The following is a 115,343-nucleotide window of genomic DNA, read 5'->3' on the forward strand; positions in this document are numbered from 1 at the left end:
CATCTGCGGCTCTCAACCCCTGTCACGCATACCCACACCACGCACTGAAAGGCTTCGCTCCTGGTCATGCGAGTGGTAGTAAACGTTCTGAGTGGTGCTGAGGCTGCTATGGCGCAAGTCCATCTGCAAATCTTTTGGACTTCGCAGCGGGGCGTCAAACGTCGCAGAGGTGTGTCTGAGCCAGTGTGCAGAGGCCGCTCGCAGACTGTTCATCTCATGCTCTTCGCGCTGCTCATCGCGCATTCGAGCCAGAGCGTTATCGAATACTGATTGGAGGAGGGCGCGTACCTGTCGCCCCGACAACCCTGAACGACCTCGGATGGTCATGAGCAGGGGCGTCTGATCATTCCAACCAGGCAGTGCAGGCAGCCCAATAAACCGACGGTAGCGCGTCAGGTATTTAGAGATGTACTCGTCCCTGACGGCAACCTTCCCGGCTTTGTTGCCTTTGCCGATTACGTGATACCACCAGTTGCCCTCCGGATCTCGTCGGAAGTCTCCCATGACTGGGCTCCAGTTTGGTCTGCCGACGATGTCGGACACACGAAGGTACATCGCGAAAAGGGTCGCCACAATGAAAAGGGTGCGCTCATGCCGTTTGGGCTCCTCAAGCGCCATTTGCTCAGCAGTCTCCAGTACGTAGTCCCATTGCAGAGGAGTCAGAGCACGGCTTGTCCCTTCATCTTGAGGGGTGCCACGGCTGAGACTTTTCTTCTTGATCATCCTGAACGGGTTAGCTGCGACCGTACCGTCCTCGACCATGTACTCAAAGAAACGGCTGCAGATTGTGTAAATCTGGTTGAGGGTGCTGGGCGAGGCCTTGTATTGCATCGCGACATCTTGAGCCATGCCAAGCTCGGGATCCCGGGCGTAATTGTTTGGAGCCGCTTTCAGTTCGCCCGAAGAATCTTTCGCACGTTTCAGGCTGAATGGTCTCCATTTTGGGTTCGGGATGACCGGATCACCCCACGTCGACTCAGTATGGTCACTGGTGACGAAACGACCACGCACAATGGTGCCAATCCACTCAGCAGGCGGATTGCGACAAAACTCCAGGTAGTCTTCAGCATCTTGGCGCTTGAGCTGTGAGAACGGCGTTTTCTTTATGATGAGTGCCCACAAAAGCAAGCGCTCGACATGCGTCCTATATGAAGTAAATGTCAGGCTGTTGTCTGAAAACGCTCGAAGAAAATCTCGCGCGGCGAGGTAACCCTTATGGGCCTCAACTGAGGGTGGGAAGTTATCAATATAGTCACGAACACAAACCATACTGGAATAGCGCAAACTAAAGTCCGTATCAATGAAGATCTCGTAAGTCTCAAAAATAGGCATTGGTTGCGTAGACATTTTGGTGTATTACCGGGTGACTTGGCGGTGATAAGAGACTTCCAGTAATGGAAGTAATTGGAAGTCAGGGCAGGGTGGTTGTGTCTTTTTCTTCGAGGCGAGCACGTCCGTCTCCCTGGATGAATCACTCATACCTAGCCCTAACAATTTGATCGATGTCATCTAGGTTATACATACTAAGCTTGGCTTTGCAAGTATTGTTATGCAAATATTTGCTGACAGCCTAGAAAGTAAAGATGCTTTAGTTATATATTGAGAGTTTTGGCCGGAGCTGAATTAGAGACGGCTGGGCAGCCCCAAGCTGCGAGGGCTTCATGCTGGAACTGCCCATATTTTGAGAGGCGCCACTGCTGCTTTATATAGGCGGCAGGACTTCACGCAGGCCGTGACCTAGGGGGCACTTTTAAAAGATTCGGTTACTTTTAAAAGTTGGAAGTTGTATCGCCACTAAATTCGGGGGTACGGCAGTGAATCACCATGTTTTGCGGGATTGATCATTTTTAAAAGTTTCGGTCATTTTTAAAAATTAATACTTTCAGTGCGCACGCATGCCTCTTGGGCACAACCAGTTGTCAGTCCATAAAAAAGACTCTTGAAATCTAAAGTAGTTGGTGTTTTATAATGAAGCTTCTTCGAAGCTTCAGTCTTGAAGCCACTTTTAGTTAGTCTGCCCCCGCGTATTTAACGCTGTTCTATGCACTTCAATCTCCTATGAACTGACATATTGATCGCTCGCTCCAACGCCTATCCACGCTACGTACGCCGACGGTGTTAGTACTCAACCAGGCTTTGCCTTCACGGCACAGGCAAGGTTTAGATCACCTTGGTGTGGCTTCTTGATATTCGGTCTTTGTGGATCATCGCACTGCCGGATGAGACTGGAACGATCTGACGCTGAACGATTATTGGAGCTATGCGTAAGTGTTTCGAGCGCTTCAGGGCTCAGAAAATCGCAAACCACCATATTCATTGGGCTACGGGCGTGGTCATTTTTAAAGGATTCAACCATTTTTAAAAAATGGTCTCGCATCCTGAGGCTTTGTTGCACTGAACGAAACCGTTCGAAATGGGCGCTTATCAGGACGCATGGAGGCCTTCTGAAGCCGCATACAGCGTTTCGAGCCTACATAAAATGGCCAAACCATGGGTTATGACCTATGCCGCCAAAATTAAAAAACGCTGAAATGGAGATTTATGAGGGTGTTGATTGCTCGGAAAGGCCCGGCCAGCAAGGCTTTTAGGGTGGAAACGCTGGGCGCCACCCAAAGCGTCATTTTTAAGGGAAGGCCACACCGGGGTTAGCCAGGCTGGTTTTTTCTCCTGTGTGATGTCCATGCAAACCAGCAGGCCGGAGCTTCAAATCCGGCCTGCACTGACCTTGGTGGCGCACTGTATAATTACGCATAATGTATATTATGTTAAATCATGGATGCACGACACGCCGATCGCTATCTGAACCGGCTTGCTCATAATTGGAATCCACAGACGCCACACCTACCACACTACAAAACCATCAACGCTCACAAAGATCAGCCGTTCCGATCCCTGCCCTCACGCTCTCTGTATTCACGAGGTGAACACATCATGAGGCGCTTGAAGGCGTGGCTGAAAGCACTGTCGGAGTCATACCCAAGCTTCTGCGCGATCGACGAGATGGTGCCCTGGTTGGTTTTCAACAGTCTCTTGGCCAGTTGCATGCGCCAACGCGAGACATATTCCAGCGGTGTGAAACCAGCCTTTTGCTTGAACCGCAAGGCAAAGGTCGAGCGGGAAACACCGGCAATTTGGGCGAGGCTCTCCACTGTCCAGGCGCGTGCGGGGTCGGCGTGGATGGCCTGAATGGTCAGCCTGATGCGCGGGTCGGATATCGCCAGCAACCAACTGGGTGAGCCATGACCTTCTTGGGTCAAGTAGATACGTAGCACCTGCACCAGCATGATGTGGCCCAGGTGCTGAGCAACAATCGAATGGCCCAGAGACGGATTCGTGAGCTCATGGGCGATCCGTTGCAGGGCCCAGTTCAACACGGACGCTTGGTCCGAACCGCTTCTGATGACGGCGACCGGTGGCAATCCGCTAAAAAGAAGCTGGGCCTCATCACCAAAGTCAAAACGCCCCCCAATCAGGAAAAATGTGTCAGCGGTGCCGCAACGCGCGATGCCGTGCGTGGCCTGCTGGTAAATCGTATCCGAATGGATCGCGGGCAATGCCATGTCGCTGAGCAGTGAAAACGCCCGCTTGCGTGACAAGAGAAAGCAATCACCGACGTTCAACTGGATCGGTTGCTCCACGCCCTCCACCTTCAGCCAGCATGCGCCCTCCAGGATGGCATTGAACTTGATGCCGTCGGGGGCCGGGAAGTCGATGGCCCAGTCTCCGCCTGCCATGAGGCCCGCAAAGGAGGAACTATGGGTGTTGAGAACGGATAAGGCTTCAGACAAAGGATCCATAAGGACTGGACGATCTCGACAGACAATTGGACGTTGTTGCATTCACAGTCCCAATTCTAGCCTGGACAATGCTGGCCGAGGGATTTGCCCTCCTTCCCGTCATATCGCGAGGACACGCCATGGCCAGCCAACAGTCGCCCATCCAGTCAGGGTTCGGAGCGCAAACCACTGCACTTGAAGTACTCGAAGGGCTCGATCTCTCCCACGCTACCGCCATCGTGACCGGAGGGCATTCCGGCCTGGGACTGGAGACGACACGGGCGCTGACAGGTGCGGGGGCGCATGTCATTGTCGCGGCGCGCGATGTTGAGTCGGCACGAGTCAACACAAGCGGCCTTGCCAATGTGGAGATCCAGCGCCTGGATCTCTCCGAGCTGGCCAGCGTGCGTGACTTCACGCAGCGCTTTCTGGCCAGCGGCCGGCACCTCGACATCCTGATCGGTAGCGCGGGCATCATGGCGTGCCCGCAGACCCGTGTCGGGCCCGGCTGGGAGGCGCAGTTCGCGACCAACCATCTCGGACACCATGCCCTGGTGAACCTGCTATGGCCCGCGCTCAAGGGCGGCGCCCGGGTGGTCATGGTGTCATCGGCGGGTCACCACCAGTCCGGCATCCGCTGGGGCGATGTGCAATTCACGCACGGGTACGATAAGTGGCTGGCGTACGGGCAGTCGAAGACCGCCAACGCGTTGTTTGCGGTTCACCTTGATCGGCTGGGTCAAGGCGACGGCGTTCGGGCCTTTTCCCTCCACCCCGGAAAGATTCTCACCCCTCTGCAGCGCCACCTCACGCAAGATGAAATGATTGCCGCCGGCTGGTTGGATGGCAACGGCCAGCTTGCCGATCCGACGTTCAAGACCCCACAGCAAGGTGCCGCCACTCAAGTCTGGGCCGCGACATCGCCACGACTCAATGGCATGGGGGGCGTGTATTGCGAGGATTGCGAAATCGCTTCGCTGGACGCAAGCGAGCCACCCTCCTTCGTCGGTGTCCGGCCTCATGCTGCCGACCCTGATCAAGCAGAACGCCTGTGGGCGCTATCAGCGCAACTGACAGGGATTGATGCGTTTTAACGCAAGCCAGGTTAAGCCTGCGCCACGGAGGGACGGTGTCTTCGTCCCTCCTCGCCTTGCGACTCGATAACAGCCGCTCACCCCGTCACGGCCTGATAGACAACCCGGTGTGCCTCGGTCGGCAGCGGCACTTCCCACTTGAACAGCATGCGGCGGATATCATCGTTGCGCAGTGAGGTGTCGCGCTTCTGGTTGCGCCGCATGATCTCGTCCTCGGGGCGCTCCAGGTAAAGAATCTCCACCTGCGCGCCATAACCGTAGAGCAAGTCCAGGGTGCGGTTGCGCATCTGCGCCGACAGGTGCGTCGAGTTCCACACAAAGGGTTTGTGTTCGCGCAACAAGGCCTTGGCCCGGTCGATGGCATAGTGCGCAGCGGCGCCCTCGTTCTGTCCGTGGCGCAGGCCCAGGGCCTGGCGCGCGTCGTCGAACGACACCACCGGCAGGTCCGGGTAATGCTGTGCGGTCCAGGTGTCCTTGCCGCTAGCCGGCAGGCCCGAGAGCATCACCACCGACGAACCTTGCGGCGCGTGCAACGGGTAGTCGGGGTGTACCCGGGCGCCACGCAGGTACTGGATGCGCGTGTAGTCGTCGACAAAGGCTCGCGGCCCGTGCAGGCAGCCCTCCTCCTCCGCCAGTTCACGCCACAGTTCGATGTCGCTCAGCACATCGGCCTTGCCGACGTAATCGCGGCCCTGCATATCGGCTTCGGCCACGGCACAGAGCATCCACAGCGGCAGTTCCCAGGACAGTTTGTGCAACAGGAATTCAGCGCTGCGGCCGCTGCGATCCCCTTGCAGGGCGAAGAATGGCACCTGGTGCACGGCGATGATGCGGCAGATCTGCTCGCGCAGCTCGAAAGGCACGCCGGCGCGCCACAACAGCAACCGCGCATCCACCGCACCCCGGCGCGAGTGGCCTGGCTGGCCAATACGCCCGGTATCCGGGTCGATCACCGTGGTGTCGGGTTTGGCGATGTCGTGCAACAGGGCGGCGAAAAACAGCACAAAGCGCTGCTCGACGCTGGCCTGCTGGTAGGCGGTTTGCGCCAGCAAGGCTTCGACCACCCGGCGGGTGTGAATCCACACATCACCCTCGGCGTGGTAGGTCGGGTCTTGCGGTGTGTCGGCCAGGCGCGTCAGGGCCGGAATGGCCGCCAGGCAGGCGGCGGCGTCCATCTCGCGCCCCGGCTCGGGAACCAGTTGTTGCAGTTGTCGAAAATCCATATCGGAAGGCTCCTTCAGTAGCCGTGGCGTGGGCCCTGCCAGTCCATGGACAGGCGCGGCGCATAGAGGTCGACGCCGTCGGCCAGTTGATTGGGGATGAAGGGTTGGTTGGCATGATGCTGGTCGGCATCGAGGATGGCCTGAACGAAGTCCTGGCGTACCCACTTGAGCCGCCCGAGGGTCTGCTGCTCGTCCTCGAGCTTCAGGTACAGGCCTTCCATGCGGCTGGAACGGTCGCACTGGCGCCAGGCCCGGGCCAGGTCGAGGCCTTCGCGGCGCACCACCTGTTCGAACACCTCGCGCCAGCGCTCGCTCTTGGCCAGTGAATCGTTAACCAGCGCCATCAGCTCGGCGTGCCGACGCGGCGCCGGGCCTTCGTACAGCACCGGCACCGACAGCACCGGCCCACCCTCGAGCAGGCAGCGGCGCGCCGCGGTGGAAAGAAACAGCCCTGTGGCGCGGTCCCACACATCGAACTCGCAGAAGTAATGTGGCAAGCGGTCGTAGAACACCGAGTGCTTCTTGTGCAGCCATTCGCCATACAGCACGAAGCGATCTTCCAGGCGCTCCAGCAACCAGTGCTCGTGGGCCGAGGCCCACTGCTTGAACAGATTGAACTGGCGTTCGCGACCGCCGCCGGTGAGGTAGTGCCCCCGGGACTGCAGGCGCAACTCACCGCCGGCGGTAAAGCTGATGCCGGCGTTGGCGCCATCGAGTTTTTCTTCCACCACCAGCCACTGCCCGGCCAGGGCGGCATAGCGCACCTGGCCAGTGTCAGTGTCGCCCTCCTGCAGGCGCGAGCCTTGCAGGTGGGGCGTGCGGGGGTATTTGAGCAGTTCCAGGTTGTGCGCGGTGGCACGAGTGTCCATGTGCATGGGTTTGTCCTCGAAAATAGAGAAAAACCAACGACAGGATCAGGCAGGCATGGCAATGAAGCGCCGCCGCGCGCAGGCGCGGGCAGCCATCAGGCAGGATGGACCGTCGTCGGTATCAGGCGTGTTGGCTGGCGTAGGGCACTGGCTTCACCACTTGGAGAAAAGGTTGCAGAGGCTTCAGGGCGCGCATTCAACAGCAGATAGCGGCATCAGGTCAAGCCCCGGGACGGTAAAGCTCCAGCGGCCCTGTTTGCGCGCAACACCCGAGCTTTTGTCATGAAAAAAACCGCCTGCTGCTCATAGGGTGCTGCACGTCATAACCTCGATAAGGAATCGATCATGAAACTTTCAAGCGTGCTGATGGCTGGCGTCATCGGCCTGGCCCTTGCCCCTTTGGCCCAGGCCTCGTCCACGGCTGATCACGAAGAAAAAGCCCAGTTGCGCAAGCTCTTCTGCGAGTCGAAGGGCGGCGCCGACATCACCGCGCTGGGTGAGCTGAAGAAGTCTGACGACGTCGGCGCCGTGGTGGTGTGCAAGCTCCCGCCGTCCCCCACCACGGTGGTGGAAAACCAGGCGGCATCGAGCCTTGCCGCGCTGCCACTGACGCCTGTCACGGCAACGCTTGCGCCACCGTCCGGGGTCTACAAGCTCGCCCCGGGAGCCAGCAGCGTCAACACCTCCTGTTCGGCCAACCTGGCCATCGCCAAATGGGCCGGCTTGCCCAATACCAGCAACGGCAACGCCACCTTGAACTGCCGCGGATACAATGCCGGCGCAGCGGGCGGCACGCTGGGCTGCAAGATCGAATGGACCGGGCCGACCCAGGTCGCCATCGGGGTCACCCCTTACGGCGGCCAGGTGGCGGTGAACTTCAGTTGCCAGGCCCTGTACTTCGGTTCCGTCGGCACGGTGATGGATTTCAGCTACGCCGATCCGACTTATCCGCGCATCCGCTACGGCTCGGTCCAGGCCACCAGCAGCATGACCATCACCCAGTGATGCCATGCCGGCTCCGCTGAGCTTCGATCAAGCGCCGGCAGGGCCGCTCCCTGCCGGCCCCGCCCTCGCCTCATGGCTTGCCGCGCATGCTGTTGCGCCATATGCGGTAGGTCCTGATCCCCGAGCGCACCGAACCGAACAGCAACTGGCTGTCCGTTTCCCGAGTCATTCCCGAGCGCTCCAGCATCGCCAGGAAAGTGCCGCGGGCACGGGCGATCGCAAAGTAGATGCCTTGGGCGGCCAGGGTCTCGCGGATTTCCCGCAGCACCGCGATGCCGCTGACATCGATATCGGTCACCGCCTCGGCGTCGAACAGCACCACCTCGGCTTCGCTCTCGCGCTGCACGGTGTCGAGCAGGCGCATCTTGAAGTAGTCGGCGTTGAAGAACAGGATCGCGTCGTCGAAGCGATACACCACCAGGCCGGGAACAGTCTGCGCTTGCGGGTACTGCCTGATATCCACCTGGCCTTCGATGCCCGGCATCCAGCCCAGCACCGCGTCGGTGGGTTGGTAGATGCTGTACAGCAGGCGCAGGATGGCCAGGGTCACGGCGAACATGATGCCCGGCAGCACGCCCAGGCCCAGCACGCTGACGGTGGTCAGCAGGCACAGCCAGAACTCGAAGCGGCTGAGCCGGTAGATTTGCTTCAGGGACTTGACGTCGAGCAAGCCCCAGCCCGCCATCAACAGCACCGCGCCCAGGGCCGGTTGCGGAATCCACGCCATGGGCGCGGTGAAAAACAGCAGAATCAGCGCGATCGCCAGCGCGGCGATGATGCCCACCAGCTGGCTCTTGCCTCCGGCCATGTCATTGACCGCGGTACGCGAATCCGCGCCGCTGATGGCAAAGCCCTGGGAGGCGCCGGCGGCCAGGTTGCTCAGGCCCAGGGCGATGAACTCATGGTTGGCGTTGATTGCGTAGCCATGGCGCGCGGCGAAACTGCGGGCAGTGAGCATGGCGCTGCAGAAACTCACGGTGGCGATACCCAGCGCGTCGCGCAGCAGGCTCTTGCTTTCCTCCAGGGTGGTCTTGGGCCAGGACAACTCGGGAATCCCCGCCGGCACATGGCCGAGGATCGCCACCCCAAAGCGGTCGAAGCCGAATAACCCGGCCAGCAAGGTGAACAGCGCCACCGTCAGCAGCGCTGCCGGCAGCCGCGGGTAGCGTCGCGGCAGCCAGATCAAGAGGCCCAGGCTGGCCAGGCCGATGGCCAGGGTCAGGCCATGGATTTCCCCCAGGCGCTGGAGGAAATCCGCCAGCCCCAGAATGAAGCCATCGCCTTCGATCTTGAAGCCCACCACCTTGCCCATCTGCCCGGCGATCAGGCTCAGACCGATGCCGTTGAGGTAGCCGATGAGGATCGGCCGCGAGAAGAAGCTGGCGATAAAACCCGCCCGGGCGATCCCGGCGGCGATCAGCATCAGGCCCACCAGCACCGTGACAATCATCGACAATTCGACGGTACGCTGCAGATCGCCCATGGCCAAAGGCGCCACGGCCCCGCCGAGCATGGCGCAAGTGGCGGCATCGGGGCCGACCATCAGCTGCCGCGAGCTGCCGATCAAGGCATAGACGATCATCGGCAGCACACAGGCGTACAACCCGTACTGCGGCGGCAGGCCGACAATCTGCGCATAGGCGATGGCAATCGGGATCTGGATAGCCGCCACGGACAACCCGGCCCGCAGGTCGGCGCGAAACCATTCGCGGCGGTAGTGCAACAAGTTGGACAGGCCAGATAGGCAGCGGGATAACGACATGCCGAGTCCTTTCGAAGTAGTGCGTTCTGTTTTTGGGCCGCGTTCTGGCGGCCCTCTTGTTTAGCCAGGCGACGCGGGGGCGCGTATTCAAGCGAATCGAGCCACTGATCGCCATGAGCTGGAGCAGCTTTTGCGTCGATCGCGGGGGTTCTGTACTTTCACAAGTAATTTCCCCAACCCCTAGGTATGCTCCGCGCATATTGCCGATCACTGACACCGGGATGCCAGCCCAAGCCTCTGTTGCCAAGCCTCTGCTGCCAAGGCACCGCTCATGGAGCCGTATCCTCAAGGACGTTTGAACGATGAGTACCCCCGCGCTGGACATCACCAGCCTCACGCCATTGCCCTACCACCAGCAGGTGGTCGATTACCTGAAAACCAGTGAACCTGCGGTGTGGGCCTGGGCCTCGTCCCTGGGCGTTCAGCAGGAACACGCCCAGGATGTGCGCGCGCAACTGCTGCGAGACACCTATCGCCTGAGCCCGGAGACTCACCCGCAGGCCTATCAGGCCTGTGAGACGGCGTTGCAGCGCTTGCAGATCCAGGCCCCCGCGACCCTCTACCAGGCCGGCGATGGCAGCATGAACGCCAGCCTGTATTACCTGGCCGGTGAAGTGCATGTGGTGTTCTACGGGCCGATCCTTGAACGGCTCGACGCCCAGGAGCTGCTGGCGTTGCTGGGGCACGAACTGGCTCATTACCGCTTGTGGTCGGAGGACGAGGGTGACTACCTCACCGCCGAGCGGATTCTCAATCACGCAATGGCCGACGTGTACACGCCTCCCAGCCTGGAACAGACCGCGCGTCTATACAGCCTGCACACCGAAATCTACGCCGATCGCGGGGCGGCGCTGGCGGCGGGCAGCCCGGAAGCCTCCATCACCTCGCTGGTCAAGGTCCACACCGGGATTCTCAGCGTCGATGCCGCCAGCTATCTGCAGCAGGCCCGTGAACTGGACGGCAAGGACGCGCCGCTGTCCCAGGGCGTTTCCCACCCGGAGACGTTTCTGCGCTCCCAAGCGGTGGAAAGCTGGTGGCGGCAGCTCCCAGAGACCGACGACTGGCTGCACCGCCGTTTGCGCGGGCCCTTGTCGCTCAACCGCCTGGACGTGACCGACCAGATCGAGTTGACCGCCCTCACCCGCGGCTTTATCGCCCGTTTTATCGGCAACGCGGTGTTGCAGTCCGAGGCGGTGCTCAATCAGGTGCGCGGCTTCTTTCCCGACTGGAAAGCCCAGGAAACACCGCTGGATCTCGGCACGCTGAAGCCTGAGCGCATCGACGCGAGCATCCACGAATACCTGCACTTCATCATGCTCGACCTGTGCCTGGTCGACCGCGACCTGCGGGATGAAGCCCTGCTGCATGCCGCGCGCACGGCGAAGCAGCTCGGCAGCGCCGACGACTTCATCAACGTGCTCAAGCGCGATATCAAATTCCCCAAACGTGAGCTCGACCCCATCGTTCGTGCGCTCAAGGCGGAGGTCGACACATGGACCCAATAACTCAACCGCTGAACTTCGCCCAATTGCTGCAGAGCCACGATGGCGCCGCCGTGCCCATCGACGATGTGCTGTTCCTGGCCCTGCCGCTGCTGCGTCAGGTGGCGCAACTGCATGAACTGGGGCATGTCGCCCAGCTCAGTTACCTGGATGTGGTGCTAGGGCCGGAACGCACCCTGCAACTGCGCCACCCCGAGGGCCAGTCGCCGCGCCTGGCACTGGAGGCGATCAAGCAGGTGCAGCCCAATCCAGAGTCGGCGCTGAATATCGTCGGCAAGGTCCGCCTGACCCGAGACTCGGAAACCGGCGTGGCCATCACCGACCTGCAAGTCCAGGAAGACCCGCACCAGGCCATCGACCACCCGGTGTTCCTGACGGACTTGCACAGTTGGGAACATCGGCTCGGCCATCACGACGAAATCAGCGATATCTTCCAGCTCGGCCAATTGCTGGCGTGCCTGGCCTGCGGCCTGGATTTTGCCGACATCAACGACCTCAAGTCGTTCGCTGCGCACCGGCGCAACCTGTTCCAGCTCAATGGCCGGCTCAACCCGGTGCTGGCCAATGTGATTGTCGAAATGACCGAGCTTAACCGCCATGAGCGCGCCACCGATGTTGGCTCGCTGGCGCGGCGCCTGGAGTCCTGGCGCGAGCAGCCGGCCAGCCTGGATGTCGAGCGGGTGCTGGCCCAGGCCGAAGGTCCGGCGTCGCGGCGCACCGTGGTGCTGGAGCATCTGCGCAACCGGCTGTTCGACCTGTCGCGGCGCAATCGCCTGCTGTACTTCCGCCCGACCCAGGCCAGCGTCAACTTGACCGTGGCCAGCGTGCCGCTGGTGATGCGCATTGAAAGCATCCGCCCCGAAGCGTTGTGCACCTGGCAGCCGAGCTTCGGCGGTTTCTCCGAGCAGGTACTTAGCGGCAAGCCCGTTGGCCTGCAGCAATGGCTGCGCTTTGAAGACCAGACCTGGCTGCAGGCGTCGCTGGAACGCCTGATCCAGGAAACCCGTCGCGATCGCGCCGAGTTCGGCTTCAGCAACCTGCGCCTGGTGGTGGCCTTCATGCATTGGCACAACCTCAAGGACACGCCGGAGGAACGCATCGTCACCCCGCTGCTGTGGCTGCCCGTGGAGCTGAGCCGCAAAAAGGGCGTGCGCGACCAGTTCATGCTGCAGTGCGATGAAACCGAGGCCGAATTCAACCCGGTGCTGCGTCACCAGTTGCGCCAGCTCTACGACATTCAATTGCCGGAAACCGTCGATCTGCAGAATACCTCCGTGGAACACATCCACGCCGAGATTGCCCGACAGATCAAGCTGACCGAGCCCGGCGTCGAACTGCGCCTGCAAAGCAAACCGCAAATCGAGCTGATCCACCAGAAGGCGGTGCAGCATCTGCACCACTTCCAGCGTCGCCGGGCCCGGCAGCGCTCGGTCATGCCCCTGGTGAAACCGGATTTCAGCTACGACCGCGAAGAATACCGCCCACTGGGCCTGCAACTGTTCCAGCAAAGGGTGCTGCCCAGCGAGCTGCCGCTGCGCCTCGCGATCGGCGCCAAACCCTCGCTGCGCACCCAGCATCCGCAAATGGTTGCCAGCAGCAACGAAAACAGCACGTTCGCCATGCCCGAGAATCAGGGGCATCGCTACGCCTGGGACATCGACCTGACCCAGGTGACCCTGGCCAACTTCAACTATCGCAAGATGTCGCTGGTACGCGACTACGCGCAGCTGATCGACGAACCGGCCCAGAACCAGGCGTTTGACCGGATGTTCTCCATCGAGCCGCGGGACGTCGACGTCCAGGCCCCGGACCCGATCCCGTTGCCCGAGCAATGGAACGTGGTGGCCGGCGACGCGACACAGAATGCCGCCGTCAGCCTGGCTCGCACCGGGCGCAACTTCATCATTCAGGGGCCGCCGGGCACCGGCAAATCCCAGACCATCACCAACCTGATCGCCGACTACGCCGGGCGCGGCCTGCGGGTGCTGTTTGTCTGCGAGAAGCGCGCGGCGCTGGATGTGGTTTTCCATCGCCTGCAACAGAGTGAGCTGGGCGAATTGTGCTGCCTGATTCACGACTCCCAGACCGACAAGAAAGCCTTCGTGGGCAATCTGCGCGAGTGTTATGAACGCTGGATTGCCGGCGATGACCAGACGCCGCAGTTGCAAGCCCGACGCGACGCCGCGCTCGCCACCCTGAGCCAGCAGTTGGGCCTGATCGAGCGTTTTGAACAGGCCATGGCCGGGGTGCCGGAGCCCCTGGCCTGCTCCGTGCGTGAGCTGGTACGCCAGCTGATCGAGCTGCCAGCCGCCGCACAGCTGCCCCCCGAAGCCCTGGAGCGCTTGCCCGAATGGCGCCACTGGCAGGCCCAGAGTGAGCTGACCGGGCGCTTGTATCAGGCCGTCCATGAGCGCTTTGGCCTCGACAGTTTTGCCCGTCACCCTTTCAGCCACCTGGGCGCAAGCCTGGTCACCCACGAACATGCCTATGGCCAGCTCAAGGCATTCCTGGATGAAGCCAGCGCACTGATGGACAGCGTCGAGTCGTTCCTTGAATCCTCCTCGAGCCTGTTGTCCAGCGACACCGGCCTGACGGACGCGCAGGTACTGACTCAGGCGGCCGAACAGATGACCAGCGCCAACCTGGGGTCGCATCTGGACCTGCTGGAGCCCGGCTCAACGGGCTCCCAGGCACTGCACGCCGAACAGGCGGCGTTACAGACGCTGACCGTGCAACAGCACAACGCCCGTGAAGCCACCCGCCATTGGCGCGACAAGCTCGCGCCCCAGGACACCCAGGCCGCCCAGGACCTGGCGCAACGGCTGGAAGCCTCGCCGCTGCGTTGGCTGCAACCGTCCTGGTGGCGGCTGCGCGGCGAATTGCAACGGCGCTACGACTTCAGCCAGCACGCCATCCGCCCCAGCTACCGCAGCGTGCTCGACAACCTGGCCGGCGAACACCGCGCCACCGCCGAACTGCAAGCCGAGCAGCAACGCCTGCAAGGTCGCTACGGCGTCCAGGACATCGACCGGTTCGTGCAGAACCTGCAGGCCCTGCTCCAGCAATTGAGCGCCTCGGCCTTGTTGCGCCAATGGCTCGAAAGCCTGCGCGGCCAGCCGGACGCCCTGCCCGGCGTAACCCGGGAAGCCAGCCTGCGCCAGCCCGTGGCGCGCCTGAGCGAGCTGCTGGCGCAACACTGTGTGTTCGAAACGGCGCCGAGCCTGGGCCAGTTGGCCGAATACCTGCGCGACCTGCGCGAAGAACTCGACGAGCTGCCTGACACCCTGCCCCTACTCAATGAGCTGCACCAAGCCGACTCCGTCTGCCTGTTGGCGGTGCAACAACACGCCCTGCCGCAGCGTGCGCTGGATGCCTTGATCGCCCAGGAAAACCTGACCCGCCTGTATCGCGCCAACCCGTCACTGGCCCGCTTCGACGGCCCGGCCTTGAGCCTGGCGGCCCATCAGGTCAGCCAGGCCGAAAGCAGCCTGCTCAAGCACAACGCCCATGTGCTCAGCGCCACCCTGCACCAGCGCTTTCTGCAGCATGTGAAGCAGTCGGCCATGTCGGTGACCCAGTTGGACGCCCAGGCCCGTGAGTTCAAGAAGGTCTATGCCAAGGGCCGTCGCGAACTGGAGCATGAGCTGGGCAAGACCATGCGCTATCGCTCCATCCGCGAAATGGCCAGCGGCGACAGTGGCCGGGTGATCAACGACCTCAAGCCGATCTGGCTGATGAGCCCGCTGTCGGTATCGGACACCCTGCCACTGACCCCGGACCTGTTCGACGTGGTGATTTTCGACGAAGCCAGCCAGATCCCCAGCGAAGAAGCCGTGCCGGCCTTGAGCCGTGCGCAGCAGGTGATCGTGGTGGGTGACGAGATGCAGTTGCCACCGACCAACTTCTTTTCCAGTGCCGGCGACCAGGACGATAACGAACTGATCGCCATGGAAGACGGCGAACAGATTGCAATCAACCTCGATGCCGACAGCCTGCTGAGCCAGGCCGCGCGCAATTTGCCGGCGACCCTGCTGGCCTGGCACTACCGCAGCCGCCATGAGGCGTTGATCAGCTTCTCCAACGCGGCGTTCTATGAAGGGCGGCTGATTACCATCCCCGACCGTCGTATCGAGCGCCCTGCCCCGGCCCATGCCGCCCTGGAGTCCACCGATGCCCAGGCGGTAACGCTGGGCGCCGACACGCTGCTCGATAGCCCGATCAGCTTCTTGAAGATGAGCGATGGCGTCTACCTAAGCCGCAGCAACCTGGCCGAAGCGCGCTACATCGCCCACCTGGTGCGTGAACTGCTGCAACGCGAAACCGGGCTGAGCCTGGGCATCGTGGCCTTCTCCGAAGCCCAGCAAGGCGCCATCGAGCAGGCCCTGGAAGACTTGGCCGCCAGCGACTCGGCGTTTGCCACGCGCCTTGAGCATGAGTACGTACGTGAAGACGCCGGGCAGTTCAATGGCCTGTTCGTCAAGAACCTGGAGAACGTCCAGGGTGATGAACGCGATGTGATCATCCTGAGCATCTGCTATGCGCCGGGGCCGAACGGCAAGATGCTGATGAATTTCGGCCCGATCAACCAGCGCGGCGGAGAAAAACGCCTGAATGTGATCTTCAGCCGCGCGCGCAAGCGCATGGCCATCGTCTCCAGCATCGAAGCGCAAGCCATCACCAACACCCACAACGACGGCGCCGCGGCGCTGCGCGCGTTCCTGCAGTTCGCCCAGGCCAGCGCCAGCGGGGACGCACCGCGCTCCCAGGGAATTCTGGCCAACCTCAACCCGGGCGCCAAGCAGTCCTTTGCCGTCAGCCTGCCCAGGGACAGCCTGCGCGCGGCCCTCGCCGCCGCGCTGCGCAAGCGCGGGCATACGGTCCAGGAATACGTCGGACGCTCGCAGTTCCGCTGCGACCTGGCGATCAGTGATGCCAATGGCGAACAGTTCAGCCTCGGTGTGCTGCTGGACGGTGACACGGCTGCCGCGGCCAATGTGCGTGAGCGATACATCTTCCGCCCGACCGTGCTGCGCAGTTTCGGCTGGAAGATCATCGACGTGCTCAGCCATGACTGGCTGCGCGCCCCGGAAGACGTGCTGAACCGCATCGAAGCACTGCTACGGGGTGAAGAAGCGCCGCTGCTGCCAGAACCTGAACCGCCAGAACCAGTTGAAGCGCAAACCGTTGAAGTTGAAGCGCCGCCCAGCACCGAGGCCCTGCCCTTGATGCGCGAGTTCACCTTTGGCGAAGGCAACTCCAACAAATTCTGGCGTATCGGCGTCACGGACGCGGAAGTGATGGTGAATTTCGGCCGCATCGGCACCAAGGGCCAGACCCTGATCAAGTCCCTGGACAGCCCCGAACGCGCCTCGCGCGAAGCGCAAAAGCTGATCGCGGAGAAACTGCGCAAGGGCTATCAGGAACAGGCGCCTTCAATCACCAGCGGCTGAGTCCAAGCCGGTCAGGGCGGTCAACCTGGGCGCCGTCGGGCGGCCCAGGCACCGCCCGCGTTGCTGGCGGCGGTCTCGACAGACGACTTGGCCGCGACCAGGCAGGCCCATGCCTCCTCAATAAACCCAGCGCCGCTTCCGACACCACAACGTTGTTGGCTTCCAGCATGCGCGCCAACCTGTCAAACGCTCTCAACAGGGTAGTCTGCAGACGGAATATCATCCCAAGCATATTTCAGAATGCTTCGTGGGAGCCGGACACCGGGTATTTACTACATTGTGGCTTCAGGCTCAGCATAAGCACGCTCAGGGATACGATGGAAACCACAAAGTAAGGGTTCGTCAAACCATTAGCCGTAACCAAAAGGATTATCGCCAGCGGCACGCAGGTCACTCCGATGGCCAAGAACATCAGTAACAGAGGAATCAGCACGAGAATCCCGTAGACCACTACTGAGTAGGTAAAAGAGTTGAACCAGATTCCCGCGGCGATTTTCGGGTCGGCCAAATCCTTCAACGCCTCGTAGCTCGGAAAGAAGAGGTTTTCACTACCTATGAACACCCGAGTGAACGGTTCTACCACGCGAATGGACAAACTGCCCCCGCCCTCCAGGGTTTCCATGACCCGGTCGGGCAGAATCGGAACCACTCCAGACAGAACCAAACTAGCGAAGACCAGTCCGATTGGCAGGAGAATTACTAAACTGCGCGGGCTGAGAAAACGTATCAGCGACAGCGCGATAAAGATGAAACCCAGGGAGGATGTCGATAGCACGATTGCCGCGCTGAACAGCCCCCACAGCCAGTAGCGCTTGCAGGCCGCCGTATAGATCACTGCAGGCGCAACGAAAGTCGCAAAGTAACTTGGCTCCTTGAACAAACCACCGCTGCGGAAACCCTGGGTAGCGATATCCAATCCCAGTACCGAGTTCGGCTGGATATCCAGCGGCGTATCGATATAGGCGAAAACCACTCCGAACAGGTGATAAGCCACAACTTGAACGATCAGCAGGACCGAGAAAATTATCGAGAGCCTCAGATAGCCGCTGATCAGGGGGGCGGAAAAGTCAGGCCGTCGGCATAACGCCAGGAAAATGAAAAAAGACGATATGTACAATGCCATCCTAGCCAGGATGAAAATACCATCCGGATAGTGACTCATATAAAAGAATATAGAGACGCAGGACTGGGCAATGATCGAAAACAGACCGAGCAAGCAGAAAATATCGATCTTGCGCAGTGACAAGACTCCAATGAGCAAGCAGAAGAAAACTGCCAGGTCGCCGATGGAGAATTTTCCGACCCCGTTCAGGTTTGCTAGAATCGGGGCCAGCAGGAAACAGAGGCAGAATAGCTTACCTAAAAAACCGCTTCTGACGACGGGGCGTTGCAGTCCTGAGTCAGCCACACGCATTAAAACTCCTTGGTGCCTCTCGCTTCCGAGGGGTATGTAAAAATCGCTCTGACAGAGCCACGCAGGTGGTAACAGTCTGCTGCGTCGACGAGCCATCCAGCACTGGCGGCGGAAGGTTCGAGCGCCCCGCCTGATTAGGGATTGAGTCGGCGTTGTTGATAGATCCAGTCGACAATTTCACAATCCGGCGAATAGCCGCTCACTGTTTCCCGCAATAGCTGCCGTACTCGCGGATAGTCGTCGCCCTCAACCGCCGCGAGCAACTCCTTGATCCGCCCTTTCAACACTTCCCAGTCGAGGTAGTCCTCGTTGGCGCTCATGATCATCGGGTGTGGCGTAGCGACGACATTTTCACCGATCAGCAATTCTTCATAGAGCTTCTCTCCCGGACGCAGCCCGGTAAATTCGACGGAAATATCGCCGTGGGGATTTTTGTCTGAACGTACACTCAAACCGGACAGGTGGATCATCTTCTCCGCCAGTTCGACAATACGTACTGGCTCGCCCATGTCCAGCACGAACACATCACCGCCCTGCCCCATGGATCCTGCCTGGATCACCAACTGAGCGGCTTCCGGGATGGTCATGAAATAACGGGTGATCTTGGGATGGGTCACGGTCAGCGGACCTCCCGCCTTGATCTGCTTGTGGAACAGTGGGATTACCGAGCCGGACGAACCCAGCACGTTGCCAAAACGAACCATAGTGAAGCGAGTCTTGTTAACCTGGGCGACGTTGCCGTTTTCTCCAAATAGCGACGGCGCTACTTCTTTGCTCAGCGCCTGCAGGACCATCTCCGCCAGACGCTTGGTACTACCCATTACGTTGGTTGGACGTACTGCCTTGTCGGTGGAGATAAGCACGAAGTTAGCCACCCCAGCACGCAACGCGGTCTGGGCAGTGTTCAGAGTACCGATAACGTTATTGAGTACACCTTCGGCGATGTTGTGCTCGACCATCGGCACATGCTTGTAAGCCGCAGCGTGGTAGACCGTGTCGACCCGCCAGGCTTGCATGATGTCCTGCAATAGTGCTGCGTTGCGGACCGATCCAAGAATTGGCACAACCCGCACTGCCAGTGACTCGCGAGCCTCCCGTTGCTCAAGTTCGCTGAGAATGCTGTAGAGGTTGAACTCGCTGTGCTCGAACAGCAGCAACGTGGTGGGCTGCTGGCCGAGTATCTGCCGGCACAGTTCCGAACCGATAGAACCACCAGCGCCGGTCACCAGTACCGACTTACCCTTAATGCAGTGCTCCAGCAGGTTCTCCTGGGCAGGCACTGAATCGCGTCCGAGCAGGTCAGCGATATCCACCTCCTGGATGTCATCGACTCTGACGAGGCCGCTAGCTAGATCCATAAACCCCGGTACACTGCGTACGTGCAGGGGAAAACTTTCGAGGTGACCAAGAATTTCGCGACGCCGCACGCGGCTTGCCGAAGGCACGGCGAGAAGAATTTCCTGAATTCCTGGCACCTCAATCAACTTCTGAATATCTTCAGGACGGTAGACAGGCAGACCGGAGATCACGTGATCTGCGATGCTAGGATCATCATCTATGAACGCCACTGGGCGCATCACCCGTCCCATGCGTAGCGCCGCGACTAGTTGGTTGCCAGCGGCACCCGCGCCATAGATAGCAACCTTGGTCAGACCGTCGTCGCGGTTGGAAAAGGGAACATGCTGCACGGCTGTAAACCAGTCCCCGAGGAAGTACTGACGCATGACCAAGCGCAGACCACCGATCATGATCAGACTGAGCCACCAGTAGTTGAAGATGATCGAGCGTGGCACCACACCTTGATGGTTGCTATACCAGTAGACCGCAAGCGTCAGGATCAGTGACGACATACTGACTGCCTTGATGATGGCGACCAGGGCATCGTTGCCGAAGTAACGCATTACTGCACGGTACATGCCGAACCGAATGAACAGGGGAATCGCGATGACCGGAGCGGCAAAGAACAGCCAGCCGTGCATAACCATGGGGTTGATCATCTCGTCGATGCCCAGACGCACGACGAATGCCAACCACAGCGCCAGCCAGACCAGAGCGATATCAGCGGCCACTTGGATCAATCGCTTGTACCTGCGAGGTAAACCAAGCAATTTGGTCCTGAATTTATCCATAAATCCTTCAGACATCGTAAATGTTTCCAATCTCATACGATTTTGCTGGAGTTTGCGCTGTCACGCCGAGTGACAACACCAACCAGCCTTGCATCCAGCATTTTTCCTGCTTGCCGGCACTAGGTTGAACGGTCAGGGCGATCAACGGAAGATTAGGCAGCAATCAGATCGATCCCGCCATCCATTTCCGAACAGGCTACCCTCCACTCCTTTGACAACAGCCTCAGTGCGTTGATCGCCATCATCGCCAGATGAACCGCTAATATAGAAGGTCGATTAATGTTGCAGTGAAAGGTAGTTGCGACCAGCGGCGATCAAAGCATCCCTCGCCGTTATCCTTGGCACCCACCCCAAATCGCGGGCTTTGTCAGTGGCAATGACCAGGGAACAGCACAGTTGGGTATGCAGGGAAACCTTGCCCAGAGCGGTCAGCCCCATACGCAGGACGAACGGTGGGACCGGCAAATTGATGCAGCGGCGGGACATGCCCTTAGCAAGGTACTCGACGATTTCCCGGGTCGACACGGACTGCCCATCTGCGACCAGATATAACTGGTTGGCGGCCTGAGGATGAGTGGTGCTGAGGAGGATGAAGTCGAGAAGATTTTCCAGGGCGAGCATGGTGCGCTGGTTGTGCACTAGTGAAAATGGCAATGGTGCACCGGTGGAAACCAGTTTCAGCAAGCGACGGAAATTTCCGGGCGCATGAGCCGTGTAGACCAAAGGCGGACGAATGATCACCAGCTCGGTCAGGCCACCGGCCATCTGCTTGCGTAGCCCCTGCTCGGCTTCCAGCTTGGATTGCGCGTAGTCGGCATGCGGAGCAACCGGACTGGATTCGGAAAAAGCTTGAGTCCCAGTATGTGATCCATTCACTCCGATGGAACTCATGAACACGAAGCGGCGCACCCCCGCTTTCTGGGCCAGAGCGGCAAGACGAAGCGTCGCGTCGCGGTTGACCACACGAAACTCGGCCAGAGGGTCCGCCGCAGTATCGACCAGCAAGTGGGCCCGCCCCGCTAGATGGACAACGCATTCGACGCCTTCGAGTGCTTTCTGCAGAACCACCTCGTTATCCAAAGCAGCCGGGATCACCATCACCCCTGCAACGTCGGATTCGCCCGAACGGACCAGCCCTAGTACTTCATCTCCTCGGTCCACCAGGGCCTGGCACAAGGCCCGTCCGATAAATCCATTTGCTCCCGTTACCAGAATCTTCATCCCAGTTCTTTCTCCAGTAATTCGTCCAACCAGCCTTCGAGTCGGTAGCGATGATAGATGGATGGATCTACGTCAATGTAGGGTGTTTGAAGAAACTCTTCCGGGATCACTGGATTTTCCCGATCGATCACACAAATATTGCTCGCCAGAAAAAAGTCGTAAGACTCCACGCTGACATTGGTAGTGATCAGTTTTTTGCGTGCACCGAGGGTTTCCAGCGTACGCATGGTCAAACCAGTCTGGCGTGGATGCTCGATGTCGAGCACGGCAGCCGAACCGAAAAAAACCTTCTGCACATCGGCCTTGGTCAGTGGTTCGAACCTGAAATCGCTCTGCTTCGCCGGACGGAATCCCGGATTGATAACCTTGTAAAGCCAGTACACCCACTTAGCCTGGAGAAACAAGTACCAATGCGCACGCACACTGCTGCCCAGTTGCCGGGCAACCTTCGAGGCTACGGCGTAACGATCAGTGTGAGCCGTGCCGATAAAGCTGACATCCCACTGCACTGGGGTATCGGAACCGATTTCAAAGCCCTTGGAGAAGAACAGCGGACGAAAATGGATTTGGTGATTGCTAGCATCGTCACGGTCAAAGGTGAAGGCGTGATCGAAATAGCGCAAGTTGCCCACCACATCCTTGCGGTTGCCGAAGGAGTCCCACATGTAGAGGAAGAACTTGGCCCGTTTGAAGTGACCGCGCCACTGCTCCAGAATCTGTGCAGACAGCGTCTGACCATTGACTACAAAGACGTAGTCGTAATCAGCGCTGGTATCCGTATGCTCCTGGTAATAGCGCTCTGCGGCAGCCATTACCCATTGACGCCGCCAGAGTGTGACCGCCTTGAGAAACGCCGAAGTGAATGGACGATCGAGCAAAAAGTCCACCTTTGCCCCGTGCCGCTCGATTTCGCTGCGTATTTCCTGCTCGTACCCGAAAAACTGGGGAGCCACCAAGAGTACTTTTTTATTCGCCAGTGAATACTTCAAACTGCATCATTCCGCGTTTTTAGAATCTTCGCCGGAATACCGCCGACCACAGAGTGGTCAGGTACCGACATCAACAGTACTGCGTTGGCCGCTACGGTGACGTCATCGCCCAGCTGAATTCCACCAAGCACCTTGGCCCCGGCGCCCAGCATCACCCCATCGCCCAGCACCGGGCGGTGGTGCTCGTCGTAGGTAAAGTCCAGATCACGAGCACCGACCGTTACACCCTGGTAGATGATGGCGTTGCTACCGATGCGGTAGGCGCCGATCACGGTACCTTGGGTATGCGGAAAAAACAGACCCGGACCAATGCGGCAAGCCGCAGCGATTTCAATCCCGAAGAACATGAAGTTCAGCAGCGAAAAAATCTTCGCCAGAGGCGACAGGCGCATGCGTTGACAGAAATAGGCCAATCGGTACAAGAGTACTGGCGCAAAGCGTGGCGAAAACATACCCAACCACAGTCTGGGTAGCGATACGTCAACAGGCCCACCGAGCAATTCTCGATGGCGCCTGGCATCCATGATCAGTAAACGAAAAAGTCCAATCTCATCCGCGTTCATGAGAAAACCTTCAGTTCATCAGTTTTCGGTCACGCAACTCCTGGTTGGCCCTTTCCAATTGGTCCTCCGGCAAGGGCTGGCTGCTGACCCACTGCGCAAAACGCTGCAAGCCCTGGGTCAGAGAAACCTTCGGCTTGACGCCCAGGAGTTTCTCCAGGCGCGAGATGTCGGCAAAGTTGTGCCGGATATCGCCAATGCGGAACTGACCGGTAACCGTTAGGTTCGGCGTTTTGCCGAAAGCGCGTGACAGTTCTTCGGCAACGTTGCGAACCGATGTCGCAATGCCACTGCCCACGTTGATGGTGGTATTAGGCGCATTCTCTACAGCCACCGCCGCCAGCAAAGCGTCGGTGACGTCCTCGACATGAATGAAGTCGCGGCTTTCTTCGCCATCCTCAAACAGTGGCAGTTCGCTATTACGGCGAATTTTAGTGGAGAAGATCGAGAGAATACCGGTGTAAGGGTTGTTCAGCGACTGACGCTCGCCATATACGTTCTGCAGCCGCAACATGGCATAGCCAATACCCATCGACTGACAGCCTATACGTACCAGATCTTCCTGAGCATATTTGGTTGCGGCATAGATGGAGGCTGGAGATACCAGGTCGGTCTCATGGGTGGCAACCATTTGCAGCGCAGCACCAGTGTCCGGGCAGACCGGCTCCCACTGCTGCTTTTGCAGCTGCTCGCCAGTACGCGCCGATGGATAAACCCGGGCTCCGGTCTGCGGATGCACATAGGCACCTTCGCCGTAGATGGAGCGACTGGACGAAAGCACCACGCGCTTGACCTGATGGGCGTCCATCTTGCCGAGCACATCGAACATCAGAGCAGTGCCCTGACTGTTCACTTCGTTGTAGCGAGCGACTTGGTACATCGATTGCCCAGTACCGGTTTCCGCAGCCAAGTGAACAACGGCGTCGACTACTTGCAAAGCTTCTTCCCAGTCGCTGCGACAAGTGACATCACCTCTCAGGAATTCGATTCCTTCACCGGTGAGCCAGTCCAGGTCACGGGGAATCACACCGTGGATCTGTGGAGACAGGGAATCCAGCACTCGCACTTGATAGCCAGATGCTATTAGCTTTGGAATCAGATGGGAACCAATGAAGCCAGCGCCGCCGGTCACAAGTACTTTTTTTGACATTTTCCTCTCCTAGAAATCGGCGTGCATGCATTGTCGGTACTTCAACCGGAGCAACGCGCTGAAAGTTATGGGCTCAGGTTAAATTCGACATAACCAAAAAAGGCGAAATCTACCACAAGTAGCATTGAAAGTTAAGAATCATATGATTGGTGGTTGTCCGGCTTCCACTCATCAAGATGGCTAGATTGCAATATGAACGGTACTGGACATAGCAACCATCTGAACGAGTGAGGTGTCAGCATCCAGTGGTGCAAGATAGTTAAATGCTGCTTGCAACATAATAAAATACAAGTAGCCAACACTGGGTAATAGTCGAAAGACTATGGATGCATGAATCATTGAGGCTTTCCTGAGGCCGCGCCAAAGTGGATAAAGATGAAAACGTTGGCCTATCAACCAGCCAGCCACATACCCAAGATTGACAGGGCGAAAACAACACCCTCCTCAGCCGGCAACACGCTTTAGGAAATACTTCATTCGCGTCGAAGCCCAACCCAGCAACAGACGTCCACCCGGTACATGGTGATTCACCCAGGCCGCCACATACAGTGCGCGGTACTTCGCACTTGTTTGATAGCCCAACATCTCGCCAGCCAGCTTCAATGCAAGGACTGGATCTTCATTGAGCTGCCGGAAGGCTTCGCCCGCGACATAACGTGCTTTGGCCTTAGCAATCAGCGGCAATAACTCGCTGCGCCCGGGGAATTTCTGCCGGAACAGGTCAAGAGCCTTAAGGGACTCAGCGAGCAGCTGATAGGTCAGGCGACTCGCGCCACCGGCATGCTTGCGATAACGAGCCAACACCTTATCAAGCTTGCGCAGGCGCCCTTGCATGGAAATTTCCAGGAAAAACAGCCAGTCGCTAACTGTCTTCAAGCGTTCGTCATAGCCACCCTGGGGCAATGCTGAACGCCGCAACATGATCGAGCATCCACCCGGAATACCACCTTTCAAGAGTAGGTCTTGACAGTTGTACACGTCTTCACGCGGGTGCTGGTTGGTAACGAAAAAAGTCTTTCCCGTATCAGAGTCAAAAATTTCGACTGGGTGATAGCACAGAACACACTCAGGATCGCTTTCCATTAGTGCCACTTGGTTGGACAGCTTGCCAGGCAGCATCAGGTCGTCGCCAGCGAATAGCGAAACATAGTCGCCGGTACATTGACCAAGGGCAATATTGCAGTTTCGAGTCACCCCGACATTCTGCTCGTTGAATATGGCCTTGATCTTTTGTGGAAAACGCTCAGCATATTCGCGAATGATGGCCTGCGTTCCGTCCTTCGATGCGTCATCAGACACGACGATCTGGATATCAGCATGATCCTGCTGAAGAATCGAATCCAGCGCAGCGGCAATATACAGCTCTGCGTTGTATGTAGGCATCATTACGCTAACCACAGCCATACTAGATCTTCTCCCTATGACAGCCGCATCACTGCGGCGTGCCTTATTACATTTTAGTTATGTAGCGCGAAGCAACTATTGCGGAAAAAACAAAATAGATCAGGTAATTGACGATAAATGCATACATAGAGCCAATAAGGCCAAATTGCTGAGTAAGCACCACTGCCCAGATAAAATAGGTGAGACCAAAGACCACTTCCGAAATAAAGAATATTCGTGTCATGGCTTTCGCCAGCATGACATAGGACAACAAGAATGCTGCCACCTTGACCACATCGCCAATCAGCTGCGGTGCATAGAGGTACAGCGCTCCGTGGAAATCGTCAGAAAACAGGATATTGGTCACCAGCTCACGACACCAATAAATGACCAGCGCAGAGATCGCGACCAATGGCATAAGGACAAGGAAGCCCTTACGGATTTCATCCTTGAACGCTTGGCGCTCGGTCAGCGCCGATAACTTGGGCAGGTAATAGACACTGATCGCCATGGTGATAAACAGCAAATACGCCTCGGACACCTTGGACACCGCCTGCCAGTACCCCACCTCCTCCCAGGAGAACTCTCCCGCAAGGTAGTTACGCACCGCGATCTGGACGATCGGCGCCATGAGCGCCGAGGTCAGCGTCATCAGGGAAAAACGGGCAAGGCGGGAAAACCCCTGGCGATCAGAGTTCCAGCCAATGTTCGCCCAACTGAAGTAACCACTGCGCTTGTAGGCGACAAAGCTGATAAGCAACAACGCTGCCTGGCTTACAACAAACGCCAGTAATACGCCATCAAGCTTGTAGTAGTAGCCCAGCACCGACGGCAGTACCACGCCTACCACTGAGCCAGAGACATGAATCAGCGCAAGGCGTTTGACATCCATCATGCCGTTGACGGTAGCGATGACCAAGTTATGCATGGCAACGAAGATCTGCGCTATTGCCAGAACCACGATCAGCCACTGCAGTTCCTGGCTTTCCAGCAACCAGACGGCGATTGTGCGGCTGAACAGCAACACCAGAACGCACATGCTCAGGGACGCAATCAGAGTAAAGCTGAAAGCCGAGCTGAGCAGACTTCGGACCTTTTCGTCATCGCCTTTGTATTCGGCAAGATACTTGACGACGCCAGGACCAACGCCTCCGCCGGCGAATACCACGAGCAATGCGGTTAGACTCATAAACTGTCCGAGCTGAGCAACGCCCTGTGGCCCCGACAGCACAGCCACCAGTTTCATCACGATAAAACCCGAAAGCAGCCGCGCCGCAGTGGCGATCGCCGTGAGAATACTTGTCTTGAATATGTTCAATGGACTGTGGACCAAAACCAATGAAGGCCGGGGCGCTACCCTCCCCGACCAGTGACGTGATGTCAGGAGAATGCGTTGACTGCACGCACTACTGTGGCGATTTCGTCGTCGCTCATTACGGGACTGATCGGCAGACTCAGCACTTCACGATGGATGGCCTCGGTAGTCGGCAAGGACAGTGAGCCATAAGCGGCATAGGCTTGCTGCTTGTGCGGCGGGATTGGGTAGTGGATCAGGGTCTGTACGCCTTGCTCGATGAGAAACTTCTGCAACTCGTCGCGGCGTTCGCAACGAACCACAAACAGATGCCATACATGTGCCTGCTCATCCACCACAGCCGGCAACTGTATCAAGACGTTGTTGATACCAGCGCGATAAGCATCGGCCACTTGGCGCCGTGCGGCAATTTCACTGTCCAGGTGCGCCAGTTTGACTTTTAGCATAGCGGCTTGGATTTCATCCAGACGGCTATTCACGCCCTGATACTGGTTTTCGTACTTCTTGTAGCTGCCATAGTTGCCCAGGCCACGGACCACCTTCGCCAGTTCGGCATCGTTGGTCACCAAAGCGCCTGCGTCACCCAGCGCCCCCAGGTTCTTGCCTGGATAGAAGCTAAAACCGGCGGCATGCCCCCATACTCCCGCCTTGCGGCCATCGATGCTGGCACCGTGGGATTGTGCAGCGTCTTCCAGCACCAGCAGATTGCGCTCATGTGCCAGATCCATGATGCCCGGCAGATCCGCCAACTGGCCGTATAAGTGCACCGCTATGACTGCTTTGGTCTTCTCGGTCAGCGCGGCGCGCACACCGGCGGCTGACAGGTTGAAGGTCGCCGGGTCCGGCTCGACGAACACCGGTACCAGACGGTTTTCGGTGATAGCCAGTACGCTAGCGATGTAGGTATTGGCGGGCACTATGACTTCATCTCCCTCACGCAGACGGCCCATTTCCTTCCAGGCCCGCAGGGTCAGGGTCAAGGCGTCCAGACCATTGGCCACGCCAACGCAGTTACTGGCGCCACAGTAATCGGCAAACTCGTGTTCGAATGAGGCGAGCTCCTGGCCTCCGATATACCAGCCGGAATCGATGACCCGAGCACAGGCTTCTTGCAGTTCGCTAGCGTAGGCCGCGTTGAGTTTTTTTAGATCAAGGAAGCTAATCACTTTATGCTGATCTCGTAAAAGTCCAAAACCATTCCACGTGCGCCAAAGTTCTCCTTCTGGTTGATCAACCCGGAGTTCAATGTCTTGCCTGCATCTTCTGTGGAAATACCAAAACTGAAGTACTTGGCGCCATTGCCTTCACCTTCGCGAATGCAGGTCTCGATCAGGGCGTCCAGGGCCCCCATGTCCTTGCCTTCATCGTTAGTCGCAAGATACTGGGTATGGGTTACCTGCCCGAAGTGGAACAGCACTGCCCCCGCCACCAGCCGACCTTCATGCCAGGTGGTCTTGAGCTCTATGTTCTTCGGGAATCGCGACTGCAACAGACGCAGTTCATCTGCAGTGTGCACCGGCTTGGCACCATGACGTTCCAAGGCTTCGCCTAACAGGGCAAGAAACGCATCCCAATCGTTCGACACCGTCGCTTCAAGACCCAGCTTCGCAGCTCTGGCGATCAGCCATTTTCGCCCTTTGGACAGCTTGGGCCGGTTGTCAAGGTGGATCACGCTGGACAAGTCGCGACGCACCAAGCTGGCCCCGAAACGAATCAAGGCATACAGATCTTCCTGCGCCCCCTGATCGGCGAAGACATAAGGAATGGTCTTGTAAAGAATACGTTTGCAACCGGAATTACGAGCATGAGTGACCAGCGATTCGAATACTTCAAGCACTGTGTTGGCCCGCACCTTGGCACTGAATACAAGACCGCCGAACGTCAAGCCGCCATGACTGACCAGCTCGTCACCGCGACGCGACGCCGGAAGAACGGCAACAAGCTTGTCCTCCTCGTAGAACATCAGCGACGCATCTTGGAAGCGGTCGGCATGGTACTCCATGAAATTTCGCTTGAAGAAGAACAGAGGAGTACGGGCCGCTTCGACCCACCCATCCCACTCCTGCCGAGCCTCGGGTTGATAGACAACGCACTTCATTCTGCCAACAACTCCGCCACGCCGAAGCCTTCGCTACCCATGTTGTTTCCGTTGTAGAAACAAAAGGTGCGCGAACCTACGGTTACCAGGCGCGGGTAGCACAGATGACGGTTATCGAAGCCAGACTCGGAAAGTTCCAGACCAAAAGTCTCATCCTTGCGTTCCCAATGAATGCCGTCAACCGAGTAGGCAACGCCCGGGAAGTAGTCGTCACCACTGGTTCCTCCCTTGGTGTAGAACATCATGTAACCAGTAGCGGTCTTGTATACCGAGGGCCGACCGATGCGGTACTCGTCGCCCTGGACATCTATGCACAGCTTGCCTTGAGGAGCAAAAGCGCGACCATCGACAGATTCGGAATACCAGATGTTGTACTTCGGATAGGGGGTGTCATTGATCATCTGCCAATCGTCACCAACGGCATACCAGATCTTCCACACACCGTTCTCATGCAAGGCGGTGTGCACCGCACGAATGGTATTGCCTTCGATGGAGCGATCCAGGACCGGAGCCTCACTCACGCGCTGGAACGTTTCCCCGTCATCGCGGCTTTCAGCCAGCCCGGTAAACGCCAGGAATTTGGCACGCTTGACCAGTTGGAAACCCACGTAATACATACGCAGGAGTTCACCATCACGAACCACATCACCCATGATCACGCCGTTGTCATCGAAGCAACCATCCCGACCGCGATCCAGCACCGGTTTGTCGGACACTTTGATGACCCTTGTAGGGTCCTGACTGTCTACGTCGACATAACCGATTCGGCTGATGCCATCATCATCGCGGAAACCCGCATAGATGCGAATGACCCTTTCGTTCAGCAGAAAGGGAGTCGGAGTCAAGGCAGAGTTTCTGCGCCAAGCGACACTCCCATCCTGAGAGAACACCAGCCCTAGCTTTTTCCAGTTCATGAGGCTTCCTAAAACTTGACCTTGAGTGCACTTTTCTTGGGTAGCTCCTGAGCGGGGGCGCCATAGTAAATGCGCTCCGGCTCCTGCAAGTGCTTGTTGACGAGCGAACCAGAAGCCACCACGCAATCACGCGCGATATTGATCCGGTCGTTAATTGTCGCGTTGACGCCGATGAACGAAGAGCTACCGATCCGGCAATAACCGGAAACGACTACGTGGGAAGACAAGAAGCAATTGTCTTCGATCACCGAACGATGCCCGATATGGTTGCCGCTCCACAGAATCACGTTGTTGCCGATCTCAACGAAAGGCTGGACGGTGTTGTGCTCAAAGATAAAGCAGTTGTCGCCGATTTTTGCATTGCGCCAGACAAAGGCGCGAGAACTGATATAGGTTGCGCAGGTGTACCCAAGCTCCTTCACCGCCAGATATAGGCGGGTACGCAACCGGTTCAGGCCTGAAGCGGGGATTGCCACGAAGGCTTCATGCGCCTCAGCGGGAAAGTGCTGCTGCAAATCTTCAAATGCCACGATCGGCAGGTCATACAGAGACTTTTCCTGCAAATAGTCGCGTTCGACGGCAAAACCGACAACTTCGTAGGAAGAGTCGTAGGTAAAGTACTCGTAAGCGATCATTGCGAGCTCGCCAGCTCCAACAATGACTAGTTTGTTATTTTTTTCCATTGGCAACCTCCTTCACAAAGTCGTCGTAGTTACGGATGTAGTCCGATTCATCGTAGTGCCCACTGGCGAGCACCATCAGTACGCAGTCCTCACTGAAATCGTGCATTTCCCGCCAGATGAGATTACGGATAAGGACGCCCTTATTCGGCTCGTCCAACCAGACATCCTGACGACTGCGGCCGTCATCCAGAGTCATCCGACATTTGCCAGAGACGCAAATGGCCAGCTGCTGCAAATCACGATGGGCGTGAAAACCGCGACTGACGTCAGCCTGTGTACTGAAAATGTAATACACGCGCTTGATAATAAAAGGCACGTTATCGGCGCATTCAAGCGAAATCAGACTACCGCGCTCGTCACCGATCACACGGAATTGCAGAGGTACCACATCGGATTTCGCAGCAGGTACATCCACACCTTCGAAGTCCTTGAATGCAGGCGCCTTGCGGTCCTTTTCACTGACATTCGGTTCGCCGATGCCCGGCCACTGGATGGACAGGTCCGGATCGTCCCAAGCCAGACTGCCCTCACTCTCCTTGCTGTAAACATCTGTGGTCTTGTAAAGGAAGTGGGTATCGTCCTCCAAGGCGATGAAGCCATGGGCGAAACCTTCGGGAATCCACATCATTTTGCGATTTTCCGCAGTCAGCTCCTCTCCGACCCACATGCCATAGGTAGGCGAACCTTTGCGGATATCCACAGCAACATCCCAAGCAGCCCCTTTGACTACACGGACAAGCTTGCCTTGAGCATGTGGTGCGAGCTGGAAGTGCAATCCACGCAAGACACCTTTCTTCGAGCTGGAATGATTGTCCTGAATGAGTGGGCGAGGAAGCGCAAGCCCCAAGGCTCTCAGGCAAGCATGAAACGCTGGCTCGTTGAAGGTTTCCATAAACCAGCCGCGATCATCGTCAAATACATTGGGCTCGATAACAACGACATCAGGAATCCTTGTCTGTGTAAGTTTCAAAAACAATAGCTCCATTCAGTATGCGAAGCATATTTTACCGATCCGTAGTCTAACTCCATGAAACCATTCAGGAGATTCGCCCGAAGCCACGAGGCCACATTATCGTGGGTCGGTAGTTGCCCAGCCCACCCAATCGATCGTTAAAGGGTCTGACTACGGCGCAAAATTTGGAATTATAGAACGAGCCGCCACCCTACTGATACCACTAAATCGCAGGGTGGCGGCAAGACAATTGCTTTGGTGCCTATTTAGTCATGCACCAGAGTCTTGGTAGGAGTCACGTGCAGCGTGGAGGTAGTACTGTCCAGCGTGACAGGACTGACTACAGCCGTTTTTCTGCTACGAATGAAGTATCGCAACAGGGCAACGGCAATACCGAGAATTGACCCCAGCACAGCGCCCAGCACAATCAGGAGGGATTTCTTAGGTCGGATTGGCGAGGCCGGCTGCACGGCATAACGATCGATATCGACCAGTTGTAGTGCTTGGCGATCGACATTCAATTCTGAGAGACGCAAACGCTCGCTACGCTGTCCTTCGACATTGGCCAAGAACAGATCCTCGTTGGAGCGTTTCTTGAGCATTTCGATTTCACGGTTGTCTTGAAGCACCTGCAATTCGTGAAAAATCTGTGCGACCCGAGCCTCGGTAAACTCATCCGATTTACGCTGGAGCAAGGCAGTGCGCTCAGCCTCCAGCGATTCAGCTCCCATAAAGTAAAGCGGGATCTGCTGATAATTGACTTCGGTACGAATCACGTTAGTCGGATTCTTGTACGCGGTATCACCCAGCGCGGAAGGTGCAGTGGGTTTGATGATGCCTAGCGAACGAGCAATCTTGATCGATTCGTCGAGTTGGGCTATCCGGAACTTGCGCGCGGTCTTCAATTGCTGACGCAAAGCGCTCAGTTCGTCCTGAAGTTGCGCGCGACGGATATTGTCACCTTCCTGAAGACGAGCAATACGTGCACGCTTTTCGATGTCGTAGGCTGCACGTGCGGCATCCAGACTCCTATCGATCTCACTGATGCGGTTCTTAAGAACCACATCAAATTCGTCCGCGATACGTTGCCGTTCGGCACGCACTGCGAAATCTACGAAGCCGTTGAGCACCTCAGCCCCCTTCAAAGCGCCAGAATAATTTAACTCAAGCGATACCGAGGGAGGCATACTAATGGCCTTAGAGCCATCATCAACTTTCACCCGTAGAAAATCACGATTGAAGTCTTCGAAATTCTGCTCGAAGCTGTTCCCAGCAGTTCCCAGGTCTTTGAAAAGCGCACTATTTTCGCGATAAAACGCCTGCCGGACCTCATATGACTCCAATGCTCCGGCAACTTTTAAAAGTGCCGACTCGGGAGAAATGGAATAAATTCCCGAGCGATTGAGCGAATCGAGGTGTTTGATGGAGACCGGCCGCAGTACACTGGTTACTAGGTACTCCGGGGTCGCAAGAAATGCATAAACTCCAGCACACAGAGCCAGGCTCCCCGCCATTTGAATAATTAGGAGCTTTTGCTTCCAGACTGATCTTATCAAGGCATAGAGATCAATTTCAGCCAACGCTGAAGAAGACGGGAAATGATTGATGCTGCTCACTATCGGACCTGCCTTGGAATATAATACATCTCAGTGTCGACCCCTTTCGCTCTATCAAAGGTCTCACGAAGCCAACAGCTTTTAACTTTGTTCAAACAGCCCGCATTCTGCCAGTATCGTGAGCCTTTGCAAGAAAAAGGTCCTTTCTTGCTACCTTTTCTGATCAAAAATGAACCGTTTATCAAGGGCAAAGACCCCGTGTGTGAGCTTGCAACTACCTGGTTTGTCAACTCAAGCAATCAGGTCCGAATGTCAGACATTACTGACATACGGACTCACATAAGACATGTCGGCTGGTCCATGCTCCCAAACATTCCAGCTGCACGGCCGTGTGGTTCAACGCAGCTGTTGGTAGCTCTGCGTCAACCTCTACAAAACAGATATCCATCTCCCCCGCTCCCCCTGCCTCAACGCGAAAGCATGAAGGTCTCGTACTCCAGGTCATCCAGCGCCGTCGACAGCCGGGCCAGCCCCAGCAAGACGCAGACCAGCAGCGACAAGGTAAAGCCATAGCCGAAGAAGCTCGGCCCCAGGTGCAGGCTGAGCAGGGTCAGGATGGCGTTGAGGGCGACAAACAGCAGGCACAGTTCAAGCACGATGGCGCGTTTGTCGAGGTAGAAAAACACGTTGAGAATCGCCATGAACACCACCTGGATGCTCACCCCGATCAGGTCGATGTAGAACAGCGGCAGGTAGTAGCTGGACATCCCCAGCCATTCCAGCAGGCGCGGGCCAAAGAGGAACAGCAGCACCACCGTCAGCCCCTGGACCTTGCAGATTTCCAGCAGGCCCTGGCGGATCGAGAAGGTCATCTCGGCTTTCAGCGAGCCGATGTGCTGCAAGGTCTCGCCGTCGCGCACGGCGCGGAACAGGCGGTCGTACCACTCGGCGAAGTCGGTTTCGATGCGCACCAGGAACACCGCCATGCCGGGAATGATCGCCAGGTAGGCGAGGAAGATCGGCAGGTCGTAGAGAATCGAGGCGCGCATCGGCCCGATCACCTGGCTCGAGGTGTCCGGGTTGAACCAGAAGATGAACTTGTCGATCCAGATCCCCAGGTTGTAGCAAAGCCCGGTCAACAGCAGGCTGACAAACACCTGGCGGCGGTCGAGAAAGTCGAAGGCCACCAGTTTTTCGGCGCGGTACTCGCGCAGGATGTCGTAGAGAAACAGGAACAGCAGCGTGCTGTGCCCCAGCAGCAGCGCCAGCAGCAAGCCTTCCATGCCCATGTGCCGCAGGAAGAACGCGCTGCCGACCATCAAGCCATAGCCCACCAGCATCACCAGGAGGATGCGGTTATAGGCCTTCATCCCGGAGAGGAAGATGATCACCAGCCACAGGTTGCACAGCACCACGAAGTTGGCCAGGGTCAGCAGGCGGTAGATCAGCGGCTGGTCGAACAGGCTGAGCAGCAACAGGATGCCCAGTGCCCCGGAACCCAGGGTCACCAGCAGCAGCACGCCGATCAGGTTCGGCAGGATCTGCTCGTACTTGCGCTCGAACAGGCGGTCGGAGACGAAACGGGTAAAGAACAGCTGCAGGCCGCCAGTGAGAATCAGCGAGGTGGCCATCAGGTAGGTCACGGTAATCAGGAACTGGCGGATCAGCACCTCCGGCACCACCAGCCCCAGGCTGATGACCCCTACCAGCATCACGCTGAGAATCGACAGCACCCAGGGCCCGGAGCTGATCAGGCCGGCATAGACATAGGCGTGCAGGGTCGCCGTGTAGGAGTCGCGGGAGAGAATCTTGCGCAGTTCGAAACCGATGCCGGCCATTTACACAGCCTCCTTGTGTGGGGTGCCGATGGCCGTGTGATAAAGCGTGCGGTAGCGCTCGAGCATCAACGTCTCGCTGTAGTAGCGATGCACCCGCAACAGGCCGGCGGCCTGGGCCGATGTCCAGCGCTCGGGGCTGCGCAGCAGGTCGATGATCGCCTGGGAGGTGGCTTGCGGATCGGCGATCGCCACCACTTCCCCGGCCAGGCCGAGATCGCGGTCGGCGGCCACGCCGCCCTCGATCAGTTCGCGGCAGGAACCGACGTCGCTGCTGACCACCGGCGTGCCGGCGGCCCAGGCTTCGAGAATCACCAGCGGTTGCGCCTCGCTGATGGAGGTCAGCACCATCAGGCCCAGTTGCGGCAGGATCTCCTGGATTTTCTGGAAGCCGAGGAACAGCACCTTCTGCTCCAGCCCCAGGCTGGCCACCAGGCTGCGACACTCGGTGACGTACTCGGGGTCTTCCTCTTCCGGGCCGACGATCCAGCCTTCGACCTCGGGCATCACGCTGACCACTCCACGCATGGCCCGCAGGAAGGTCTTCACATCCTTGATCGGCACCACCCGGCCGATCAGCCCGACCACGGGCGCGATGCCGGCCGGCCGGGACTCCAGGGCCTGGGTCCAGAGCTGCAGGTCGATGCCGTTGGGAATCACCTGGGTGCGTTCCGGCGGTGCGCCATCCTTGATCTGCCGTTGGCGGTTGCCGTCGTACAAGGCAATGATCTGGTCGGCGCTCTCGTAGACCAGATGGCCGATGCGTTCGAAAAAACGCACCCAGAGCATGCGGATGTAACCGGAGCCGGAATCCATGCTGTCGTTCAGCGCCTGGTTGCTGCTTTCGGCGATCCAGCTGGCCTGGGCCAGGTCGATCTTGCGCTCCTTGGTGTAGATGCCGTGTTCGCTGAGCAGGAACTGGCAGCCCCACAGTTGCTTGAGGATGCAGCCCACCAACCCGGCGTAGCCGGTGGAAATCGAGTGCAGGACCCGCGCCCGCGGCATCTGCCGGGCGGCATTGGCCAGCATCAGCAGGGGCGACTGCATGGTGCGCAGGGTCCAGAAGTAGTTGACAAACGAAGGGTCGGCGCAGTGCTGCTCGTAGCCTTCGGTCAGGGCTTCCCAGCTGGGGCGACTGTAGAGCACGTCGTCCAGGGTGATGCGCCCCTGGGCCAGCGCCGCGAGCACGCCGATGCCCAGTTCGGCGGCGGGCTTCTCCGGGTTGTGCAGGTAGCGATAGAGGTTGCTCAACTCGTCCAGCGACGCGCTGTGGGCTACCCGCTTGTGCTTGGGATTGCGCCAGGCCTCCTCCAGGTAGACCTCTTCGATGTGCACCACGTTGGCCGGGATTTCATAGCGCCGCTGCCCATAGGCCTCGCGCTGGCCGCCAATGAACAGCACCGAAAAACTCAACTGCGGCAGGCCGAGGATCATCTGATGGATCCAGCTGGACACACCGCCGCGCACGTAGGGCCAGGTGCCCTCGAGCAGCAGGCAGACATCGGCGATGGGCGTTGAATCGGGGGTTTTCTTCATGTCCAGGTCCTTACCAGCCCGGCAAAGGGCGGACGTTGCTGCATCTCCAGCGGCAGGCTTCGCAACAGCTCGGGGATCTCGGCATAACGGCCGCTCTCAAAGGCAATTTCGGCCCGGAACGGCAGCACCTTGGCCGGGTCCATGCCCGCTTCCTGGGCCTGGTGCATGTGCAGGCGCGCCTTGCCGATATCACCGCGCTCAAGCGCAATGCGCCCGGCCAGCAACAGCAATTCGCCGCCCTCGCCCCGCTTCAGCGCCTGCTCGGCATGCTCGCCGGCTTGGCCGAGCACGTGCTGCTGGACACTGCCCTGGGCCAGGCCCAGGTAGGCCAGCTCCCAGTACCAGCGAGCCAGCGTCGCATGCAGGGCGCCGGCTTTCTGTGGCGCCGCGCCCGGCAACTGTTCGAGGGACGACTGGATCCGCTGGTTGATATCGGTTTCCTGCTTGTCGAGCATCGAATACGCCAGCAGGCGCACGTCGTCGCTGGGGTCGCCCAGGGCCAGCTTGAGGATCGGCACCGCTTCCTTGCCCGGCATCCTGCGGGTGGCGAGCAGTGCCGCCAGGCGCTGGTCCGGGTCCGGGGCATGGCGCAACACATCCTGCAGGCCGCTGTCGCCGAAGGTCGGCGAGTGCAGTTGGGTCTGGGCGCGAAACGGCAGGTCGGGAATGCCCACCGCCTGCCACATCTGCGCCTCGCGCTTGCGTGGCAGGTACAGCGCCGGAAAGATCGCGGCAATCACCCCGACGGCACCAATCAGCGGCACAAAGAACGCCAGGCTGAAGATGAACAGCGGGCTCCACGGCAACGGCCGGCGATAACGCGCCGGCAGCAGCAGCCAGACCGCGGCGGTCAACAAGCCGCAGGCGATACCGTGGGTCATTGCATACAGCAGCGCGATCTGTAGATCAGGCAACTGCGCCGTCAGGCTGGCCCAGCTGCCGATCTCGAAAAACAGCGCTCCGCTAAACAGCCACTTGCTGATCATTCAGGCCACACTCGTTGTACAGAAAGTTACGCAACCCATCGCGTTGCCGGGCCGACTCCAGGTCGTACGCCAACACGTTGACCCCCAGGCCAGCCAGGTCGACGCTCATGCCGAAGTGTTCGTGCACCAGCTTGCCCAGGCGTGCCAGGTAGCCCTGGGCGCCCTCGGCGCTGGTCAGCGGCAACAGCACCAGCAAAAGCTCGTGCCCGCGAGCGTTGATAACGCTCAGTTGCAGGTCCAGGCCGCGCTGGCTGCGCTCGAACAGGCGCGCCAGTTCGTCGTTGTGCTGGGTCAGTTCGAAGGCATACAGGCAACCGGACAAGCCGTGCCGCTCCACGTCCACCAGCGAGCGCTTGAGCTGGCGAGTGAAGTGCTGGGCATCGGCGCTTTGCAGTTGCAGCACCTGCGAATCCTTGTGCAGCAGGTCGGCGATGTGCCCGGCCAGCAGCGCCAGCAAGCTCAGGGTGCGTTCCTGGAAGGCGAAGAACGGCATTTGCCGCACCGCAAGGATCGCCAGCACCTGGCCCTGGGTATCGACCAGGGGAATGCACGCCTGCAAGGACGAGACGCTGGCCTGGCCGCCGCTGTCCAGCAGCTCCTCACGCACGCTCACCAGTTCCGCCCGCTCCAGGCACAGGCGCACCAGCAAGTCCTGGTTGTCCAGGGGGCCCATGGTGCCGATCGAGGCCAGCAGGCTCAGTGGCGGCGTGGCGCTGGCGCCCTGCTCCACCCGGTACAGCCCGGCCACCCGCAGCGAGCCGTACTGCCCCAGCAGGGTCAGCACCGGTTCGGCCAGCAGGCTCAGCGAGTCGCCGCCATTGGGCGCCGCCCGCAGACGCTCGCGCAGCCCCAGCAACGAGCTGCGCAGGCTCTGGTCGCTGCCGGCCAGGCGCTGTTCCAGGCGGTCGTGGGAGACCCGCAGAATCTGGTGCGCGCGGGTGAAGTCGTCGAGCCGGTACTGGCGGTATTCGTTGGCCATCTGCAAGCGCAGCAGCCGCCGCTCCCACAGGTCGCGCACCTCGCCCACGAGCATGCCGCAGACCAGCACGCCAACAATGTAGGAAGGCGCAACCTGGGCGTAACCCGGCACCCCCGACTGGCGCAGGAAAAAGAACGCCGCCACCAGCAGGCTGGCGCTGATCAGGCCGCGGACGAAGCCGTAGCGCACGCCCAGCAGCAACGGCGCCAGCACCGACCAGGGAAACTCGCCCTGCACCTGCAGCGGGTCTTCGGGGGCCAGCCACAGGCCGACGCCGATCACCAGGGCCGTCACCAGAAAGGTTTCCAGCCATGACGCTGGGCCGCTGGCACGGGGGGCCAGCACATAGTCCATGTGTGGAGAGTTCATCTCAGTCACTCGATCCGCAGGTCACCGACAAGCTTGTCGAGCACCTTCTGCGCCGCCCCGGCCAGGCTTTCGCGGGACCAGCCGGCGCGGGCGCCGCTGTTGCTCCACAGCACTTTGCCGGTGCCCGCCTCGACCACCCGCAGGCTGATGCCCACGGCCGGTTCACCGTCCAGGCCGTTCTTGTACTGCCACTCTTCAACGCTGCCGGACACCACATAGTCGAGCTTCTGCTCGCGGGCCCAGTCCATGGCCCCGGCCAGGCGCTCGTTGTCGTCGAGCAGGGCCAGTTCGCCCTGCCCTGCCGAACCGGCGTAGACCTGGGGTTGCAGGCCTTTGCTGCTGAGCACGCTGAGCAGAATCTGCTCACTGCGCTCGCCGGCCTGGGGCGTCTGTGAATAGTTGACCAGCGGCAACACGCCCCAGCGCGCGCCCTTGGACAACTCGGGGCTGCTTTGACCGGTAAAGCTGCTGCAGCCGGCCATCAGCAAGGCGACCATCGCCAGACTCACGCAACGAATGGATTGCATAAGGTTCACTCCTCTTTGAATTCCATGATCAGCGTCCAAAACGCACGCTGTAGCTGACACCTGCAGTGCCTCCGGACTTGCCAGCGCCGCCTTGTGGCGCCGACTGGTAGCCGAAGGTCACTGCCAATTCGTCATCCCCTATCACCTCGGTGCCGATCCCGGTACTGATGGCGTAATTGATGGTGTTATCGGTCCACTGCCAGCCGGAGCTGACGTCCACCAGCCAGGTGTACTGCCCGCGTGTGCGATTCAGCGCCCCCGGGAAACCGCGGCGCCACGAACTGCCGAAGAACAACTGGCCGTAGCTTTTTTGCAGCAGGGTCTGGCTGGTGATCTGGTTCGGATCATCGAGCTGGATACCGACCAGGTCGATGCCGCCGCCCAGGGTATTGGCCAGGTTGGGCAGCGCGCGGTTGTTCAGGCTGTTCTGCTGGTAGTCGATGCCGCTGCGCAGTTCCCAGTTCGGGCCTTCGAACTGCAAGGTGTGGTCGAACTCGATCTTCAGTGCCTGGCCGCTGCCCAGGTCGTCGCCGCCACGGGTCGAAAACCAGCGCTGGGCCAGGTTCCAGGACAGCTGGTCACGGGCCGAATAGCGATGGCGCCCGCCCACCCACAGATCATCCTGCTGACCGAAGGCGCGCATCAGCCCGCTGTCCTCGTTCTTGCGGTGCCAGTCGGCGCCGACATCCAACTCGTTGCCGCTGTCCACCTGCCAGGTTCGGCTGACGCCCAGGCCGTTGCGGTCATCGTCCTTGCGCAGGCTGCTGTCGAGGATCAGCTTGTAGTTGCCGTTCTCCACCTGGCGCTGCAGGGTCAGCTCGGTATTGGTCTCGGTGCCCAGGCGCGAAGGCTCCAGGCTGTCGCCGCTGTATTGGCCCTGCTCCAGCACCAGCTTGGCGTACCAGTTGTCGCTCAGGTAACGCGCGGCGGTCAGCCGCGGGCCGTTGAACACCAAGCCGCCGAAGTCCTGGCGCTCCCAGGCAATCTGGGCGCCCTGTGGCGTGCGCTCGGTCATCTCGATCGCCTGGCGGCGCAACTGTTCGCGGATCGCCGCCGGTTGCTCATCCCCCAGGGCAGAGAGCCCCACCGCCAGCGCTTCGCCACCGCGGCCCAGGCTGTTGAGCGCCTCGACCTGCTGCGCCGGGTCCAGGTCGCCATTGGCCACCAGGCGCTCCAGGGCCTGGCGGTTGCTGCCGCGCAGGGCCTGCTGGATCTGCTCGTAACTGCTGATCTTCAGGCCGCGGCTGCGGGCCCAGGCCAGCCACTCATCCTTCTGCGACGACTGATTGAGGTCATCCAGGCGCGCGAGGAACTGATCGAACCACAGCTGCAGCATCGGCTTGGAGCCGTCCTGCCATTGCATGGCCTGGTGCTGGGCCTTGCGTGACGAATAACTGCTGACCAGCAGGCGCAGCCAGGTGGCGTAGCCTTGCGGCGTGGCGCGGATCTGCTCCGCCGTCACCTGCCGGTCCAGGCGCAGGCGCAGGCGCTGGGCCGAGTCGGCATAACCTGCACCCTCCAGGGCATCGGCGTAGGCCGCCTGGACCATCCAGTCCTGGGGGTTGGCCTGCAAGTACAGGCGATACCAGGCCAGGGCCTCGGTGTTGCGCCCCAGCAGTTGGCTGGCGGCGGCAAATGGCAGCCATAAGGTGCTGTCGCTGCGCGCCAGGGAGCGCCATTGCTGCAACAGCGGCTTGATCTCGCTGCGCCGGCCGAGGTCGACATACAGCCACATCAGGCGCTCACGGAAGGTGTTGTCATCCGGGAAGCGGCTCAGGCCCTGGCGATACAGGCGCAGCGCCTCTTCGGGGTTGCCCTGCTGCACCGCCAGTGCACCACGGGCGGCCAGCACCTGGGACTGCCCGGAGGCGTCCGGGTACTGCTCGGCTTCCTTCAGCAGGTCGACCACCAGCGGCCAGTCCTGAAGCTCCTGGGCCAGTTGCAAGGCGGCAACCAGACGCTGCGGGTTGTGCCCCTGGCGCCAACTGTCGACGGTCAGTTGCAGGGCCTTGCGCGGATCACGGGTGCGGTACAGGGCAATCAGCTCGCTCTCGTCGCCGCTATTGAGCGACCCCTTGATCGCCCGCATCTTCTCCAGCGCCACCCGCAACTCGTCGTCCAGCTCCAGGTCCCAGGCCAGCGCGGCGCGGGACTGCCAGTAGTTGAAGTCATCGATGGTGTTGCCATCGACCGCGGTGATCACCTTCCAGGCCCCTTGGCTGTCGAACAGCTTGAGGTAGTTATTGGCCCAGTCCACGCGCTCGGTGCTGGTCAACGGATAGCGCTTGGCGAACTGGCTCCAGACCACCAGGCGCTGCGGGTACTGCTCGGTGTTTTCCAGGTTCTGCAGCAGGCGTACCCAGGCCAGGCGATGTTTCGGGTATTTAGCGACATAGCGGCGTAGCCATTTTTCCGCTTCCTCGGGCGTGCCGCGAGACTCTTCGGCATAGACCAGGGCATCGAGCTCGACGTTGCTCAGGGCGCGGGTGTTCATGACCCCCGCCAGCAGGGGAATGCCTCGATCGAAATCGTAGGTCTGCATCGCCAGGCGCCAGGTGTGCTCGAACCGCGCCGGGTCGCTGCGCAGCGCATTCAGGCTGATCCAGTAGCCCAGGGCGGCCGCCGAGTCGCCTTGCCATTCGGCGAGATGGGCCATCTGCTCCAGCAGCGCCGGATCGTCCGGGTGCTGCTCCAGCAATTGCACGCCCACGGCCTGCGCGCCCGCAAGGTCGCCGAACGCCAGGCGCTGCTTGAATTCCTTGGCGAGGATTTCCGGGCTGTCGGGCTGCACCTTGCGCCAGGCACTGAAGAACTGTTCCGCCAGGTCGGCGCGGTTGTGCGCCACCGCCACATCGACGCCCTGGTCGAGCAGCGTCGGTTCGAATTGTGCATCTGGCTGTGCGGCCAACTCCTGGGCCAGCAGCGCCACGGCCTGCTCGCCGCGATCCGCCGCCACCAGGGTCTTGAAGGCTTGCTCAAGCCTCTCGCGGCGTGCTTCAGGCGTCTGGCTGGCCTCGAGCAACTGCACATAGATGTCGGCCGCGCGAGCGGGCTGCTCGCTGGCCTGATACCACTTCGCCGCTTCAGGCAGCCATTGCTCACGCCGCTGTGGATCGCGGCGCGCCAGTTCGGCATAGGCGTCCGCTGCCAGGCCCGGGGCCTGGGCGCTCAGGGCCAGGGTGGCCAGGCGTTCCAGCTGCGCGGATGGCAAGGGCCGGTAGTCAAAGGCCTTGAAGCGCTCGGCCAGCGCCTGCAGGGCGGCGCTGTCGGTGCTGTTGTTCAGGGCCAGGGCATCGAGTTGCAAGCGGTAGTAGGCCTTGAGCGTCGGATCGGCGTGCGGCCACTCGGCCAGGTGTTTTTCCGCTCTCGAGTAATCGCCCAGCTGAATCAGCAGGTCGAGCAGTTGGCTGCGCAATTCACTGTTTTCCGGGTGCGCGGCCAACAGCACTTCGGCATAGCTGGCCGACACTTCGTCCGGCTGGCCGCCCTTGGGACGGAACGCGTCTTCATTGCGAAAGGTCGCCCACAGCAGCACGCCGACGGCAATTGCCACCAGCAGCAACGCCCAGGGGTTGAGCAGCCGCGCGCGTTGCGCCTTAGTTGCAGAAGAGTTGGCCATCACTCACCTGCTTCATCGGAAGTTGAAAATGCCAGAGGCCCTGTGCGGATTGGCCGGCGTAGCGCTGGCCCTGGACCTCGACCCGACAAGCACTGGCCGAACGCACTGAAAACTCCAGGTTGAACTGGCCAGCAAAGGAAAAGCTCACCTGCCGCTCATTCACATAACGCCAGTCGCGCAGCGGAATGTTCGCCAGCTCCAATGCCGGGCGCGGGTCGCGCTCGGGCCGCAGGGCAAGCACCGCGCGATCACTGCTCAGCGCCACATACCGTCCCTGGGGCAGGTCGCGAACCCCGGCCACGGCCACCGAGCGGCCGAGGTCCGGCCAGCCCAGCGCCGGGTCCAGGCGCAAGGTGCGCAGGCCATCCAGGCCGCGAACCTGCCAGTCACCATCGAGGGTCCGCGCCAGGCTCGCCTGGTACAGGCCATGCACCCGGTCCAGGTAGTCGCTCATCCACAACGACATCGGCTGCTGGCCGCGCATGAACTGGTAGATGTCGGTCATGGCCTTGATCGAGGCCTGCTTGGTGCCCGAATAGAAGTGGTAGTACAGGTGGATGCCGCGCAGACGCCGCGGGCTGTCGGTCAGCTCGAAGGTGTCGATCACATCGCGAAAGCCGTAGTACGGGCCTTTCCAGAGGTTGGTGTACATGTTCTCGTTGATCACCGGCGCGTAGTACTGCAAGCCGCCCGCGGTGGGCCGCAACAGCGGGTACAGGCCGGTCAGCGAGGAATTGGCCTTGGTCAGGATGGTCTGCCCGCCGTTGACGTTTTTCAGCCCGGCGTCGTAGGCCATCTTGATGGTCTCGGCGCTGGGCAGCGCGTCCCCCGGCCAGAAAATCAGCTTCACCGGCTTCTGCGCCGTGGTCAGGCGGCTGTTGATGTAGTCCCGCGAGCCGTAGATCTCGCGCTTGTAGTCCAGGGTCTTGTACCCCGGGATGTTCAGGCGCAGGCCGTATTCGGCGTGGAAGTCCTCGTCCTGCTTGGCCTTGTCCGGCTGCATGTAGAACGGGTGGCTGTAGGTGTGGGTGGCCACCTCGACCTTGGGATCGGCAAAGATCTCCTGGGCGATCGGCTCCAGCTCCCGGGCAAGGAACGGCGACATGCCCTTGGGCCCGATCTCCCCTTCGATGATCGACACCGAGGTCAGGTACGGGTTGGGCCGAATGTAGTCATCCAGTACCTGACGCCCGGAATACGGAGTGCCGCGTACTTCGGCGTGGGACGGGAAACCGTCGCCGTCGATGTGCACCGTGGCAATCCGCCGGCCGTTCTCGGTGGTGGTGTCCGGACGCGGTTGCGCCGGCAGGCGCAGGGCTTTCTGGATAAAGGCGAACGGGTCGAGAATCCAGCGGCTGCGCTCGACGTTGGCTTCCACCACATAGGGCGCCAGGGCCATGCCGCCCCAGACACCGATGACCACTGGCGCGTACTTGCCGCCCTTGTCGTCGCCCAGTAGCAAGGCCGGCTTGGGCCCGTCGGGCAGCAGCGTCACCCGCGTCAGCTCGCGGCTGCGCGCCACCACCGGCGCCTCGAAGGCGCCTATCAGTGCCTTGTCCTGGCTCAGCACGTGCAGTGCGTCGCGGGCCCCCGGCGCTGCGAGGTTCAGCCCCAGGCGCTTGAGCAGCGCGCGGTCCTCGATCGGCAAGCCGGCCATGATCGCCAATGGCACCTGCTCGTCCAGGCGCTGGCCGATCCAGCGGCTGAACGCACGGCTGTCCTGGGGCGGGCCGCTGGTCATCCACAGCACGACCCCGGCGTAAAGGCCGGCGAAGCTGTAGCCAGGCAGGCTGTCGTCGACCGGAAAATAATCCACCCGGTAACCCAGGTATTCCAGCAGGCCGCCGAGCAGGCGGTGCCCGGCGTGATCGTAGAGTTCACCTTCGCGCGGGTCATAGAGCATGGCGATGCGCCGCGGCTGGACTTCCACGGTGCTCAGGCTCAGGGCGTTGAGGTCCGGGGTGCTGACCACCGGGATGAAGCCTTCCTGGCTCAGTTGACGGACCAGCTTGCGCGCTTCTTCGCGCCGGTTGGCCGGCAGGTAGTCAATGGCCACCAAAGGAATGTTGCGCGCGCGCAGCGGCTTGAGTTCGCCTTCAAGCCAATTGCGATCGGCTTCGGAGACCGGGCGATAACGCTTGGCCGAGGCGTCCCAGCCGGCATGGATGGATTCGACGGCCACGGCCGCGGCGACGCCGTCGAGTTCGCCGAGCACCTCGAAACCACGGTTGAAGAACAGCTTGAGGTTCGGCAAGCGCTTGTGCAGTTCCCGCAGAAACCCAGCCAGGGCCTGGCGTTGCGCTTCGCGGTTGGCTTCGGGAAGCAGCTGGAAACTGTCCAGGGTATCGAGGAACAGGCCGGCGTAGCCCTGGTCCTGCAGCGCCTTGGCACGCTTGAACAGGTGCTCGCGCCAGGCCGGGGTGGTGATGTCCATGACCTGGCTGTCCCAGGCCTTGTTGCGGATCGCGCTGGCGCCCTGGGTCAGGGCTTCTTTATCCAGCGCGGCGCGATTGCCGTCGAACTCACCCACTGACAGGTAGGCGAACGGCTGGCTGCCGAGCTTGCGCAAGGTGGCGACATCGGCGGCGGCCATATGACCGGGCTCGACCACCGCCCACTCGAACTGCGCCAGCTCCTGCAGCGGCGGCTGCTCGGCGTACCAGAAACCGACGCTGGCGGGCGCCACGGGCGCGGCCTGCACCAGGGTGTTGGTTGCACACAAGGCTAATGCGGTAAACAGGCGTCGAACCACTTTGCAGACATGCCCCCTGCGAAACTCGATATCCATAACTCACTCTTCAGTAGATCAATCTGCACAACATCAGACTCTGGAGCAGCCTCTGACGGGCGCCCTCAAGGCAACGAACTAAAGGCTGCGGTACAGCTGTTCCAGGCCCTCGGCCAGGCTGCTTGGCGTGCCCAGATCGAAGCGCTCGCGCAAACGCCGGTTGTTGGCCTTCGAATGGCGGATGTCCCCGGAACGGGCAGCGGCATGGCTCACGTGCAGTGCCTTGCCGCTGATCTGTTGCAAGGTCGCCAGCAGGTCGTTGAGGGTGGTCACCCCGCCCAGGCCGACATTCGTTGCATCGGCGGGTGGCTCCGGGCATTCGAGGCCCTGGACCAGGATCTTCACCAGGTCTTCGACATAGACGAAGTCGCGGGTTTGCCCGCCATCACCGAACACCGTGATGGCCTGGTCGCTCCTGGTCCGCTCGCTGAAAATGCTGATCACCCCGGAGTACGGTGAGGAAGGGTCCTGGCGCGGGCCGAAGATATTGAAAAACCGCAGGACGACCGGCTCCAGCCCATGCTGGCGACGATAGAAATCCAGGTAGTACTCGCTGGCGAGCTTGTCTGCCGCGTATGGCGTCAGGGGCGCCTTGGGCGTGTCTTCGTCAATCGGCGTGCCCTCGCCGTTATTGCCGTAGACCGCGGCACTGGAAGCGAACACCACCCGGCGGATAGCCGCGCCGACCATGGCTTCGCACACCCGCAACGTGCCGATGAAATTGCTCTGGTGGGTGCGTACCGGATCTTCGACCGAGGCCTGGACCGACGCCACGGCCGCCAGGTGCACCACCGCGTCGCAACCGGCCATGGCAGTGGCCAGGGTTTCGGCATCGGCGACATCGCCGACCTGCAGTTGCAGGGCGTGATGGCCCATCGGCAGGTTGCTCGCCTTGCCGGTGGAGAGATCGTCCAGAACATGAACCGCATAGCCTTTGGCCAACAGTGCATCGACCAAGTGGGAACCAATGAAGCCAGCACCACCTGTGACCAGTATCCGTTTGGCAGACATAAATCATCCCAAAGAAAAATTTCGTCGCTACGCCGATTGAAGCTAGCACACCCACTGAATACGCCATGGCAACTCGCTGCCATGGCTGACATTTCTTTGCTGGCTGCTGCCCTGGCCAAGGCTCTAGCGCCCGGGCTCGAGGGAAATCGGCGATGTTGGCGTCAAAAAAACATCAATAAAATCAATCGCTCAGCGGCCGCATACTGGAGCGGAAAAGACTTTTCGTCAATATTACGTCTATTTTTCGATGGATTATGGAGCTGGCGATATTTAGCCAAAATGTTGACGAGATGTCTGAGGGAGCTGGCAGCCCTCGGCTGTTTCATCAGGCGCCCTGCTGGGCGCACAGCCATTGCCACCGCCAATCGGTTCAACGCGGGACATCGGTCCGGCCGGGAATGCTGCTCGTCAGCGTCACCGCCTGGCAGCGGTGCCCGTGGAATCGGCAAAAAAAAGCGCCGGCGCCCTTGCGGGACACCGGCACTCGGTGACGGCCTGTAACCCTGCCTAGAGAAAGCAAACCGTCGGCCGGCAATGTAGCACGCAGGCTTTGCCGGCCTGGTCTGCGACAACCCGCCACAGGCTGGCTGCCGGCTCCCGGCCAGGCGCCAAGCTCGGCGCGGCGGCTCGCAGCCTGCGGCAGGCGGTCGCAGTAGGGGGCGCCCCCCCCCCTCTCTACACTGCCTCGACCGCGCGACTGCGCGGCAACCTGATGAGCAAAACACGATGAGGAACATCATGAAGACGCTATTGGCCGCTGCCTGTCTACTCGCATTCACCAGCGCTCACGCCGCCCAGGACCCGGAGGCCGTGTTCAATCGCGCGTGCACCGCCTGCCACAGCGGACAGTTGCCCATGGCGCCGAAAAAAGGTGATCAAGCGGCCTGGAAGCCGCGCCTGGCGCAAGGCACCGAGGTACTGGTCAAGCACGTGACCGAAGGCTTCAATGCCATGCCGCCACGCGGCCTGTGCATGGATTGCAGCGCCGAGGACTACCAGGCGGTGATCAGCTGGATGTCGAAATAAGGCGCCCCGCTCTCTGGCCCGGCTTGCGTTTGCGACCCGGCATGGGCCGCTCCTTCTGAGGCGCCCCACAGAGTGCTACCCGAAAGCCCCGGCCCGCGCGAGCGGCCCGGGACTGCTGTCCCACTCAGGGAATCGGCAGCCAGCGCCGAAAACCCGAGCCCCCCGTACCGCTCAACGGGCACCAGGCAAAGTCCCAAGGCACCGGCGGGTACTCTTGCGGCTCGCCTTCGGCCGCCGATACCGGCAGCGCGCGCCGCGTCGGCTTCCAGTCAAACACCCAGTCCGGGGACTCGCGCCAGGCCAGCACCAGGCCCCGTGCCTGACTGTCGTCGGTGTTGATCCAGCGTGCGGCCGCCGCGGCCATGAACGCCTCGATGTGCTCCTGATGGATCCGCGCCTGGTAGCGCGAAGCCAGGAGCCAGCGGCACAGGCTCAGGTAGTAGGTCCAGTTCAGCGGCGGATGATTGCGATAAGCCCAAGTCATGAAGCCACGGAAAATGTTCAGGCCATCCGGCGGGTCGAGCTTGAGCAAGCCCGGACAGACATCGAACAAGGTGTGCCAGTACGGCAGCAGGCGGGCATCCAGGTGCACGAAGCTGCGGGCGTTGCTCGGGTAATCGGGAAACGGCAGCAGAAAGTCGCCCTGATTGCCTACCCGCGTGCGTTTGCTCACCAGCCGTGTGGCGCCAGAGGGGATCGCTAGTGCGCGCATGTCAGCCTCCGGTGACGCTTGCTCGTCGTGCTGGCAACGCGCAGCACCTGCTGTCGCCAACCGTGAATGAGTCGAGCCATGTGGTGCTCCTTTCCATCTCTGCAATAACCATGGACACGTCCTTGGCCCGCTGGCCGTGGGGACGCGCGAAAACAGCGGTCATGCGCAAGCATGGGGAGAGGCCCGGGGGTTGAGCGATGGCCAGCGGTCACGGGGCGCCACCGCGCACAGCCGGCCGGCCGGCAGCGACGGCGCCAGGCCGAGAAAGCCCGGCAGGGTCAGCGCCGCCGCCCCCAGCGGCGCGGCGCCGGTCGATTGCGAACAGCAGCAGTGCGCTGAATCCCCCTGGACCGCCGCGCTGGATGGCTCCTTGTCCAAGGCAACGGCAATCTGCCGAACCCCGCCGGACGAACAGAAACTGCCCGACAGCAGCTGTTCCAGGCTCAGGCCGCCCATCGCGCTGGCCATGGGCAGCAGGCTGATTTTCAGCAGGATCGCCAGGAACGCCGCGACCCAGGCGTTCTGATGGCTGGCATTGCGCATGCCGCACCAGACCATCAGCGGCGCACGCCCGGGTTCAGGGGCAGGTGTTGAAAACGGTTCATGCCACACACTCGAAATCATCGGCATCGAAGGGCCTGGATCCAGCCACGCGGCAACTGCCGCAAGCGGCAGCCAGGGGCGTGACGGACACAGGCCGACCTGCGGTCAGCGGCGAATGCAGCTGCCCGCTTGTGGGCTCAGATCAGCGGAGAGGCACGAGGGTTGGCCGAGGGCCAGGAATAGCGAGGGGGCGCCTTGCTGCGGGGTTCAAGCGCACGACGCCGGACCTCGCCGATGCGCAGCAGCCAGCCCAGGCAAAACAGCAGAACCAGGCTCAGCGTAGCGCCCGAGCAGACCGGGCAGGAGAAACTGCCGGCCCAGGCACTGGCGCTCTGGTCACTGAAGTCGGAAGTCTGCAACGGGGCCTTGCTGCCCAGGGAGGAGCAGAACTGCCCTCCCACACCGTTGAGCGCAAGGCCCATCATCTGCCCGTGCGCCAAACCGCAGGCGAAGACATTGAACAGGACGCAAAAATACAGGGTCCAGGCAATGAGCGAGCGGTCGGGACGGGACAATTTCATGGCGGCGACTTTAACACCGAACCCCACAGTGGAAGAAGCTTGAGATGGCAAGCCTCAACCGACTGCCCAGTGCACTCCGGGGACGCTGGTCGAACAACCGCCATTCCAATTCAGAGGCTAAAAGTTCGCCCCTGGAGCATCGATACAGAACTTTTCACACTAAGTTCTATCGCCATCAGGAGCAACTAACGATATCAATCACTTGGCCCCGACAAGTTCATTGACTAGAGGCCATTTGCAACTAGCAAAGTTGTGCCAGAAAGTGCCTTTCTACGGATGTTGACTACAATTCCCAGCGGCCGTATCAGGCCCGGGAACATCACTGCCCCTCTAGATAGAAGTTGCTCTTCGGCTTTCAGGCTCTCGTGCTGAAAACAGTCGGAGATTGGCGCCGTGTTCCTGGCAATAAATGAAGCTGCATCCAAAACGTTCATATAAGGAATATATGCACATGGAAATTCTCGAGTTCAAGGATTTACGCATTGGCTTCACCACTCAGTTCGCATTGCAATGGAACGATAAAGGCTCGGGTGGCAAGCGTGACGGGGCGTACTGGCGCCCCGTGGCCATTGGCAACCTCAATGGCTACCACCCTCTGGGCGACTACGGCGTCGGCAACTACAACGACGTCAACGGCCAGGCCGCCGTGGCCGTGGTGAGCGATGTCAATGGCCCTTCCGGAAACGCCCTGCGCCCGCCGCTGGACTACGAACTGGTGTGGACCGACAAGGGATCAGGTTCCGACCGTGACGGTTCGATGTGGCGTCCCCTGCCCCCTCCCGGTTACGTGGCGCTGGGGCTGGTGTGCAACAACGGCTATGGCAAGCCCGCGGTCGATATCATCCGCTGCGTAAGGGCGGACCTGGTGATCGCGTCGCTGATTGGCAACCTGGTGTGGGACGACACCGGCACCGGCGCCGACAGGGACTTCGGCTCCTGGGAAATCTCGCCACCCGGCGCGCCGGCCGGTGAGGTCTACCTGTCTCCCGGCACCTACGTCGGCGTCGCCAGCCACACCAAGCCCAACATCGATCCCAACGCCTACGGCCTGCGCCTGCAGATTCCGTTGACCCGCTTTGATCCACCACCGACCCCGGTGCTGCACGGCTACAGCAAGCCAACCGGGTTCGAGCAAAGCACCGTCACCTTCATCAGCAACCTGTCCTGGTTCATGGTCAATGACCCGAACCTGCAACCGGCGGCGCAGTTGGTCAAGTCGCCGGTCTACCGCCTGGAGCGCACCGACAAGTACACGCTGATCGGCTTCGGCTACAACGAAACCTCCGCGGACCAGAGCTTCGTCTGGTCGGTCACCAACGGCGTCAACGGCAACAGTTCCAAATCCTTCACCTCGACCACCGGCATTGAAATCGGCGGTGAATGGACCTTGGGGCCGATCTTCAAGGCCTCGGCCAAGTTGAACCAGAGCTTTTCCTACACCACCTCCTCGTCGAGTGGCTGGGATCATTCGACCACGCGCACGGTAAACGTGGTGGTTCCGGTAAAGAAAGCGGTGGCGGCGTTCGCCATTGAAAGCACTTACAAGCTGTTCCGCGCCGATGGCACCCAAGTGTCAACCAACGTCAGCTATTCCGACGGCGACAACATCTACTGGACGCAATATCCGCCTTCAGAGAAGTTCAACCTGAAAGTCAATATCGAGTAAGCCGGAGCCTGGATAACCCCAAACGCAGGCACGAGTTTGCGTTTGGGGCCGGCCCCTGGCGCGGCACTGCGTAGATGCCGGCAGACGACCGCGCAAGCTTGACTGGCGACCACGCAGCAGCCGATACAACGCTATTCCCGCCAGCAGCCCGACAAGCAAAGCCCCCACATCGCCTTCTCCCCCTGTTGCCGACGCCAGTGACGGCCTCCGCCTGGAGCAATTTCAACAGGACATCGCGCAAATACCTGTACAAAACAAAAATAAATGTACAACTATATGGCCATGAATATTGACTGTTCGAGCAGGAGATCAGGCGAACTGCGACGTCAATCTGCGGGAGAAACACCATGAACCATTCCTCGAACATGCACGCCCGGGGCAACGGCTACCGGGCGCTGGTGATGGGCGCCAGCGGCCAGTTCTTGGCTTATGACGACGAGCGCCTGCCGTGGTAGCCGTCCCCCCTGCGCGCCGACTGGGATTGGTGCTCGGCGACCAGTTGTCATTCGACCTGGCGCTGTTCAAGGCCCTGGACCCTGCCCGCGACGCCTTGCTGATGGCCGAGGTCGACAGCGAAGCGCGTTATGTCCGGCATCACCCGCAGAAAATCGTGCTGATCTTCAGTGCCATGCGCCACTTCGCCGAACGCTTGCGCGAGCAAGGCTGGCGGGTGATCTACGTGAAGCTGGACGACCCCGACAACAGCGGCAGCATTCCCACCGAACTCAGGCGCTGGCAGGCGGCGCTGGCCGCGGATCAGCTGCACGTCAGCGAATGCGGCGAGTGGCGACTCGAACAGGCGCTGCGCGATTGCGGCCTGCCCATGACCTGGCATGTTGACTCACGTTTCCTCTGTTCCCGTGAACAGTTCCGCGAGTGGGCCGCCGCTCGCCCATCGCTGCGCATGGAATTCTTCTACCGCGAGATGCGCAAGCGGAACCGCCTGCTGCTGGAACCCGATGGCCGCCCCTGCGGTGGCACCTGGAACCTTGACGCGGACAACCGCAAGGCCCTGCCCCGCGGCCTGCGCGGGCCCTTTGCGGCGCGCTTCGGCCACGACGCCATTACCCGCGAAGTACTGCAGCTGGTGGGGCAACGCTTCAGCGATCACTACGGCGGCCTTGCCCGCTTCGACTATCCGGTGACCCACGAGCAGGCGCAGGAGCTCTGGCAGCACTTCCTCGACTTTTCCCTGGCCGCCTTTGGCGATTACCAGGACGCCATGGCCGAGGGCGAGCCCTTTCTGTTTCATGCACGGATCAGCGCCGCGCTGAACATCGGCCTGCTGGACGTGCGCCAGCTCTGCGCCGACGTCGAGCGTGCCTACCGCGAGAAACGGGTTGCGCTGAATGCCGCGGAGGGGTTCATCCGCCAACTGATCGGCTGGCGCGAATATGTACGCGGGGTCTACTGGCTGCGCATGCCCGCCTACGCCGAACTCAACGGCTTGGGCAATACCCGGGCGCTGCCGGAGTTCTACTGGAATGGCGCCACCGACATGCGCTGCATGTCCCAGGCCATCGGCCAGACCCTGGAGCTGGGCTATGCCCACCATATCCAGCGGCTGATGGTCACCGGCAACTTCGCGCTGCTGGCCGGGATTGCGCCCAAAGCCATCTGCGACTGGTACCTGGCGGTCTACCTGGATGCCTTCGATTGGGTCGAACTGCCCAATACCCTGGGCATGGTGATGCACGCCGACGGCGGCTACCTGGGCTCCAAGCCCTATTGCGCCAGCGGCCGCTATATCCAGCGGATGTCCGACTACTGCGGCGGCTGCCGTTACCGGGTGGACCAGGCCACGGGCAGCGATGCCTGCCCGTTCAACGCCTTGTACTGGCATTTCCTGATCCGCCACCAGGAGCAACTGGGCGGCAATCCACGGCTGGCCCTCACCTATCGCAACCTGCAGCGCATGGACGCCCCACGCCGGGAAGCCATCTGGCAACGCGGCGAGGAGCTGCTGGCGCGCCTGGACGCGGGAGAGGCACTGTGAAGAAATCCGAGCTGCCGCAAAAGGACTGTGCCGCCTGCGGCCGGCCCTTCACCTGGCGCAAACGCTGGGCCCGCTGCTGGAACGACGTGCGCTGGTGTTCCGAACGCTGTCGGCGCACCGCCCGCGCCAGAGCGCAATGAACCCCGGGCGCGGATTACAGGCAGTCTTGTGCGGTCTTCTCGAAACTTGACGGGGCAAAGCTGGAGGCCAGCAAATGCCGCTCATAGAGGAACACCTTGCCGCCGTTGGGCGCCTTGTAGGCTTCCAGCACATTGTCCGCGGCCACCTTGCTGGTGACCACGATCCGGTAGCCACGCTGCGATTGCGACACGTTAGCCGTCTGGGCATCGCTCTGCAGCTTGGGGATTACGCATTCGGCGTATTCAGCCGGGGTCTTGTGGGTCTGCATGACCAGGGTCGGGTCATTCGGCGCAGTCGCGCAGCCGGCCAGCAACAGGGCAGCGAACGTCATGGCGGGCACGAGTGAAAGGCGCATTGGGGCAATCCTGAAGTAAAAAAAGCGGGTTCATGCATCACGGCCGAGCGTGGGCCGTGCTATCGATGGCGGCGATTTTCCACGGTTAGGGCCGCCAGAAAAATAGCTGTTTCTTGATTGTCACTATTACTTGAAGCAATAGTTGCCCCCCGTGCAGACTGCCCGACCGTCCAACTACAACTAATAAAGGAATCTTCCGTGCGAACTTTTGACCTTATCCGCGACGCCGTCCTGCCCGAGTTCCGGGATCGGGTCGCCGACTACCTGATCGAGTACGAAAGCGTGCTGCGTGACGCCAGCGGCGACCCGCACGTTCAGCAGGCAGTGGCTTACCAGTTGCGCGGCTACCTGCGCGGCCTGAACACCACCCGCGTGCTGGGCATGGCCGACTGGGAAGAGCTGGACCGGCGGGTGGTGGCGACCTGGTTGAGCCCTGTTCAGGACGCTGCCGACGCCGATTGAGAGTCGCTACGCCGCCTGGTCCAGTCCTCAGTTCCCTGAGACATCCAGCACAAAGACCTTGATGTACGGGCGCTGCGGCTCGGGGACACTGGCCTCAAGCAGGCTCAGCATCTGCGCCGCGGTCTGCGGCACCACGCCCCCGGGGCCGGCACGCACCTTGGCCCGCGGCCCATGCCAGAACACACCGTAGATGCCGTAGCCACGGGCTCCGGGATCGGGGGTATAGAGCGCAATCAACTGATCCTGGATCGCGCTCCAGACGTCCTTGTGTGAACTGCGCTTGAGCTCGATCACCAGCTTGATGGGCCCGCTTTGCACCGCGATATCCACGCGTTTTTCATGGGCCATGTGCGCCTCGGGCTCGGCCGTGATGTGGCGCGCCTCCAGTCGCGGACGCAGCAGGCTCAGCAGCACGTCGCGGCAGCTTTCCTCCCATTTGGGGGTGCTGATCCGGCCCTTGACCTCGTTCCAGAAAAACTTGTGCACGTCGAGGTTGCTGCGCAGCAGGCCGGCAATCCCTTGCAGCTCATCCAGCACCAGCGCCTGCATTTGCTCGACAGTGCCGGGCAAGCCGTTGTTCAGGACCTGCGCCACCGCCTCCCAGCCCTGTCGGGTGTGCCGTGCGTCACGCCGCCGGGCGTCGTTGAACAACAGCGCGTGGTTCAGGTAGGGGCGCCATGAGGCCAGTCGCGGATGGCCTTGCAAGGTGCGCAGATGAATCCCGGAGTCGTCACACGTCTTGCTCGCCAGGTAACTGATCAGTCCGGCCATGAACTCATCGGCGTCCTCGGCCCCGGTGTTACTGGGAGCAAACCAATCGAAAGCCAGCGGTGTGGCCGGGTATTGATCGGCGACCAGGCGGCAGAAACAGAATGCCTGCTCGGCGGACAGGTCCATGGGGCCGTCGAATCCGCGCACCAGCCCGGTCAGGTCACGCAGGTACCAGACCACCTCATTGCGGGTGGCGGTATCGCTGGCTTCCAGTAACGCAGCGAAGGTCTCCAGCGACATCAACAACCCCAGGGTCATGATGAATGCCCGATGCTCCGGCGCTGCGCCGCTATTGAGCAACTGGCTGATGCAGGGGCCAAAGCGTTGCAAATCGAGGTGACGGCAAAACGGTCGTACCACATCGTACAAAGCCGTCTTGTCCAGCGACTCGGCGCTATTGAGGACCTGGAAGACCACATCGAGCTTGTCCGCCAAGGCGATCTGCCGGGTGACTTTCAACGACAGGCCACTGCGCTGCCTGAAATGGTCCGGCAGCACCAGAAAGTGCAGGACGATGCAATCGATATAGTCCGCGTACTGCGCTTGGCGAAAGGCTGAGAACCAGGCCTGCCCGGCGAGGGTCTCCCGTTCGATACAGTCGAAGATCACGAACCCCAGCAGGAAAGCGTCGCAGGTGAGCGGCGCCACAGCGTCTTCCAGTTGCTGGCGCAGCGCAGCAACCGCAGGTTGATATTCCTCGGGGCACGGATAGCCGCTCTCCTGCGCCTCGGCCTGTGGCTCGTCCTCGCTTGGCAGCTCTTGCTCAAGAAACCCGCAGCCCGCCAGCCCAGGATGGGTGGCGGCCCTGTCCAACAGGCCCCGGGCCGTCTCCGGGCGTTGCCGCAGCGCCTCGCGCAGTCCATTGAACAGCCACGGATACGGGTCGACGACGCCGGCATTGATAAACGCCAGCCATTGAAACACTCGGGGCTCGTCCAGCACGGCCACGGTGTCGAGATAACGCACCAGCAAGGACAGGACGAACCTGAGCACCTCGCCCCTGGCGTTTTCCTCAGCGGTTTGCTGCCACAGCTCGACCATGCCGTCCAGGCAAGCGGTCATCTCGGGCTCGGCCACCACCTCATGCAAGCCCCAGCGCACCAGCGAATCGTAGGCGGTCCGAGGGGCACCGGCGCCCTGACGGTACAGCTCCAGCAGCTGGCCATAGTGGATCTGGCCTGCCAGGCGGTGACTGAGGATGTAGCCACACAGGCTCCTGGCGTCCTTGTCGCCCACCAGGTCTTGATAAGCCTGGCGCACGGCCTGAGTTCCCGCCTCACCCCAGCGTGATAAGGCGTGCGCGGCGTAGGCGCGCTCATTCAGATGGGTGCCCGCAGCGGCCAGCAGCTGAGTCAACGGCTGCAACATCGCCGGTAGCGGTTGGCCGGCGCGCAACAGGTCCAAGAGCAGCAAGCGCAGCTCATGGGGCAGGCCCGGGTCGGACAACAAGCCTTGGAAACAGGGCTCCAGCCCCGGTTCGGTGAAGCCCGTGAGGTTCAATGCCGGAGCCTCCTGGCCACGGAACCAGGGATCGGCCAATGCCAGAGTGGCCAGCGCCTGCAGCAACTGGATCTTGCTCTGGGTGCTCAACGAGGCGGCATCGCCGTAGACCAGGATTCCATAAGGGTCCGCCTCGATGAACGGGCTGACCTGCGCCCCGAGAAAAACCGCCAGCCAGGCATGCACGCCGCGCAGGTACGAGGCCGGCTTGCCCTCGACACAGAGCAGCAGGCGAATTCTGCTCAACGGCAACCCGGCATGGAACTGCGCGGCGAGATAACGCGCCGCCAGGTACTCGGCGCTGGCCTTGTGGCCGTAGTCGAACACCCCGGGCTCGCGGGTCGAGGTAAAGACTCGGCTGGCCAGGGCCGCACGCAGCGCGGCAGTGCCGAATGCATGCAACTTGCGCAGGGGCGGATAGCACCGGTCGTAGCGCTCATCAGTGCTGAAACCGTCGATATCGGCCAGCAGGCGCAAGGCGCACAACAGGCCTGCCGCCTCCAGCATCTGCTGTTCCGAGAGTTGCGCATGGGGCTGACGGTCATCACGGTGCGCCGCATTGAGTTCGTCCAGCAGCAGCACGCTGGAACGCTCGAACAGCTCCCGGCGGGTCAGGGGCCAGTGGTCCCGGGCAACCACCTGGGCCAGCATCAGCAAGGTCAGCGGGTTGCCGAGCATGTCTCCCAGGCCGCGCTGCCGCGCCTGGTGCAGAAAGTCCTTTGGCGTCCCGCCATGCTGCTCCAGCACCTGCTGCTGTTCCTCTTCACTGAGCGCCAGCAAGTGCAGCTCTTGCACCTGGTCCTTTCCCGGAAAGCAGCTGGACAACAGCTTCAGGTCATTGAGCCCCGCCCAGTCGGCACTGCGACAGGCAATGCGTACCCGGCACGGCGGCAAGCGCCCGAGGTGGCGAATCAGGTCGTCGAAGGCGGGCCGGTCGCCGTACTGCGCACGATGCTCATCCAGGGCGTCGATGAACAAGGTGCTGCCCTCGGCGATCAGCGCGGGATCGCGCAACAGGAAGCTGCGCAGCGACATGGCCCGGCCGCCCGCGTGCTCGGCCCAATGATCGAACAGATGACTCTTGCCGGCTCCGGGATCCCCCAGCAGCACCAGGCAGGTCACGTCTTGAAACGTGGAAAAAGCGCCGGTGCGGCCATCCGCAGTGAAGACCATGCGATCAGTCAAAGCCTGTTCCTTACCTGGAAAGTCAATCGTCGAGAGTAGCGTCGCGCCTGCTGGCCTGCGCCGGCGGCAGAGAATATCTGCAAGCCGGGCGAATGTAACCCAATCAAGCGCATGGCATTCAGTCGCGCGCCTGTTGGCGCCCCCAGCCTGCCATGTATCCCCGCTGACAAGGGCGGATGCCCCACCCTATACTCCACGGCCTTTTGAACCTTTGGACACCAGAGACCCCCATGGCCCAACCAGACCTCATCTTCACCCCCGACCCGGACGCCGATTCCATCTCCTCCGACGTCGCCGCGTTCAACGGCATCCTGGTTTCCACCCAGATCCCTACCCGCGCCGATGGCAGCCTGGAACTGGGGGACATCACCCTGCAGAGCGAATGCACCCTGCAGGCGCTGAAAGTTGCCCTGGAACGGGCTGGCAGCTCCATGGACCGGGTCATGCACCTGACCATCTACCTCACCGACATGGCCGATCGCGCCGCATTCAACGAGGTCTACCAGCGTTTCTTCGCCAAGCCCTGGCCGGTGCGCGCCGCGGTTGGCGTGGCCGCCCTGGCGGTGGAAGGCATGCGCGTGGAAGTCACCGCAATGGCCGCCAAGGCCTGACGCCGCGGCTATAATCGGCGGCCCCGCGCAAGGCGTGGCCGCCACCTGGCAGCACACGGGTGCCGGGCACGCGTTTCGCCGCTACAATGCGCGCCTTGACCCTGATAAGCCTGACTAAAAAAACATGTCCTTGCCCAAACATCACCTGGAACTGCTCAGCCCTGCCCGCGACGTGGCCATCGCCCGCGAAGCCATCCTGCACGGCGCCGACGCGGTGTACATCGGTGGCCCGAGCTTCGGCGCCCGCCACAACGCCAGCAACGAGGTGGGCGAGATCGCCCAGCTGGTGGAGTTCGCCCGCCGCTACCACGCCCGGGTGTTCACCACCCTCAACACCATCCTCCACGACAACGAGCTGGAGCCGGCGCGCAAGCTGATCCACCAGTTGTACGACGCCGGTGTCGATGCGTTGATCGTCCAGGACCTGGGGGTGATGGAGCTGGATATTCCGCCCATCGAGCTGCACGCCAGCACCCAGACCGATATCCGTACCCTGGAACGGGCGAAGTTCCTCGACCAGGCCGGTTTCTCCCAACTGGTACTGGCGCGCGAGCTGAACCTGAAGGAAATCAGCGCCATCGCCGCCGAAACCGACGCGGCCATCGAATTCTTCATTCATGGCGCGCTGTGCGTGGCGTTTTCCGGCCAGTGCAACATTTCCCACGCCCAGACCGGGCGCAGTGCCAACCGTGGCGACTGTTCCCAGGCTTGCCGCCTGCCCTACACCCTGAAAGACGAGCACGGCGGCGTGATCGCCTACGAGAAGCACCTGCTGTCGATGAAGGACAACAACCAGAGCGCCAACATTCGCGCCCTGGTGGAAGCCGGCGTGCGCTCGTTCAAGATCGAGGGGCGCTACAAGGACATGGCCTATGTGAAGAACATCACGGCCTACTACCGCCAGCGCCTGGACGCCGTGCTGGAAGACCGTCCGGACCTGGCCCGCGCCTCCAGCGGCCGCACCGCGCACTTCTTCGTGCCCGACCCGGACAAGACCTTCCACCGTGGCAGCACCGACTATTTCGTCAGCGAGCGCAAGATCGACATCGGCGCCTTCGACTCGCCGACCTTCACCGGGCTGCCGGTAGGCACCGTGGAAAAGGTCGGCAAGCGCGACCTGCAAGTGGTGACCTTCGAGCCGCTGTCCAACGGCGACGGCCTCAACCTGCTGGTCAAGCGTGAAGTGGTGGGTTTCCGCGCCAACATCGCCGAAGCCCGTGGCGAGTTCGAAGAAGACGGCGAGAAGCGCTACCGCTACCGGGTCGAACCCAACGAAATGCCCGAAGCCCTGAGCCGCCTGCGACCCAACCATCCGCTGAGCCGCAACCTCGATCACAACTGGCAACAGGCCCTGACCCGCACCTCCGCCGAGCGGCGCATTGGCCTGTCGTGGCTGGCCCGCCTGCGGGAAGAACGCTTGGAACTGACCGCCACCAGCGAAGAAGGCATCAGCGCCAGCGTCGCCCTGGAGGGTCCGTTCGGTGTGGCCAACAAGCCGGAACAGGCCCTGGGGCAACTGCAGGATCTGCTCGGGCAGCTGGGCACCACCCACTACCACGCCACCGACATCAAGCTGGACGCGCCCCAGGCCTACTTCATCCCCAACTCCCAGCTCAAGGCGCTGCGCCGGGAAGTCATCGAAGCCCTGGACGCCGCGCGCATCGCCGCGCACCCGCGAGGCGCGCGCAAGGCCGAGAGCAACCCGCCACCGGTGTACCCGGAGTCGCACCTGTCGTTCCTGGCCAACGTCTACAACCAGAAGGCCCGGGACTTCTACCACCGCCACGGCGTGCAGTTGATCGACGCCGCCTTCGAAGCCCACGAAGAGCACGGCGACGTGCCGGTGATGATCACCAAGCACTGCCTGCGCTTCTCCTTCAACCTGTGCCCCAAGCAGGCCAAGGGCGTGACCGGGGTGCGCACCAAGGTGGCGCCGATGCAACTGGTGCACGGTGACGAAGTGCTGACCCTGAAGTTCGACTGCAAGCCGTGCGAGATGCACGTGGTGGGCAAGATCAAGGGCCACATTCTCGACCTGCCGCTGCCGGGCAGTGCCGCCGAGGCCGTCGTCGGCCATATCAGCCCCGAAGACCTGCTCAAGACCATCCCCCGCGCTCCGCACTGAGTGATGGACCGGCGCCGCCCTATGCGGTGGCGCCGGTTGTTTCACCCTGCAGCCGCTCATTCAGCACCTGCTCCAGCAGCGCAAAAAAGTGCTTGATGTGCGCCTGCTTCAAGGCTTGAGGCCGGGTCACCAGATAGATGTCCAGCGCGGGCAGCGCCAGTGATGCAAAGAGTTCGAGCAGATCGCTCGCCAGTATCCGCGGCATCACCGCTACGCCCATTCCACGCCGTACCGCCTCGACCTGAGCGGTGAACGAACTCACCCTGATCTGCCGGCCCTCAAGGCCTGCGGCCTTGGCCGCGCGCATTGGCGGCAGGTTGTCCAGGGGTGGCAACAGGCCGATGGTGGTGGCCGTGGCCGGAGTGATCGCCGGGCACTGGCGCACCAGCTCGGCACTGGCAAACACCCCGTACTGCAGCTTGCCCAGCGCACGATAGATCAGCGAGGGCTCGCCCAGATGCGCCGTGCGCAGCGCAATATCCGCCACCCCACGGGTGAGCTTGTGAAACTCGGCGCTGACCTGCAACTCCACCGAGCACCCTGGGTGCACCGATGTCAGCCGATGGGCCGCCTCAAGCACGCACGAGGCAAAGCCCTCCCCCGCACTGACCAGAATACTGCCACGCAACTCGCTCGGTGACTCGGGGTTGCAGGGTGCGCTTTGCCGCCTCAGCCCTTCCTCCGCCGCCAACGCGACTTCCACCAGCGCCTGGCCGCGAGGCGTCAACCAGCAGCCCTCGACGCCTCGCTCCAGCAACGGCTCGCCAAGGGCCGCCTCCAACTGGCTCAAGCGTCGAGACACGGTCGACGGCGCCACGTTCAAAAGCTGGCCAGCCTGCAGAAAACTGCCCCGTCGCCAGACCGCCAGCAACAGACGCAGATCGTCCCAATTCGCTTCCAAGGCCCTACTCCCCACACATTGCGTTGCTGTCCATCACGTCTTTGGGTATTGCTTCTTTGGCCATGGCTTCCCTGCCTGCCGCTTTGCAAATTCGCAAAGCCATTATGCAGGAGTCGCGGTTTTTCGGTGGTGCTGGCCAAGGTATATCTAGCGCCTTCGAAACCATGGAATGGACTGTATGAGCAACCCCCGCAAAGACCCCGCGCCAGCCGCCGAGAGCGTCTACCGCCCGGACATGCATGACACCTTTGTCACGGGCGCCACTGGCCTCCTGGGCAACAACCTGGTCCGCGAGCTGCTGGCCCGCGGCTGCAAGGTCAAGGCCCTGGTGCGCTCAAGGGCCAAGGGTGAACAGCAGTTCGGCAGCCTGCGCGGAGTGGAACTGGTGATCGGCGACATGGCCGATGTCGACGGGTTCGCCACCGCCTTGCATGGCTGCGACACGCTGTTCCATACCGCCGCGTTCTTTCGCGACAGCTACAAGGGCGGCAGCCACCGCCAGCAACTGCACCAGATCAATGTCCAGGGCACTCAGCGTTTGCTCGAGCGGGCCTACCGCGCCGGTATCCGCCGGATCATCCACACCTCGTCGATTGCCGTGCTCGATGGCGAGCCCGGCAGCCTGATCGACGAGAGCTGCCTGCGCGACCCCGCAAACGCCGATGACTACTACCGCAGCAAGATCCTCGCCGATCAGGCGTTGCTGGCTTTCCTCGACACTCATCCGCAGATGCATGCCTGCATGGTCCTGCCCGGCTGGATGTGGGGCCCCGGCGACCTGGGGCCGACGTCCTCGGGGCAGTTGCTCGACGATGTGGTGCACGGCCGCCTGCCTGGGCTGGTGCCCGGCAGCTTCTCGGTGGTCGATGCTCGCGATGTGGCGCTGGCACAGATCGCCGCCGCGCGCCACGGACGCCGCGGCGAACGCTACCTGGCAGCGGGCCGGCACCTGACCATGGCCGAACTGGTGCCGATCATCGGGCGCATCGCTGGGGTCAGGACACCGCAGCGTCAGTTGCCCGTGCCCTTGCTCTACGCCCTGGCGGGGCTGCAGGAGGCCTATGCGCGCCTGACCGGCAAACCGGTGCTGCTGAGCCTGGCCACCGTGCGCCTGATGCTGCGCGAAGCCGGCCGCAGCCGGTTCAACCCAAGCAAGAGCGAGCAGGAGCTCGACCTGAGCTTCAGAACCCTGGAACGCACCCTCAGCGATACCCTGGACTGGTATCGGAAACACCGTGGATCGGTTAAACAGGCACCCGCCAGGCACTCATCGAACAACATCGGCAAGGACGTAGAAACACCTTGAACAAAACCATCATCCTCATGCGGCACGGACAACCCCAAGGCATCGCGAGCGCGAGGATCTCCGCGCTCGACATGCAGGGCTGGATCCAGGCTTACGAGCAGGCATCAATCACCAGCCACCCGGCCCCGTCATCCAGCGTGCAACTGGCCGCCAGCGCGGCCCGGGTGGTTTCCAGCAATGCCCCGCGCGCCCTGGCGTCCGTCCGGGCACTTGGGCTGACACCGGCCCTGGTCGAGCCACTGTTCGGTGAAGCGCAACTGCCTTATGGCCGCTGGCGCTGGCCGCGCCTGTCGCCCTTTACCTGGGCGTTGATCCTGCGAATGCTCTGGGTGTGCGGCTACTCAGGGCAGGCCGAGTCTGCGGCCGCCGCCCGGCTGCGCGCAGCTCTGGCGGCCCGCCGGCTTCAGGCACTGGCCTGCGACGGCCCGGTGCTGTTGCTCGGCCATGGCTGGATGAACCGGCTGATCGGCAAGCAATTGGCCGCCACCGGCTGGCAGCGCCAACACAGCAACGGCAGCCGTTATTGGAGTGCAACCCTGTACCGGCAAGTCGAGGCCTGAAGGCCTCCGGGCCTTGCCCTGCCTGGTTCGGGCGGCGGAATCGCGCCCCAGGACAGGCACTGCAACCCCATCAGTACCCGGGGCAGCGTCAAGCGATTGAATTTAACGCTGCCGATTGCGGTCTATTGCGCGCCTCTTGTATGGCAAACGGGTATAGTTGCCGGCTTGCCTGGCGTGTCACGGACCGCAGGGGCTACAGGGTTTGCTCAGGACTTAATGGTTGCAGCGTGTTGGTAAGACTCTTATTGATTGCACTACTGCTGGCGGTATCGGCCTGCAGCTCCAATTCCTCCAGCCCTGGCGGCACTGCGCCGCTCAAGGCCGGTGAGTACCGGGTCAAGCGTGGCGACACGCTGTATTCCATTGCCAGCCGCAACGGCACGACGTGGAAGGAAGTGGCGCGGGTCAACGGCCTCAAGGCGCCCTACACCGTGGAAGTCGGCCAGGTGCTGCGGGTTGGCAACGCGCCCAAGACCACCCGGGTGGTCAGCAGCAAGTCGCGCAGCAGCAGCGCGAGCAAAGGCAAGGCCGCGCCTCCTGCCCCACCGATGCCCAAGGTCACCTTGCAAGGTTGGAGCTGGCCCCTGCGCGGGGTGCTGATCGGGCGCTTCTCGCCTACCGGCAAGCTCAACCAGGGCATCCGCATCGCCACCACCGAAGGCCAGCCGATCCACGCCACCCTGGGTGGCAAGGTGGCGTTTGCCGGTTACATGCGTGGCTACGGCAACCTGATGATTCTCCAGCACGGCCCTTCCTACACCAGCACCTACGCCTACAACAGCAAGCTGCTGGTCAAGGAAGGCCAGATGGTGATCAAGGGCCAGAAGATCGCCGAAGCCGGGTCCCAGGACACCGACCGGGCCCAGCTGTATTTCGAGATCCGTGCCAACGGCGTGCCCGTGGACCCGCTGCGGTTGTTGCCACCGGGTTGAGGGCGCCAGGACCGCTGCGCCCAGGGCCAAGGCACGTCAACGGCACCCGGGGCGCTGGCCTCTCGCATCATTGAGCGGAGGCCGCGCGGAGTCAGATACCCCGCAGTTCGTGCTCGATGTCATCGGGTTTGCCGCCCCACCAGCTGGGCGTATCAAGAAAGTCCGGGATTGCCACCTGCGCTTCAAGCTGTAACTTCAATTTCTTCAGGTGCACCCGCGTCTGCATGGTCGGCTCCAGCTGGCAGAGGGCTTGCCAAGCCAGCTGGATGTATTCCAGGTAGCGCGTGGCCTGCTCTGCGCAGGCAGCGGAAGACTTCCATCGATCAGTAAACGCGCCAAGGTAGGTCAAGGCATTCTTCGCCAGTACTTCCCTGGCGCCCAGGTCCTGGGTGCTCTCGACCAGCGCCTTCAAGGCGGCGCATCCTCGGTCTCTGCTGGCCTGCGTATACAGGGGGGAGCGCTCTTCGGTCAGTACCCACTTCAGCCGCGCATCATCCTGGATCAGTGCATTCGCTACGCCATTGGGCAAGGCGAACACTTGGATGGCACTGTGTATCAGAGGCTCCGCGAGCACCGTCCGCAACGCATCCACATAGTGCTCGTATACATGGCTAGCTTCCCAGGCAGGAACACGCAGTGTGCCTTGAACAGGCTCGGCATCCAGATACAGGCGCTGTGGGTCAGCGCACTGAGCGGCAATGATCGCCGCCAATCGCAGCTCTCGCTCACGGAGCGCTCTTTCCGGTGGGCTGCCGTCCTTCGAGACGCTCCCATAAAAGTTTCTGATAAAGCCGATACAAACGTCATATTCGCTGCGCGCCGTGGATATGGCGCCCTGAAGATCGGCCGTGTAACAGAACTCGATCAACCCCAGCAGCTCACCGGCACGGCTCAGCGCTCGCTCAAAGGCTTCCCGTGAGTAGAACGAGGTGGTTCTGCCCAACTGTTCGCCATACTGGAAATTCGCCATGTTGAGCATGGCGCTGGCCACGGCGACCTCACCTTCGTCGCTGCGGCTGGCCGCCTCCTGAATGAAGTCGTTGAGGGTCCGAGCGCTTGGGTATTCCCCCCAGGATTTCACCAACTGGGAAAACTCGGGAATGGTGAACTCCACCTCACGGACCGCCAGGCTCATCTCATACTCAATGTTTGCCAGGGACAGTTTGCTTCTGGCATGGCCCAGCTCTTCGACCAACTTCAACAGGCGCTTGTTTTTAACCTCGTCCTTGGGACTTTGCGCGGCGTTGAGCGCTGCTTGCTTGTGCTGCTCCTGTTCCTTGGTATTGCCATTGCCGAACATGCTGGCTCTGAAGGCCGAGTGGAAACCCAGCAAGTGCTCTTCAACCACCTGCGCCACCCTGGGTTCGGTCTCACGCAAGAGGGTCTGCAGGATGATCCCGCGCCAGTCCAGTTGGCCCTCCGCATGCCGATCAGCCGCCGCGCCAAACACCGACAAGCTGCGACAGATGCGCTTGGCCTGGCGCGGGTTGGCGGGAAACCACTCGGCGGTCTGCGCGATGGCCGTGTCCGGCAGGAATGGGCAGCAGTACTTCAGGTTCCTGGCGACCATTCGCTGCACCTGCTTCGGGCTGGGCTCGGGCAGGGTCACTGGCACGTCGATGATCTTGTCCAGGAAATGCTGGGCCGACTCGCCGAAAGCCTTGGAGTAGGAGCGCAGGGCCTGGCCCACGACCTCCTTGTCAAAGGCCAGGACAAAGACAAATCCCGGCCAGTCGAGAAGTTCGCGCAACGCCAGCAGGGTCGCCGGGAGCATCCGAGGATCGGCGCGGTCCAGGTCGTCAACAAAGACAATGATGCGCCTGTCGCCCAGTTGCTTGCGCAGGGCCTCCAGGTCACTTTTTTCCAGTTGCAGTATTTCGCTCAGTTTCTCGAAGACCAGCCCTGCGGCGCTGGCGGCCAAGGTCACGATTTCGCTGTAGCTGGCCGACTCGGGAAGCTTGAGGTCAGCGGTTTTATTGGCGGCCTTTTCCAGGATCTCGGCGATTTTTTTCGACTGGCGCTTGGTCCAGTGCTTGAAGGGTTCGCCAATACCGCAACGTTGCAGGGCGTCCGCCAGCGCCAGATAGAACTGCACGATGAATTCCTGCTCGCCGCTGGTTCGCCACGCGGGAAGCCGCACCACGATGTCGTCCTTTTCCTCGGCAATCTGCTCCAAGAAATTCAACACGCTGGTCTTGCCGCTGCCCCACTGGCCGTACAGGCCAATTCGCGTCGACCAGCCCAAGGGCGTCGCGGTGATCATGCGGTAGACCAGCTTGGCCACCGGCCAGCGGTCCAGAAGGTCGTCCGCTCTTTGCGTGAGCGCCGCGTCGTGCCCGCCCGGGGCGGTGAAAGCCTGTGTTGCCGACATCTGTTTGCGTCCTTGTACCGGTTAGCGTTGCCCAGCCCTGCCTGAAGACCCGAAGTCCTATTGCCGCGGCTTGATGAGGTCGATGGAAATCATCTTGTACACGCCGCTGAAGGGGAGCCGAATGCTTGACGTCCACCGGGTAGCAAACCTTTAGTCAGCAACCTCGCCTGGCAGCGAGCCCTGGGGCCGGTCTTGCGCATCGTCAGTCCTTGAGCATGTGTGAGAGGCGCTCACTGTAGAGGCTTTATGGCATTTTTCCAGCCCCGCCCCTGCTTGCCCGGTCGCCGCCCCTGGCCCCCACTCGGCCTCGGGCGGTGCCTGACGGGTCGTTTGCCAATCCAGCCGGCGCTGCACCTTGAACAGTTCGGCATCGGTACGGATGCCGAGCTTTCTGAACGCTGCCTGCTTCTGTCCGCTGATGGTCTTGATGCTGCGGGAAAACTTGCTGGCGATCTGAGTGATGCGCAAGCCATCCAGAAAACAGCGCAACACCTCGTTCTCCTTGGGCGAGAGGGCTTCCAGGTTCATCAGCATCGAGCTGTCGGCGCCTGGCTCGGGCGCCGCACCGGGTGGTGGGTGATGCAGTTCGAAAGCCAGCAAGGGCGCCAGGTACAGGCGCTTGCTGGCCACGGTGCGAATGGCCGGGATCAGGTCGTCCAGCGATTGCGACTTGCCGAGAAAACCATTGGCTCCGACATCGATGATCTGTTTGACGAAGAACGGCGTCTCCGTGGCCGAAGAAACCAGGATCAGCAGATGCGGGTACTTGTTGCGCAGCAGGCGGATCAGGCGCAGGCCGTCCAGGTCGCATTCCTGCAACTGGTAGTCGAGCACCAGCAGGTCCACCTCGGTGTCGCGCAGGGCCGAGATCAGCTCGCCGCTGCTGGCATACAAACCCACCAGATGAAAATCCGCCACGCTCTGCAGTTGCAGTTTCAAGGCCATGCGAATCAGTGCGTGGTCGTCCAGCACCGCAATGCGCAGAAGCTTGTTAACGGCAAATGACATAGCGTCTCCAGAACGTTCAAGAGCGGGCTTCAACTGGCCTTGCCCGAGCGGCCCCGCCTCACGGCTCGGTGACAACCCCACAGGTTGCGGGCGGCCACTACTCTAAAACGCCCTCCGCTTCGCCATAACAAGAAACGTCTTGAAGTCTTCCAAAGATTATCTGGAATTGAATCCGTCGCTGCGCCGCCCTGCCCGCCCCTACAACGCGCTCTCGAGGAGACTCTGCAGCATGGCCTGAGGGTCGCTGCCAGGGTGGTCGTTGCCCACCGCGTAGTGCTCGCCGCGAGCCAGGCTCTGCAGCACATCGACGTAGTCCGGCAAAGGTTGCGTCTTCGACATCACGCCCTGCGCACCAAGGCTCTGCAGCGTTGAGGCGAGCTGCGGGTCTGGATAGTCCAACAGCACGAGCACCTTCAGGCCGGGATGGCGGCGGCTCAAGATCCGCACCAGCTGGCGGGGGTTGTCGTCGATCAGGTGCCCGATCATGAGTACGTCAAGCCGTTGCTGCTGCAAGGCCTGCAGTGTGCTGTCGAAGGTGTCGTAAGCGCCCACCAGATACAGCGCGGGCTGCCTGGACAGATGCTCGCACAGCCCGAAGCAGGCAATATCGTGTTGTTCCAGAACCCCTACCCTTATCTTCAACATTGTTTGGTCTCGCCCTCTGGCAAATGCTCGGCAGTCGCGCTGGAGGCACGGCGTGCCAGAAGGCCGCCCGCCACGCAGGGGCGTCCCATGCCTGCATGAATGAAACCGCAAGATAGGCGCTGCACACGGCTCGCGGCTCTAGGAATAGTCTCGAATTGCCGCTGACCGGCCATCGCCGCTCGTGGGGCGGGATCGAAGCAGCCGTGCTATTAGCAGGAATTTTCTTGGCAGCATGCAGGTTGCTTCCTGCTAGCCTGCCAGTGACATTCTGATGACCCTGAAGGGCTTATCCGGCATCATTTTCTGAATCAACCTCAGATTCCATCAAGGCGCCGACGGTTGTTGGTGGACTTATCACTTCGATATTTTGATTCTGGATAACCTGGCATGAGCAAAACTGTACTGATCGTCGATGATCACCCGGTAGTCTGTGAGGCTATTCGCAAGACCCTGGAGGCTCAGGGCTACAGCATTGTCGGAGAAACCGCCGACGGTATCAGCGCGCTGAGCATGATCGTGTCGCTCAAACCGGGGATCGTGATTCTGGACGTCAGCCTGGAAAAGATGGACGGCCTCACGGTACTCAAGCGCGTCACCCAGGCGAACCTCGATGTGCGAGTCCTGGTGTTCACCGCGCAGTCGGTCGACACCTACGCCATGCGTTGCCTGCAAGCGGGAGCCAGCGGTTTCGTGAGCAAGAACGAGCCGCTGACCAAGCTGCTCAAGGCGGTCGATACCATCGTCGATGGCTACGTGTTCTTCCCCAAGAAATCGATGCCGTTCACGGATAGCGGGCGTGGCCAAAACAGCCGCGATGCCCTCGCCGCGCTGACCAACCGCGAGCTGGAAGTCCTCAAGTTGCTGGCCGAGGGCATGACCAATCTTGAGATTGCCGAGAAGCTACACCTGAGTAACAAGACCGTCAGTGGCCACAAGATCAACATCCTGAGCAAGCTTGGGGTCACTTCGGTGGTGGATCTGGTGCACATCGCCAGGCAGAACGAGCTGGTTTGAGTAACCCCAGGTGATATCACTGCCGCGCCCACTGTGCTTCGTGCTGACACTGTGGCTGGCGCTGCCTGTCTTCGCTCAGGACAGGGTGAAGATCCGCGGCCGGCAGCCGCTGGATTTCCTCGACATCCGCCCCAGCATCAATGAGCAGGCCTGGCTGCGGCACAAAGAGGCCCTGGTGGTGGGGATCGTCGGCGGCGACCTGCCGCCCTATCGGGAAATCAATCAGCGCCATGAGCTGGAAGGCATTGGTGCCGACTACCTGCAGGCCCTGCAGCGCGAGCTGGCGATCCCCGTCGAAGTGCGCACCTACGCCTCAACCGATGCCGCCTACCAGGCCTTGCGTAGCGGTGAAGTGGACCTGGTGGACAACGCCACGCAAGTCGAGGCCGAAGACTACTTGGTGCAATTGAGCCCCAGTTACGCCGTGACCGAACTGGCCCTGTATGCCGAGAGCGGCAACCTGCGCGACTACCGCCGGGACATTGCCAGGACCCGGGTCGCCGCCGCGCCCGGGATGGCCCTGGAGCTTTACCTGCGGACCGGTGGCCAGGGCCTGATCCAGCTCTACGACTCGCCCCGGGCGGCCATGGGGTCGGTGCTCGACGGCGACGCGGACATCTACCTCGGTGACTCGCTTTCCACCCGCTACCTCTCCAGCCAGTTGTTCAGTGACCAGCTGGTGATCAGCCACAGCGCACGGTTGCCGGAAATCCAGGTCGGGTTTGCCGTGGCCCGCGACAACACCCACCTGCAACAGTTGCTTGAACGGGCCTTGGGCGGCATCAAGCGCTGCCAGGTGGTGTCGACACTGAGAATGTGGGGCGGCACCGGCAATTGCGAGACCAACAGCTTTCGCGAACGCCTGGACGCCGATCAGCGCCGTTGGCTGGAGCATGCGCCGCCGGTGCGACTGGTGATCAGCGACGACCTGGCGCCCTATGCGTTCTTCAACAGCCGCGGGTTGTTCAACGGCATTGCCTCGGACCTGCTGGACCTGATTCGCAGCAAGAGCGGGTTGCGCTTCGAAGTCTCTCGGGTCAGCACCCGCAAGCAGGTCGATACGCGCTTGCGCGAGGCTCGGGCGGACCTCAGCGTGCTGGTCCGCAGCGACCCCAAGCGCATGTCATACCTGTACACCCGGCCCTTCGTCACCACCCCTTACGTGATCGTGCGGCAGATCGATGCGCCGCCGCTGGCGCCGCTCGATCGCAACTCCACCGGCTCACTGGCACTCGCTTCCGGCTACCTGCAGAGCAACGATCTGCTCAAGCACTACCCAGGGCTCTGGGTCCAGCAGACTTCCAGCGTCGCCGAGGCCCTGAACCGGGTGCGCCAGGGCAAGGTCGATTTCACCCTGGCACCGAGCAACTTGGCGAACTATTACCTGTCCTTCAAGTTCCAGAACAGCTTGAAGATCCACGGCATGATGCCCGGCCAGGAAGCACGGATCGCTTTCGCCGCGCCCGAGAGCCAGCCGCAACTGATCGCCATCCTCGACCAGGCGATGGCCGAGGTCAGCCCCGAGGAGTACCTGCAGATCCTCGGTCGCTGGCGGGCCAGCGGCAGCACCGACGACAGCTACTGGAAGGGTGTCACCGAGGTGACCTGGAAAGCCCTGGGCAGCCTGTGCCTGATGCTCGGGCTGGCCGCCTGGTGGATCCTCAGCCAGCGCCGGCGGATCATTCGCAAGCGCTACGACCTGCTGCAACGCCAGTTGATCCTCGACCAGCTGCGGGACGCCAAGGAAGCCGCGGAACACGCCAGCCGCAGCAAGACCGTGTTCCTGACCACCATGAGCCATGAAATCAGGACCCCGTTGAGCGCCATCGTCGGCATGCTGGAACTGGTGCTGACCCGTGACAACGATGCCGAGCTCAACACCCGCTCGGTGCATATCGCCTACGAGTCGGCGCAGAACCTGCTGGCCTTGATCGGCCATGTCCTGGATATCTCGCGGATCGAATCCGGGCGCCTGACCCTGCGCCCGGAAGCCGCGAGCCTGCGCAGCCTGATCGAGTCGGTGGCCTGCGTGTTCGATGGCCTGGCGCGTCAGAAGCAGCTCGACATTCATCTGCAGTTCGATGCCTGGGCTGGCGTGCAGGTGTGGGTTGACGGCCTGAAGTTCAAGCAGATCATCTCCAACCTGCTGAGCAACGCGATCAAGTTCACCGAACAGGGCGACATTCACATCCGTTGCCTGGGCCAGGTAAAAGATCAACACTCGCTGAGTTTCTGCGTCGAGGTGATGGACACCGGCCCGGGCATTCCGGCCTCGCAGATCCAGAAGATTTTCACCCCGTTCTTCGAGGTCGACAGCGTGGTCAGCAACCCCAATGCCGGCTCGGGGTTGGGCTTGTCCATCAGCCACTCACTGACCCAATTGATGAGCGGCAGCCTGAAGGTCCAGAGCGAACTGGGGGTAGGAACCTGTATGACGTTCAAAGCCTGTTTCCAGCGCGTCACCGACGAGCGCAGCAGCGCCAGCGACAGCCTGCAGCCGGCGCTGCTCAACAGCACCGAGCAGCCCCTGAGCGTGTTGCTCGTCGAAGACCATCTGCCCAGCCAGTACCTGCTGAATCAACAGATCAGCTACCTGGGGCACGACACCCTGATTGCCTACAACGGCCTGGAGGGCCTGGCCATGTGGCAGGAGCATGACGTCGACATCATCATCACCGACTGCAACATGCCGCAGATGAATGGCCATGAAATGAGCCTGGCGATCCGGCGCATGGAGCGCCAGATGGGCGTCCGCCCCTGCACCATCATCGGCCTGACGGCCGGGGCGCAGCGCGAGGAACTGGAACGTTGCCTGGCCTCGGGCATGGACAGCGCCCTGTCCAAGCCGATCAGCCTCGCCGGCCTGAACCGCCTGATCCCCAAGTTGAGCCGCAACAGCCCTAGCGAACCAGCCGCTGCGGTTTCGTTGAATGGCGACGTCCAGGCGGCCATGGCCGAGCACGTGATCAGCAGCAACAGCGAAGAGCTGCAGGCTCTGCGCAAGGCTCTGGCCAGCGGCAATCACCCGGCCCTGAAAAGCATTGCCCACAAGCTCAAGGGCACCGCCTACCTGCTCAACGCCAAGCACCTGCTGGAGCTGTGCGTGGGCTTGGAGGAACTGGTCGCCAAGGCCGCCGATGCGCAGCAGGTTGCCCGCGCGGTGACCCGGCTGGAACAGGCGCTGCGCGACCTCAACCAGTCCTTGCAAGTGCACTGACAGGCCCGCGCGGAATGCGTTCGGGTCGCCTAGCGATGCCGGGCGCCAGGCGCGCAACGCTTCAGGGTCTGGCTCGGCAGCTCCTTGAACAGCGCCCGATAGCTGCTGGAAAACCGCCCCAGGTGCCAGAACGACCACTGCATCGCCACTTCGGCCACGGTGGTTTCCAATGGCCCACGCCTGAGCAGCTCGCGGTGCGCGCTGTTCAGCCGGCGCAAGCGCAACCATTGGCTGGGGGCCATTCCGGTAAAGGCCTTGAACGCGCTCTGCAACTGGCGCAGGGAGACCCCGGCCACCTGGGACAGCTCCAGCAGGTTGAGGGTTTCCTCGGGGACATCGGCGGCCCACTGCGCCACGCGCTGCATGATCGCCCGCTCTTCGCTGCGCCGTTGCAGGCCGCCACGGTCCAGGCGCACGCAGGCGTTGTCGAGGATGTACAGGCAGTCGTCCAGCAATTGCTGGGTCAAGGCTTCGCGGCTGGGTGGGTCGAGGGCCTGGGACAAACGGGTCAGGGTTGAACTCAACCAGCGACAGAACAAGGCGTTCTGCTGGCTGCAAAGCGGCGCCATGAACAAGCCGTCGAGGCGCTCCAGCCCCAGGCCCTGGCCCTGGACGAACGCGGGGCCGAACACCACCGCCACTTCCTGGTAGTTCTCCGGGGTGATCCAGATATTGCGGCTCTCGCCATTGAGCACGTACAGGGCGTTGTCGCTGCGGTCGAAACAGAACGCCAGGGCGCCTTGCGGAGCGCTGAAATTCTGCTCGACCCGAGTGTTCATGCATTCCTCGTAGATCTCCACGCCCTGCAGGTCGAGGTAGCGCACCAGGCCGTTGAAATGCCCGGGGGACATCTGCTGGTAATGCTGGACCCAACCCGGGGTGGCACGGATCTGATCGGCGACATCGAAGGTGTTGAACGCTTGGACCTGAAGCGGATTGGACACTGTCATCGGGGGACCTTGCGCACTCTTTTGGTGCGCTTTGGTGCTGCTTAAAGTGGATAGATGGAACAACAAGGCTCGCCCAAGATAGTCGCCAATGCGCCGCAGGGGAAGCCTTGCCGGGATACTCCCGCTCACCTCGGAGCAGACAAAAACAATCATCGAGGTCTTTATGAACGCCCCTTTCGATCAGCTTTCTTCCTGGCTGAAAGATCACAAGATTACCGAAGTCGAGTGCGTGGTCAGCGACCTGACCGGCATTGCCCGCGGCAAGATCGCACCCACCAACAAGTTCCTGCACGAGCGCGGCATGCGCCTGCCGGAAAGTGTCCTGCTGCAAACGGTAACCGGGGATTTTGTCGACGACGACCTGTACTACGAACTGCTGGACCCGGCGGACATCGACATGGTCTGCCGCCCCGACTCGTCATCGATCTACCTGGTGCCCTGGGCCATCGAACCCACCGCCATCGTCATCCACGACACCTTCGACAAGTTCGGCAACCCCATCGAGCTGTCGCCGCGCAACGTGCTGAAAAAGGTTCTGCAGCTGTACACCGACAAGGGCTGGCAGCCGATCGTCGCCCCGGAAATGGAGTTCTACCTGACCCAGCGCTGCGAGGACCCGGACCTGCCGCTCAAGGCCCCGCTGGGCCGTTCCGGTCGCGCGGAAAGCGGCCGCCAGTCGTTCTCCATCGACGCCGCCAACGAATTCGATCCGCTGTTCGAAGACGTCTATGACTGGTGCGAAGCCCAGGGCCTGGACCTGGACACGCTGATCCACGAAGACGGCCCGGCGCAGATGGAAATCAACTTCCGCCACGGCGACGCCCTGGACCTGGCGGACCAGATCACCGTGTTCAAGCGCACCCTGCGCGAGGCGGCGCTCAAGCACAACGTCACCGCCACCTTCATGGCCAAGCCGGTGGCCGATGAACCCGGCAGCGCCATGCACCTGCACCAGAGCGTGGTGGACATCGCCACCGGCAAGCCGATCTTCGTCGACGAACATGGGCACAAGAGCCAGCTGTTCCTGCACCACATCGGCGGCCTGCAGAAGTACATCCCCAAGGTGCTGCCGATGTTCGCCCCCAACGTCAACTCGTTCCGCCGCTTCCTGCCGGACACCTCGGCCCCGGTGAACGTCGAATGGGGCGAGGAAAACCGCACCGTCGGCCTGCGCGTGCCGACCGCCAGCCCGGAAGCCATGCGCGTGGAAAACCGCCTGCCCGGGGCCGACGCCAACCCCTACCTGGCGATCGCCGCCAGCCTGCTGTGCGGCTACCTGGGCATGGTCGAAGGCATCGAGCCCAGCGCCGCGGTGGAAGGCCGGGCCTATGAGCGCCGCAACCTGCGCCTGCCGATCACCATCGAGGACGCCCTGGCGCACATGGAGGACTGCCCGACCATCGAGCAGTACCTGGGGCGCAAGTTCGTCCGTGGCTACGTCGCGGTTAAGCGCGCCGAGCACGAGAACTTCAAGCGTGTGATCAGCTCCTGGGAACGCGAGTTCCTGCTGCTCAGCGTCTGATTCCCCAGCGTCTGCAATCAATAAAAACAACCCGAAGAGGTGTCGATATGCGTCTTTTGCAAGCAGTGATCCCGGCAGCACTGGCGGCCTTGATGAGCGCCGCCGTCCAGGCACAACCCAGTGTCAGCGTGTACAACTGGACCGACTACATCGGCCAGACCACCCTCGCCGACTTCCAGGGCAAGACCGGGGTCAAGGTGATCTACGACGTCTTCGACTCCAACGAAACCCTGGAGGGCAAGTTGCTGGCCGGGCGCACCGGCTACGATGTGGTGGTGCCCTCCAACCATTTCCTGGCGCGCCAAGTGAAGGCCGGCGCGTTCCTCAAGCTGGACCGCTCGCAGTTGCCCAACTGGCAGAACCTGGACCCCAAGCTGCTGGCCCTGCTGGAGCAGAACGACCCCGGCAATCAGTACTCGGTGCCCTACCTGTGGGGCACCAACGGCATCGGCTACAACGTCGACAAGGTCAAGCAGGTGCTGGGCATCGACCACATCGACTCCTGGGCGGTGCTGCTGGAGCCTGCGAACCTGAAAAAGCTCCAGCAATGCGGGGTGTCGATGATGGACTCGCCGGATGAAGTGTTCCCGGCGGTACTCAACTACCTGGGCCTGGACCCGCGCAGCGAGAAGCCCGAGGACTACCAGAAGGCCGAGGCCAAGCTGCTGACCCTGCGCCCGTACATCACCTACTTCCACTCCTCCAAGTACGTCTCGGACCTGGCCAACGGTGATATCTGCATCGCCTTCGGTTATTCCGGGGACGTGTTCCAGGCCGCCAACCGCGCCAAGGAAGCCAAGAACGGGGTGAACATCGCCTACTCGATTCCCAAGGAAGGCAGCAACCTGTGGTTCGATTTGCTGGCGATTCCCACCGATGCCGGCAACGTCAAGGAGGCCCACGCCTTCATCAACTACCTGCTGGACCCGCAGGTGATCGCCAAGGTCAGCGCCTACGTCGGCTACGCCAACCCCAACCCAGGTTCACAGCAGTACATGGACGCCGAACTGGTGCACAACCCCGAGGTGTACCCGCCGCAGGCCGTGCTCGACAAGCTCTACATCTCCAGCACCCAGTCGCCGGCCATCATGCGTTTGATGACCCGTTCCTGGAGCAAAGTGAAGTCCAACAAATGATTCAGCCAAACCTTACAGGCAGCGCCAACGGGCATGCCCGCTCCTACTACGCCGCCTCGGCCGGCAGCCTGCCCGGCTTCCCGTCCCTGGACGGCGACCTGAGTGCCGACGTCTGTGTCATCGGCGGCGGCTTCACCGGGGTCAACTGCGCCATTGAACTGGCCCAGCGCGGGCTGTCGGTGATCCTCCTGGAAGCCCGGCGCATTGGCTGGGGCGCCAGCGGGCGCAACGGCGGCCAGCTGATTCGCGGCATTGGCCACGACGTCAGCGGCTTCGCCCGCTACGTCGGCCAGGATGGGGTCAGATACCTTGAGCACGCGGGGATCGAGTCGGTGGACGTGGTGCGCCAGCGCATCGCCGAACACGCCATCGATTGCGACCTGCGCTGGGGCTTCTGCGAGCTGGCCAATACCCCGGCGCAGTTCGCCGCCTTCCAGAGCGAGCAGGACAGCCTGGTGCAATTGGGCTACCGCCACCCGACCCGGCTGGTGGCGCCCCGGGACATGCAGGATGTGGTGGCCTCGTCGGTGTACGCCGGCGGGCTGGTGGACATGGGCTCGGGGCACCTGCACCCGCTCAAGCTGGTGCTGGGCGAGGCGCGGGTCGCGGCGAGCCTGGGGGTGCGGATGTTCGAGCAGAGCCCGGTGCTGGAACTGATCCACGGCGACACCGCGAAAGTGCGCTGCGCCGCCGGTACGGTCAGCGCCGGGCGCCTGGTGCTGGCCTGCAACGCCCATCTGGAGGACCTGGAGCCACGGCTGGGCGGCAAGGTGCTGCCGGCCGGCAGCTACATCATCACCACCCAGCCACTGCCCGAAGCCCGGGCCCGGCAACTGATCCCCGGCAACCTGGCGCTGTGCGACCAGAAGGTCGGCCTGGACTACTACCGACTGACCGCGGACCGGCGCCTGCTGTTCGGCGGTGCCTGTCATTACTCGGGGCGTGATCCGGCGGATATCGCCGGCTACATGCGGCCGAAGCTGCTCAAGGTGTTCCCGCAGTTGCAGGATGTCGCCATCGACTACCAGTGGGGCGGCAAGATCGGCATCACCGCCAATCGTTTCCCCCAGGTCGGGCGCCTGCAGCAATACCCCAATGTGTATTACGCCCAGGGGTATTCCGGGCATGGCTTGAACGTCACCCACTGGACCGCCCGCCTGCTGGCCGAAGCGATCCATGCCGGCCACAGCCAGGGCCTGGATGTGTTCAGCGCCGTGCCGCACATGACCTTCCCCGGTGGACCGGCGCTGCGCGCGCCGCTGCTGGCCCTGGGCATGCTCTGGCACCGGGTGCGAGAAATGCTGGGTTGACGGCCCATCGCTGGCAGCGCCCGGCCCCGCAGCAGCCGGCTTGCCGGCGAGCCCGCGCCTAGGCGCGGTCAGGCCCCGACACAAAGCGTCGCTGCAGAAAATCCAGCAACAGTGCATTGACTCGCTGCGGCTGTTCGCTCTGGATCCAGTGCCCGCAATCCGCCAGCAGGTGCTGCTCCAGATCAACCACCTTGGCGGGCATGCGCTTGACCGTGTGTGCCTCCAGTACGCCCACCGGGTCCTGGTCCCCGAGCAGGAACAAGGTCGGTTGCCGGACCAGGGCATCGGCGAGGAACTCGGTGCGCTGCCAGTTGCGTTCGAAGTTGCGGTACCAGTTCAGCGCGCCGCGAAAGCCGCGCCCGGCGAAGGTCTGGCGATAGGCCTGGAAATCTTCCGCGCTGCACCAATGCGGCAGCCCGTCGGGCACTGTCACCCCATCGAACAACCAGGCATCGGCCGGCTTGCTTTGCAGCAGCGCGCCGACATTGCCCATGAACAGGCGCAGGCTGGCGTCGATATCGGCGTCCAGTTCGGCTTCGGCAAGCCCCGGTTGCTGGAAATACAGGATGTAATTGAAGTGCTCGCCATGCACCTCGCGCATAATCTCGCTGGCCGGGCGTTTCGGCCGTCCGGCAAAAGGCACTGACAGGGTCACCAGCGCCGCCACTCGCTGCGGCTCCAGCAACGCCAGATGCCAGGCCACGGGGGCGCCCCAGTCGTGGCCGACGATGCACACCCGCTGCTGATGGAACGCGTCCATGGCCTGCTGGATGTCGGCGCACAGGGTCAGCAAGTCATAGGCTTCGACCGCCTCGGGCGCCGAGCTGCGGCCATAGCCGCGCATTTCCGGGACGAACACCCGGAACCCCGCCGCCACCAGCGCCGGCACCTGATAGCGCCAGGAATGCCAGCACTCGGGAAAGCCGTGCAGCAGCCACACCGGCTGCCCGTGCTCGGGGCCACTGACCCAGACACTGAGCTCGATGCCGTTGACGGCCAGAACATGCTGTTGAGAGGAAGTCATGGCGAGTGCTCCAAGGCAGAGGCAAGGAGCAGAACCTAGCAGATGCGCCCCCGCGCCCCGAGAATCATTGATGCGTCGAATGATCCTGCTGCGCTCTCGGGGCGGGCCGCTCAGCCGGGCATTACCCGACCAGGGAGTGGGATTGCTGGCGGATCAGGCGCTGTGTATCGAGGACTTTCTCCAGCGCCTGCTCGGAATCGGGGTCCTGCATCGGCGCGCGAATCGCCGCCGACACCAAGCTGATCAACTTGGCCATGACCTCAGCATCGGTGGCCGGCCGCCCCAGGCTCATGGCTTGCATCAGCAGGCGCAGTTCGGTGCCGGCCATCACCCCGGAAATCGCCTTGAGGGCAAATTGCAGGCGCACCCCCAGTTCGTTGCGCGGCAGGTCCGGCAAGGCCAGGGCGAACGCCTTGAAGAAGCGCTCGAACACCGGCTGGTAATGCTCCTTGAGGTATTCCTGGATGAACGGCGACGTGTCGCTGTAGACCCGGCCGAGAAAGCGAATGAACGAACGCCCCTCGACCCCACCGCTCTCGCCACTGCGCTCAAGGCCCATGGCCGGGGCAAACAGCACGCCCAGCAGGGTCTCGCAATCCAGTGGGCCCTCGGCCTGCTCCTCGCATTTGGCCAGGAGCTCCAGGCGTTGATCGTTGAGTGGCCCCAGGCGCTGCATCAGCAAGGCTTTCATCAGCGAATCCTTGTCGCCGAAGTGATAGTTCACCGCCGCCAGGTTGACCTTGGCCCGCTCGGTGATCTGACGCAGCAGCACGGCGTCGTAGCCGTACTTGATAAATAATGCCTCGGTCGCTTCCAGCAGTCGGGTCTTGGTGACATTGGGGGCACTGAGTTTCTTGGCGACCATGGAGGACTAACCTTTGCTGGGATGAAAAACTGACCGTTCGAACAGTGTTTTAAAAAAAAATTTGATTTTTTATACCCGCGAGGAGCCCTAAAAGCAAGCGCCTCACGGACGCCCCCGGCCCCGCAAGAACCTTTTATGACCCGTGAGTCCCCTGTGGCGAAGACTTTCAGAAAATCCTCAAAATGCCCTCAATTAGCCGATTCAGACGGCTGGCGTGGCTGGGTGAACGCAGTTACTATTCAAACAATGTTTTTAAAATAATAAATAAAACCAGAGCTTGACCCTGCCCCTGAACAGCGCTGTTGCGCGATCCATGCGCCCCGTTCCGTTCAAGCAGGCAGTCGAGCCAGCCGGCGCGGTAAGCGATGACAGAGACGATAATCGAGCAAGGTTTTATCTCCCTGCAGGGCATAGGCAAGAGCTATCGGCTGGCGGAGCAACCGCTCCATATTCTCAAGAACGTTTCCCTGTCCATCGAAGTCGGTGAAAGCTGCGCCATTCTCGGTGCCTCCGGCTCCGGCAAGAGCACCCTGCTGAACATCCTCGGCCTGCTGGATTTGCCCGACAGCGGTGACTACCGCTTCGCCGGCCACGATATCTTTCGCGCCAGCCCCGACCAGCTGGCGGCGATCCGCAACCAGCAGATCGGCTTCGTGTTCCAGAGTTTCAACCTGCTGCCCCGCCTCAGTGCCCTGGACAACGTGGCCCTGCCCCTGAGCTACCGTGGCGTGGCCCGTCGGGAATCCCTCGACCGGGCCATGCACATGCTCGACCAGGTGGGCCTCGGCCAGCGCGCCGACCACCGCCCCGCCGACCTCTCCGGCGGCCAGCGCCAGCGCGTGGCGATTGCCCGGGCGCTGGTGGGCGAACCCTCGGTGATTCTCGCCGACGAACCCACCGGCAACCTCGACAGCCACACCGCCCGGGACATCATGGACCTGCTGCTGGCATTGAACCGCGAGCGCCAGGTCACCCTGATCATCGTCACCCACGACCCGAACATCGCCCAGCGCCTGGAACGGCAGATTCGCGTCACCAATGGCGTGGTGCAGGAGGCCTGCCCGGCATGAGCCTCAAGGTCGAGCAAAGCGCCAGCCAGTTGCTGCATGAAGCCTTCGTCAGCCTGCGCACCCTGGGCAAACGCTCGATCCTGGCCTTGCTCGGCATCGTCATCGGCAGTTCATCGGTGGTGGCGCTGATCAACATCGGCCACAACGCCGCCGAGGACGCCGCGGCGATCTTCCAGGACATGGGCACCGACACCCTGGCCGTGCAGTTCCCCGACTCCTCGGCCAACCGCAATCCGATGCCCCCGACCCTGGATATCGAGCGCCTGTACCGGCAGCTGCCAGGCCTGATGCACATCGCCCCGGTGGCGCTGTTCAGCGGGCCGGTGGTCTACCAGGGCAGAACCAGCAACGCCAACCTGGTGGGCAGCACCGCGCAACTGGCCGAGGCGATGCGCCTGCAGTTGCGCGAAGGGCGCTTTCTGTCGGAGTTCGACGCCGGCGAAACCTATGCGGTGGTAGGCGAACACATTGCCCAGGCCCTGAGCCAACCCGATGCTCCCCTGCGCCTGGGGGACAGGATCCGCATCAACGACTACCTGTTCCAGGTCATTGGCATCCTGCGCGATCAACCCGCCGCCGTGCTGATCCCGGTACAGACCAACGAATCGCTGTTCATCCCGCTGCCGGGCATGCGCCGGGTGGCCTCGGCACCGCAGATCAGCAACCTGATCGTCCGCGCCGCGCCGGCCCAGGACATGAATCAGCTGGCGCAGGCCCTGGGCGATGCCCTGAAGCAGCTGCTGCCCGGGCGCAATGTCGAGGTGCAAGTGCCGCAAAAGATCATCGACGGCATGACCCGGCAAAGCCGCACTTTCGGTTACCTGCTGATGGCCCTGGGCGGCATCTCGCTGGTGGGCGGCGGGGTCGGGGTGATGAACGTGATGCTGATGAACGTCTCCGAGCGCCGCCGGGAGATCGGCATCCGCATGGCCCTGGGGGCCCGGCGTCGGGACATCCGCAATCTGTTCCTGCTCGAAGCGGTGACCCTGACGGCGGTGGGCGCCCTGTCCGGTGCGGTGCTGGGCATGAGCGCCGCCTACCTCTATGCCCGCGTCTCGGGCTGGACCTTCTCCCTGGCCTCCGCGTCCCTGCCCCTGGGCATCGGCAGCACCTTGCTGATCGGGCTGTTTTTCGGCCTCTACCCCGCCATCTCGGCCTCGCGCCTGCAACCGGTGGAGGCCCTGCGGGATGAATGATCGTGCGCGTCGTGCCGCCCTGCTGCCGTGCCTGCTGCTGTGCTTGCTCAACCCGCTGAGCCAGGCCGCGGCCCGGGAGATGAATGTCGCCAGCCAGGCGTCGGCTCCGAGCCTGCGCAGCAGCTACAACCGCAGCGCGCTGCTCAGCCAGCAGCAGACCGACCTGAGCCTGGGCGACGCGGTGTACCTGGGGCTGCGCAACAACCGCGGGATTCGCAGCGCCTACCTGCAACGAGTGGCGCAGAAGTTCGACCTGCGGGTATCGGAAGATGCCTTCAACCCCAAGCTGCTGCTCAGTGGCACCTACCAGGCCAACCGGGGCAGCAACGACGGTGTACGCAACGCCACGCTCAACCCCACCACCAGCCTGCTCGGGGAGTACGGCACGCGCCTGAGCATGGCCTGGCGCCAGGAGCTGAACAACGCCAACCACGCTGGCTATTACCGCCGCGATGGCCTGGACCTGGCCATCATCCAGCCCTTGCTCAGGGGGGCCGGCTGGGACGTGACCACCGCTCCGCTGCGCCTGGCGCGGATCAATGAGCAGGCCTACCGGCTCAACCTCAAGGCCAACGTGGCGCAGACCATCACTGACATCATCTCCGCCTACCGCGAGCTGCTGCGGGCCCAGGAGCAACTGAGCATCGTGCAAGACGCGCTCAAGCGCGCCAATGCCCTGCTGCAGGTGAACAAAGCGCTGATCGCCGCCGGACGCATGGCGGAGTTCGAGATCGTGCAAACCGAAGCCGATATCGCCAGCCAGGAACTGGGGGTCGAGGAAGCGCGCAATCAGGTGGACATCAACCGCCTGTCGCTGCTGCGCCTTCTGGCCCTGGACCTGTCGACCCGGATCCGCGCCAGCGACGCCCTGCAGGCTGCGCGCATCAGCATCGAACAGCAGGACGCCTTGCGCATGGCCCAGGCCCAGCAACCCACTTACCTGGCGACGCTGCTGGGCAGCCAGCAGGCCGACCTGAACCTGATCATGGCCAAGGACCAGAGCCGTTGGGACGTCTCCCTGGTGGCCGGGGCCAACCAGGTGCGCAACCGTTTCGACAATGACACCGGCAACGGTAGCGGGCGCAGCTGGGACAGTTATGCCGGCGTTCAGGTGCAGATCCCGATCGGCGACCTGAGCACTCGCCAGGCGGAAGTCCACGCCCGGGTCGACGTGGAGAACCAGGCGCTGGTCCAGGCCGACGCGCGCCAGGCCCTGGAACGCAGCGTCAACGATGTGGTGCGCGACCTGGGCACCCGCTGGCGCCAGTATGAAATCTCCCAGCGCGCCGTCGAGCTGTCCAAGCGCAAGCTGGAGATCGAGCGGGAAAAGCTCAGCGCAGGCCGCTCCAGCAACTTCCAGGTGCTGAGCTACGAGAGCGACCTGCGCAACAGCGAGAACGCCCGCCTGAACGCGCTCATCGCCTACCTCAACGCCCAGAGCCAGCTGGATCTGACCCTGGGCATGACCTTGGAGACCTGGGACATTGCGCTCAATGACTACTGATCAAAACAGCTCGCGCGCAGGCTATGTGCGGGTCGCCGTGGTCGCGGGCCTGCTGCTGGTGGCCGGCGCCGGCCTGCTCAGTTTCAGGACCCCGGCCGGTTCCGCCGTCGAGGCGCAGCCTTGGGTCGAGGTCAAAAGCGCCCCGCTGGTGCATCAGATCGGCCTGGTGGGCAAGATCGAACCGCAGCGGACCATCAGCCTGACGGCGCCTTTCGACGGCAATGTCCTGGCCAACCTGGTGGAACAGGGGCAGCGGGTCGAGGTCGGCCAGACCTTGTTGAAAATGGACCCGAGCCTGATCGAGATCCAGCTGCGCGAGGCCCTGTCGACACAGCTCAAGGCCCGGCGCACCGTGCAGGAGCTGCAGGACTGGAGCAACAGCCCCCAGGTGGCCCGGGCACGCCGCGCCCTGCGCACCTCGCAGATGACGGTCGGCAACTCCGAACGCAAGCTCAACGAGAGCCAGAACCTGTTCACCCGCGGGATCATTCCGCGCAATGAGCTGGATGACCTGACCCAGCAACTGCAGACCCAGCGCCTGGACCTTTCCGCGGCCGAGGGCGAATTGCAGCAAGCGCTGGACCAGGGCAAGGGAGAATACCGGCAGATCGCCGAGATGGAACTGACCAACGCCACGGTCAAGTACGAAGCCCTGCGCATCCTGCTGGCGGGCAAGGACATCCTCGCCCCGTTTACCGGCATTGTGGTTCCGGCGCCGGGCATCACCCTGTTACCGAATGCCACTGCCAGCGCCGGCCCGGTGCAGACCGGCAGCAAGGTCGGCCAGGGCCAGGTGCTGTTCGGCCTGGCCAACATCGAGCAATTGAAGATCGTCAGCAAGGTTTCGGAGCTGGACATCAACCAACTGCACCCGGGCCAGAGCGTCGAGATCCTCGGCGACGGCTTCGACGGCGAGCGCCTCAGTGGCGTGGTCGATATCGTCAGCAGCCTGGCCTTGCCGGGGGACGCCTCCGGCGGCAGCGCGCAGTTCCCGGTGAGCCTGTCGATACCCAAGCTCAGCCGCGAGCAACTGCAACGGGTGCGCCTGGGCATGAGCGCGCGGCTGACCATCATCACCTACCGCAACGACCAGGCGATCGTAGTGCCGCCCGCGGCGATCCAGCGGGCCGCGGACGGCCTGAGCGTGGAGTACCGGGCGGCATCCGACCAGCCAAGCCAGCGCGTGCCGGTGACCGTGGGCCAATCGACCCCGGAAGGTGTGGAAGTGTTTGGCCTGCAACCCGGCCAGGTGCGCTTGCCCAACGCCTTGTAGGCGCAGGCTTGCCGGGTGATTGCCCGAAGAGCCTCTAGCGCCCTCGGGCTTCTTGCATCCCTGCGGGCCGTTCGCAGCCTGCGGCAGCGGCTACACCAACCTCAGTGGGTAGCCACTGCCTCAGGGCCTCAACGCAGGGCGCGACGCAGGACCTTGCCGACGGTGGTCTTGGGCAACTCTTCGGTGCGGAACTCGACGTAGCGCGGCACCTTGTAGCCGGTGAGGTACTCGCGGCAGTGGGCCAGCAACTGCTCCTGGGTCAGGTTCGGGTCCTTGCGCACCACGAAGATCTTCACCTTCTCGCCCGTCACCTGGTCCTCGACACCGATCGCCGCCACTTCCGCAACCCCCGGGTGCAACGCCACCACGTCCTCGATCTCGTTGGGGTACACGTTGAAACCGGAGACCAGGATCATGTCTTTCTTGCGGTCCACTAGGCGGATGAAGCCCTGCTCGTTCATCACCCCGATGTCCCCGGTGGACAGCCAGCCGTGACGGTCGAGGACCTTGGCGGTTTCTTCCGGGCGCTGCCAGTAGCCCTTCATCACCTGGGGGCCACGCACCTGCAACTCACCCTCCTCGCCCAGCTCCGCCAGTTCGCCGTCCTCGCGCACAAAGCGCACCCAGGTCGACGGCAGCGGCACACCGATGGTCCCGGTGAAATCGCCCTCGCGCATGCGCGCGATGTCGATCGGGCTGATGCTCACCACCGGCGAGCACTCGGTGAGGCCATAGCCTTCGATGATCGGCACCCCGGTGACCTCCTTCCAGCGCCGCGCCACCGCAGTATGGGTGGCCATGCCGCCGGCGATGGCCAGTTTCAGGTCGGAGAAGTCCCGCCCGCGAAACTCTTCGTTCTCCAGCAAGCCGTTGAACAGGGTGTTGACCCCGACGATGCCGCTGAACTTTTCCTTGCGCAGGATCATCTGCACCCGCTTCACGTCTCGCGGGTTGGCGATGAGGATGTTGCGCCCGCCCAGGCACATGAACATCAGGCAGTTCACCGTCAGCGACAGCACGTGGTACAGCGGCAGCAAGGTGACGTTTGTTTCCTGCTGGTTCTCGTCCAGCTGATCGCCGACCCAGGCCTTGGCCTGCATCAAGTTGGCGAGGATGTTGCGATGGCTGAGCATGGCGCCCTTGGCATCGCCGGTGGTGCCGCCGGTGTATTGCAGGAAGGCGATGTCATCCTGCTTGAGCTCCACCGGGCGATGCTCCAGCACGCTGGCCAGCTTCATCATTGCCGGGAAGCGGATGGCCCCCGGCAGGTTGAACTTGGGCACTTGCTTCTGCACATGGCGCAGGGCGAAGTTCAGCGCCGCGCCCTTGAAGGTGCCCAGCAGGTCGCCGATGGCGGCCACCACGATGTTCTTCAGGCGGCTGCCCGGCATTGCCTGTTCCAGGGTGTGGGCGAAGTTCTCGAAGATCACCACCGTCTCGGCGCCGCTGTCCTTGAGCAGGTGCCGCAGTTCGTGAGCCGTGTACAGCGGGTTGACGTTGACCACCACGGCCCCCGCCAGCAAGGTGCCGAACAGGCAGATCGGGTATTGCAGGCAGTTGGGCATCATCAACGCCACCCGATCGCCCTTCTTCACCCCTTTGGATTGCAACCAGGCGGCGAAGGCGAACACTCGCTTTTCCCACAGGTCGTAGCCCATTTCGGTGCCGATGCTCACATAGGCCACCCGCTGGCGGTACTTGTCCACGTGCTCGAGGAACACTTCCCGCAACGACGGGTAGCGGTCGATGTCGGCCTCGATATCGCTGGGCACCCCCGGCAGGTAGGCGTTCAGCCAGATACGCTCGGCGGGTTGCAGGCTCACGACACTCATTGGCAGTCTCCTTGTTATTTTATTTTTCGACGATGGCGGTTACGCCCAGCCCGCCTGCTGCACAGATGGAAATCAGCCCTCGGCCACCGCCGCGCTCATGGATCGCCTTGGCCAGGGTGGCCAGTTGCCGCCCGCCGGTGGCGGCGAACGGGTGCCCGCAGCCCAGGGAGCCGCCGTTGACGTTGAGCTTGCTGCGCTCGATGCTGCCCAGTGGCCCTTCGAGGCCGAGTTTTTCCCGGCAGTAATCGGCGTCTTCCCAGGCCTTGAGGGTGCACAGCACCTGGGCGGCAAAGGCTTCGTGAATCTCGTAGAAGTCGAAATCCCCCAGGCCCAGCCCTTCCCGGGCCAGCATCCGTGGCACGGCGTAGGCCGGGGCCATCAGCAGCCCTTCGCTGCCGTCGACAAAATTCACCGCGGCGGTTTCCCCGGTGCGCAGGTAGGCCAGCACCGGCAGGTTGTTGGCGGCGGCCCAGTCTTCGCTGGCCAGCAGCACCACCGAGGCACCGTCGGTGAGCGGGGTCGAGTTGCCGGCGGTCAGCGTGCCGTTGTGGCGGTCATAGGCCGGGCCCAGGCCGGCGAGTTTCTCCAGGCTGGCGTCGGCCCGCAGGTTGTTGTCGCGCGTCAGGCCGCGATACGGGGTGATCAGGTCATCGAAGAAACCACGCTGGTAAGCCGCGTTCAGCTGATAGTGGCTGGTCAGCGCCAGCTCATCCTGGGCCAGGCGCTTGATCTGCCAGCGCTTGGCCATTTCCTCGCAGTGCTCGCCCATGGACAGCCCGGTGCGCGGCTCGCCGTTGCGCGGCAGCAGCGGCTTGAAGAACATCCCCGGGCGTACCTTGAGCAGGCTGCGCAGCTTGTTGCCGGTGCCCTTGGCGCGGTTGGCCTGGAGCAAGGTCCGGCGCAGGCCTTCGTTGATGCCGATGGGCGCGTCGGAGGTGGTGTCGGCGCCACCGGCGATGCCCACCTCTATTTGCCCCAGGGCGATCTTGTTGGCCACCAGCAACGCCGCCTCCAGCCCGGTGCCACAGGCCTGCTGCACATCGTAGGCTGGGGTCTGTGGCGACAAGGTGGTGGACAGCAGGCTTTCCCGGGCCAGGTTGAAATCCCGGGAATGCTTGATCACCGCCCCCGCGGCGAACTCTCCCAGGCGCTGGCCGGACAGGCCGTAGCGATCCACCAGCCCCTGCAACGCCGCCACCAACAGGTCCTGGTTGCTGTCGTTGGCATACACCGTGTTGGAGCGGGCGAACGGAATCCGGTTACCGCCCAGGATCGCCACCCGGCGCACCGGCGCCGGATTGAAACTGTACTCAGCCATCAACGAGCTCCCCCAATAAATAGACCGCGCATATGGGGCTTGTCCCCCGCGTTATTGCGCACTTCGAACTCATGGCGTGGGCCATCCGGCAGGCGGTTCCACAGGGTCACCGCGGCCGGCAGGAAGATCGGCAGCTTGAACTCGCAGTCCAGCTCCGCCGCCGCCAGTGGATGGGGCGGTTGCTGGGCGGCCAGGGCCCGGCCCAGGGTCCACATGCCATGGGCGATGGGCCGGCGGAAGCCGAACAGGCGGGCACCGAGCCAGGAGGTGTGAATCGGGTTGAAGTCGCCGCTGACCTGGGCGAAACGCCGTCCCAGATCGCCCCCCAGGGTCCAGCGCTGGGTGCGAATCAGGGCCGCGTCATCCAGCTTCAGCGCGCCCTCCCAGGGCTCGCCGATCGGGCTGGGCACGCCACGGCGCAAATACAGGCTGTCGCTTTCCCAGACCAGGCTGCCGCCACTGTGGGCCCGAGTGGCAATCGACAGCGCCTGCCCCTTGGGATGGGCCAGCCAGCGCTCGGCGAACACTTCCAGGCGCAGGGCCTGGCCCTCCTCCAGCTTCTGGTACTGACGGATGCGGTTGGCCAGGTGAACCATGCCGCTGGCCGGGTAGGGAAACCTGCGGTCGGTCAGCAGCAACAGGTGCAAGGGAAACGCCAGGGTATGGGGAAACGCCAGCGGCACCCCGTGTTCCCGGCGAAAGCCGCAGGCCTGGGCATAGCGGCCAATTTCGGCGGCCTGCAGCTCCACCGCCGGGCGCACCAGGCGCTGGGCCGGCAAGGCGGGCGCGGCGTCCAGCTTGGGCTTGCGCAGGCTGCGGATGCCGTCGTAGAGCAGTTGGCCGCGAGACGGTGGCGGTTCGATGATGCGAATGGCAGCGTCGGCATTCATGGCTCAGGCCCCCAGCAGGCTTTGCCCGCAGACGCGGACCACCTGTCCATTGATCCCGCCGGACGCCGGATGGGCCAGCCAGGCGATAGTTTGCGCCACGTCCACGGCCTGCCCGCCCTGGTTCATCGAGTTCATGCGCCGCCCGGCCTCGCGGATCAGCAGCGGGATCTTCGCGGTCATCTGGGTTTCGATGAACCCCGGGGCCACGCCATTGACGGTGATCTGCTGGCGCGCCGCCAGGGGCGCCAGGTGCTGCACCAGGCCAATGACCCCGGCCTTGGACGTGGCGTAGTTGCTCTGCCCGAGGTTGCCGGCGATGCCGGAAATCGACGAGACGCAGACAATGCGCCCGCCGGGATTGAGGCCCTGGCCTTCGAGCAGCGCCTGGCTGAGCAGCAGCGGCGCCTCCAGGTTGACCGCCATGACCTTGCGCCATGCCGCCTCGGTCATCTTCGCCAGGGTCTTGTCCTGGGTGATGCCGGCGTTGTGCACGACGATATCGAAGGCCCCGTGCTCGCCGGTGAACTCCAGCAGGCGCTGCCCGGCATTGGCCGCGGTGATGTCCAGGGCCAGGGCGCTGCCCTTGATGCCGGCCGCCGCCTGCTGCAACTCGGCCTCGCTCTGGGGAATGTCCAGGCACACCACCTGGGCGCCCTCCCGGGCCAGGACCTGGGCGATGGCCAGGCCGATGCCGCGACAGGCACCGGTCACCAGCGCCCGACGGCCGCCCAGGGGCTGCTCCCAATCGATGTGCCGGGGCACTTCCACCGGCTCGCCGATGCGCACCACCTGGCCCGAGACATACGCCGAGCGGCGCGACAGGAAGAAGCGCAGGCTGCTGTCCAGTTCAGCCTCGGCGCCGGGTTCGACGTACAGCAACTGCGCCGTGATGGCGCGCCGCAGCTCCTTGCCCAGGGAGCGCACGAACCCTTCCAGCGCCCGTTGCGCCACCGCCTGGGCCAGCGCCTTGCAATGCTCCGGTGGCGTGCCCAGCACCAGCACCCGGCCGTGGGCGCTCAAACGCCGCACATTGGCGTGGAAAAAGCGGTACAGCTCGTCGAGCTGGGCGATGTTGGCCAGCCCGCTGGCGTCGAACACCAGGCCCTGAACCTTCACCGTGGAAGGCGCGGTGATGCTCGCGGCCTGGGCTGCCACGGTGTCGGTGGCGGCGAAGATCCGTTGCAGCTCGCCCAACAGGCGCCCCTCGGGCGCCGCAGCGAGGACCACCGGGTTGATCAGGTTGCCGCCCTGCCCCTCGCGGTGGCGTTGCAGCGGCACCGGTTGCGGCAGGCCGGTACGCTGGGCCAGCCAGCGGCCCCACCCGGAATTGACGAACGAAAGATAACCGTCAGACATAAAGAGATCCCGATCCAATCCAGTAGAGGGTCAATAGGCCGAATCGCTGGCGGCCACCGCGTCTTCGCTGCTGGCCGCGCGTTTGCGCGAAGCCGGCCTGGCGCTTTGCTCGAAGTGCGCCTGACGCTGTTGCAGCGCTTCGAGCAGACCGAAGTCCTGGGGGAAGTCGTCGACCTGAATCGCGTGGTCGCCGTATTCCACGTAGCGCCCCAGCAGCTCGTCCTCGTCCGCGCTGATCAGTTGCAGCTCCAGGGCCTTGACCCGCCAGATCACGAAGGACTCGCGGGAGATCGGCAGCGGTGCCAGGACGCCCTGCTTGATCGCCGGCTTGAGCCGCGCCTCGATCAGGTCCACCTGCGGCTGCAGGCGGAACGCCAGTTCGCCATAGGCCAGCTTGTCGATGTCCGGCTGCGGGATGTAGGAGTCGGCCAGCAGGCGGTCACGGGTCGGGCCAGGGGTCTGCACCAGCTCGGCCACTTGCGCCAGCAGGCGATCCGAGGGTTTGCGCTGGGGAATGCCCAGGGGAAAGCTCAGGCCACGAATGATCCGCGCAGCCGCCCTGGACGGGTAGTTGTCCAGCACTTCGGCCAGGGCTTCATGGGCCCGCAGCAGGCAGTCCTGCGCGGCCCAATGCACCAGCGGCAGGTCGGCTTGCGGCCGGCCGTCGTCCTCGAAGCGTTTCAAGACGCAGGACAGGATGTACAGCTGGGACAGAATGTCGCCCAGGCGCCCGGTGATGCTTTCCTTGCGCTTGAGGGCACCGCCCAGCACGCCCATGGAAATGTCCGAAGCCAGGGCCAGCACCACCGACAGGCGCTGGATCTGCCGGTAATAGGCCGCCAGGGCCTTGTCGGTGTTGGCCGGGGCCTTGATCAGGCGCCCGCCGGTCAGCGCGTGCACGGCCGCGCGCACGGTGTTGGCGCAGACGAAGCTGATATGGCCGAACATCGCGCTGTCGAAATCTTCCAGGCCCTTGCGCCCGGTATCCCGCGCCGCTTCCATTTCGCGGAACACATAGGGATGGCAACGGATCAGCCCCTGGCCGTAGATGATCAGGCAGCGGGTCATGATGTTCGCGCCTTCCACGGTGATGGCGATCGGGCTTTGCTGATAGGCCCGGGCCAGGAAGTTGTTGGGGCCCATGCAGATGCCCTTGCCGGCGACGATGTCCATGCCGTCATTGACCATGGCCCGGGCCCGCTCGGTGACGTGGTACTTGGCGATGGCCGAGATCACCGAAGGCTTCTCGCCGGCATCCAGCGACGCCACCGAGACCTTGCGCACCGCGTCGCAGGCATACAGATGCCCGGCCATGCGTGCCAGCGGTGCCTGCACCCCTTCGAACTTGCCGATGGGCAGGCCGAACTGCTTGCGCATCGCCGCGTAGGCCGTGGTACCGCGAACCGCCACCTTGCCCAGGCCGACGTTGGCCGAGGGCAGGGAAATCGCGCGCCCGGCGGCCAGGCACTCCATCAGCATGCGCCAGCCATTGCCCACCTGGTCGCCACCGCCGATCACCCACTCCAGGGGAATGAACACCTCCTTGCCGGTGGTCGGGCCGTTCTGGAACACCGCGTTCAGCGGCCAGTGGCGACGCCCGGTATTGACCCCCGGGTGGCCGGTGGGAATCAGCGCGCAGGTAATCCCCAGGCTGCCCTTGGTGCCCAGCAGGCCGTCCGGGTCTTCGGCGCGAAACGCCAGGCCGAGCACCGTGGCGATCGGCCCCAGGGTGATGTAGCGCTTGTCCCAGGTGACCCGAAAACCCAGGACTTCCTGGCCTTCGAACGAGCCCTTGCAGACCACCCCGACATCGGGAATGGCCCCGGCATCGGAACCGGCATAGGGGCTGGTCAGGGCAAAGCATGGAATGTCTTCGCCCCGGGCCAGGCGCGGCAGGTAATGCTGGCGCTGGGCCTCGGTGCCGTAGTGCAGCAGCAGTTCGGCCGGGCCCAGGGAGTTGGGCACCATGACCGAGATCGCCGCCGCCGAGCAGCGGGTGGAAAGCTTCATCACCACCTGGGAATGGGCGTAGTGGGAGAAACCTTTGCCGCCGTATTGCTTGGGAATGATCATCCCCAGGAAACCGGCGTCCTTGGTGTATTGCCAGGCCTTGGGCGAGAGGTCCTGCCAGACCTGGGTGGTTTCCCAGTCGTTGGCCATGTCGCACAGGGTTTCCACTTCGTTATCCATGAACGCCTGTTCTTCGGCGCTGAGGCGGGCCGGTGCGGCGCCTACCAGGCGCGACCAGTCCGGCTTGCCGCTGAACAGCTCGGCGTCCCACCAGACCGTGCCGGACTCGATGGCCGCACGCTCGGTGTCGGACATGGCCGGCATGATCTTGCGAAACATCGCCAGGGCACGGCGCGTGAGCAACGCGCGGCGCAGCGGCTTGACGCTCAACAACGCGGCCGGCAGCACCACCAGCAACGCACCGAGGGTCAATCCTGGAGTGCCCACCAGGTTGAACAGATACGCGGCCGCCAGCCAGACCACGCCGACGCCCAGCCACAGGGCGGCTGTCGCCTGTCGATAAGCCAGCGCGAGCGCTGCGGCAAGTCCCACCAATAACCAGACAATCATGGAATACCTCTCTTGTTCTAACGAGACGACCACTAGGGCCCTGGGCGTTGTGCCGGCCCCCTGCAGATCACCCTACAAAGGAAAGAAGCTCGTTTCAAATTTTATTTTAAAATAATATTTTAATCGCTTTCACCAAAGCACAACGGCTGAACAGAGTCAGCCCGGGGTCATCGAGGACAATAGCTAGCAACGAAAATGAAGGCCTCAACCCAGGCTACGGCAATACCGGGCTCACGCCCCGCACCGCCGCACACCCAAGCCGGAACAGCGCTTGAATCAGAAGTGATAGGTTGCCGACAGGCTGACCACCTCACCCGAAGCTTCGACTTTGCCATCCAGCCGCGACCCGCCAAGACGATCCTGGTTCTGAGTCTTGATCCGGGCTTCCTTGACAAATTGCCGTGAGTAAGCGCCGTCGATGGTCAGCCCTGGAATGGCCTTGATGTCATAACCAAAACCCAGCGAGGTGAACCAGCGATCATTGTCCGGAATCCGTGGGTCACGGGTTGAGCCACGGGTCGGCGTCTCATCGAAAGCCACACCGGCACGCAGGGTCAGCTGATCGGTGAAACGGTAATCACCGCCCAGCGAATACATCATCGAGTCTTTGTATTTGTAGGGGATCGAAACGATGGTATTGCCATCGGACTTGAGCGTCAGGTCCTTGAACGAAGACCACTGTGTCCACAGCGCACTGACGCCAAGCGTGAAGCGATCATTGAACACGTGAACCCAGTCGATACCGGCGCTGGCCGGAATATCCAACTGAGCCGAAGCATTGGCGCCATCCGGATACAGCTTGAGCCCCGGATAGGCGAGTTCCACCAGGGATGGCCCTGAAGAAGAGTCGGTGTACGACCGGCCCAGTGCGTCGGCGCGGATATTGTATTTGCCCTCCAGCTTGTTCTTGATCTTGGCGTGGTAGTTCAGGCCCAGGGTGTCCTGCTCGGTGGGTTTCCAGGTCACCCCGGTAAACCAGCCGACGGAAGTGTTATCCACCTTGACCCGCATCAGGTTGGAACCCACGCCCGAAGGAGCGCCCGGCAACAGCGAGACCCCGGCGGCGCCGCTCAAGTTGAGGTTCTGACTGACAAAGCCGCTGGTGTGCTGAACGATGGCGCCCAGGCCGAGGGCGAACTGATCGTTGACCTTGAACGAAAAGGAGCCAGAGACGCCCGCTGTTTCGATCTTGGTGTCCACCGCAAAATCCTTGCCCTTCCAGTCACTATCCCAGGTGCTGCGCATGCCCATGGGAACCACTTGGCTCAGGCCAAAGGCAAAACGATCATTGATCGGCATGACCAGGAAGCCGGTCGGCAACCAGGCGGTAAAACCACCCTCGCCGCCATTGCCTTCAATCGGAGTCTGGGCGAAAGGATCGTCAATCGGAGAGCTGGAAGCCGGCTTGCCTTGGTAATCGTAGGCATTGCCCTTGTATTTGAGCTTGATCCGCGCGTAATCGACCGTCATCTGCGCCACGTTCTGATCGATGAACGCCATGGCCGCCGGGTTGTTGTACGCCGCGCTGGGATCATTCTTGAACAGCGAACCGCCACCGAATGCCCGCCCCCAGCCAGGGGTGCCATAGGTTGGAGTAGTGAAACCACCCGCTTGCACCGACCCGGAACTGATCAAGCCGCCCAGCATGGCCAGGCCGATGACTGTCTGGATCTTGTGTTTCTTATTATTCATGCCCCACTCCTTATTATTATCGACCGCGGTCGGTCACCACCGATCCGGGGGACTGCAACAGGCGCCCCTGACGAGGCGCCTGTTTTTTCAGCAAGTGATCAACAGGCTGAAGTCACCTCAACTTCATGGCGTTACGGTGAAGGCTGGGCTTGGATTGACGCTCAGAGCAGTGATCTTGCAGCTGCCAACGGTCTGCGCCGAAGGAATGCTCAGAGTGTTGGTAGCGTTGTTCCAGCTGATGTTGATGGCCACCGGAGAACTGCTGCAGTTGGACACAATCTTGAAGTTGACCCCACTCACACTGCCGGCGGTGGCGCTGGAGGCAGACAGGGTCCAAGGCAGGCCCAACAGGACCGGCACGTTGCACAGCGAGTTGCTGCCGCTGACGGTGGCGCCGGTGATCGAAGCGTTGGCGCCGTTGGCCGCCACGGTCCCGGTGAAGTTGATGTTGCAATTGACCGGGAGACCAAACGATGCCGGCGAAGACACCGAAATGGTGCCCGGTGCCGAGAAGGTCGCACCGGCAGGAGCAATGGTCGCAGCGCTGGCCATCGACGCGGCGCCCAGGCAGATGGCGAAGGAAGCTACGGATACCAGAGTCTTGATGCTTTGCATTGTTGTTTTCCTCAAGATTTAGGCAACAGGCAGTTGCCAGGGGGTTATCAGCCTTGCCAGGGGGTCGATGACGCCATCGGCTCTCGGGCTCGACCGAATTCGGTACTGGAGCGCGCTAGGGCGATACCGACCCGGCTTGAACAACCGGTACTTCCGGACTCAATCGCAGTTTCATCAGCGTCCCTCCATGGATTCTGCGTGGGCTTCAGGGCGCAACCCGGAACGTGGGCGGCATCTGGATCGATACGGTCTTGATGGTGCAGCCACCGTTGAGGCTGACCTGGGCCGCCTCGAGTTTTCCGGTGCTGTTGTTCCAGCTGCCCTCGGCGGTGCTCGGCCCGCAATCACCCCCCACCAGGGGCGCGTGCACGGTGACCTGGATGCCGGACATGGCGCCGCTGGTCTCGTCCTTGGCGATCAGTTTCCAGGGCAGGTGCGTGGCTTCCACCTGGCCGCACTTGAGCCCGCCGCTGAAGTCGACTTTCTCGACGCTGGCGAAGCTGCCGTCGGGGCTGACCTTGCCGCTGACCTGGATGGTGCAGTCGGCGTTGATGATGCTCTTGGCAAAACTGATGGGGCCCTTGGCGGTGAACTCGGTGTTGGCCGGTTCGATGCGCGCGGCTTCGGCGGCGCCCAGCAACGAGACCCCCACCAGAACCACGAACAACTGGGCGGTAAACAGAGGTGAAATAGACATCCGTGACTTCCTTACAGTTGCTTATTGTTGTTGTCGGTCAACTTGTTTAAGGACTTCCTACTGCGCTGCTCCCCCTTCAAATGGCTGACTTGCAGGCGAACGCCGGCGGTTCACGAACACTTGAAGTGGTGAGCAGTAGAACTAAAGAGCGGTGTCTCAATCGGTGTTGCTGAAGCCGTAGTGCTTGAGCAGTTGCTCGCGTTTGGCCGGGTGCATGTTGGCCAGGCGGACATCGCCCGAGTAATGCGCCAGTACCCGGTGATCCATCAGCCGCCGCCACAGTGCTGGCACGTAGGCCCAGACGATCATGGTGGCGTAGCCGTAGGGCAACTGGGGCGACTCGTCGAAGTGACGCAGGGCCTGGTAGGCGCGGGTCGGGTTGGCGTGGTGATCGGAGTGACGCTGCAACTGGAACAGGAAGATGTTGGTGACGATCCGGTTGCTGTTCCAGGAATGGCGCGGCGAGCAGCGCTCATAGCGGCCGTTGGCTTGTTTCTGCCGCAGCAGGCCGTAGTGCTCCACGTAGTTGACCACTTCCAGCAGCGAGAAACCGTAGATCCCTTGAATCACCAGGAACGGAACCACCGCCACGCCCAGCCAGGCGATCAGCACGCCCCAGAGCACCACGCTGTACATCCAGGCGCTGAGCACGCCGTTCTTCCAGTGCAAAGTCGGCAGGCCGAGCTTGCGCAGGCGCTCGCTTTCCAGGTGCCAGGCCGAACTCAGGCTGAACCACACGGTGCGCGGCAGAAAGCTCCAGAACGACTCGCCAAGGCGGGAACTGGCCGGATCTTCCGGGGTGGCCACACGCACGTGGTGGCCGCGGTTGTGCTCGACGAAGAAGTGCCCGTAGAAGGTCGAGGCCAGCGCCAGCTTGGCCAGGAACTTGGCCATCCCGCGACTTTTGTGCCCCAGCTCATGGGCAATGTTGATGGCGATGCCGGTCGCCGCGCCGGTGGACATGGCCATGCCCAGGTAGGTGAACCAGCCGACGCTGCCGTGCAGTTGCGCGCGCTCGGTGAGGAAGGTGGCGAAGTTCGCCAGGCTGCCGTGCAGGTGCAACTGCTGGCTCACCTGCAGCAGGCCGCCGGCGATGATCCAGTCCACCCCGCTGACCGCCATCCAGGCCGTGACCACCAGGGACAGCACCGAGAGCACGGCGCAGCTATAGACGATAAAGCGGTAGTAGGGTTGTTTTTCCAGGTCGGGAACGGCGGATTCGGGCGGGTTGCTGGCATCTTCCCCCATCAGGCCGTCAATCAGCGGAATCAGGCCGAAGATCACCACCACCCCGCTCCACCAGAACACCTGGACGCCAGTGGTCAGGGCGAACAGCCCGGCCAGCAGCGGTGTGATCATGGGTAAGGTGCCGAGCCACCACAGGTGACGCTTGCCATCGGTCCAGACGCCGGGTGCCGCCACGGAAACAGTCATGGCAACCTCCGCAGGATGGCCGCTGGCAGAGATGCTATAAAGGACAGCGCGGCGGCGCCGTACCGAGCGTGAAGGAAGGAAAAAACAAAAGCGTGAAATGGCGTTATTTTCATTATTTTAACCGCTCAATTGCACTTTCAAAAAAAACATTCAAAACATTTTTTTAAAAAAATAGCTCGGGTTCGTTAGCTCGTCAACTATTTTTTCGGCTTGTTTCGAATGTCACCCGTGAAGCGTTTACAGCTGCTTGCAAAGCCGTGGCGCGAACGCTCGAAACCGTCCCCGCCACGCCCTCAACTTGCTCTTGAAGCCGCGAACGGCGGATGCAGGATCGTCGCGCTGCGCTGCGGCGCGGCCTGGGAAGCAACGTGCTGGACCATGGCCACCACCCGCTCGACGGCGCTGATGGGCAGCATGTGGCCACGGCCCTGGACAATCTCCAGGGACAGCCCCGGCACCTTGCCGACCATCGATTCGCCATGCCGGCGGTAATTGAGCACCGAGTCCGCGGAACCGTAGATCAGCCCCACCGGCAGCTGCAGCCCGGGGTAGCGCTTGACCATGCCCGGCAAGGCGCGATTGACCACGGCAATTTCGCTGGAGGCGTTATAGAAACTTGCCGAACGCATCCCCAGCAGACCGCCGCCACGTTCGGCGAAATCCTCGGGCGCCGGGTCCGGGGCGAACACCGCCTTGAGCAGGCCGCGGCGCCCGAGCATGGCCATGGGCGCCGCCAGGGTCAGGGACATCCAGCGCCGCAGGAACGCCGGGCGTACCCCCAGAGACAGAAACACCAGGGGCAGCATGCGTTGCGGATGGGTCAAGGGCGCCACCAGGATCAGCCCGGACACCGATTGCGGATGATCCAGGGCCAGCGACAGCGCCACCGCGCCGCCCAGGGAATGCCCGAGCACCAGCGGCTGGCCCAGGTCCAGGGTGCGAATGAACTTGGCCACCAGGCTGGCCTGGGCCGGCAGGTCCGCCGCCGCGCCCCGGGCGCGGGTGGAATAACCGGAACCGGGACGGTCGAGGGTGATCACCCGGAAGCGCTCGCGCAATTGCGGGGCCAGCGAATGGGTCAGGTTGCGGCCGCAGCCGGTCAGGCCATGGATCATCAGCAGCGCCGGGCCGCGGCCTTCGTCGGTGTAATGAAGGCGCTCGCCCGCCACCTCAAGAAAGCGCCCATTGATCGGAACCTGGCTTTCAATCCGGCGGTTGATGCGAAAACTGACAACCCAGAGCACCGCACTGACCGCCAGGAACACCGCTGCCGCTAGCAACCACTCCATAACCCGCCCCCTCAGCTTCCCTGCGCCGTGGCCCGCGATCGGAATGATCCGGGTGTATGGCTGCCGCCTTGGCCTGGTGCTGCCTGTGACGCCTCATCCATGGCCTGGATGAGCCCCGCAATATTCACAGGCGACCTGCGCAGGTGACATTTTCAGGTGATTTATTTAAATTAATTTTTAAAACATTATTTTAAATTGTGCAATCCTGAGTTTTCACCCACCGACGAAAGTCACCCAGCAGCGTCATAACAATCGAGGTACACACCATGAATGCGTACTCGCCACCCAACGACCCCGAGGTCGTTGACATCGCCATCATCGGCGCCGGTTTCGCCGGGCTGTGCATGGCGATCAAGCTCAAGGAAGCCGGGACAACGAGTTTCTTCGTCGCCGAACAAGCCGCGTCCCTGGGGGGCACCTGGCGCGACAATCACTACCCCGGCTGCGCCTGCGACGTGCAATCCCACGTGTATTCGTTTTCCTTCGCCCCCAATCCGTACTGGACCCGGCAGTTCGCGCCCCAGGCGGAAATCCGCGAATACCTGGAAAACTGCGCCCGGGATTTCGCCCTTGCGCCCTACCTGCGCTTCAACATGGGCCTGCAGCGGGCCACCTTCGACGAGGCCCGGGAGTGCTGGCAGCTGCGTTTCAGCAACGGTCGCGAAGTCACCGCTCGGGTGCTGATCTCCGGCATGGGCGGCCTGTCGCGCCCGGCGATCCCCCAGATTCCCGGGCTTGAGACCTTCACCGGCAAGCACTTCCACTCCCAGCAGTGGGACCACCGCTATGCCCTGCACGGCAAGCGGGTGGCGGTGATCGGCACTGGCGCCAGTGCGATCCAGTTCGTGCCGAAGATCGCCCCGCGGGTGGCCCAGTTGACGCTGTTCCAGCGCACCCCGCCGTGGATCATGCCCAAGCCCGACCGTGAACTCGGTGCCCTGGAGCGCTGGGCCTTCAAGCACCTGCCCTTCACTCAGCGGCTGGTGCGTTCGGCGCTGTACTGGGCCCTGGAAAGCCGGGTCATCGCCTTCGCCCGCCGGCCACGACTGATGAAGGTGGTGCAGCGCGTGGCCCTGCGCCACCTGCGCAAGCAGGTGCCGGACCCGCTGCTGCGCCAGCGCCTGACCCCGGACTACACCATCGGCTGCAAGCGCATCCTGATTTCCAATGACTATTACCCGGCCCTGACCCGGGGCAACGTGCGGCTGATCAGCGACGACATCCAGCGCATCGATGGCGATGCCGTGGTCACCGCCGACGGCAGCCGCCACAGCGTGGACTGCATCATCTTCGGCACCGGTTTCCAAGCCACCGACCCGATTCCCCGCGGCCTGCTGTTCGGCCGCCAGGGCCAGGACCTGATAGACAGCTGGGCCAAGGGCGCCCACGCCTACCTTGGCACCTGCCTGCCGGGGTTTCCGAATTTCTTCATGATCATCGGCCCCAATACCGGCCTGGGTCACAACTCGATGATCCTGATGATCGAGGCCCAGGTGGACTACATCCTCAAGGCCCTGGGGCGGATGCAGCACGAACGGATCGCCAGCATCGAAGTCAAGCCGCAGGTCGAGAGCCAGTACAACCAGCGCCTGCAACAACGCCTGAGCCGGGCCATCTGGTCCACTGGCGGCTGCCGCAGCTGGTACCTGGACCCGCGCAGCGGACAGAACACCACCCTCTGGCCCGGCTCCACCTTGAGCTTCAAGAAGACCCTGCAGCACTTCGAACTGCAGGACTACCTGACCCGCCACCTGCCCCAGCCGGCCGCCGCGCGCCCACTGAACCTTGAAGAGGCCGTCCTCGATGAAAAACTTTAACGGTAAAGTCGCCGCCATTACCGGCGCCGCCTCTGGCATGGGCCGGGCCCTGGCCGTCGCCCTGGCCCGCGAGGGCTGCCACCTGGCGCTGGCCGACAAGAACCCCCAGGGCCTGGCGCAGACCGTGGCCCAGGCCCGGGCCGCAACCCTGTCGCCGCTGCGCATCAGCAGCCAGGAACTGGACGTCGGCGACCGCGAGGCGATGTTCGCCTGGGCCGCCGCCAGCGCCGCCGAACATGGCCAGGTCAACCTGATTTTCAACAACGCCGGGGTCGCGCTGTCGAGCACCGTGGAAGGGTCGAGCCTGGCGGACCTGGAGTGGATCGTCGACGTCAACTTCTGGGGCGTGGTCCACGGCACCCAGGCCTTCCTGCCCTACCTCAAGCAGGCGGGCGAAGGGCACATCATCAACACCTCCAGCGTCTTCGGGCTGTTTTCCCAGCCTGGCATGAGCGGCTACAACGCCACCAAGTTCGCCGTGCGCGGTTTTACCGAATCGCTGCGCCAGGAGCTCGACCTGCAAGGCAACGGGGTCTCCGCCACCTGCGTGCACCCGGGGGGCATCCGCACCGAAATCGCCCGCACCAGCCGCATCAGCGACAACGTCAAGGGCTTTTTGATCGACAACGAACAACAGGCCCGGGACGACTTCGAAAAGCTCTTCATCACCTCGGCGCAGACCGCCGCCAAGGTGATCCTGCTGGGGGTGCGCAAGAACAAGCGGCGGGTGCTGATTGGCCGTGACGCGCATGCCCTCGACCTGTTCGTGCGCCTGCTGCCCAGTGCCTACCAGGCCCTGGTGGTGTGGGCCAGCCGACGCCTGGCGCCCAAGCGCGGCAAGGCCCGAGACACGGCCTACCAACCCCAGGACGAACGCGGCCTGTAGCGCCGCCCAAGCTTTTCCATGTCTAGAGGAGCGCCAGCCATGCTGCCCATCCGCCGCGACATCAAGGTCGAACTGCCTGCCGACCGTGCCTGCGACTGGCACGAACAAGGCAGCCACGTCAGCCACTTTTTCAATGCCCTGTCCCTGCTGTTCCCTGCCGGCGAGCTGTTCTTCATGGACAGCGTGCGCCACTACCGCGAACAGATTCACGACCCCAAGCTCAAGCGCGAGATCCAGGGCTTCATTGGCCAGGAAGCCATGCACAGCCGTGAACACCTGCGCTACAACGACCTGCTGCAGCAGGCCGGGCTGCCGGCCCATCTGCTGGACCGGCGGCTGCGGATCATCCTCGACTTCCAGAAGAAGCACTTCCCGCCGGCCTTCAACCTGGCGATCACCGTGGCCCTGGAACACTACACGGCGATCCTCGCCGACCTGCTGCTGCGCGACCCCAGCCGTTTCGGCAACTCGGTGCCAGGCTACCGGCAGATGTGGCTGTGGCATGCCCTGGAGGAAACCGAGCACAAGGCCGTGTCCTACGACGTCTTCAACCTGGTGCTCAAGCCCGGGCCCAAGCGCTACCTGATCCGCACCGGGAGCATGCTGTTCACCACCCTGACCTTCTGGCTGGTGGTGTTCGACTTCCATGTGCGCATGCTGATCGCCGACCGCCGTCGCGGCGGTCATTGGCGCGGCCTGTGGCAGGTGCTCAAGTACCTCTACGGCAGCAAAGGCGTGTTCCCGCGCATCGCCCTGCCCTGGCTGCACTTCTTCAAGCCGGGCTTCCACCCCTGGGACCATGACAACCGCGAGCAATTGCAGCGCATCGACGGCCTGGTGCAAGACATCGAACGCACCCGCGCCGCGGCGGCCAAGTAAGCGGCGGCCAGGCAGGCGCGGCTCAGCCCGGCGCCACCTGGCTGCGCACGTAAGCCGCTGGCGGCTGGCCCACCATGCGCTGGAAATCCCTGACGAAATGCGCCTGGTCGAAGTAGCCCAGGCGCAGGGCCAGCTCGGCATCCGGCTGGGCCTCGCCCCGCTGCAGCAGGGCCAGGGCCTCGTGCAGGCGGTAGCGGGCGATGACCCATTTCGGGCTCACCCCCACGTACTGGGCAAACAGCCGCTGCAACTGGCGCGGGCTCACGCCGGCCAGCTGCGCCAGGTCCTGCACGCGGGTCAGTTGCGGGTCTGTGGCGGCCCGTTCCACCAGTTGGTTGAGCATCGCCACCCGCTCATCGGCCGCAGGCAGGTTGGCCAGCAGCCAGGCCGTGGCCCGCTCACTCATCGGCGCCATTCCCGGCCAGGCGCCAGCCTCGAGCAGGCTATCGGCCGTCCCCAAGACCTCGGCGGCAGCGACCGAACGGTCGCGCAACAGTTCCATGGAGCGCCCCCAGAACGGCTGGAACGCCGCCGCACGAAACTTGATGCCGAACACCCAGCCCTGGCCGGCCAGGGTCTTGCTGAAGCGTTGCCGATGCGGCCCCCAGATCCGCGCCTGATTGCCCTCCAGCACCAGATGCACGTTGGGATGGGGCAAGGTTTCCTGGCGTTCGACCCGCGAGTCGGGCAGCGCCCAGCCCACGTACCAGAAGTGTTCCACCCAGGGCGCCAGGGCGGGCGGCGGTGCCTGCCGCAGGTGCTCGAAGTGCTGGGCCGCCAGGCGCTGATTGAGCACGCCCCGAGCAGGCCCGACAGCGGCGGCTGATGACGGTCGCGTTTTTCCAATGCGCTGCATGATGCTTGTGCTTTCATCCCTGTCCCAGGCCCGGGCCCCATGCCCAACGGTCCGGCGCCTATTATTACCTGCTCGACACTGGAGAACAGCATGCACGCCACAGGCCCATTCAACGTCAAACTGCCCAGCCACCCCGTTGCCCCGGAGACCGAAGCGGCGCAACTGGGACGCAAGGCGATTCACAAGACCTTCGACGGCGACCTGCAGGGAACCAGCGTCGGCGAAATGCTCAGCAGCATCGGCACGGTGGCGGGCTCGGCAGGCTATGTGGCGCTGGAGCGATTCGAAGGCAGCCTGGCCGGCCGCCACGGCAGCTTCGTCCTGATGCACTACGGGGTCATGGACCGCGGTCAGTCGACCCTGCACATCCAGGTGCTGCCCGACTCCACCAGCGGTGAACTGCTGGGCCTCACCGGCCGGATGCAGATCCGGATCCAGGACGGCCAGCACTACTACGCGTTCGACTACAGCCTGCCCGACGACTGCTAATCTGCAGCGCACCTTTTGTGCTGCGAGCCCGCGCCATGATCCTGATCCTGCTGCCCCACGCCGACTACGACCCCACGGAAAGCAGCCTGCCCTGGCAGGCCGCCCGGGATGCAGGCTTCGAAGCGCAGTTCGCCACGCCGCTGGGCATGCCGGCCTACGCCGATGCGCGGCTGGTGAGCCTGGGCTTCGGCCCGCTCAACCGGCTGTTGATGACCCCGGCCGCGGACCTTGAGCGCTATCACGCCATGACCCGCGACCCGGCCTTTCGCCGCCCCCTGAAGTACGCCGACGTCGACCCGCAGGCGTTCGAAGGCTTGCTGATTCCCGGCGGCCACGCCAAGGGCATGCGCAGCCTGCTGGAGTCCGAGGACGTGCGGCGGATCATCCTGGCCTTCTTCCACGCCGACAAGCCGGTGGCCGCGGTGTGCCATGGCCCCCTGGCCCTGGCCCGCTGCATCGATACCGACACCGGGCGCTCCGTGCTCTATGGACGTAAGGTCACCGCGCTGCTGGCCGGGCCCATGGAACTGGCGGCCTGGATCGTCACCGCGCCCTGGCTGGGGCGCTACTACCGCACCTACGACTGCAGCGTCGAGGCAGAGATCAAGCAGGCCCTGGCCAGCCCGGCGGATTTTCTTTCCGGGCCCTGGCTACCGCGCCGGGACTCGGCAGCCCATCCCGAGCGCGGCTTTGTGGTCCGCGACCGGCATCTGCTGACCGCCCGCTGGCCGGGGGACTGTCACCGCTTCGCCAATGAATGGGTGACCCTGCTGCAACAGGCGCGGCAGGCCCAGCCGGAGCAAATCCGGGTTTGAAGGCGTAAGCGCGAGCGCTGCTGCTTCACCCTACTCAGCCTGCACCTACCGGAAGGCTCAGGCGTGGGACCAGCGGCGGTGCAGGCCGCGGGCCAGCGCGTCGAGGGCAAAGCCCAGGACACCGATCAGCAGGACCATGGCCATCAGTTCCGAGTAGGCCAGGCGGTCCCGGGTGTCGAGGATGAAGTAGCCCAGGCCGGCGCTGACCCCGAGCATTTCGCAGGGCACCAGGACGATCCACAGGATGCCAATCGACAACCGCACGCCGGTCAGTACATGCCCGAGCACCCCGGGCAGTATCACTTTGCGCAGGGTTTCCCAGCGGGTGGCGCTGAGGCTGCGGCTCAGCTGTAGCCAGCGCGGGTCCAGTTGGCGCACGCCGGCCGCGGTGTTGAGCAGGATAGGCCACAGCGCGGCGAACGCCAGGAGGAAGTAGATCGGCTGGTCGCCCACGCCCATCAGCATCACCACCACCGGCATCCAGGACAGCGGCGAGATCATCCGCAGAAACTGGAACGCCGGGGTGGTGGCCGCCTCCAGGTGCCGGTAGCTGCCCACCAGCAGGCCCAGGGGCACGCCGATCAACAGCGCCAGCAGCAGGCCGACGAGGATCCGCTTGAGGCTCACCAGAACGTGCTCATACAGCTCGCCACGCCCCAGCAGCTCCACCAGGCTGGCGAAGGTGGCCTCGGGCGAGAAACGCGCCGCCAGGCCGTTGCCGCCACCCAGCAGATGCACCCCCAGCCACCAGGCCAGCAGCAGGCTCGCCAGCCCCGCCAGGCCCAGGACCCAGTGGCTCAGGGAGGAAGGTTGCTTGCCCATCAGAGACCGAACTCCTCGCTGCGCTCGAAACTGTCCGCCAGGCCGAAGGCCTTGAGCCCGCCGACGGCGGCGATGGCGTTGCGCACGAAGCGCTCGTCCACCAGGTCCTTGGCGGTGTGCGCCGGATCGAGGCTGGCGAGGAAGCCCTTGTCGCCCTCGATCAGGGTGTCCTTGAGGCGCTTGACCAGCTCTTCGGTGTAGCTGGGGAACGGGTACGGCTGGAAGTCGATGCGCTGCTCGTCCCAGTGGCCGTGCTGGATCGCGCCGCTGGCCAGGTAGGCCTCGCGGTCCGTGGCCGCCGGGGCCAGCACCCGGTTGAGTACCTGCGGCGCGTGCGGCGTGTAGCGGTTGGCGCCGTCCTTGGACAGCAGCTGGGCGGCCTCGGCGCGGTGGTCGCGGGTCCACAGCTGAGCCTTGACGATGGCGTTGACCACTTTCTGCGACCACTCGGGGCGGTTGTTCAGGTCGTGCTCGTGCATGAACACCACGCAGCAGGCGTGGTTGCGCCAGACGTCGCCGGTAAAGCGCTGCACCCGGCCGACCTTGAGTTCTTCGGCCAGGGCATTGAACGGCTCGGCGACGATGTAGCCGGCAATCCGCTGGCTGGCCAGGGCCGGCGGCATGTCCGACGGCGGCAGCACCACCAGGTTGACCTCGTTGGCCCCCAGTGCACTGCCGGCGGCCTTGCTCACCGGCACCAGGCCGTGGTCGCGGAACAATTGCTGCACCACCACGTTATGGATCGAGTACCAGAACGGAATCGCCACCGACTGCCCCGCCAGTTGCTTGACCTCGGTAATCCCCGGGGCCACGGTCAGGCCGGAGCCACCGACGTGGTTCCAGGCCACCACCTTGGCCGGCACGCGGCTGCCGTAGCGAGCCCAGACGGTCATCGGCGACAGCAGGTGAATCACGTTGACCTGCCCGGAAATGAACGCCTCGATCACCTGGGCCCAACTGCGCAGCAGCACCGGCCGCTCGGCCTTGATGCCTTCGGCCTCGAACAGGCCGTTGTTATGGGCCACCAGCAACGGCGTGGCGTCGGTGATCGGCAGGTAGCCGATGCGCACCGGCGCGTCCGGCTCCTGGGCCGCGCGGGCCTGCAGGCTGTTGAGCAGCGGCAAGGCGCCGCCAGCGGTCAGCAGCGCGCTGAGCTTGAGAAAATCACGACGGGTATGAGTGAAGTCGTCCAGGCACATGGTCAATCTCCGACGGTGCAGGCAAAGGGGAAGTTAAGGGATTGCGGCTCGCCCGCCGAAGGGTCTTGAGAATCTCGATACGCAGGGCGCCCAGTTCCTCGATCCGCTCGGCGCGCGGCGCCGGCAGGTCGATGTGCCATTGGCCGAGGGTGCGCGCCGGGCTGTTACCCAGTAGCAGGACCCGATCGGACAGCAGCAGGGCTTCGTCGATGTCATGGGTGATCAGCAGCGCCGCGGTGCGGTGCTGGCCGATCACCTGGAGCAGCAGTTGCTGCATGTCGGCGCGGGTCACCTCGTCCAGCGCGCCAAAGGGTTCGTCCAGCAGCAACACCTGCGGTTGCCGGGCCAGGCAGCGGGCCAGCGCGGTGCGTTGGGCCATGCCGCCGGACAGCTGCGCCGGGTAGCGCTGGCGGGCATGCTCCAGGCCCACCGCGGCAATCGCCTGGTCAATGCGTTCCTTGCGCTGCTGCGGGCTCAGGCGCGGCTGGCGGGCGAAATCCAGGCCGAAGGCAACGTTGTGCTCCAGGTTCAGCCAGGGCAGCAGGCTGGGGTCCTGGAACGCCACGGCCACCCGCGGATGGGGGCCGTCGAGCGCTTCGCCGAGCAGGCTGACCTGCCCTGCATGGGGCTTCTGCAGGCCGGCCAGGACCCGCAACAGGCTGGACTTGCCGACCCCGCTGGGGCCGAGGATGGACACCACTTCCCCGGCTTGCAGCTGCAGGTCGAAGTCCTCCAGCACGGGGTGCCAGCCCTCCGCCGCCGGGTAGCCGAGGCTGATTGCCCGCGCGTTCAACAGGCCGCTCATGCTGCCGCGTTCCGCGCCTGGCGCTGCAGTTCGGCGCGCAGTTGCACCAGGCTCGGGGTGACGATGGGGACGAACGCCGATTCGCGCCAGCGCCGGGCAAACCCGCTGCCGAACTCGCTGAGGTAGGCCTTGCCGCCGCTGGCCTGCAACTCCAGCTGCACGGCGTTGGCGGTGGCTTCGGCGAGGGCGATGCGCACCCGGAACAAGGCGCCGGGCTGGCCCAGGAAGCGCCCGTCGAGCAGGCCACTCTTGAGCTCGCTGACGGTCTGTTCCAGCTGCTGGCGTTGTTCCAGCAAGGGCTCCTGGAGGATCGAGCGGGCCCCCTCGACGTGCTGTTCCACCTCGTTCAGGGCACGCCGCGCCAGGCCGATGGCCAGCGCGCATTGCAGGCCGAGAAAGGCCGGACGCACGGCCGGCAGGAACGCCCGGGCGTCCTCGTGCAGCAGCCAGTCGCGCGCCACCACGACCTGGTCCAGCTCCAGGGCGGCGGTGTTGCTCGACTGCAAGCCCATCAGTTGCAGATCATCGGAACGCTGCAACCCCGACAAGGCATCGGGAATCGCCAGGATGAACGGCGCCCCGCCCTCCTCGCGCTCGATGGCCGCCGCGACCACGAAACCGCTCTTGCGCAGGTTAGTGACCCAGTGCAGCCGGCCGTTGAGGCGCCAGCCGTGGTCCTGCTCCTGCGCCTTGACCTGCAGGGCCTCGATCCCCGACAGGAACTTCATGGCATTCGACAACCCGGTGGCCCCGGCCAGTTCGCCACTGAGCAGCGACGGCAGCAGGCGTTGACGCAACGCGCTGTTGGGGCTGTGCAGCAGGTACTCGATGAAGGCCCGCTGCCCCCAGCAGACGAACGCCGCGGCCAACGAGTGGCTGGCCACGCTGGCCATGACTTCCAGGGCATCGGTCAAGTCACCGCCGCTGCCGCCCTGGGCCGGGTCGATACCGACCCGCAGCACCTGGGCGCCGGCCAGCCGGGCGAGTACCTGCTGCGGGTCGCACTGACCCTGGTCGAGTGCCTGGGCCTGGGCATCCAGCCATTCACTCAATTGCGCATCGAGCATGTCGTTTTCTCCTTGAAGGGGGCGCCGCACAAGCATCGGCGCCCTGACTCATTGACCTTGCACTGACCAGCGGTACTTGGCCAGTTCGGGGTTCAGTTCGGTGCCGGCGAAGACGTTGGCGAAATTGCACAGCGTCGCCAGGCTGATGCCCAGGATCACTTCCAGGGCGTTGCCTTCGCTGTACCCTGCGGCCTTGAACTGTTCATAGCCCGCGTCGCTGACCTTGCCCCGGGTGGCGATCACTTCCCGGGCGAAAGCCGCCAGGGCCTCGAGCCGGGCTTCGGGCAAGGTGCTCTGCTCGCGCAGGGCGCTGACCACCGGGTCGGAGAGTTTGGCCTTGTTCAGGGCCACCGAGGTATGACCTGCGACACAGAAATCGCAGCCATGGGTGGTGGCGGCCACCAACTGCACGACTTCGCGCTCCGCCAGGCTCAGCTCGGCCTTGCCGTTGAGCGCGGACACCGTGACGTAGGTTTCCAGGGCCGCCGGGGCGTTGGCCAGGATACCCAGCAGATTGGGGATGAAACCTGAGTTTTTCAGGGCATTTTCCAGAAATGGCCGCGCGGCTTCTGGAGCGGTGTGCAAGGTGTGTAGAGTGACGCGGGACATGGAGTAGTCTCCTGCTGTGTGGGTGTGCGTCAAGTCTGTTGGTTATAAGAATTTCGATCCATATTCTAAAGTAGCGATTACTTGCTCCTGAGTGTTTCCCTTAGATGATTTCTTCAAGCCCACTGGTTGATTGGTTATTAGAAGGCCTGGAACTCGATGCCAGCCTGTTTCACGTCGGACGCTACTGCGGGGGCTGGCACGCCAGCACCCAGGGCCTGGCCCGGGCCAGCTTCCACCTGATTGTCCAGGGCCATTGCTGGCTGCATATCGACGGCTTGCCGCAAGCCTTGCGCCTGGACGCCGGAGACGCGGTATTCCTGCTGCAGGACCTGGGTTATCGGCTGTCCAGCGCCCAGCAGCCTGACGTGGCGCAACAACTGCCGCGCACTCACATGACCCCGCTGGACCCCAATGCCCAGGAAGGCGTGGGGCTGGTCTGCGGTTTTTTCCATTTCAAGTCCGGGTTGTCCTCGCTGATCATCGACAGCCTGCCGGGCTGGATCATCCTGCGGGCTGGCGACCCTTCGCTGAGCGCTGCCCGGGCGCTGTTCCAGCTGATTCTCGAAGAATGCCAGCGAACGCCGCAGCCCTCCTCGGCCCTGCTCGAACGCCTGAGCCACCTGCTGTTCTTGTATGTGCTGCGCCACCAGGTGAATGCCAACCAGGACCTCGGCGGGCTGGTGGCGCTGGCCCGTCATCCGGGGTTTGCGCCGCTGCTGGAGCAACTGATCCAGCGCCCCGGCGAGTCCTGGCCCCTGGAAAACATGGCGGCGCTGACCGGGCTGTCGCGCTCGGCGTTCTTCAAGCGCTTCAATGAATTGGCCGGGCAATCCCCCGGGCAGGTGTTGCTGGCCTTGCGCATGCGCCATGCCTGCCAACTGCTCAAGGCCAACCAGACCGTCGAGCAAGCGGCGACGGCGGTGGGCTATCAGTCGATCGCCGCCTTCACCCGGGCCTTCACCAAGGCCGTGGGCCTGCAACCGGGGGCCTATCGCAAACAGCATGAAGGGCGCTGACGCGCGCCCGGAATGATTTCAGCGGCGATGGGCCAACGCGCGCACCAGGCGATCGCCAGCGCTCTGTACCCCCTGCACCAGCAGCACCAGGACCAGCACCGTGGCGACCATGATCTGGTTGTTGAAACGCTGATAGCCGTAGCGGATCGCCAGATCGCCCAGGCCACCACCGCCGATGACCCCGGCCATGGAGGAAAAGCCGATCAGCATCACCAGGGTCAGGGTCAGCCCCGCCAGCAGGGCCGGCAAGGCCTCCGGCAGCAGCGCCTTGAAGATCACGTGACCGATGTGCCCGCCCATGGCCAGGATCGCCTCGATCCGCCCCCGGTCCACTTCATCCAGGGCGTTCTCGACGATCCGCGCAAAAAACGGAAAGGCGCCGATGGTGATCGGCACCACCGCGGCGGTGCTGCCCAAGGTCGTGCCCACCACCAGCCGGGTCAGCGGAATCAGGGCAATCAGCAGCACCACGAAAGGCAGCGAGCGCCCCAGGTTGACCAGGCCGCCCAGCAGCCGATTGAGCCGGGCCATGGGGTACAGGCCGCCCTTGCGACTGATGAACAGCAGCACGCCCAGGGGCAGGCCGATCAACAGGGTGAACAGTGAGGCCAGCAGCACCATGTACAGGGTTTCAGCGGTGGCGGTCAGCAGCAGCTGCGCCAGTTCCTGCCAATCGAGGTTGCGGTTCACAGGCGTTCGCTCCGAATCCCTCGCTGGGCCAGGGCCGCCAGCAGTTGTTGGAACTTTCCGGCATCGGCGGGGGCGGCGGCGATGCGCAGGCGCCCTACCCGTCGGCCGCCTACCGCTTCGACACCGCCGGCCAGCACCTTGAGTTCCAGCGCCTGCTGGCGGCTCAGTTGCTCCAGCAGCGGCGCCGCGCGCTGGTTGTCGAAAAAGGTCAGTTCGGCCTGGGGCTGGCTGCCGTTGAACGGCAGGTTGTAGCCCGGCAACAGGGCCCGGCCCAGGGCCGACTGCGGGTTGCCCAGCAACTCGGCCACCGCGCCGCTCTCCACCAGCCGGCCGCCCGCCAGGGACGCGGCATGGCTGCAGATGGCCTTGACCACCTCCAGCTCATGGGTGATCAGCACAATGGTCAGCCCCAGTTCGCGGTTGATCTGCGCCAGCAGTTGCAGGATCGACGCCGTGGTTTCCGGGTCCAGGGCGCTGGTGGCCTCATCCGACAGCAGGTAACGCGGCCTGACGGCCAGGGCCCGGGCGATGCCCACCCGCTGTTTCTGGCCACCGGACAATTGCGAGGGAAAGGCCTGGGCCTTGTCGCTCAGGCCCACCAGTTCCAGCAGTTCCAGAACCCGCGCGCGGCGCTGGTTCTTGCCCAGGCCGGCAATTTCCAGGGGCACCGCGACATTGTCCTCGACCGTGCGCGAATGCAGCAGGTTGAAGCCCTGGAAGATCATGCCGATGCCCTGGCGCTGGCGTCGCAGCTCGCTCGCGGACAAGGCACCGAGGTCCTGACCGTCGATCAGGATGCGCCCGGAGCTGGGTCGTTCCAGCAGGTTCAGGCAACGCAGCAGGGTCGACTTGCCGGCGCCGCTGCGCCCGAGAATGCCGTACACCGCGCCGTCGGCAATCGTCAACGACACCCGATCCAGTGCCGCGGGCTGGCCCTCCCCGTAGACCTTGCTGAGCTGCTGGACGTCGATCATGGCTGGCGGTCCGCGACGGGAATCACCGAGCCCGAGTAGGTCCGGGTAATGAACGCCGCGACTTCCGCGGAGTTGAGGTCCTTGGCCAGCTGGCGGATGCGCGGGTCGTCCTGCAGTTTCGGGGTGGTCACCAGGATGTTGGCGTAGGGATTGTGCTCGGCCTTTTCCAGGCCCAGGGCATCCTTGGCCGGAACCAGCCCCGCTTCCAGGGCGTAGTTGCCGTTGATCACCGCCAGGTCGACGTCGTCCAGGGCTCGCGGAATCTGCGGCGATTCGATTTCAAGGATCTTCAGCTGTTTCGGGTTCTCGGCAATGTCCTTGGGCGTCGCCTGGTCGCGGGCCGGGTCGCTGAAGCCGGGCTTGAGGCGGATCAATTGGTAGCTCTGCAGCAGGTACAGGGCGCGGCTGAGGTTGGTGACGTTGTTCGGCACTGCCACGCTGGCGCCCTGGGGCACCTGGTCGAAGCCCTGATGGCGCCTGGAGTAGATCCCCAGGGGCTCGATGTGCACGCTGGCGGCCACCGCGAACGGCTGGCCCAGGGCTTGCTCCTGGGACTTGAGGTACGGCAGGTGCTGGAAGTAGTTGGCGTCCACGTCGCCGTGGGCCAGCAGTTCGTTGGAGTTCACGCCGTTGGGGATTTCGATGATCTTGAGCTGCAGTTGCGGGTCGAGCTTCTGCACATAGGCGAGGATCTCGGCGTGCGGCACCGGGTCGGCGGCGACCCGCAACGGCTGCGCGGCCAGGGTCGGCAGGGCTTGCCCGAGGCTGGCCAGCAGCGCCAGGGCGAGGAATGTCTTGTTCGGCATGGCAATGTCCTTTTACGACGGATGAAGGTCAGGCATTCAGCGCCTTGGGCACCAGGGCATCGGGGTAGAAACGCTGGGCCACATCCGGGTGCGAGCGCAGGCGACCCTTGAGGTAGTTCCAGCCAACCTCTCGAAACAGCGGGTTGTCGGGGTCGCTGGCCGGGCCCCGGGCCTCGCGGAGCAAGGCTTCGGGCAAGGGGTACAGCGGCACCTGGGCATCCAGCTGGGCACCGAGGAAAAACGCGATGGACAAGCGCTCGCGGTCCTCCGGCGGCGACAGCACTCGATGCACGGTGGCGCGCAGGTAGCCGTGGGTCGCCAGTTCCAGCAGCTCGCCGATGTTCACCACCAGGGTGTTGTCGCGGGGCGGTGCGTCGATCCAGCGGCCGTCTTCCACCTCCACCTGCAGGCCGGCCTGCTGGTCCTGCAATAGAAAGCTGAGGAAACCGGAATCCTTGTGGGCGCCCACGCCCTGGTTGCTCTGCCCTGGCGCGCGGCCGGGGTAGCGGATCAGCTTGATGTGTTCGTTGGGACGCTCGCCGTACAGCGGGTCGAAGGCCTGCTCCGGCAACGACAGTGCCTGGGCAAACCCGCGCAACAGGCGCAGGGACATGCCGGTCATCGCCTGCTGCCACTCCAGCAGCAGCGGCTTGAGCGCCGGCAACTGCGCCGGCCACTGGTTGGGCCCCTGCAAACGCGCCCAGGGCGGGCTGTGCGGGTCCAGTGGCAAGGCCTGGCGCTCTGCTCCCAGGTCGAACTGCTCGCGCAGGTCCGGCTGGCCCCGGGTAATTTCCGATGCCGCGCGGTTATAGCCGCGAAAATGTGGCGAATGGATCATGCCCACGGCGGCCTTGTCGGCCTCGGGCAGGGCGAAAAACGCCCGCGCCTGTTGCTGCACCCGGTGCAGCAGGTCGCTGTCGATGCCGTGCCCGGTCAGGTAGAAGAAACCGACGTCCCGCGCCGCCTGGCGCAACGCGTCGAGAAAGGCCTGGCGCTGCTCCGGGCGCCCTTCCAGCTGACTCAGGTCGAGGACCGGCAGCGCGGTGATATCCAGCGAGTGCGGCATGCTTCACTCCCTTGTGAATTGTCGATGTCCGAAGAGGTTGTTCAGAGCTTGGCGATGGACACTTCGGTGGATTTGACGAAGGCAATCACTTCACTGCCGACCTTGAGTTCCAGGTCGCGCACGGAACGCGTGGTGATCACCGAGGTGACGATGCCGGAGGCGGTCTGCACGTCGATTTCCGACACCACCTGGCCTTCGTGGATCTCCTTGATCACGCCCTTGAACTGGTTGCGTACGTTGATCGCTTGAATGGTCATGCTGATAAGTCCTTGGCTGGCACCGGGCTCAGGAGTTGAGCGGCTGCGGACTAACATGCACCTTTGGAAAAACCCTTAAAAGGAATAAATAATTAGAATGTTATTCCTTTTAGAGATATCAAGAGCCACGTTGCACCCACATGAAGCTCCCCTTGACCCTGCCTGCCGGCTTTGCTTCCCTGTGCGCTGCACAAAACCCTTGCGGCAGATACCAGGAGGTAAGGATGCGCACGCTGATGCTGGCAGACACGCAGGTTCCGGTCATTGGCCAGGGCACCTGGCGCATGGGCGAGGACCGCCATCAACGGGAACAGGAAATCGCCGCGCTGCGCACCGGCATCGACCTGGGCATGACCCTGATCGACACCGCGGAAATGTATGGCGAAGGTGGCGCCGAGGAAGTGGTCGGCCAAGCCATTGCCGGGCGCCGCGATCAGGTGTTTCTGGTGAGCAAGGTCTATCCCCACAACGCCAGCCGCCAAGGCTTGCCCCTGGCCTGCGAGCGCAGCCTGAAACGCTTGGGCTGCGAATTCATCGACCTGTACCTGCTGCACTGGCGCGGTCAGTACCCGCTGGCGGAAACCGTGGAAGCGCTGGAACGCCTGCGCGACGCCGGCAAGATCGGCCGCTGGGGCGTCTCCAACCTCGATGTGGCCGACCTCGATGAGCTCGACTCGCCGGGCTGCGCCACCAATCAGGTGCTGTACAACCTGGAATCCCGGGGCATCGAATTCGACCTGCTGCCTGCCTGTCAGCAACGGCGGATGCCGGTCATGGCCTATTGCCCGATCGGCCAGGGTGGCGCGCTGCTGGCCGAACCGCTGCTGCTGCAAATCGCCCAGCGCCACGCCGTGACTCCCGCCCAGGTGGCGCTGGCCTGGCTACTGCGCCAGGACGGTGTGCTGGTCATTCCCAAGGCGGTGCGCCCGGCGCACATTCGCCAGAATGCCCAGGCCGGCCAATTGCAACTGTCCGCTGAAGACCTGCTGGCCCTGGACTCGCTGTTTCCCCCACCACGCCGCAAACAGCGCCTGGAAATGGTCTAGGCCTGACGCCGTGGAAACACACAACGCTCACGTTGAAATGAAGTGACAAAAGATTGAGTGAGGGGATGAGGTGAACCGAGACCTGGTCATTTCCCGCCCGTGAGGAAATTTCCGAACGCATCAACGTCTTTAAGCAACGTTGTACCGGGTGATTTAAGAATTGTCTGATCCCTGCTTGGCATGCCCCCAATTACAGTTGGCGCATGAGATTAAAAAGCTACCTGCATCAGATCAATCCCCTATTTTCCAGTCCAGAAGCAGCCCGTCGGCTGCTTCGTGTCGTGGCGCTGATTTTTCTGATCGGCCTGTTCGGCGCGGTCTACAACTTTCTTCGATCCAGCCTGCATAGCGAGCTGTCACAACGGCGCAGCTACATGAGCAGCGCCATTGCCGAGGCCCAGACCTTCTTCACCAGCCGCGAAGCCCTTCTTGAAAGCCTGAGCCTGTCCGCGGTGTACAACCCGCAGAAACACCTTCCCACACCCGGGACCAGCAACGGCTCGGAAGAAGAGATATACCTGCAGCTGGGCGTGCCCGATGGCAATCAATGGGGCATCTGGCTCACTCAACGCATACGCGACTACCTGCAAAGCAAACAACTGAACCTGCTGTACATCCCCGGCACCAGCCATCTGCACGTGCAACAACTGTTCAGCACCCGATCGGAAACCGAGCCCCTGTCCAACGAGCTGTTCACCCGGCTGGCCAGCCTGGATCTCGACAAGATTCCCGCCAGCGAACAACTGTGGTTGATGGACAACGCGTCCAGCGCCCCCCGCCTGTACATCTTCACCCGGCTCGACGAGCGCTTCGCCAACTCCGGCTGGCTTGGCCTGGAGATGGACGGCAAGAGCGTCTCCGCCGCCCTCAGCAACCAGAGCGCCGGGGACTTTCTGATGTTCAATTCCCAGGGCGGGCTGATATTCAGCAGCGTGCCCAGCGCTCAACTGAGCGCCGATGTGCAAGAGGTCCAGGGCGGCAATTTCTTCGGCTTTCTCGGCGGTCGCTGGTGGCCCGACCACCTGGTGATTCGCAAGCAACTGGGCGACACCGATTGGCAGCTGGTGTACTCCTTCGAATTGCAGAACCTGCTCAAGAGCCTCTGGCCACAACTGTTGCTGGCGCTGTGCATCAGCCTGTTCGGCATGACCTTGATCGGCCTGCTGACCCACTGGGTCGAGGTCCGCCTGATCGCCCCGGCGCTGCACCGCATCCAGGCCCTGATCGAAAGCGAGGCGTTTAGCCGCGACGTGATCGAAATCGCCCCGGTGGCGCTCTGCGTGCTGCGCCGCAGCGATGGCCAGGTGGTGCTGGAAAACACCTTGTCCCAGCAGTGGCTGGGCAACGGCCGCGAGCGTGATCAACTGT

90 protein-coding genes and 2 pseudogenes (1 of these 92 running past the window's edge) are annotated in these 115,343 nt (G+C 62.6%); 31 read left to right on the plus strand and 61 right to left on the minus strand.

All coding sequences use genetic code 11. From position 1 onward, the window contains the following. Positions 1–12 precede the first annotated feature (12 nt). Together LXM55_RS03270 and LXM55_RS03275 are read right to left on the minus strand one after the other, a co-directional pair. Entirely contained in the window at positions 13–1,347 is a 1,335-nt protein-coding gene (locus LXM55_RS03270) for a tyrosine-type recombinase/integrase (RefSeq protein ID WP_233318519.1), read from the minus strand. 1,529 nt (positions 1,348–2,876) lie between these two features. Beyond that, positions 2,877–3,797, minus strand: coding sequence for an AraC family transcriptional regulator (locus LXM55_RS03275; protein ID WP_233318521.1), 921 nt, complete (start codon positions 3,795–3,797; stop codon positions 2,877–2,879). A 119-nt stretch (positions 3,798–3,916) separates the two neighbouring features. On the opposite strand from LXM55_RS03275, the gene LXM55_RS03280 reads away from it, so the two are divergent. Next, positions 3,917–4,870 carry an SDR family NAD(P)-dependent oxidoreductase gene (locus LXM55_RS03280; protein WP_233318523.1) on the plus strand — a complete coding sequence of 318 codons (954 nt, stop codon included), beginning with the start codon at positions 3,917–3,919 and terminating at the stop codon, positions 4,868–4,870. Between the two features lie 77 nt (positions 4,871–4,947). Here LXM55_RS03280 and LXM55_RS03285 read toward each other — a convergent pair whose 3' ends face one another. Then, the gene (locus tag LXM55_RS03285) at positions 4,948–6,093 is read right to left on the minus strand and encodes an AAA family ATPase (RefSeq protein ID WP_233318525.1); all 1,146 of its coding nucleotides are present in this window, start codon (positions 6,091–6,093) and stop codon (positions 4,948–4,950) included. 14 nt (positions 6,094–6,107) lie between these two features. After that, on the minus strand, positions 6,108–6,968 hold the full coding sequence (locus tag LXM55_RS03290; protein WP_233318527.1) for an RNA ligase family protein: 861 nt from the start codon (positions 6,966–6,968) through the stop codon (positions 6,108–6,110). Between the two features lie 339 nt (positions 6,969–7,307). Here LXM55_RS03290 and LXM55_RS03295 point away from each other — a divergent pair, with 339 nt between their 5' ends. After that, positions 7,308–7,967 (plus strand): hypothetical protein, encoded by a 660-nt coding sequence (locus LXM55_RS03295; protein WP_233318529.1) that lies wholly within the window; start codon positions 7,308–7,310, stop codon positions 7,965–7,967. A 70-nt stretch (positions 7,968–8,037) separates the two neighbouring features. On the opposite strand, the gene LXM55_RS03300 is transcribed toward LXM55_RS03295, so the two are convergent. After that, positions 8,038–9,729, minus strand: coding sequence for a SulP family inorganic anion transporter (locus LXM55_RS03300; RefSeq protein WP_233318531.1), 1,692 nt, complete (start codon positions 9,727–9,729; stop codon positions 8,038–8,040). A 302-nt stretch (positions 9,730–10,031) separates the two neighbouring features. Between LXM55_RS03300 and LXM55_RS03305 the strand changes: the two genes are divergently transcribed. Further along, the gene (locus LXM55_RS03305; protein WP_233318533.1) at positions 10,032–11,234 is read left to right on the plus strand and encodes a M48 family metalloprotease; all 1,203 of its coding nucleotides are present in this window, start codon (positions 10,032–10,034) and stop codon (positions 11,232–11,234) included. Next, the gene (locus LXM55_RS03310) at positions 11,222–16,681 is read left to right on the plus strand and encodes a WGR domain-containing protein (protein WP_233318535.1); all 5,460 of its coding nucleotides are present in this window, start codon (positions 11,222–11,224) and stop codon (positions 16,679–16,681) included. The genes LXM55_RS03305 and LXM55_RS03310 overlap by 13 nt, the downstream gene beginning before the upstream one ends. Before the next feature lie 235 nt (positions 16,682–16,916). Here LXM55_RS03310 and LXM55_RS03315 read toward each other — a convergent pair whose 3' ends face one another. The 23 genes and pseudogenes from LXM55_RS03315 to LXM55_RS03425 form a co-directional block, all read right to left on the minus strand. Continuing rightward, on the minus strand, positions 16,917–18,095 hold the full coding sequence (locus tag LXM55_RS03315) for a hypothetical protein (protein WP_233318538.1): 1,179 nt from the start codon (positions 18,093–18,095) through the stop codon (positions 16,917–16,919). Between the two features lie 134 nt (positions 18,096–18,229). Next, positions 18,230–20,239 (minus strand): polysaccharide biosynthesis protein, encoded by a 2,010-nt coding sequence (locus LXM55_RS03320; protein WP_442799723.1) that lies wholly within the window; start codon positions 20,237–20,239, stop codon positions 18,230–18,232. 261 nt (positions 20,240–20,500) lie between these two features. Then, complete coding sequence (locus tag LXM55_RS03325; protein ID WP_233318540.1) at positions 20,501–21,445, minus strand: NAD-dependent epimerase/dehydratase family protein; 945 nt, start codon at positions 21,443–21,445, stop codon at positions 20,501–20,503. Beyond that, entirely contained in the window at positions 21,442–22,434 is a 993-nt protein-coding gene (locus LXM55_RS03330; RefSeq protein WP_233318543.1) for a hypothetical protein, read from the minus strand. Before LXM55_RS03330 ends, LXM55_RS03325 begins: the two co-directional genes overlap by 4 nt. Next, positions 22,431–22,997, minus strand: coding sequence for a serine O-acetyltransferase (locus tag LXM55_RS03335; protein ID WP_233318545.1), 567 nt, complete (start codon positions 22,995–22,997; stop codon positions 22,431–22,433). The genes LXM55_RS03330 and LXM55_RS03335 overlap by 4 nt, the downstream gene beginning before the upstream one ends. A gap of 10 nt (positions 22,998–23,007) precedes the next feature. Continuing rightward, positions 23,008–24,144, minus strand: coding sequence for an NAD-dependent epimerase/dehydratase family protein (locus LXM55_RS03340; protein ID WP_233318547.1), 1,137 nt, complete (start codon positions 24,142–24,144; stop codon positions 23,008–23,010). 444 nt (positions 24,145–24,588) lie between these two features. Beyond that, positions 24,589–25,548 (minus strand): glycosyltransferase, encoded by a 960-nt coding sequence (locus LXM55_RS03345; protein ID WP_233318548.1) that lies wholly within the window; start codon positions 25,546–25,548, stop codon positions 24,589–24,591. Between the two features lie 46 nt (positions 25,549–25,594). After that, positions 25,595–26,845 (minus strand): O-antigen translocase, encoded by a 1,251-nt coding sequence (locus LXM55_RS03350; RefSeq protein WP_233318551.1) that lies wholly within the window; start codon positions 26,843–26,845, stop codon positions 25,595–25,597. 62 nt (positions 26,846–26,907) lie between these two features. Then, complete coding sequence (locus LXM55_RS03355; protein WP_233318553.1) at positions 26,908–28,008, minus strand: DegT/DnrJ/EryC1/StrS family aminotransferase; 1,101 nt, start codon at positions 28,006–28,008, stop codon at positions 26,908–26,910. Further along, entirely contained in the window at positions 28,005–28,940 is a 936-nt protein-coding gene (locus LXM55_RS03360; RefSeq protein WP_233318555.1) for a GNAT family N-acetyltransferase, read from the minus strand. Before LXM55_RS03360 ends, LXM55_RS03355 begins: the two co-directional genes overlap by 4 nt. Next, positions 28,937–29,854: a hypothetical protein gene (locus LXM55_RS03365; protein WP_233318558.1), complete on the minus strand. Its 918-nt coding sequence runs from the start codon at positions 29,852–29,854 to the stop codon at positions 28,937–28,939. Before LXM55_RS03365 ends, LXM55_RS03360 begins: the two co-directional genes overlap by 4 nt. Before the next feature lie 8 nt (positions 29,855–29,862). Then, positions 29,863–30,537 carry an acetyltransferase gene (locus LXM55_RS03370; RefSeq protein ID WP_233318559.1) on the minus strand — a complete coding sequence of 225 codons (675 nt, stop codon included), beginning with the start codon at positions 30,535–30,537 and terminating at the stop codon, positions 29,863–29,865. Beyond that, a complete protein-coding gene (locus tag LXM55_RS03375) occupies positions 30,524–30,952 on the minus strand; it encodes a sugar 3,4-ketoisomerase (protein ID WP_233319041.1) in 429 nt (142 codons plus the stop codon). Before LXM55_RS03375 ends, LXM55_RS03370 begins: the two co-directional genes overlap by 14 nt. Positions 30,953–30,961: 9 nt before the next feature. After that, a pseudogene (rfbC, locus tag LXM55_RS03380) lies at positions 30,962–31,507 on the minus strand (dTDP-4-dehydrorhamnose 3,5-epimerase); the annotation flags it as partial. 248 nt (positions 31,508–31,755) lie between these two features. Beyond that, on the minus strand, positions 31,756–33,105 hold the full coding sequence (locus tag LXM55_RS03385; RefSeq protein WP_233318562.1) for a Wzz/FepE/Etk N-terminal domain-containing protein: 1,350 nt from the start codon (positions 33,103–33,105) through the stop codon (positions 31,756–31,758). Between the two features lie 407 nt (positions 33,106–33,512). Further along, a complete protein-coding gene (gene pelG, locus LXM55_RS03390) occupies positions 33,513–34,883 on the minus strand; it encodes an exopolysaccharide Pel transporter PelG (RefSeq protein ID WP_233318564.1) in 1,371 nt (456 codons plus the stop codon). Further along, on the minus strand, positions 34,884–36,416 hold the full coding sequence (pelF, locus tag LXM55_RS03395; RefSeq protein ID WP_233318566.1) for a GT4 family glycosyltransferase PelF: 1,533 nt from the start codon (positions 36,414–36,416) through the stop codon (positions 34,884–34,886). Then, positions 36,413–37,402, minus strand: coding sequence for a tetratricopeptide repeat protein (locus LXM55_RS03400; RefSeq protein ID WP_233318568.1), 990 nt, complete (start codon positions 37,400–37,402; stop codon positions 36,413–36,415). The genes pelF and LXM55_RS03400 overlap by 4 nt, the downstream gene beginning before the upstream one ends. After that, a complete protein-coding gene (locus LXM55_RS03405) occupies positions 37,380–38,750 on the minus strand; it encodes a PelD GGDEF domain-containing protein (protein ID WP_233318569.1) in 1,371 nt (456 codons plus the stop codon). The genes LXM55_RS03400 and LXM55_RS03405 overlap by 23 nt, the downstream gene beginning before the upstream one ends. Positions 38,751–38,755: 5 nt before the next feature. Continuing rightward, positions 38,756–39,277 (minus strand): penicillin-binding protein activator LpoB, encoded by a 522-nt coding sequence (locus LXM55_RS03410; RefSeq protein ID WP_233318572.1) that lies wholly within the window; start codon positions 39,275–39,277, stop codon positions 38,756–38,758. A 28-nt stretch (positions 39,278–39,305) separates the two neighbouring features. Beyond that, positions 39,306–42,896: a tetratricopeptide repeat protein gene (locus LXM55_RS03415; protein WP_233318573.1), complete on the minus strand. Its 3,591-nt coding sequence runs from the start codon at positions 42,894–42,896 to the stop codon at positions 39,306–39,308. Then, positions 42,874–45,684 (minus strand): bifunctional glycoside hydrolase 114/ polysaccharide deacetylase family protein, encoded by a 2,811-nt coding sequence (locus LXM55_RS03420; protein ID WP_233318575.1) that lies wholly within the window; start codon positions 45,682–45,684, stop codon positions 42,874–42,876. The genes LXM55_RS03415 and LXM55_RS03420 overlap by 23 nt, the downstream gene beginning before the upstream one ends. Positions 45,685–45,762: 78 nt before the next feature. Continuing rightward, a complete protein-coding gene (locus LXM55_RS03425; RefSeq protein ID WP_233318577.1) occupies positions 45,763–46,695 on the minus strand; it encodes an NAD-dependent epimerase/dehydratase family protein in 933 nt (310 codons plus the stop codon). 735 nt (positions 46,696–47,430) lie between these two features. Here LXM55_RS03425 and LXM55_RS03430 point away from each other — a divergent pair. Then, a complete protein-coding gene (locus LXM55_RS03430) occupies positions 47,431–47,721 on the plus strand; it encodes a c-type cytochrome (RefSeq protein WP_442799735.1) in 291 nt (96 codons plus the stop codon). A 124-nt stretch (positions 47,722–47,845) separates the two neighbouring features. Here LXM55_RS03430 and LXM55_RS03435 read toward each other — a convergent pair whose 3' ends face one another. The 3 genes from LXM55_RS03435 to LXM55_RS03445 all read right to left on the minus strand — a co-directional run bounded on the left by LXM55_RS03435 (position 47,846) and on the right by LXM55_RS03445 (position 49,557). After that, the gene (locus LXM55_RS03435; protein ID WP_233318580.1) at positions 47,846–48,433 is read right to left on the minus strand and encodes a putative natural product biosynthesis protein; all 588 of its coding nucleotides are present in this window, start codon (positions 48,431–48,433) and stop codon (positions 47,846–47,848) included. A 159-nt stretch (positions 48,434–48,592) separates the two neighbouring features. Continuing rightward, the gene (locus tag LXM55_RS03440) at positions 48,593–49,063 is read right to left on the minus strand and encodes a DUF2946 family protein (protein WP_325169828.1); all 471 of its coding nucleotides are present in this window, start codon (positions 49,061–49,063) and stop codon (positions 48,593–48,595) included. 110 nt (positions 49,064–49,173) lie between these two features. Further along, a complete protein-coding gene (locus LXM55_RS03445) occupies positions 49,174–49,557 on the minus strand; it encodes a DUF2946 domain-containing protein (protein WP_233318582.1) in 384 nt (127 codons plus the stop codon). 451 nt (positions 49,558–50,008) lie between these two features. On the opposite strand from LXM55_RS03445, the gene LXM55_RS03450 reads away from it, so the two are divergent. The 3 genes from LXM55_RS03450 to LXM55_RS03460 all read left to right on the plus strand — a co-directional run bounded on the left by LXM55_RS03450 (position 50,009) and on the right by LXM55_RS03460 (position 53,359). Then, positions 50,009–51,223, plus strand: a complete 1,215-nt coding sequence (locus tag LXM55_RS03450; RefSeq protein ID WP_233318584.1) for a Vps62-related protein — start codon at positions 50,009–50,011, stop codon at positions 51,221–51,223. 448 nt (positions 51,224–51,671) lie between these two features. Further along, the gene (locus LXM55_RS03455) at positions 51,672–53,219 is read left to right on the plus strand and encodes a cryptochrome/photolyase family protein (RefSeq protein ID WP_233318586.1); all 1,548 of its coding nucleotides are present in this window, start codon (positions 51,672–51,674) and stop codon (positions 53,217–53,219) included. Then, a complete protein-coding gene (locus tag LXM55_RS03460; RefSeq protein WP_233318589.1) occupies positions 53,216–53,359 on the plus strand; it encodes a DUF2256 domain-containing protein in 144 nt (47 codons plus the stop codon). The genes LXM55_RS03455 and LXM55_RS03460 overlap by 4 nt, the downstream gene beginning before the upstream one ends. Positions 53,360–53,373: 14 nt before the next feature. Here the strand turns inward: LXM55_RS03460 and LXM55_RS03465 are convergent, their stop codons facing one another. Next, positions 53,374–53,715, minus strand: coding sequence for a hypothetical protein (locus LXM55_RS03465; protein ID WP_233318590.1), 342 nt, complete (start codon positions 53,713–53,715; stop codon positions 53,374–53,376). 198 nt (positions 53,716–53,913) lie between these two features. On the opposite strand from LXM55_RS03465, the gene LXM55_RS03470 reads away from it, so the two are divergent. Beyond that, the gene (locus LXM55_RS03470) at positions 53,914–54,177 is read left to right on the plus strand and encodes a hypothetical protein (protein ID WP_233318592.1); all 264 of its coding nucleotides are present in this window, start codon (positions 53,914–53,916) and stop codon (positions 54,175–54,177) included. 27 nt (positions 54,178–54,204) lie between these two features. Here the strand turns inward: LXM55_RS03470 and LXM55_RS03475 are convergent, their stop codons facing one another. After that, complete coding sequence (locus LXM55_RS03475; protein WP_233318594.1) at positions 54,205–57,633, minus strand: NACHT domain-containing protein; 3,429 nt, start codon at positions 57,631–57,633, stop codon at positions 54,205–54,207. 230 nt (positions 57,634–57,863) lie between these two features. On the opposite strand from LXM55_RS03475, the gene LXM55_RS03480 reads away from it, so the two are divergent. Next, complete coding sequence (locus LXM55_RS03480; protein WP_233318596.1) at positions 57,864–58,244, plus strand: RidA family protein; 381 nt, start codon at positions 57,864–57,866, stop codon at positions 58,242–58,244. A 124-nt stretch (positions 58,245–58,368) separates the two neighbouring features. Next, positions 58,369–60,369, plus strand: a complete 2,001-nt coding sequence (locus LXM55_RS03485) for a peptidase U32 family protein (RefSeq protein ID WP_233318598.1) — start codon at positions 58,369–58,371, stop codon at positions 60,367–60,369. 19 nt (positions 60,370–60,388) lie between these two features. Here LXM55_RS03485 and LXM55_RS03490 read toward each other — a convergent pair whose 3' ends face one another. After that, positions 60,389–61,270: a LysR family transcriptional regulator gene (locus LXM55_RS03490; RefSeq protein WP_233318600.1), complete on the minus strand. Its 882-nt coding sequence runs from the start codon at positions 61,268–61,270 to the stop codon at positions 60,389–60,391. A 235-nt stretch (positions 61,271–61,505) separates the two neighbouring features. Here LXM55_RS03490 and LXM55_RS03495 point away from each other — a divergent pair, with 235 nt between their 5' ends. From LXM55_RS03495 to LXM55_RS03505, 3 genes are all read left to right on the plus strand, one after another. Further along, positions 61,506–62,576 (plus strand): SDR family oxidoreductase, encoded by a 1,071-nt coding sequence (locus LXM55_RS03495; RefSeq protein WP_233319045.1) that lies wholly within the window; start codon positions 61,506–61,508, stop codon positions 62,574–62,576. Next, positions 62,573–63,136, plus strand: a complete 564-nt coding sequence (locus LXM55_RS03500) for a histidine phosphatase family protein (protein WP_233318602.1) — start codon at positions 62,573–62,575, stop codon at positions 63,134–63,136. The genes LXM55_RS03495 and LXM55_RS03500 overlap by 4 nt, the downstream gene beginning before the upstream one ends. A gap of 227 nt (positions 63,137–63,363) precedes the next feature. Then, positions 63,364–64,068 (plus strand): peptidoglycan DD-metalloendopeptidase family protein, encoded by a 705-nt coding sequence (locus tag LXM55_RS03505; RefSeq protein WP_233318604.1) that lies wholly within the window; start codon positions 63,364–63,366, stop codon positions 64,066–64,068. A 91-nt stretch (positions 64,069–64,159) separates the two neighbouring features. Here the strand turns inward: LXM55_RS03505 and LXM55_RS03510 are convergent, their stop codons facing one another. The 3 genes and pseudogenes from LXM55_RS03510 to LXM55_RS03520 all read right to left on the minus strand — a co-directional run bounded on the left by LXM55_RS03510 (position 64,160) and on the right by LXM55_RS03520 (position 68,092). Beyond that, positions 64,160–66,439 (minus strand): KAP family P-loop NTPase fold protein, encoded by a 2,280-nt coding sequence (locus LXM55_RS03510; protein ID WP_233318605.1) that lies wholly within the window; start codon positions 66,437–66,439, stop codon positions 64,160–64,162. 306 nt (positions 66,440–66,745) lie between these two features. Continuing rightward, positions 66,746–67,447 (minus strand): annotated as a pseudogene (locus LXM55_RS03515) (response regulator transcription factor); the annotation flags it as partial. A 198-nt stretch (positions 67,448–67,645) separates the two neighbouring features. Beyond that, positions 67,646–68,092: a DNA-binding response regulator gene (locus LXM55_RS03520; protein ID WP_233318609.1), complete on the minus strand. Its 447-nt coding sequence runs from the start codon at positions 68,090–68,092 to the stop codon at positions 67,646–67,648. A gap of 387 nt (positions 68,093–68,479) precedes the next feature. Here LXM55_RS03520 and LXM55_RS03525 point away from each other — a divergent pair, with 387 nt between their 5' ends. Both LXM55_RS03525 and LXM55_RS03530 read left to right on the plus strand, forming a co-directional pair. Next, a complete protein-coding gene (locus tag LXM55_RS03525; protein WP_233318611.1) occupies positions 68,480–69,106 on the plus strand; it encodes a response regulator transcription factor in 627 nt (208 codons plus the stop codon). 10 nt (positions 69,107–69,116) lie between these two features. Continuing rightward, positions 69,117–72,323, plus strand: coding sequence for an ATP-binding protein (locus tag LXM55_RS03530; protein ID WP_233318613.1), 3,207 nt, complete (start codon positions 69,117–69,119; stop codon positions 72,321–72,323). Between the two features lie 29 nt (positions 72,324–72,352). On the opposite strand, the gene LXM55_RS03535 is transcribed toward LXM55_RS03530, so the two are convergent. After that, positions 72,353–73,273 (minus strand): helix-turn-helix domain-containing protein, encoded by a 921-nt coding sequence (locus LXM55_RS03535; RefSeq protein ID WP_233318614.1) that lies wholly within the window; start codon positions 73,271–73,273, stop codon positions 72,353–72,355. Between the two features lie 163 nt (positions 73,274–73,436). Here LXM55_RS03535 and LXM55_RS03540 point away from each other — a divergent pair, with 163 nt between their 5' ends. Genes LXM55_RS03540 through LXM55_RS03550 form a run of 3 tightly spaced genes read left to right on the plus strand, consistent with a single transcriptional unit; the run spans position 73,437 to position 77,241 of the window. Continuing rightward, positions 73,437–74,795, plus strand: coding sequence for a glutamine synthetase family protein (locus LXM55_RS03540; RefSeq protein ID WP_233318616.1), 1,359 nt, complete (start codon positions 73,437–73,439; stop codon positions 74,793–74,795). A gap of 47 nt (positions 74,796–74,842) precedes the next feature. Beyond that, positions 74,843–75,931, plus strand: a complete 1,089-nt coding sequence (locus LXM55_RS03545; RefSeq protein WP_233318618.1) for a polyamine ABC transporter substrate-binding protein — start codon at positions 74,843–74,845, stop codon at positions 75,929–75,931. After that, positions 75,928–77,241 carry an NAD(P)/FAD-dependent oxidoreductase gene (locus LXM55_RS03550; RefSeq protein ID WP_233318621.1) on the plus strand — a complete coding sequence of 438 codons (1,314 nt, stop codon included), beginning with the start codon at positions 75,928–75,930 and terminating at the stop codon, positions 77,239–77,241. The genes LXM55_RS03545 and LXM55_RS03550 overlap by 4 nt, the downstream gene beginning before the upstream one ends. Before the next feature lie 58 nt (positions 77,242–77,299). On the opposite strand, the gene LXM55_RS03555 is transcribed toward LXM55_RS03550, so the two are convergent. Next, the gene (locus tag LXM55_RS03555; RefSeq protein WP_233318622.1) at positions 77,300–78,265 is read right to left on the minus strand and encodes an alpha/beta fold hydrolase; all 966 of its coding nucleotides are present in this window, start codon (positions 78,263–78,265) and stop codon (positions 77,300–77,302) included. A 121-nt stretch (positions 78,266–78,386) separates the two neighbouring features. Next, positions 78,387–79,130, minus strand: a complete 744-nt coding sequence (locus LXM55_RS03560) for a TetR/AcrR family transcriptional regulator (protein WP_233318625.1) — start codon at positions 79,128–79,130, stop codon at positions 78,387–78,389. A gap of 365 nt (positions 79,131–79,495) precedes the next feature. Between LXM55_RS03560 and LXM55_RS03565 the strand changes: the two genes are divergently transcribed. From LXM55_RS03565 to LXM55_RS03580, 4 genes are read left to right on the plus strand one after another with little or no spacing between them, the layout of a single operon-like run. Further along, the gene (locus LXM55_RS03565) at positions 79,496–80,200 is read left to right on the plus strand and encodes an ABC transporter ATP-binding protein (RefSeq protein WP_233318627.1); all 705 of its coding nucleotides are present in this window, start codon (positions 79,496–79,498) and stop codon (positions 80,198–80,200) included. Beyond that, complete coding sequence (locus LXM55_RS03570; protein WP_233318629.1) at positions 80,197–81,396, plus strand: ABC transporter permease; 1,200 nt, start codon at positions 80,197–80,199, stop codon at positions 81,394–81,396. Before LXM55_RS03565 ends, LXM55_RS03570 begins: the two co-directional genes overlap by 4 nt. Further along, a complete protein-coding gene (locus LXM55_RS03575) occupies positions 81,389–82,900 on the plus strand; it encodes a TolC family protein (protein WP_442799724.1) in 1,512 nt (503 codons plus the stop codon). The genes LXM55_RS03570 and LXM55_RS03575 overlap by 8 nt, the downstream gene beginning before the upstream one ends. After that, positions 82,890–84,173 carry an efflux RND transporter periplasmic adaptor subunit gene (locus LXM55_RS03580; RefSeq protein WP_233318632.1) on the plus strand — a complete coding sequence of 428 codons (1,284 nt, stop codon included), beginning with the start codon at positions 82,890–82,892 and terminating at the stop codon, positions 84,171–84,173. Before LXM55_RS03575 ends, LXM55_RS03580 begins: the two co-directional genes overlap by 11 nt. 128 nt (positions 84,174–84,301) lie before the next feature. Here the strand turns inward: LXM55_RS03580 and LXM55_RS03585 are convergent, their stop codons facing one another. From LXM55_RS03585 to LXM55_RS03630, 10 genes are all read right to left on the minus strand, one after another. Beyond that, on the minus strand, positions 84,302–86,005 hold the full coding sequence (locus LXM55_RS03585; RefSeq protein WP_233318635.1) for an AMP-binding protein: 1,704 nt from the start codon (positions 86,003–86,005) through the stop codon (positions 84,302–84,304). A gap of 19 nt (positions 86,006–86,024) precedes the next feature. Then, the gene (locus tag LXM55_RS03590) at positions 86,025–87,323 is read right to left on the minus strand and encodes an acetyl-CoA C-acetyltransferase (protein ID WP_233318637.1); all 1,299 of its coding nucleotides are present in this window, start codon (positions 87,321–87,323) and stop codon (positions 86,025–86,027) included. Further along, on the minus strand, positions 87,323–88,213 hold the full coding sequence (locus tag LXM55_RS03595; RefSeq protein WP_233318639.1) for a MaoC family dehydratase: 891 nt from the start codon (positions 88,211–88,213) through the stop codon (positions 87,323–87,325). The genes LXM55_RS03590 and LXM55_RS03595 overlap by 1 nt, the downstream gene beginning before the upstream one ends. Before the next feature lie 3 nt (positions 88,214–88,216). Next, positions 88,217–89,569: a 3-oxoacyl-ACP reductase gene (locus tag LXM55_RS03600; protein WP_233318640.1), complete on the minus strand. Its 1,353-nt coding sequence runs from the start codon at positions 89,567–89,569 to the stop codon at positions 88,217–88,219. A gap of 30 nt (positions 89,570–89,599) precedes the next feature. Then, the gene (locus LXM55_RS03605) at positions 89,600–92,149 is read right to left on the minus strand and encodes an acyl-CoA dehydrogenase (protein WP_233318643.1); all 2,550 of its coding nucleotides are present in this window, start codon (positions 92,147–92,149) and stop codon (positions 89,600–89,602) included. Between the two features lie 276 nt (positions 92,150–92,425). Beyond that, positions 92,426–93,841 carry an outer membrane protein transport protein gene (locus LXM55_RS03610; RefSeq protein ID WP_233318645.1) on the minus strand — a complete coding sequence of 472 codons (1,416 nt, stop codon included), beginning with the start codon at positions 93,839–93,841 and terminating at the stop codon, positions 92,426–92,428. Positions 93,842–93,964: 123 nt separating this feature from the next. Continuing rightward, positions 93,965–94,456 carry an alkane oxidation protein activator PraB gene (praB, locus tag LXM55_RS03615; protein WP_233318647.1) on the minus strand — a complete coding sequence of 164 codons (492 nt, stop codon included), beginning with the start codon at positions 94,454–94,456 and terminating at the stop codon, positions 93,965–93,967. A 205-nt stretch (positions 94,457–94,661) separates the two neighbouring features. Then, the gene (gene praA / locus LXM55_RS03620) at positions 94,662–95,153 is read right to left on the minus strand and encodes an alkane oxidation protein activator PraA (protein WP_233318649.1); all 492 of its coding nucleotides are present in this window, start codon (positions 95,151–95,153) and stop codon (positions 94,662–94,664) included. 156 nt (positions 95,154–95,309) lie between these two features. After that, entirely contained in the window at positions 95,310–96,587 is a 1,278-nt protein-coding gene (locus LXM55_RS03625) for an alkane 1-monooxygenase (RefSeq protein WP_233318651.1), read from the minus strand. 293 nt (positions 96,588–96,880) lie between these two features. Continuing rightward, the gene (locus tag LXM55_RS03630; protein WP_233318653.1) at positions 96,881–97,876 is read right to left on the minus strand and encodes an alpha/beta fold hydrolase; all 996 of its coding nucleotides are present in this window, start codon (positions 97,874–97,876) and stop codon (positions 96,881–96,883) included. Positions 97,877–98,142: 266 nt separating this feature from the next. On the opposite strand from LXM55_RS03630, the gene LXM55_RS03635 reads away from it, so the two are divergent. Genes LXM55_RS03635 through LXM55_RS03645 form a run of 3 tightly spaced genes read left to right on the plus strand, consistent with a single transcriptional unit; the run spans position 98,143 to position 101,458 of the window. Then, positions 98,143–99,693 carry a flavin-containing monooxygenase gene (locus LXM55_RS03635; protein WP_233318654.1) on the plus strand — a complete coding sequence of 517 codons (1,551 nt, stop codon included), beginning with the start codon at positions 98,143–98,145 and terminating at the stop codon, positions 99,691–99,693. After that, positions 99,680–100,579 (plus strand): SDR family NAD(P)-dependent oxidoreductase, encoded by a 900-nt coding sequence (locus tag LXM55_RS03640; protein ID WP_233318656.1) that lies wholly within the window; start codon positions 99,680–99,682, stop codon positions 100,577–100,579. The genes LXM55_RS03635 and LXM55_RS03640 overlap by 14 nt, the downstream gene beginning before the upstream one ends. A gap of 39 nt (positions 100,580–100,618) precedes the next feature. After that, positions 100,619–101,458: a metal-dependent hydrolase gene (locus LXM55_RS03645; RefSeq protein WP_233318659.1), complete on the plus strand. Its 840-nt coding sequence runs from the start codon at positions 100,619–100,621 to the stop codon at positions 101,456–101,458. A 22-nt stretch (positions 101,459–101,480) separates the two neighbouring features. Here the strand turns inward: LXM55_RS03645 and LXM55_RS03650 are convergent, their stop codons facing one another. After that, the gene (locus LXM55_RS03650; protein ID WP_233318660.1) at positions 101,481–102,314 is read right to left on the minus strand and encodes a helix-turn-helix domain-containing protein; all 834 of its coding nucleotides are present in this window, start codon (positions 102,312–102,314) and stop codon (positions 101,481–101,483) included. 90 nt (positions 102,315–102,404) lie between these two features. Here LXM55_RS03650 and LXM55_RS03655 point away from each other — a divergent pair, with 90 nt between their 5' ends. Both LXM55_RS03655 and LXM55_RS03660 read left to right on the plus strand, forming a co-directional pair. After that, positions 102,405–102,803: a DUF3224 domain-containing protein gene (locus LXM55_RS03655; RefSeq protein ID WP_233318663.1), complete on the plus strand. Its 399-nt coding sequence runs from the start codon at positions 102,405–102,407 to the stop codon at positions 102,801–102,803. A gap of 35 nt (positions 102,804–102,838) precedes the next feature. Beyond that, the gene (locus LXM55_RS03660) at positions 102,839–103,618 is read left to right on the plus strand and encodes a type 1 glutamine amidotransferase domain-containing protein (RefSeq protein WP_233318665.1); all 780 of its coding nucleotides are present in this window, start codon (positions 102,839–102,841) and stop codon (positions 103,616–103,618) included. A gap of 57 nt (positions 103,619–103,675) precedes the next feature. Here the strand turns inward: LXM55_RS03660 and LXM55_RS03665 are convergent, their stop codons facing one another. Genes LXM55_RS03665 through LXM55_RS03685 form a run of 5 tightly spaced genes read right to left on the minus strand, consistent with a single transcriptional unit; the run spans position 103,676 to position 108,120 of the window. Beyond that, positions 103,676–104,440, minus strand: a complete 765-nt coding sequence (locus LXM55_RS03665; protein ID WP_233318667.1) for an ABC transporter permease — start codon at positions 104,438–104,440, stop codon at positions 103,676–103,678. Next, on the minus strand, positions 104,440–105,639 hold the full coding sequence (locus LXM55_RS03670) for an ABC transporter substrate-binding protein (protein ID WP_233318669.1): 1,200 nt from the start codon (positions 105,637–105,639) through the stop codon (positions 104,440–104,442). Before LXM55_RS03670 ends, LXM55_RS03665 begins: the two co-directional genes overlap by 1 nt. After that, complete coding sequence (locus LXM55_RS03675; protein ID WP_233318671.1) at positions 105,605–106,444, minus strand: ABC transporter ATP-binding protein; 840 nt, start codon at positions 106,442–106,444, stop codon at positions 105,605–105,607. Before LXM55_RS03675 ends, LXM55_RS03670 begins: the two co-directional genes overlap by 35 nt. Continuing rightward, the gene (locus LXM55_RS03680) at positions 106,441–107,511 is read right to left on the minus strand and encodes an acyl-CoA dehydrogenase family protein (RefSeq protein WP_233318673.1); all 1,071 of its coding nucleotides are present in this window, start codon (positions 107,509–107,511) and stop codon (positions 106,441–106,443) included. The genes LXM55_RS03675 and LXM55_RS03680 overlap by 4 nt, the downstream gene beginning before the upstream one ends. Positions 107,512–107,559: 48 nt before the next feature. Continuing rightward, positions 107,560–108,120: a carboxymuconolactone decarboxylase family protein gene (locus LXM55_RS03685; protein WP_233318675.1), complete on the minus strand. Its 561-nt coding sequence runs from the start codon at positions 108,118–108,120 to the stop codon at positions 107,560–107,562. 104 nt (positions 108,121–108,224) lie between these two features. Here LXM55_RS03685 and LXM55_RS03690 point away from each other — a divergent pair, with 104 nt between their 5' ends. Continuing rightward, positions 108,225–109,136 (plus strand): AraC family transcriptional regulator, encoded by a 912-nt coding sequence (locus LXM55_RS03690; protein ID WP_233318677.1) that lies wholly within the window; start codon positions 108,225–108,227, stop codon positions 109,134–109,136. A gap of 18 nt (positions 109,137–109,154) precedes the next feature. Here the strand turns inward: LXM55_RS03690 and LXM55_RS03695 are convergent, their stop codons facing one another. The 5 genes from LXM55_RS03695 to LXM55_RS03715 form a co-directional block, all read right to left on the minus strand. Beyond that, a complete protein-coding gene (locus LXM55_RS03695) occupies positions 109,155–109,757 on the minus strand; it encodes a methionine ABC transporter permease (protein ID WP_233319049.1) in 603 nt (200 codons plus the stop codon). Positions 109,758–109,822: 65 nt separating this feature from the next. Then, a complete protein-coding gene (locus LXM55_RS03700; RefSeq protein WP_233318679.1) occupies positions 109,823–110,800 on the minus strand; it encodes a methionine ABC transporter ATP-binding protein in 978 nt (325 codons plus the stop codon). After that, on the minus strand, positions 110,797–111,606 hold the full coding sequence (locus tag LXM55_RS03705; RefSeq protein ID WP_233318681.1) for a MetQ/NlpA family ABC transporter substrate-binding protein: 810 nt from the start codon (positions 111,604–111,606) through the stop codon (positions 110,797–110,799). Before LXM55_RS03705 ends, LXM55_RS03700 begins: the two co-directional genes overlap by 4 nt. Positions 111,607–111,634: 28 nt before the next feature. Continuing rightward, positions 111,635–112,672 carry an isopenicillin N synthase family dioxygenase gene (locus LXM55_RS03710; protein WP_233318683.1) on the minus strand — a complete coding sequence of 346 codons (1,038 nt, stop codon included), beginning with the start codon at positions 112,670–112,672 and terminating at the stop codon, positions 111,635–111,637. 41 nt (positions 112,673–112,713) lie between these two features. Next, positions 112,714–112,929: a TOBE domain-containing protein gene (locus LXM55_RS03715; protein ID WP_011061476.1), complete on the minus strand. Its 216-nt coding sequence runs from the start codon at positions 112,927–112,929 to the stop codon at positions 112,714–112,716. 224 nt (positions 112,930–113,153) lie between these two features. Here LXM55_RS03715 and LXM55_RS03720 point away from each other — a divergent pair, with 224 nt between their 5' ends. Together LXM55_RS03720 and LXM55_RS03725 are read left to right on the plus strand one after the other, a co-directional pair. Then, positions 113,154–113,975 (plus strand): aldo/keto reductase, encoded by an 822-nt coding sequence (locus LXM55_RS03720; RefSeq protein ID WP_233318685.1) that lies wholly within the window; start codon positions 113,154–113,156, stop codon positions 113,973–113,975. A 203-nt stretch (positions 113,976–114,178) separates the two neighbouring features. Beyond that, positions 114,179–115,343, plus strand: the 5' end (the start) of a protein-coding gene (locus LXM55_RS03725) for an ATP-binding protein (protein ID WP_233318687.1). It continues 1,673 nt past the right edge of the window; 1,165 of the gene's 2,838 nt are visible here — the first part of the coding sequence; it begins with the start codon at positions 114,179–114,181; its stop codon lies beyond the right edge, outside the window.

Source organism: Pseudomonas sp. Au-Pse12, assembly GCF_021341665.1.
Lineage (GTDB): Bacteria > Pseudomonadota > Gammaproteobacteria > Pseudomonadales > Pseudomonadaceae > Aquipseudomonas.

Coding starts and splice junctions, on each gene's coding strand:
- LXM55_RS03445 (WP_233318582.1), bottom strand. CDS start 49,557: ATGAAATTGTCCCGTCCCGACCGCTCGCTCATTGCCTGGACCCTGTAT.
- LXM55_RS03410 (WP_233318572.1), bottom strand. CDS start 39,277: ATGCAATCCATTCGTTGCGTGAGTCTGGCGATGGTCGCCTTGCTGATG.
- LXM55_RS03635 (WP_233318654.1), top strand. CDS start 98,143: ATGAATGCGTACTCGCCACCCAACGACCCCGAGGTCGTTGACATCGCC.
- LXM55_RS03575 (WP_442799724.1), top strand. CDS start 81,389: ATGAATGATCGTGCGCGTCGTGCCGCCCTGCTGCCGTGCCTGCTGCTG.
- LXM55_RS03275 (WP_233318521.1), bottom strand. CDS start 3,797: ATGGATCCTTTGTCTGAAGCCTTATCCGTTCTCAACACCCATAGTTCC.
- LXM55_RS03640 (WP_233318656.1), top strand. CDS start 99,680: ATGAAAAACTTTAACGGTAAAGTCGCCGCCATTACCGGCGCCGCCTCT.
- LXM55_RS03400 (WP_233318568.1), bottom strand. CDS start 37,402: ATGATCAGCAAGTGGCTGTTTAGCGGAGCGCTGTTTTTCGAGATCGGC.
- LXM55_RS03290 (WP_233318527.1), bottom strand. CDS start 6,968: ATGCACATGGACACTCGTGCCACCGCGCACAACCTGGAACTGCTCAAA.
- LXM55_RS03605 (WP_233318643.1), bottom strand. CDS start 92,149: ATGATTGTCTGGTTATTGGTGGGACTTGCCGCAGCGCTCGCGCTGGCT.
- LXM55_RS03510 (WP_233318605.1), bottom strand. CDS start 66,439: ATGTCGGCAACACAGGCTTTCACCGCCCCGGGCGGGCACGACGCGGCG.
- LXM55_RS03675 (WP_233318671.1), bottom strand. CDS start 106,444: ATGAGCGGCCTGTTGAACGCGCGGGCAATCAGCCTCGGCTACCCGGCG.
- LXM55_RS03700 (WP_233318679.1), bottom strand. CDS start 110,800: ATGATCGACGTCCAGCAGCTCAGCAAGGTCTACGGGGAGGGCCAGCCC.
- LXM55_RS03710 (WP_233318683.1), bottom strand. CDS start 112,672: ATGCCGCACTCGCTGGATATCACCGCGCTGCCGGTCCTCGACCTGAGT.
- LXM55_RS03540 (WP_233318616.1), top strand. CDS start 73,437: ATGAACGCCCCTTTCGATCAGCTTTCTTCCTGGCTGAAAGATCACAAG.
- LXM55_RS03590 (WP_233318637.1), bottom strand. CDS start 87,323: ATGGCTGAGTACAGTTTCAATCCGGCGCCGGTGCGCCGGGTGGCGATC.
- LXM55_RS03665 (WP_233318667.1), bottom strand. CDS start 104,440: ATGGGCAAGCAACCTTCCTCCCTGAGCCACTGGGTCCTGGGCCTGGCG.
- LXM55_RS03650 (WP_233318660.1), bottom strand. CDS start 102,314: ATGCAGCGCATTGGAAAAACGCGACCGTCATCAGCCGCCGCTGTCGGG.
- LXM55_RS03545 (WP_233318618.1), top strand. CDS start 74,843: ATGCGTCTTTTGCAAGCAGTGATCCCGGCAGCACTGGCGGCCTTGATG.
- LXM55_RS03720 (WP_233318685.1), top strand. CDS start 113,154: ATGCGCACGCTGATGCTGGCAGACACGCAGGTTCCGGTCATTGGCCAG.
- LXM55_RS03555 (WP_233318622.1), bottom strand. CDS start 78,265: ATGACTTCCTCTCAACAGCATGTTCTGGCCGTCAACGGCATCGAGCTC.
- praB (WP_233318647.1), bottom strand. CDS start 94,456: ATGCAAAGCATCAAGACTCTGGTATCCGTAGCTTCCTTCGCCATCTGC.
- LXM55_RS03595 (WP_233318639.1), bottom strand. CDS start 88,213: ATGAATGCCGACGCTGCCATTCGCATCATCGAACCGCCACCGTCTCGC.
- LXM55_RS03535 (WP_233318614.1), bottom strand. CDS start 73,273: ATGACAGTGTCCAATCCGCTTCAGGTCCAAGCGTTCAACACCTTCGAT.
- LXM55_RS03340 (WP_233318547.1), bottom strand. CDS start 24,144: ATGTCAAAAAAAGTACTTGTGACCGGCGGCGCTGGCTTCATTGGTTCC.
- LXM55_RS03300 (WP_233318531.1), bottom strand. CDS start 9,729: ATGTCGTTATCCCGCTGCCTATCTGGCCTGTCCAACTTGTTGCACTAC.
- LXM55_RS03550 (WP_233318621.1), top strand. CDS start 75,928: ATGATTCAGCCAAACCTTACAGGCAGCGCCAACGGGCATGCCCGCTCC.
- LXM55_RS03325 (WP_233318540.1), bottom strand. CDS start 21,445: ATGAAGATTCTGGTAACGGGAGCAAATGGATTTATCGGACGGGCCTTG.
- LXM55_RS03580 (WP_233318632.1), top strand. CDS start 82,890: ATGACTACTGATCAAAACAGCTCGCGCGCAGGCTATGTGCGGGTCGCC.
- LXM55_RS03715 (WP_011061476.1), bottom strand. CDS start 112,929: ATGACCATTCAAGCGATCAACGTACGCAACCAGTTCAAGGGCGTGATC.
- LXM55_RS03480 (WP_233318596.1), top strand. CDS start 57,864: ATGGCCCAACCAGACCTCATCTTCACCCCCGACCCGGACGCCGATTCC.
- LXM55_RS03660 (WP_233318665.1), top strand. CDS start 102,839: ATGATCCTGATCCTGCTGCCCCACGCCGACTACGACCCCACGGAAAGC.
- LXM55_RS03405 (WP_233318569.1), bottom strand. CDS start 38,750: ATGAACTCTCCACACATGGACTATGTGCTGGCCCCCCGTGCCAGCGGC.
- LXM55_RS03690 (WP_233318677.1), top strand. CDS start 108,225: ATGATTTCTTCAAGCCCACTGGTTGATTGGTTATTAGAAGGCCTGGAA.
- LXM55_RS03440 (WP_325169828.1), bottom strand. CDS start 49,063: ATGCCGATGATTTCGAGTGTGTGGCATGAACCGTTTTCAACACCTGCC.
- LXM55_RS03295 (WP_233318529.1), top strand. CDS start 7,308: ATGAAACTTTCAAGCGTGCTGATGGCTGGCGTCATCGGCCTGGCCCTT.
- LXM55_RS03645 (WP_233318659.1), top strand. CDS start 100,619: ATGCTGCCCATCCGCCGCGACATCAAGGTCGAACTGCCTGCCGACCGT.
- LXM55_RS03315 (WP_233318538.1), bottom strand. CDS start 18,095: ATGCGTGTGGCTGACTCAGGACTGCAACGCCCCGTCGTCAGAAGCGGT.
- LXM55_RS03570 (WP_233318629.1), top strand. CDS start 80,197: ATGAGCCTCAAGGTCGAGCAAAGCGCCAGCCAGTTGCTGCATGAAGCC.
- LXM55_RS03345 (WP_233318548.1), bottom strand. CDS start 25,548: ATGGCTGTGGTTAGCGTAATGATGCCTACATACAACGCAGAGCTGTAT.
- LXM55_RS03485 (WP_233318598.1), top strand. CDS start 58,369: ATGTCCTTGCCCAAACATCACCTGGAACTGCTCAGCCCTGCCCGCGAC.
- LXM55_RS03685 (WP_233318675.1), bottom strand. CDS start 108,120: ATGTCCCGCGTCACTCTACACACCTTGCACACCGCTCCAGAAGCCGCG.
- LXM55_RS03415 (WP_233318573.1), bottom strand. CDS start 42,896: ATGGCCAACTCTTCTGCAACTAAGGCGCAACGCGCGCGGCTGCTCAAC.
- LXM55_RS03585 (WP_233318635.1), bottom strand. CDS start 86,005: ATGAGTGTCGTGAGCCTGCAACCCGCCGAGCGTATCTGGCTGAACGCC.
- LXM55_RS03450 (WP_233318584.1), top strand. CDS start 50,009: ATGGAAATTCTCGAGTTCAAGGATTTACGCATTGGCTTCACCACTCAG.
- LXM55_RS03625 (WP_233318651.1), bottom strand. CDS start 96,587: ATGACTGTTTCCGTGGCGGCACCCGGCGTCTGGACCGATGGCAAGCGT.
- LXM55_RS03360 (WP_233318555.1), bottom strand. CDS start 28,940: ATGAAGTGCGTTGTCTATCAACCCGAGGCTCGGCAGGAGTGGGATGGG.
- LXM55_RS03420 (WP_233318575.1), bottom strand. CDS start 45,684: ATGGATATCGAGTTTCGCAGGGGGCATGTCTGCAAAGTGGTTCGACGC.
- LXM55_RS03670 (WP_233318669.1), bottom strand. CDS start 105,639: ATGTGCCTGGACGACTTCACTCATACCCGTCGTGATTTTCTCAAGCTC.
- LXM55_RS03435 (WP_233318580.1), bottom strand. CDS start 48,433: ATGCGCGCACTAGCGATCCCCTCTGGCGCCACACGGCTGGTGAGCAAA.
- LXM55_RS03285 (WP_233318525.1), bottom strand. CDS start 6,093: ATGGATTTTCGACAACTGCAACAACTGGTTCCCGAGCCGGGGCGCGAG.
- LXM55_RS03425 (WP_233318577.1), bottom strand. CDS start 46,695: ATGTCTGCCAAACGGATACTGGTCACAGGTGGTGCTGGCTTCATTGGT.
- LXM55_RS03495 (WP_233319045.1), top strand. CDS start 61,506: ATGCATGACACCTTTGTCACGGGCGCCACTGGCCTCCTGGGCAACAAC.
- LXM55_RS03655 (WP_233318663.1), top strand. CDS start 102,405: ATGCACGCCACAGGCCCATTCAACGTCAAACTGCCCAGCCACCCCGTT.
- LXM55_RS03695 (WP_233319049.1), bottom strand. CDS start 109,757: ATGGTGCTGCTGGCCTCACTGTTCACCCTGTTGATCGGCCTGCCCCTG.
- LXM55_RS03370 (WP_233318559.1), bottom strand. CDS start 30,537: ATGGAAAAAAATAACAAACTAGTCATTGTTGGAGCTGGCGAGCTCGCA.
- LXM55_RS03520 (WP_233318609.1), bottom strand. CDS start 68,092: ATGTTGAAGATAAGGGTAGGGGTTCTGGAACAACACGATATTGCCTGC.
- LXM55_RS03630 (WP_233318653.1), bottom strand. CDS start 97,876: ATGGAGTGGTTGCTAGCGGCAGCGGTGTTCCTGGCGGTCAGTGCGGTG.
- pelF (WP_233318566.1), bottom strand. CDS start 36,416: ATGAAGAAAACCCCCGATTCAACGCCCATCGCCGATGTCTGCCTGCTG.
- LXM55_RS03280 (WP_233318523.1), top strand. CDS start 3,917: ATGGCCAGCCAACAGTCGCCCATCCAGTCAGGGTTCGGAGCGCAAACC.
- LXM55_RS03680 (WP_233318673.1), bottom strand. CDS start 107,511: ATGCTCGATGCGCAATTGAGTGAATGGCTGGATGCCCAGGCCCAGGCA.
- LXM55_RS03320 (WP_442799723.1), bottom strand. CDS start 20,239: ATGTCTGAAGGATTTATGGATAAATTCAGGACCAAATTGCTTGGTTTA.
- LXM55_RS03610 (WP_233318645.1), bottom strand. CDS start 93,841: ATGAATAATAAGAAACACAAGATCCAGACAGTCATCGGCCTGGCCATG.
- LXM55_RS03465 (WP_233318590.1), bottom strand. CDS start 53,715: ATGCGCCTTTCACTCGTGCCCGCCATGACGTTCGCTGCCCTGTTGCTG.
- pelG (WP_233318564.1), bottom strand. CDS start 34,883: ATGGCCGGCATCGGTTTCGAACTGCGCAAGATTCTCTCCCGCGACTCC.
- LXM55_RS03525 (WP_233318611.1), top strand. CDS start 68,480: ATGAGCAAAACTGTACTGATCGTCGATGATCACCCGGTAGTCTGTGAG.
- LXM55_RS03305 (WP_233318533.1), top strand. CDS start 10,032: ATGAGTACCCCCGCGCTGGACATCACCAGCCTCACGCCATTGCCCTAC.
- LXM55_RS03600 (WP_233318640.1), bottom strand. CDS start 89,569: ATGTCTGACGGTTATCTTTCGTTCGTCAATTCCGGGTGGGGCCGCTGG.
- LXM55_RS03560 (WP_233318625.1), bottom strand. CDS start 79,130: ATGGTCGCCAAGAAACTCAGTGCCCCCAATGTCACCAAGACCCGACTG.
- LXM55_RS03705 (WP_233318681.1), bottom strand. CDS start 111,606: ATGCCGAACAAGACATTCCTCGCCCTGGCGCTGCTGGCCAGCCTCGGG.
- LXM55_RS03565 (WP_233318627.1), top strand. CDS start 79,496: ATGACAGAGACGATAATCGAGCAAGGTTTTATCTCCCTGCAGGGCATA.
- LXM55_RS03270 (WP_233318519.1), bottom strand. CDS start 1,347: ATGTCTACGCAACCAATGCCTATTTTTGAGACTTACGAGATCTTCATT.
- LXM55_RS03335 (WP_233318545.1), bottom strand. CDS start 22,997: ATGAACGCGGATGAGATTGGACTTTTTCGTTTACTGATCATGGATGCC.
- LXM55_RS03310 (WP_233318535.1), top strand. CDS start 11,222: ATGGACCCAATAACTCAACCGCTGAACTTCGCCCAATTGCTGCAGAGC.
- LXM55_RS03365 (WP_233318558.1), bottom strand. CDS start 29,854: ATGAACTGGAAAAAGCTAGGGCTGGTGTTCTCTCAGGATGGGAGTGTC.
- praA (WP_233318649.1), bottom strand. CDS start 95,153: ATGTCTATTTCACCTCTGTTTACCGCCCAGTTGTTCGTGGTTCTGGTG.